Below are 113,114 nucleotides of genomic sequence, written 5' to 3' on the forward strand. Positions count from 1 at the left end.
TCGGGTGGGTCTGCGGTGGCGGACCGTAGTAGTGCTGATACGCCATCGTTCCGGTCGCCCCCTTTTTCCGCTCAAGTCGGTGTTTATACCACAGGCACCGGGATGATCATCTTGCGCCATCATGGGAGGGCACATGATCAGACCTTCTAGGAGCCTGCCCCCGTGCGTGAACGCACCCGCGCCTTCCTCGCCCACCGGCACTTCCAGCGCTTCATCGTCGGTGTCATCCTGGTCAACGCGGGCACTCTCGGCCTGGAGACGTTCCCGGCCGTCGTGGAGCGCCACGGCCCGCTGCTGACGGTGGTCGACCACCTGGCGCTCTACATCTTCACCGCCGAACTGGCCGCCAAGCTCTACGTCGAACGGGCCGCGTTCGTGCGCGACCCGTGGAATCTCTTCGACACCGCGATCGTCGCCGTCGCGTTCGCCTCGACGGCGGGCGGGCTGTCGGTGCTGCGGTCGCTGCGCATCCTGCGGGCGCTGCGGCTGCTGTCGGTGGTGCCGAGCCTGCGCCGCGTGGTCTCGGCGCTGCTGCGGGCCATGCCGGGGATGACCTCGATCGTGGTGCTGCTCTCCCTGGTGCTCTACGTGGCCGCGGTCATGGCCACCAAGCTCTACGGACAGAGCGCGCCCAACCGCTTCGGCAGCCTGCCGACCTCGTTGTTCACCCTCTACCAGACGATGACGGGCGACGACTGGGGCAACATCGCCAGGGAGGTCATGAGCCGGCACCCGTCCGCCTGGATCTTCTTCACGATCTTCATCCTGGTGTGCACGTTCGTCGTGCTCAACCTGTTCATGGCCGTGGTGGTGAGCGCCATGGACGAGGAGAACGCCGAGGAGCGGGCCGCGCTGGAGGACACCACGGCCCACACCCAGCGGATCCTGGACGAGCTCGCCGAACTGCGCAAGGAGGTCGCCGAGCTCCGCCTGCGCGCGGAGTCGGCCGCTGGGCCCGCCGCCGTCCTCAGCGAGAGTAGAACTCGACCACGAGCTGCTCGTCGACGGGGACGATGATCTGCTCGCGCTCGGGGCGGTGCGTCAGCGTGAAACGCAGCTCCGGCAGCTCCACCGACAGGTACGGCGCCGTGCGCTCGTCGGCGTGCACGCCCTCGGCGGCGGCCACGAACGGGTGCATCCGGCGTGACCGCTCACGCACCGAGACGACCTGCCCCGGCTTGACGAGGTAACTGGGGATGTCCACCTTGCGGCCGTCCACGGCGATGTGGCCGTGGTTGACGTACTGGCGGGCCGCGTAGATCGACGGGGCCAGGCCGGCGCGCAGCACGAGGGAGGCCAGGCGGGTCTCCAGCAGCGTGACCAGCTCGGCGCCCGAGGCGCCGGACCTGCGCACGGCCAGGTCCCAGTAGCGGCGCAGCTGGCGCTCGGACACGTCGTAGTACCAGCGCAGCTTCTGCTTCTCCATCAGGCGCAGCCCGTAGTCGCCGGTGTTGCGCCGGCTGGTCTTGCGGCCGTGCTCGCCCGGCGGGTAGGGGCGCTGCTCGAAGTAGCGGACGGCTTTCCTGGTCAGCGGGACGCCCGCGCGACGCGACAGTCGCACCTTGGGGCCGGTGTAGCGCACGTTCACCTCTTGTGCTTAGGTAATCCTTACTTAGGTGAGCCTAACTTACCATCGCCCGCGTTCTCAAAGGAGGCGCCCATGCTGCCGATCCCCGAACGGGTCCGCACCCTCGCCGCGACCGCCGGCGTCGCCAAACTGACCGTCGACGGCGCCCCGTCGCCTGTCCGGGGTGGGGTGGACCAGCGCGGCCGGCCCGTGCTGCTCGTGTTGCCCGGTGAGCCCCTGCACAGGGTGCGCGACGACGCCGTCGCGGCGGTCAACCTGACGGCCATGCGGCGGCTGGGCTCGGCCACGCATCCGCGGGGGCTGGTGGAGGTGCAGGGATGGGCGGAGGCCGTGCCGGAGGAGGAGGCGCGCTCCGCGGCGGTGGCGGTGGCCGCGCGCTGTCCCGACGAGGGGCTGTTCGAGGCCTTGGAGCGGTACGGGCAGGCGGACGCGCCCCGGTTGTTGCGGATGGACGTGGGCCAGGTCGTCTATCTGACCGGCCAGGAGTCGGGGACGCTGGACGCCGACGAATATCTGGGCGCCGCGCCCGACCCGCTGACCGAGGTGGCCGAGCGGGTGCTGGCGCACGTCAACGAGTCGCACCGCGCGCAGCTCGCCGCGGGCGTGGCGCGGCAGCTCGGCGAGCGCGCCGGCGAGGTGTGGCTGTGGGAGCTGGACCGGCTGGGGGCGACCGTACGGGTGGACGAGTCGCTGGTGCGCTTCCCGTGGCCGTCGGCCGCGCGCTCGGCGCTGTGCCTGGAGACGTCGCTGCGCAGCCTGTTGTGCACCTGCTGAACGGTTACCGGCGGGCCTGCTCCATGCCGTCGAGCAGGTAGCCGAGGCCCTCGTCGAACGTGGCGTCCCAGGTGTGGCCGAGGCCGTGCTCGGCGAGGACCGGGTAGCGGGCGGCCCGCTCGCGCAGGAACGCGCCGGCGTCGCCTTCGCCGCCGCGCTCCCACGCCACCTGCATGATGACCGAGCCCATGACGTAGTTGGCCAGACTGTAGGCGGCGGCCTTCGGCGGGGTGAAGCCGGCCCCGGCCAGGGTCTGGTAGAGGAACTCGGTGCGCGAGAGCGCGTTCGGGCCCATGAGCGGGCGGTCGAGCAGGGTGGCCGACCAGGGGTGGCGCAGCAGGGCCGCCCGCCAGCCGCGCATCAGCTCCCGTGCCGGTCGCCGCCAGCCCTGCCGATCCGGCGCGGGATCGGGGAGGCGGACCTCGCCGAAGACGGCGTCGAGCGCCAGGTCGAGCACGTCGTCCTTGGTCGTGACGTGCCAGTAGAGGGTGGTCGAGCCGGTGCCGAGGCGCTCGGCCAGACGGCGCATGGTCAGCCGGTCCACGCCCTCCTCGTCGAGCAGCGCCACCGCCTCCGCCACGATGCGCTCCAGCGTCAGCGTCTGCCTGGGGGCCTTGCGGGGTCGCGACCACACGTTCTCCACCCGCGCATAATACGGTGGACGGGTGACTGGATCGATGGTCTAGTTGGTGGAACATCGGTCGAGCGGGAGATGGGGGCCATGGGGCACGTGGACGTGCGCGAAGTGTCGTACCTGCTGCCCGACGGGCGGCCGCTGCTGCTGGAGGTGTCGTTCCGGGTGGGCGACGGCGCCAAGGCCGCGCTCGTCGGGCCCAACGGCGCCGGCAAGACCACGTTGCTGCGGCTGATCGCGGGCGAGCTGCGGCCGGCCGAGGGGCGGGTCTCCACCAGCGGGAGCGGCGTCGGGGTGATGCGGCAGTTCCTCGGCACGGGCACCGTGCGCGACCTGCTCACGCACGTGGCGCCCGCCCGCGTCCGGGAGGCCGCCGCGGCGGCCTCCCGGGCCGAGGCCGCCCTGGCGGCGCGCGACGACGAGGAGACCCAGCTCGGCTACGCCCAGGCCCTGGCCGACTACGCCGACTCGGGCGGTTACGCGCTGGAGGTGGTGTGGGACGCGTGCGCCACCGAGGCGCTGGGCCTGCCGTACGAGGAGGTGCGCGACCGGAGTCTGGCGACGCTGTCGGGCGGGGAGCAGAAGCGGCTCATGCTGGAGGCGCTGCTGCGCGGCCCCGACGACGTGCTGCTGCTCGACGAGCCCGACAACTTCCTCGACGTCCGCGGCAAGCAGTGGCTGGAGCGGTCGATCAGGGGGTCGGGCAAGACCGTGCTGCTGGTCTCGCACGACCGGCGGCTGCTGGCCGAGGCGGCCGACCGGATCGTCACCGTCGAGGGCCGGGGCGTGTGGGTGCACGGCGGCGCCTTCGCGTCGTACGCGCAGGCCCGCCGGCGGCGCGCGGAGCGGCTGGAGGAGCGGCGGCGGCAGTGGGAGGACGAGCGGGCCCGGCTGCGCCGGCTGGTGCACACGCTGCGGCAGCGGTCGGCGAACAACGACGCGCTGGCGGGGGCGTACCAGTCGGCGGTGACGCGGCTGGAGCGGTTCGAGCGGGCCGGGCGGCCCGAGCGCCCGCCGAAGGAGCAGAACGTCCGGATGCGGCTGCGGGGCGGGCGCACCGGCAAACGGGCGGTGGTCTGCGAGGAGCTGGAGCTGACCGGCCTGTTGCGGCCGTTCTCCACCGAGATCCGGTACGGCGAGCGCGTCGGCGTGCTCGGCCTGAACGGCACCGGCAAGTCCCACTTCCTGCGCCTGCTGGCCCGCGAGCCGATCGCGCACACGGGCGCCGCCCGCCTGGGCGCCCGTGTGCGCCCCGGCTATTTCGCGCAGACCCACCTGCGGCCCGACCTGCGCGGACGGCCGGTGGCCGAGCTGGTGATGCGGGAGTACGCGCTGACCCGCAACGACGCGATGGCCGCGCTGGCCCGCTACGAGTTGGCGCCGGCCGGCGGGCAGCCGTTCGAGACGCTGTCGGGCGGGCAGCAGGCGCGGCTGCAGATCCTGCTGCTCGAACTGTCGGGCGCGACGCTGCTGCTGCTCGACGAGCCGACCGACAACCTCGACCTGGCCAGCGCGGAGGCGCTGCAGCGGGGGCTGGAGGGCTTCGAGGGCACGGTGCTGGCGGTCACCCACGACCGCTGGTTCGCCGACGCCTTCGACCGCCACCTGATCTTCAGCGTCGACGGCCGCGTCCAGGAGAGCCCCGCCCCGCGCTGGGATCTCTGACGCAACCGCCACGCTCTCCTCGCCGTCCCGGCCGTACGGCCGTTCAGGTGGCGGCCGTGGTGATCAGCCGGCGGGGCGGGCGATCAGGGTGTCGGGGCTCAGGGACGTGAGGGTCATGCTCACGTCGACCGCCTCGGGGGAGAGCACGTGGTCGAGGACCATCACCGCGCAGCCCGTGATGCCGGCGCCCGCGCCGAGCCGGCTCGGCTCGATGCGCAGCCGGCGGGTCGCGAGGGCCGTGGAACGGCGGTAGACGACCTCGCGGATGCTCGACACCAGCGGGCCGAACGCCTCCGCCACGTCGCCGCCCAGCACCACGACCGCCGGGTTGATGATGTTGACCGCGCCGGCCAGCACCTCTCCGATGCGGCGACCGGCCTCGCGGACGGTGGCCATCGTCTCGGCGTCGCCGGCCCGCACCAGCGCGGTCACGTCGGCGATCGTCTTGACGTCCTTGCCGAGGGCGCGCAGGTCGCGCAGGAGGGCGGTGCCGCTGGCCACGGAGTCGACGCAGTCGGTGTTGCCGCAGCGGCACAGTACGCCGCCGCCGTCCAGCACCGGGATGTGGCCGATCTCGCCGGCCGCGCCGAGGGCGCCACGCAGGATGTCGCCGCCGGCGATCACGCCCGCGCCGATCCGCGTGGAGACCTTGACGAACATCAGGTCACCCAGGTCGGGGTAGACGCCGCGGTGCTCGCCGATGGCCAGCACGTTCACGTCGTTGTCCACCAGGACGGGCACCGGGAAACGCTCACGGATGACGGGCGGGATGACCACGCCGGTCCACGAGGCCATGACGCGGGCGCTCTCCGTACGGCCCTCGGCGAACTCGACCGTGGCCGGCACGCCCATCCCGACACCCCTGATCATCGAGCGCGGCCGGTCGCCGAGCAGCTCGTCCCAGGTGTCCATGAGCAGCGGGAGCACGACGTCGGGGCCCTCCTCGACGTCCATCGAGAACTCCCGGCCGGCCAGCTCCTTGCCGGCCAGGTCGCAGACGGCCACCCGGGTGCGGCTCGCGCCGAGCGCGGCCACCAGCACCACGCCGCCCGCGGCGTTGAACTCCAGCCGGACGGGCGGCCGCCCGCCCGTCGAGGGGGCGTCGGTGCGCTCGACGACCAGGCCGCGTTCCAGCAGCTCGCCGACGCGCAACTGCACGGCGGGGCGCGACAGGCCGGTCACCCGGCCGAGGTCGGCCCGCGTGACGGCCTCACCGGTGCGGATCAGTCGGAGCACCTCGCCACTCGTGGCGAGGGTCGCGGCAGTACGTCGAGGCATCGGCTAAGTGAACCACACGGGCTTCTGTCATGAAAAGTCGCGACTTTTTCATCTCAGATACCAAAACTCCGCTTGTGCACGACCCAAACTCTCGTTAGTGTCCGATCTGTCCCTGCTAGGCAGATCATCGGAGCCTTCACCGTGTCCCCCGCAGTGCCCACCAACCCGGCGCCCGCCAACCCGTCCGGCCCAGCAGCCGGTACGGCACACACCGCCGACCTCGTCGTCTTCGGCGGAACAGGCGACCTGTCCATGCGCAAGCTGATCCCCGCGCTGTACCACACCGACAGGGACGGCCGCCTCTCCCCCGAGACCCGCGTCATCGCCATGTCCCGCGGCGGGCTGACCGACGCCGACTTCCGCGGCAAGGTGGACGCCGAGGTACGCGACCAGGTCCCGATCGACGACCCCGAGCTGTGGCGGCGCTTCCTCGGCCGCCTGCACCACGTGTCGGTCGACGTCGGCGGCGAGAACCGGTCCGGCTGGAAGGCGCTGGCCGAGCTGCTGGCCGGGCACGAGGACCGCGACCGCGTCTACTACCTCGCCAGCCCGCCCAGGACGTTCGGCCCCTTCTGCCGGGAGCTGCAGGAGGCCGGCCTGGTGACGCCGCGCTCGCGCGTGGTGCTGGAGAAGCCGCTCGGCCACGACCTGGTGAGCGCGCAGGGGATCAACGACGAGGTCGGCGCCATCTTCGACGAGCGCCAGATCTTCCGCATCGACCACTACCTGGGCAAGGAGACGGTGCAGAACCTGCTGGTGCTGCGCTTCGCCAACGCCTTCCTCGAGCCGATCTGGAACTCGCTCTGGATCGACCACGTCCAGATCACCGCCGCCGAGACCGTCGGCACGCCCGGCCGGCGCGGCTACTACGACCACGCGGGCGCGCTGCGCGACATGGTGCAGAACCACCTGCTGCAGCTGCTGACGCTGACCGCGATGGAGCCGCCGGCCCGCAACGACCGCGAGGCCATCCGCGACGAGAAGGTCAAGGTGCTGCAGTCCCTGCGGCCGATCATCGACGGCGAGGTCGACCGCTTCACCGTGCGCGGCCAGTACGTCGGGGCCGACGGCATGCCGGGCTATCTCGACGAGCCGGCCTCCACGCCGCCGACCGAGGCTTCGAGCCGGGTCGAGACGTTCACCGCGATCCGGGCCGAGATCAAGAACTGGCGGTGGGCGGGGGTGCCGTTCTACCTGCGCACCGGCAAGCGGATGCCGTACCGGCGCTCGGAGATCGTGGTGCAGTTCAAGGACGTGCCGCACTCCATCTTCCCCGGCGGCTCGCCGAACCGGCTGGTCCTGCGGCTGCAGCCGGAGGAGGGCATCGAGCTGCACATCATGGCCAAGGAGCCGGGCGCGGGCGAGGTGTCGCTGAAGCCGGTGCCGATGGCGCTGAGCTTCGGCAAGACGTTCACGACGCGGGTGCCGGAGGCGTACGAGCGGCTGCTGACCGACGTGCTGGACGGCAACCCGACGCTGTTCATGCGGCGCGACGAGGTCGAGGCGGCCTGGCGGTGGATCGACCCGATCCTGGACGCCTGGAAGGCCGACCCGGCGCTGCCGGAGCCGTACCCGGCCGGGAGCACGGGCCCCGCGGCCGCCCACGAGCTGCTCGGCCGCAGCGGCCGTACCTGGCACGACGGGGAGCACGACGGGGAGCACGCGTGAACGCAAGGAGCGACCTCGGGTTCGCGGACCCGGTCAAGGAGGGTTCATGAACACCGTCATCCAGGAGATCACCGACCGGATCGCCGAGCGCAGCGCCGCCAGCCGGGCCGCGTACCTGGAGCGGATCCGGCGTGAGGGCGCGGCCGCGCGGGCGAAGGGCCCGGCGCGCGCCCACCTCGGCTGCGCCAACCTCGCGCACGGCTTCGCGGGCGCGTCCGCGGAGGACAAGCCGGCCCTGCGCGGCACGGCCAAGCCGGGCGTGGCCATCGTGACCAGCTACAACGACATGTTGTCGGCGCACCAGCCGTACGAGACGTACCCGCCGGAGCTGAAGGCGGCCGTGCGCGCGGCCGGGGGCGTGGCGCAGGTGGCGGGCGGCGTGCCGGCCATGTGCGACGGCATCACGCAGGGGCGGGCCGGCATGCAGCTGTCCCTCTACAGCCGCGACGTGATCGCCATGGCCACCGCGATCGCGCTGTCGCACGACATGTTCGACGCGACGCTGCTGCTGGGCGTCTGCGACAAGATCGTGCCGGGGCTGTTCATCGGGGCGCTGCACTTCGGGCACCTGCCGGCGATCTTCGTGCCGGCCGGGCCGATGACCTCGGGCCTGCCGAACAAGGTCAAGGCGCGCACCCGCCAGCTCTTCGCCGAGGGCAAGGTCGGCCGTGACGAGCTGCTGGACGCCGAGGCGAAGTCGTACCACTCCCCCGGCACCTGCACCTTCTACGGCACCGCCAACTCCAACCAGGCGCTGATGGAGGTCATGGGCCTGCACCTGCCGGGCTCGACGTTCGTCAACCCGCACACGGAGCTGCGCCACGCGCTCACGGCGGCCACGGGGCGCCGCGCGGTGGAGATCACCGCGCACGGCGCGGAGTACACGCCGATCGGCGAGCTGGTCGACGAGAAGTCCATCGTGAACGCCTGCGTCGCGCTGCTGGCCACCGGCGGGTCCACGAACCACACGATCCACCTGGTGGCCATGGCGGCCGCCGCGGGGATCGAGCTGACCTGGGACGACCTGGCCTGCCTGTCGAAGGTCGTGCCGTCGCTGACCAAGATCTACCCGAACGGCCAGGCGGACGTGAACCACTTCCGCGACGCCGGCGGCATGCAGGTCCTGATCGGCGACCTGCTGGACGAGGGCCTGCTGCACGCCGACGTGATGACCGTCGCCGGGCCGGGCCTCGACCGCTACCGCGAGGCGCCGGAGCTGGTGGACGGCGAGCTGGTCTGGGCGCCGGTCACCGGCGGCAGCGCCGACCTCGACGTGCTGCGCCCGGTCGCGAACCCGTTCGCCGCCGACGGCGGCATCCACATGCTGGAGGGCAACCTCGGCCGCGCGGTCAGCAAGGTCTCGGCGGTCAAGCCCGAGCACCTGGTGATCGAGGCGCCGGCCAAGGTCTTCGACGACCAGGCCGACCTGCTGGCCGCGTTCGAGGCGGGCGGGCTGGACGGGCAGGACTTCGTGGCGGTCATCCGCTACCAGGGGCCCAGCGCGAACGGCATGCCCGAGCTGCACAAGCTGACGCCGCCGCTGGCCGTGCTGCTGGACCGGGGGCAGCGGGTGGCGATCGTGACCGACGGCCGCATGTCGGGCGCGTCCGGCAAGGTGCCGGCGGCCATCCACCTGTCGCCGGAGGCGGCCGACGGCGGGCCGATCGCGCTGGTGCGCGACGGCGACGTGATCAGGCTCGACTCCGCGGCGGGCACGCTGGAGCTGCTGGTGCCCGCCGAGGAGCTGGCCCGCCGCACACCCGAGGGCCGGCCGCTGAGCGACGCGCAGTGGGTCGGGACCGGCCGCGAGCTGTTCGCCACCTTCCGCCGCATGGCCGGGCCGGCCGAGCGCGGCGCGGGCGTGTTCGGGGTGAGCGGCGCCGAGTCGGCGCAGCACGGCCCCGGGCTGGGCTTCCCGGCCGAGGCGGGCTCCTCGCACCTGGAGACCGGCACGCCGGCGGGCGTGCGTCCCGCCGGATTGGCGCGGTGAGCGCCGCCGTCTCCGCGCGTGGCATCATCCTTCGGTGTACGGACGATCTTGTCGCCGTCCCGGACGCCGGAGGTGTGCGTGAGCGCCTTTGACCTGCCCTGGCTCGTCGCCGACATCGGCGGCACCAACGCGCGGTTCGGCCTGGTCACCTCGCCGGAGGCCAGGCCCTCGAACGTGGCCGTACTGGCCGGGGCCGACTACGCGACCCTCCCCGAAGCCGTAGCCGCCTATCTCGTGGAACACGCGGGCGGAGTGCGACCGGGGGCGGCCTGCCTGGCCTTGGCGGGACCCGTCGAAGGCGACCGCTACCGGCTCACGAACTCGTCGTGGGCCGGGTCCGTGCGCGATCTCGGCGTCCCGTACGCCGTGCTGCTCAACGACTTCGAGGCGCTGGCGGTGTCGCTGCCGCACCTGGACGGCGACGACCTCGTCTCGCTGGGCGGGCCACCGCCCGGCGCGGGGGCCAAGGCGGTGCTGGGCCCGGGCACCGGGCTCGGCGTCGGCGGGCTGGTGCCGTCGCGCGACGGCTGGACGCCGGTGCCCGGCGAGGGCGGCCACGTCACGGTGCCGGTGGCGGAGCCGCGCGAGTTCGAGGTCGTCCGGGCGCTGCGCGCGCAGGGGCTGGAGCACGTGGTGGCCGAGCACGTGCTGTCCGGGCCCGGCCTGGTGCGGCTGCACCGGGCGCTGGCCGAGGTGCACGGCGTCGGCGCGCCCGATCTGACGGCCTCGGAGATCGTGGCCCGGGAGGACGACCCGCTGTGCGCGGAGACCGTCGAGGTCTTCTGCGCGATGCTGGGCGGCTTCGCCGGGAACGTGGCGCTGACGCTCGGGGCCAGGGGCGGGGTGTATCTGGGCGGCGGAGTGCTGCCCCGTATGGTGGAACGCGTGCGTACCAGCGCCTTTCGCACACGTTTCACCGACAATCCCGACATGGCCGATTATCTGGCGGCCATCGGGACCGTGCTGATCGTCGCGCCCCAGCCCGCGCTGACCGGCGCCGCCGCGTGGCTGCGCCAGCGCGCCCGCACGGAGGGCGCGGGGTGAATCCCCGGCCGGCGTTTCCGCTGGGAGCGGGGGAAGCGGCGCGTCCGATGGGGATTCGGGGCGTTTCACCCGGGAACGGCCGGGCAGTCTCGCCCGGTGGCGACCTGGGCGCTTGTTCAAAGACCAGACGGCCGTGACCCGGCCGACGAGGAGAGAAATCCATGAGCCTGCTCGATCTCGCCCCAGTGATCCCCGTCGTGGTGATCGACGACGTTGACACCGCGGTCCCGCTGGCGCGGGCGCTGGTGGCCGGGGGCCTGCCGGTCATCGAGGTGACCCTGCGCACGCCGGCCGCCCGGGACGCCATCGCCCGTATCACCGACGAGGTGCCCGACGCCACCGTGGGCGCGGGCACCGTACGGACGACGGAGGACATCGCGGCGTCCGTGGCGGCGGGGGCGAAGTTCCTCGTCTCGCCGGGCACGACGTTGTCGCTGGTCGAGGCGATGGACGCGAGCGGCGTCCCCTACCTGCCGGGCGCGGCCACCGTGTCCGAGGTGATGGCGCTGGTCGAGCGCGGGGTCAAGGAGCTGAAGTTCTTCCCCGCCGAGGCGGCGGGCGGCGTCCCCTACCTGAAGTCGCTGGCCGGTCCGCTGCCGGACGTGCGCTTCTGCCCGACCGGCGGCATCCGGGTGAACACCGCCCCCGACTACCTGGCGCTGCCGAACGTCGGCTGCGTCGGCGGCACCTGGCTCACCCCGGCCGACGCCCTGGCGTCCAGGGACTGGGGCCGCATCGAGAAGCTCGCCGCCGAGGCCGCCGCACTCGGCTGATCCGGCGATGATGGGCCGGTGACCCTGGAGACCGCCGCCCCCGAAGGTGGGCACGGCGGTCGACGAGCGTACGTTACGCACGTGGCTGACCGCCCGTTCGACCGATGAGAGCGCCCGCACGCCGCTCGTCGAGCTGATGCGGATCCGCTCCCCCGACCATTTCGTCCGCCGCAAGGCCGAACGCCAGCTCGACGACATCGCCGACGCGGTGGCGGCGCGGGTGCTGAAGCTGTGCGGGCACGAGTTCCCCGGCCTCGGCGACGACGACCGCCTGGTGGTGCTCGCCGAGGTCCGCGACACCCTGGCCCGCGCGGACCTCTCCGACCGCGCCCTGCTGGCCGCCGACGCCGATCCGGTACGCCTCGCGCGGGCGATCCGCGCGACCCTGCCCGCCCCCAAGGACCTCGGTGAGGCGCGGTCCCGGCTCTACGAGGTCGTGCTGGACGAGTGCTGCGACTGCCTGGTCAGGGTGGTCCGCCATTTGCCCGAGTTCCAGCCGCGCGCCGCCACCGAGATGCTGGGCCGCCTGTCCGGTCTCGGTGAGCAGCTGTCCGCCATGCTGGAACGGCTCCCGGTGCGCACCCTGGAGGCCCCGGACGGCACCGACCGGGACACCGAGTTCCGCCGCCGCTACCTGGCGCACGTCTCCGAGACGCTCGACAATCTCGAAATCCTCGGTGTACGGGTCGAGCGGTTCAGGCCGCGTACCTCAGCCTGTCCGTCACCGCCACCCGCGCGAGGACCGCCCACGACGCCTGGCACGACGTCCCTGACGAGCCGGCGACGATGCGGGTGGAGAGCGCGCTCGGCCAGGGCCGCCGGATGCTGCTCCGCGGCGAGGCGGGGGGTGGCAAGAGCACGCTGCTGCGCTGGCTGGCGATCACGGCGGCGCGCGGCGGGTTCGAGGGCGAGCTGACCGAGTGGAACGGCTGCGTGCCGTTCCTGGTGAAGCTGCGCAGCCACGCCGACGGTGACCTGCCCAGGCCCGAGCAGTTCCGCGACCTGACGGCCGGGGTGCTCGCCGGTCTCATGCCGTCCGGCTGGGCGCACCGGCAGCTGTCCTCCGGGCGTGCGCTGCTGCTGATCGACGGCGTGGACGAGCTGACCGGCAACCAGCGCAAGGCGATCAGGCCGTGGCTGCGCGACCTGCTCAGGGCCTTCCCAGAGATCCGGGTGGTCGTCACCAGCCGCCGTCCGCGGCCGGCGCGTCGCCCCGCTGGCGGGAGATCCCCACCTGACGGTTCACGTCGAGCAAGACCAGAAAGTGCTCAACGGCCACCTCCTCGGCAGGCGGCTCAGGCGCACCAAGTACTAGATCGACACGGGCTGTTTGCGCCCGTTTCACCCCCTCCTGTTCGTGAGGTGATGAGCTCTACTACAGTCGGTTCGTCAAATGTTCAACATTACGGGGGAGTAATAAATGGTCGAGAGTGCGCCTGGCGCGAAAACGCGCGAGATGATCATGGTGCATGGCGCGTTCAGGCGAGAGTTCGGGCCGCTCGCCGAGCTGGCCCGAGGGGTGGCCGACGGGGACCGGGAGCGAGTCGAACTCGTCGCCGGCCACATCGAACTGATCAGCTACATGCTGCACCACCATCACCAGGCCGAGGACACGGCCATCTGGCCGAGGCTGCTGGAACGATGCCCGGAGGAGATCGCCCCGTCGGTCCACCTGATGGAGGAACAGCACGAGCGGCTCGCCGAAACCATCACCGAACTCGAGGCTGCGGTGGCGGCCTGGCGCGGCACCGGCGAGGCCGCGGGGGGCACGGCCGTGGCCGAGACCCTCGACCGGATGGTCCCGGCGGTGCTCGAGCACCTCGACGCCGAGGAGCAGCAGGTCCTTCCGCTGATCGAGAAGCACATCACCGCGGCCGAGTGGTACGAGATGACCGCGAAAATCGTAGAGAGCACTCCGCAGGACAAGACGCTGGTGATCCTGGGCATGATGATCTACGGGGGCTCCCCGCAGACCGTTCAGGAGGCCGTCGGCACGCTGCCGCCGGACCAGCGCGACTTCATCAAGGAGGCGGCGCCGAAGGCGTACGCGGCCTACGTCGAGCAGGTGTACGGCATGCCGAACGCGCCGCACGGCGACATCCTCAACGGCTGACGCCGGCGTTCAGCTCCAGATCGACACGCGCACCGGGGGACGGAAGCGGCTGCGGGGGATGCCGTCGTCCGGGGTGCGCATGACCTGGGTGGCCGCCGGGGTCGTGAGGAAGTCGAGGAACGCGCCCGCCGCGACCGAGCGGTTCTGCGGCTCCAGCGTGGTGGCGTACCAGTAGGCGGGCATCGGTGTGGCGGCCGTGTCGATCGGCACGAGGTCGCCGCGGCGGACCTGGGAGGCGACCAGGTGGGCGGTGGCGGGGGCGACACCGGCGCCCTCGGCCGCCGCCTTCCAGGCCGCCGTCTGGTTGGCGAAGACCCGTACGTGCGACTCCGGCACCCGCAGCAGCCGCAGCAGGCGGCTGGTGTCGCCGGCCGGGTCGGTGGCCGAGGGGCCGACGAGCCAGTGGTCGCGGCGGCCACGGGGTGAGCCGACCACGATGAGGCGGCAGCGCAGCACCGGCCGGCTCACCAGCCCCTCCCCCGCCACCTGCGCTCCGAGCGCCACGTCGGCCAGCCGGCTGGCCAGCAGCACGGGAAGCTCGGCCGTCGCCGCCACGCCGCTGGAGGCGTCCATGGGGCGGCGCTGGGTGAACAGGCAGAGCAGCGGGCCGGCGACGTACTCGGCCAGTCCGGCGTCCATCACCACGTGCAGGCGCGCCGGGCGGCCGGGCTGGACGGCGGTGACGGCCTCCGCCCCGAGCGCGACGATCTGGGCGGCGATGCCGAGCAGCCGCCGGCCGCCCTCGGTCAGCACCATGCGGTCGCCGGAGCGGGTCACCAGCGGGTCGCCGAGGTGCCTGCGGAGCTGGGCCAGCGACTGGGAGACCGCGGGCTCGCTGACGCCGAGCGCCCTTGCCGCGGCCTTGACGGAACCGAGACGCGCGACGAAAACGAATGCGCCGAGCTGGCTGAGCGTCACTCCCTCTTCATAATGCGGCGCATCGCAATAAGGAATCCCTTATTTGCCGATTGTCGCGACAAATCGGTAACAGCAATGTGCTGTCATGCAGGTTCCCGCGAAGTTCGCGTACGAGAGAGCCGACAGCGTGCCGCACGCGCTCGAACTCCTGGAGCGCTACGGCCCCGAGGCCCGGGTCGTCGCGGGCGGGCACAGCCTCATCCCCATGATGAAGCTCCGCCTGGCCCAGCCCGAGGCGTTGATCGACATCAACGGCCTGTCGGAGGAGCTCGGGCAGATCGCCGTCGAGGGCGACGAGCTCGCCATCGGCGCACTGGTACGGCACGCAGAGTTGCTCGCCGACACCATTGCGACCGACCTTTTCCCGATATTTCGGGATGCAGAGCGGGTTATCGCCGACCCGATAGTCCGAAATCGGGGGACCGTCGGCGGCTCGTTGTGCCAAGCCGACCCTTCGGAGGATTTGTCGGCCGTCTTCTCCGCGCTGCGCGCCTCCGCCGTCATCCGCGGCCGGCGAGGAAGCGCCGTTGCCGGAAGGAGAAGCGAAGGGAACGAGGCGACCGTAGCGACGACCGGAGGCGACGGCGTCCCCGGCGACCGAGCCCGCCGCACGCGGGGCGGCCATGAGGACAGCGGGACACGAACCGTGCCGATCCGCGAGTTCCACCTCGGCCCGTACGAGACCGCGGTCGAGCCGGACGAGCTGCTCCTCCAGCTCAGGGTGCCGGTCAGGCCGGGCACCGGCAGCGCGTACGTGAAGGTCGAGCGGCGCGTCGGCGACTGGCCGGTGGCGGCGGCCGGAGCCGTCCTGCGCGTCGAGGACGGCGTGATCGCGCAGGCCGGCATCGGCCTGACGGCGGTCGGGGCCGAGCACTTCTGCGCCCCCGAGGCCGAGACGTACCTGGAGGGCAGGCGTCCGTCCGGGGAGGCGTTCGCGGCGGCGGGCCGGATCGCCGCCGAGCACTGCGAGCCGCACGCCGACCAGCGCGGCCCGGCCGACTACAAGCGCCACCTGGCCGCCGAGCTGACCCGGCGCGCGCTGGCCGCGGCGGCGGAGAGGATCTGACATGCGCATCACGGTCACCGTGAACGGGCAGCCGTACACCAGGGACGTCGAGCCCAGGCTGCTGCTCGTCCACTTGCTGCGTGACGAGCTGGGCCTGACCGGCACTCACTGGGGCTGCGACACCTCCAACTGCGGCGTGTGCACGGTGCGGCTGGACGGCGTGCCGGTCAAGTCGTGCACGGTGCTGGCCGTCATGGCCGACGGCCACGAGGTGACCACGGTGGAGGGCCTGGAACGCGACGGCGAGCTGGACGCCGTGCAGAAGGGCTTCGTGGAGTGCCACGGCCTGCAGTGCGGCTTCTGCACGCCCGGAATGCTGCTGACCGCGCGCTGGCTGCTGGACACCGTCCCCGACCCCGACGAGGGGCAGATCCGCGAGGCGATCTCGGGCCAGCTGTGCCGGTGCACCGGTTACGAGAACATCGTCCGCTCGATCCGCTGGGCGGCCAGGGCCGAGGCGGAGGCCGAGCGATGAGCCACGGACGCATGCACCGCAAGGAGGACGCCCGCTTCATCAGGGGCCGGGGCAACTACACCGACGACGTCCACCTGCCCGGCATGTTGTACGGCGCGATCCTGCGCAGCCCGTACGCCCACGCCAGGATCGTCTCGGTCGACGCCTCGGCCGCCGAGGCCCATCCGAAGGTCAGAGCGGTCATCACCGGCCAGACCCTCGCCGGACTGGGCCTGGCCTGGATGCCGACCCTGTCGCGCGACACCCAGGCGGTGCTGGCCACGGACAAGGTGCGTTTCCAGGGCCAGGAGGTCGCGTTCGTGGTGGCCGAGGACGCCTACTCGGCGCGCGACGCCCTGGAGCTGATCGACGTCGAGTACGAGCCCCTCGACGCCGTCATCGACGCCAGGAGGGCCCTCGACCCGGACGCCCCCGTTATCAGGGACGACCTGGAGGGGCGTACCGACAACCACGTCTTCGACTGGGAGGCCGGCGACGGGGAACGCACGGACGCCCTGTTCGCGCGGGCGGAGGTGACGGTCGCGCAGGACATGCTCTACCCGCGCGTGCACCCCGCGCCGCTGGAGACGTGCGGCGCGGTCGCCGACTTCGACAAGGTCACGGGGAAGCTGACCGTCTGGTGCCCGACGCAGGCGCCGCACGCCCACCGGACGCTGTACGCGATGGTGGCCGGCCTGCCCGAGCACAAGATCCGGGTGATCTCGCCGGACATCGGTGGCGGCTTCGGAGGAAAAGTCGGGATCTATCCCGGGTATGTGTGCGCGATCGTCGGCTCCATCGTCACCGGCAGGCCGGTCAAATGGATGGAGGACCGCTCGGAGAACCTCATGAGCACGTCCTTCGCCCGCGACTTCCACATGCGCGGTGAGATCGCCGCGACCCGCGACGGCAGGATCCAGGCGATCCGGGTGAAGGTGCTGGCCGACCACGGCGCGTTCAACGGCACCGCGCAGCCGACGAAGTTCCCGGCCGGCTTCTTCCACGTCTTCTCCGGCTCGTACGACATCGAGGCCGCGCACTGCGCGGTCACCGGCGTCTACACCAACAAGGCCCCGGGCGGCGTCGCCTACGCGTGCTCGTTCCGGATCACCGAGGCCGTCTACCTGGTCGAGCGCATGGTGGACGTGCTCGCCGCCGAGCTGGGCATGGAGCCGGCCGAGCTGCGGCTGCGCAACCTGATCAGGCCGGAGCAGTTCCCGTACCGCTCCCCCACCGGCTGGGAGTACGACTCCGGCGACTACCCGAGGGCGCTGCGGCTGGCCATGGACATGGCCGGTTACGACAAGCTGCGCGCCGAGCAGGCCGACCGGCGGGCCAGGGGCGAGCTGATGGGCATCGGCCTCAGCTTCTTCACCGAGGCGGTCGGCGCGGGACCGCGCAAGCACATGGACATCCTCGGCCTCGGCATGGCCGACGGCGCCGAGCTGCGGATGCACCCGACGGGCAAGGCGGTGCTGCGGGTCTCCTGCCAGACGCAGGGGCAGGGGCACGAGACCACGTTCGCCCAGATCGTCGGGCAGGAGCTGGGCCTCCCGGCCGACGACGTGGAGGTGGTGCACGGCGACACCGACCAGACGCCGTTCGGCCTCGGCACGTACGGCTCCCGCTCGACCCCCGTCTCCGGCGCGGCGGCGGTGATCGTGGCGCGGAAGGTGCGCGAGCGGGCCAGGATCGTGGCGGCGGCCATGCTGGAGGCGTCGCCCGACGACCTGGAGTGGACCGGCGGGACGTGGTCGGTGGTGGGCGACCCGGCCACCGGGAAGACGATGGCGGAGATCGCTCTCGCCGCCCATTCCGACCTGGAGCTGCCGGAGGGCGTGGAGGGCCACCTGGACGCGGTCACCGTCTACAACCCGCCCAGCCTCACCTATCCCTTCGGCGCCTACATCTGCGTCGTGGACGTCGACCCCGGCACCGGGCAGGTGAAGGTGCGCAGGTTCGTGGCGGTGGACGACTGCGGCGTGCGGATCAACCCGACGATCGTCGAGGGGCAGATCCACGGCGGGCTGGCCGACGGGATCGGGATGGCGCTCATGCAGGTGATGGCGTTCGACGAGGACGGCAACCACCTCGGGGCGTCGTTCATGGACTACCTGCTGCCGACCGCGATGGAGTGCCCGTCGTGGGAGCTGGGCGAGACCGTGACACCATCGCCGACCCACCCGATCGGCGCGAAGGGCGTCGGCGAGTCGGCCACCGTCGGCTCGCCCGCGGCGGTGGTCAACGCCGTGGTGGACGCGCTGGCCCCGTACGGGGTGCGGCACGCGGACATGCCGCTCACCCCGGCGAACGTGTGGCGCGTGATCAACGGCGACCCCTTCCGCACGGACCTGGCGATCCCGTGAGCGAGTTCCTCGGCATGCCGGCGCCCCGTCCCCGCGGCGGGGCGCCCGGCTCGCCCGCCCTGGACGACCGGCTGACGCGGCTGCGGTCGGGGCGGGAGCCGTACGTGCTGGCCACGGTGGTGCGGGTGCGGCGGCCTGCCAGCGCCAGGGCGGGCGACCGCGCACTGGTGCTGCCGGACGGGACGGTCGAGGGGTTCGTGGGCGGCGTGTGCGCGGCCGGCACCGTGCGCGACCAGGGTCTGCGCCTGCTGCGCGCCGGGCGCGCGAGCGCCGCCACGCTGCTGCGCATCACGCCGGAGGCGCGGGAGCCGTACGAGGAGGAGGGACTGGTCGCGGTGGGCCAGCCCTGCCTGTCGGGCGGCACGCTGGAGATCTTCCTGGAGGCGGTGCTGCCGCCGGTGCTCGTGCGCGTGCACGGCGACGGCCCCATCGCGCGCGCCTTCGCCGCGGTCGGCCGGGCGCTCGGCTACGACGTCGAGTCCGGGCCGGGCCCGATCGCGCCCGGCACCTCGGCCGTGCTGGTCGCCTCGCACGGCGTCGGCGAGGAGCCGGTGCTGCGCGACGCGCTGGCCGCGGAGGTGCCGTACGTCGGGCTGATCGCCAGCCGCAGGCGCGGCGCGGCGGTGCTGGCGCGGGTGGAGGCAGGCGAGCGGGTACATGTTCCGGCAGGTCTGGACATAGGGGCCAGAACGCCTGGTGAGGTGGCCGTTTCCGTCTACGCGGAGATCATCCGGCTGCGCTGATCGGGGTATCAGCGGGTGGTGGCTCGGGTACGCCAGGAGATGTCAAAACGCAGCCCCCGGAAGCCCTTTCCGCTCTCCGGAGAGCGAAAGGGACATCCATGACGACGCAAACGGTCAGTCAGGTCGTGCCGGGCGAGCGCCCCGCGTCGCAGCCGGGCAGCCTCGAACGCGGGATCGACATCCTGCTGGCGCTCAGCGCCGCCGACCGGCCGGTGACCCTGTCGCAGCTCTGCCGCTCGACCGGGCTGCCCAAGTCGACCGCCCACCGCCTGCTCGGGGTGCTGTGCGGGCGCGGGCTGGCCCGGCGGATGGGCAACGCGTACATGCCGGGCGAGCTGCTGGAGTCGATGGCGGGCCTGGTCCGCCCGCGCGTCCCGGGCACGCGCGCGGTCGTGCTGCCGTACCTGCTCTACCTGTACGAGACCACCCGGCAGACGGTGAACCTGGCGGTGCCCTCCGGCCTGGAGGCCCGCTACGTCGAGCGCCTCTACGGCCACAACCGGGTCGCCTCCCGCTCCGACGGCCTCGACCGGGCGCCGCTGCACTGCACCGCGACCGGCAAGGCGCTGCTGGCCTTCGACCCGGCGCTGCGCCGGGAGGTGCTGGCGCGCGGCTCGTTCGAGCGGCTCACCCGGCGGACGATCACCGGACTGGCCGCGCTGGAACGGGAGCTGGCCCAGGTCCGCCGGCACGGCGTGGCGTACGCGCGGGAGGAGTTCACCGAGGGCGTGGCGTGCGTGGCGGCTCCGGTGTTCGGGCCGGACGGCCGGATCCGCATGGCGGTGGGCGTGGCCGCGCCCGCCCACACGGCCTCGCTGGCCCGGCTCGGCATCTCCGTGCGCGGCGCCGCCCAGGCGGTCTCGGCCGCGCTCGGCCCGTGAGCGTGGCCGGAACGCCCAGGCGGTCTCGGCCGCGCTCGGCCCGTGAGCGTTCCGGCCACCGGAACACCGGCCGATCTTGGGGCCCGAAGCGTTCCACTGGCCGAAACCGCGGATTGCGCGGGTGGTGCCCGCGGCGATCACATCAAGGCATGAACGCCCCACCCGCCCCGGAGACGACCGGCAGGATCCAGCCCCCCACGGCCCCGCCCTCACCCGCGGGCCGGCGGTCCCGGCTCGGATCGGGGAAGCTGCCGGCCGCGACCGGGGTGGGCGGGCGTGCCTAGGGGGCTGCCCAGGGCCACCGTGGCAGAGAGTCTGCGGCTGGCCGGGCTGCTGCTGCCGCGGGGGCACCTGGCGCGCGGTCGCGACCCGCTGCGCTCCCGTGCGCTGCTGGCCGACCTGGAGACCCGCTACGGCGGCCGTCCCGTGCTGGTGCGCGGCCTGCGCGGCCCGGCCCTGCTGGTGCTGTCCAAGCGCGACGCCGTACGCGTGCTGTGCGGCCGGGAGACCGCCTTCCTCCCGGCCGTGGACGAGCGGCCCTTCTCGCTGCCGACCGACGTGCTGCGCCCGGCGTTCATCCGGGTCGCGGAGCAGGAGGCCGCCGGGCTGACCCGCGGGACGCTGGGCCACGCGCAAGTGGACGCCGCCTGGCAGCGGGTGGCCAGGCGCTGCGTCTACGGCGACGGCGCGGCCGACGACGTGGAGCTCACCCGGCTGCTGGAGGGAGTCATGCGGGCCGGGCGGCGGCGGGTGTCCGGGCGGCGGGCGCAGCGCCGCAGGGAGATCCTGTCGGGCCGCTACGACGCCCGCATCATCGACCACCTGCGCCGGGCCGAGCCGGGCAGCCTCGCCGGGCTCATCGCCGAGACGCCGCAGCCGGAGTCGCGCGGGCTGATGCAGGCGGCGTTCTGGCTGATGGGGCTGAGCTGCACCGCGGCCGGGCTGACGCAGACGCTGGCGCTGCTCGCCGCGCACCCGGCCCACCGCAGGGCGGCCCGCGCCGACTCCGGTCACCTGCGCGCCTGCCTGCGCGAGGGGCTGCGCCTGTGGCCGCCGCTGCCGGTGTTGTCGCGGGTCACCGTCACCGCCACCGACTGGTACGGCACCGCCCTGCCCGTCGGCACCACCGTCGTCGTGCCGCTCGCCGCCCACACGCGCAGCCCGCGCCTGCCGTACGCCGACACGTTCTCCCCCGAGATCTGGCTGGACGGCACTGCGGCGGACGAGTGGTGGGCGCTGCCCGACTGCGACGGCGTGCGGCTGACCCTCGCGGTCGGCACGGCCTTCCTGGGCGCCATGCTGCGGGAGGCCCGGCCCATGCCGGCCGGGCGGCTGCTGTCGGCCCACCGGCCGCTGCCACGCGTGATCGACGTGTCGCGGCTGCGGGTCCGGATGCGCCCGCCGCGGCGGGATTCGGCTCCTCGCTAGTGTCCAACGGACAGTGCCGACCTCCGTTAGAGTCTGGGGTACAAACGGGATGCCGGGCGGCGGAACGGTTCGGTTCTCACGCGACGAACCGGCGGGAGGAACGGTTTCGGGTTGAGACGGCATGACGACGGCGAGAGGACGGCGACGTTGGGGCGCTCCGCAGGCACTCCGCTCCAGCCGGAGGATCCGCCGGCGATCGGCCCGTACGAGCTGGTCAGCCGTCTCGGCTCCGGCGGCATGGGGGTCGTCTACCTCGCCAAGGCGCCCGACGGTTCCCGGGTGGCGCTCAAGGCCATCCGGCGTGACTTCACCGCCGACCCCGTCTACCGCGCCCGTTTCCACGAAGAGGTGTCCAACGCCCGCAAGGTGGCCTCGTTCTGCACGGCGCGGGTGCTCGACCACGGCGAGGACCGCGGCGTCCTCTACCTCGTCACCGAGTACATCGACGGCATCTCGCTCGAAGACCACCTGATCGAGCACGGCGCTCTGTCGCCGTCGGTGCTGCACGCGGCGGCCGTGGGCGTGGCGGCGGCGCTGACCGCGATCCACGCGGCGGGGCTGGTGCACCGCGACCTCAAACCGGCCAACGTGATGCTGACGCTGGCCGGGCCGCGGGTGATCGACTTCGGACTGGCCCGCTCGACCCACGTCGACCAGCGGCACACCAACGCCGGCATGGTGATGGGCACGCCCGGCTGGATCGCTCCGGAGCAGGTCTTCGAGGGGCGCACGAGTCCGGCGGGCGACGTGTTCGCGTGGGGGTCGCTGATCGCGTACGCGGGGCTGGGCGGGCATCCGTTCGGCGAGGGTGACGCGTACGTGATGGCGGCCAGGGCCCGGCAGGCGCCGCCCGACCTGCGCGGGCTGCCGGCGCCGCTCGACCGGCTGGTCGCGGCGGCCATCCACCCGGACCCGGCGCGGCGGCCCGCGGCGCGGCAGCTGCTGCTGGAGCTGGTGGGCGCGGCGGACGAGCCCGCGGCGCAACTGGCCGCCACCAAGCATCTGACCAGCGCGTGGAACCCGTCGGAGTTCGGCCCGCTGAGACCCGGTGGCCCCCACGCCCCCCGCAGCCACCCGGGCGCAGGCCCGGCGGCCTCCTCGAACGCCGCCCCTGGCGCCGCCCCGGGCGCCGCTCACGGGTCCGTCCAGAACGCCGGTCCCAGGGGTGTCCCTGGCGCCGTCCCGAACGCCGCCCCTGGCGCTGGACCGGGCGCCGTTCCGCACCCTGCCCGCCATCCCGACGCGCGCCCGCCACACCAACCGCCCCCGGCCGAGCGCACGGGCCCCACACCCGGCGCCCAGCGCGGCCCCCAGCAACCCCCACCCGCCGAACGCACCGGCCCCACCGGCGGCGCCACCCGTGGCGGGCACCAGCCCTCACCCGCTGAACGCACCGGCTCGGCGCGCGGGTTTCACCAGCCACCGCCCGCCGAACGCACCGGCCCCACCGGCGGCGCCACCCGTGGCGGGCATCAGCCCTCGCCCGGCGAGCGCATCGGGTCCGGGGCCGGAGGGCCGCGCGGGGCGCATATGTCCCCGCCCGCGGAGCGCACCGGGCCCACGCCCGGCACGGCGCGGATGCCGCACCAGCCGCCGGCCGAACGTACCGGCCCCACCGCCGGGGCGGCGCGTGGGATGCACCAGCCGCCGCCCGCCGAGCGGACCGGGCCCGTGCCGGACTTCGGGCACGGCGCGCATCCGGACCGCACCGGGCCCATGCCCGCGGTCGGGCAGGTGCCGTTGCCGCGTAAGACCGCGCAACTGCCGCATCACCACCAGCCTGGCCGGCCGCCCCGCGGCACCACCGGTCGGGGGCCGCTGCCCGGCTTCCCGCCCCGGCGCCGGCAGGGGCTCCGCACGGGGTGCCTGACCGCGCTGCTGGTCCTCGTCGTGGTGCTGGTGGCGCTGGTGGCCATGCTCACGTGGCTGTTCCGCTCGCCGGCCGCCGGCGCGGACGGGCCCGTCCAGGACGGCAAGCTGCGCTTCGCGGTCACCAGCACGAAGTGCCCCAAGCCGGCGCGGGCGGCGGTGAAGCGCACGTGCCGGATAGGCGTGCGCGTGAACAACGTCGGCCACGAGGCCCGCGTCCTCTACCCCGGCCAGCAGAAGCTGATCGACGAGGACGAGAGGGCGCACGGCGGCATCCAGCTGATCGACAAGGGCGGCAAGGAGATCACGCCGATCCGCATCGAGGCGGGCGGGTCGTTCACGGGCGCGCTGGTGTTCGAACTGCCGAAGAATACCGCGCCGATCGGGCTCGAGGTGCACGACTCGGGCCTGAGCGCCGGCGCCCTCGTCAACCTGGACGAGAAGGCCTAGCGCCGGCGACCGGGATCTTCGCGTTGTCCGACGGTTGTCGGCTGAGCAGCCGAAGAGGGCAGATCTCCGGTTCGGTCGGCTCGGTCGCACCCCGCCGCACCGCGGTCTCCGCCGACACCTTGGTAGGGTGCCCGGGTCGCACTGCTTGGAGAGTAGGGCAGCGCTCAAGGGAGAGGGGCCAGGCGACGATGCTGGCGTCAGATGTCCGGCGTGCGATGGCCGCGGCCATGTCGACCGCCTCGTCACTTGGCCTGACAGCCGACGACGCGATCGTTCTTCATGACTCGAACAAGCTCACCCTGCGGCTGCTGCCGTGTGACGTCCTGGCCAGGGTGGCGCCTGTGGCGCATCAGGTCGCACAGTTCGAGATCGAGCTTGCTCAGCGGCTCGCCGAGTCCGGGTGCCCGGTGGCTGCTCTCGAGCCCCGGGTGGAGCCACGCGTCCATGAGCGTGACGGCTTCGTGGTCACGCTGTGGACCTACTACGAACCCGTGACGCCTCGAGAGGTCTCGCCGGCCGACTACGCCAACGCGCTCGAGCGGCTGCATGCCGGCATGCGCGAGCTCGATGTCCCGGTGCCGCACTTCACGGATCGGGTCGAGCAGGCCCAACACCTCGTGGCGAGCCGCGATCACACTCCGGCGCTCGCCGACGCGGACCGGGAGCTGCTCGGCGACACGTTACGGAGCCTGAGACGAGCGATCGGCGAGCGCGGCGGCGCCGAGCAGCTGCTGCACGGCGAGCCGCACCCGGGCAACGTGCTCACCACGAAGAACGGGCTGCTGTTCATAGATTTCGAGACGTGTTGCCGTGGGCCTGTCGCCTTCGACCTGGCCCACGCGCCCGAAGAAGTCAGCGAGCACTATCCCGGTGTCGATCAGGCCTTGCTGCGCGAGTGCCGGATCCTCGTGCTGGCGGTGATCACGACGTGGCGCTGGGATCGAGGCGACCAGCTCCCGAACGGGCGCCGGCTGGGCACGGAGTGGCTCAGCCAGATCCGAGCGGCGCTCGATCGCAACGGGCTGGACACCCTTGGCTGATCGCCGGCCTTCGAGGTCGTAGCCGGCTGCTCCGGCAGGGGATCGCGCACGAGGTCGCCTAGGTCGGCGATCATCTGGGTGAGCAGGCTGGTGTTCTCCCGCCGGACCGCCTGCGGGCGCATGACCTCTCCCGGGAGCGGGCCGGGCCGGCCGGTCAGGCGTTGAAGACGGCCTCGGAGCGGTCGCGGTTTTCGTACAGGTCCCAGTACAGGGGCGCGATCTGCTCGGGCGTGGCCGTCGGGCTGCCTTCCGGGCCGCCCCCGCCGACCCAGACGTTGATCACCACGTGGGCGGCGTGCACGCCGCTGCCGGCCAGTTCCTTGTTCAGGTTGATCACCCAGTTGCGCAGAGCTGCTTGGGCCGGGTTGGCGTTGCCGAACATCGGCACCGGGTCCACGGATCCGCCGCCGGTGGTGAACAGCAGGGTCCCGGCATCCGCCTCGCGCATCGCGGGCAGCACCGTCAGGGCCGCCGTGATGGCGCCGTAGAAGGCGTACTCGATCATCGGCTGCAGATTGTCCACCGTGACCTCCGAGGGAGTGGCCAGGGTGAGTCCGGGCACCGGGGAGTGCGGGGCCGGCGAGTACTCCAGTACGTCGATGCCGCCGAAGCGGGCCTTGGCCGCGTCCAGGGCATCGGTCAGTGAGGCGCGGTCGAGGATGTCGGCGGGGAACGCGGCGGCCGTGATGCCTTCCTGGCTGAGCTGGGCGACCAGCGTTTCCAGCTTCTCCTTGGTACGGGCGATCAGGGCGACGTCGAAGCCGCGGCTGCCGAAGGTGCGGGCGATGGCCAGGCCCATGCCGGGGCCGGCGCCGACGATGGCGAGAGTGGGCACAGTGAGATCTCTTTCGTGTTGTGACCGCCGGGACATGCGGAGCTCGAACACCCGGCCGGCGCGTGGATCAGGTGTCTGGATCAGGCGTGGGCGACGTGGTCGGCGGGAACCGCGCAGCCGTCCGGGCCGCAGATCGCCGCGTCGTTGTCGGCGACGGGAACGGTCGGGTGGGTCTCGTCCCAGACCTGGCGCAGGATGCCGAGCAGGGTGTCGGTGTCCTGTGCTCCAGGAAGGGCGTATCGGCCGTCGACCACGATGTACGGCGTGCCGGTGGCCCCCAGGCGCTGCGCCGTCTCCATGTCGTCCTGGACCTGCTGCCCGAAGCGGCCCTCGGTGAGCACGCGCCGGGTCTTCTCGCGCTCCAGGCCGATCTCGTCGGCCAGGCCGAGGAGATCGTCAAGGTCGAAGACGGGCCGAGCCTGGCCGAAGTAGGCCCGGAAGATCGCGTTCCACGCGACGCGGTTCTTGCCCTCCGCCGAGGCGTGGGCGAGGAACTCGTGGGCGAGCCGGGTGTTGCCGACCTGATTGTCCAGCACCCGGTAGGGGCGCAGGCCCTCCTGCTCGGCCACCGCCTCGATCTGGCGGGTCGACGCCTCCAGGCGGGCGCCGGCCAGGCCGTACCTTCGCAACAGGGCCTCGCGGACGCTGATCGTGCTGCCGACCGTGAGACCGTCGCTCAGCGGGAACGAGCGGTGGATCACTTCCACCTCGTCGCCGTGCTCGAACCGCGCCACGGCGCGGTCCAGGCGGTGGCTGCCCAGGCCGCACCAGGGGCAGGCGATCTCGGACCATATTTCGACTCTCATGGTGCACCCCAATTCCTACTATTTGTGCGTAGCGCCATGATGGACCAGTATGGAAGGCCGTACAAAAGGCACATCGATGTGCGTGCCGGAAGGGAATGTGCGCCATGGACGTCGCAGCCCGGTCAGGTGCCGCAGCAGACCGGGGACCGTGCGCCGGCATCCCCGCCGAGCAGATGGACTTCATCCGCCAGGTGCTGGACCGCGTCGGGGACAAGTGGAGCCTGCTGGTGATCGCCGCACTTGAGGCCGGCCCGCTGCGCTACACCGACCTGCAGCGCGACGCCCCCGGCATCTCACAGCGGATGCTCACCCTTACCGTGCGCCAGCTCCAGCAGGACGGCTTGGTGACCCGGACCGCCTACGCGGAGGTGCCGCCGCGTGTGGAGTACGCCCTCACCCCCCTGGGCCGCAGCCTCCACCACATCGTCACGTCTCTGATCACCTGGGTCGCCGACCACCACGGCGAGATCCGCGAACACCGGGCCCACACCGCCACCAGGCCCTGATGCCCGACCTGTTTCGGGCACGCCACGGCGGCTCGAGCGAGACAGTCGCAAGAAGGTCAACACGCAGACTCGACGGGGAACGACAGGAAGTCCCCCGACCGTCCCCCGTGATCGCGTTCGCGGTGTCCTCGCTGCGATACCGCTCCTTCGCCCCCGGCCCGCCCCCGTGCAGCGAACAGGGCGAGCGGCAGATCGAATAGTTGGCCAAGAGCACCCGCTAACGGGGCTTTTCGCTCGGATGCTCCGTCATGCCCCGCTTCCCATGGTTGAAGGCCGAGTAGCTGGCATTGCCGCAATCTCATGCTCGGCAGTGACTCAACGAACCCGGGAAGGCCGACGAGCACCGCTCGCCCTCTCGCGGCGGCGACCTCGAGCGCATGCGCCTTCAGCGACCTTGGTGGCGCCGAGGACGACGACCACGCCGTTGGGGGTGTCGACGGTCAGCCTCACTTCGGGGTCGAGTACGCGGAGCAATGCCCTCGAAGTCGCCGCGGCGAGCCGCCGCCAGGAAGGCCTGGACCACCTCTCGCCGTTCCCGTCCGGTCGCCGTCGGCCGCTCGGTCGCCTGTACCTTCTGCCGGCGCGGCCCGCGCTCGATCTCTACGAGCAGCGCGACACGGCGGAACACTGCATCAATCGGATCAAGGAGTGGCGCGGGATGGCCTTCCGTTTCGACAAGACGCCCAGAAGCCACCTGGCCGGCCTTCATGTACGCGGAGCCGTCTTGTGGATGGGAAGTCTTCAACCGATCTGAAGATCCGAACTCCGTACAGGCCCTAGAAGCCCTGCTCCGGGGAGACCACGCCGTCGAGGGGCTCGCCGGCGGCGAAGTTCCGTACGTTCGCGGTGACCCGTTCGGCGAGGCGGCGCCAGTAGGCGGCGTGCGGGTTCGCGCTGTGCGGGGTGATGAGGGCGTTCTCCAGCTCCCACAGCGGGTGGCCGTCGGGCAGCGGCTCGGGGTCGGTGACGTCGAGGGCCGCCCCGCCGATGCGGCCGGCGCGCAGCGCGTCCACCAGGTCGGCGGTGACGACGAGGCCGCCTCTGGCGATGTTCACCAGCCAGGCGTCCTCGCGCATGAGGGCGAACTCGCGCGCCCCGAACATGCCCCTGGTGTCCGGCGTGGCCGGCGCGGCGATGACGACGTAGTGGGCGTCGGGCAGCGCGTCGCGGTAGCGGGCGCGCGGCAGGACCCGGGCGGCGCCGGGGACCGCGCCGCTGTCGGTGACCGCGACGATCGTGCAGCCGAACGGCTCCAGCAGCCGGATCAGCCTGCGCCCGATGCCACCGCAGCCGACGATCGCGACCGTCGAGCCGGACAGCTCCACGGAGGTGTTGGCGCCCCACGACGTGGCACGGGCGTGCCGGTGCAGGTCGCGCGCGGCGGCCAGCATCAGGGCCAGCGCGTGCTCGGCGATCTGGGGGGCGTACGCGCCGGTGGCGGCGGTGAAGACAGGATGGCGGGTGATGATGCCGGCGTCCACCCACCGTTCGACGCCCGCGCTCGGCAGCTGCACCCAGCTGATGCCCTCGTGCAGCATGGAGCGGAGCGTCTGCGGGTCGCCGCCGCCGAAGTAGACGATCGCCTCCGCCTCCTCCAGCGGCACGACTTGGCCACCCCCTCGGCGTACGGCCTCGACGAGCGTGGGAACGGGCTCAGGGCCGACGTGGACGGCGACGGTCATGGGGTCTCCTCGGGATCTCGCGGCGGTTCGCTGCTCAGTCTGCCGGATGTCCGGACGCTGTCGACGCGCAGCCGCCGGGCCTCGAAACCCGAGGTGGTCACGGCCGGCCAGGCCACACAGCGCCATGGTGTTCGGGATCTTCTCCATGCTCGGCCACCGGTTCGCGCCCCGCTTCGCCGATCTGGGCGACCAGCGGTTCTGGCGGCCGGACCTGCCCGACGGCACCACCGGTGACTACGGGGGCCGGTGGCGTCATGCGGTGCCGGGGAAATCCTGAGCGTCACGCCGGCGGGCGGAGTTTGGCGGCCACGGCGTCGAGGACCCAGTCGAGGCCGGTCGTGAAGGACTCCTCGGCGCCCACCTCCGTGCCGTCGTACACGAACCTGGCCAGCGCCGGGAAGCGGCCCGTGGCCAGCATCCTCATCACATGCGGGCCGGAGGCGCGCTGCCAGTCGCGCTCGGACAGGCCCGTGGCGCGCTCGGCCCGCACATTCGCGATCTCGCGCCTGATCGCGCCGGTGAAGTAGGCGCTGACGGTCTCCACGGCGCGCGTGACGGTCTCGAGGTCGGCGAGACCGTCGAACGCGGCCAGCGTGGCCTCGGTCACGGCGAGGGCGTTCGGGCCCAGGGTCGGACGGCCGCCCAGCAGGTCGGCCAGCCATTCGTGACGGAGCGTGGTCAGCCTGGTGCGGTGGGCGAGGACGCGCAGCGCCTCCCGCCAGTCCCCGGGCTGCTCCTCGGGGAGGATCTCGGCGTAGACCTCGTCCACCATGAGGTCGAACAGCTCCTCCTTGGTGGAGATGTATCCGTACAGCCGCATCGGACGGGCGTCCAGCCGGGCGGCGACCTTGCGCAACGACACGGCCTCCAGGCCGCCCTCGTCGGCCAGAGCGATGGCGACGGCGACGATCCGCTCCCGGCCGAGCGGCGCGGCGCGAAACTGCGGCTCCGGCCGGTCCCATACAGTCATGGACTCCATCGTACTGTTGCGATATGTCGCAAGTGTCACGTACAGTGCGGCGCTATGATACACCGTATGATACAGCGTATCGCTGTGGTCGGAGGCGGCCCGGCCGGCCTTGCCTTCGCCCGCGTCCTGCACCGCCACGATCACCCCGTCACCGTCCTCGAACGCGATCCCGCCCCCGACGCCCGTCCCCCGGGCGGCACGCTGGACCTGCACGAAGGGATGGGCCAGCTGGCGCTGGGCAAGGCGGGGCTGCTGGCGGAGTTCCAGGCGCTGTCCCGTCCCGAGGGGCAGGCCATGCGCATCCTGGACGTGGACGGCACCGTCCTGCGTGACTGGCAACCCCGTCCGGGTGACCGGGCCAATCCCGAGATCGACCGCGGGCAACTCCGTGACCTGCTGCTCGGACCTCTGGACGTCCAGTGGGGGCGGGGCGTGACGGAGGTGGTGCCGGGGACCCGGGACGGCGTGCTGGTCCGTTTCGCGGACGGGCGACAGGAGACGTTCGACCTCGTGGTCGGCGCGGACGGCGCCTGGTCCCGGGTCCGCCCGGCGGTCTCGTCCGCGACGCCGCACTACACCGGCGTCACCTTGGTCGAGACGTCCCTGGACGACGTCGACACCCGCCATCCGGACCTCGCTCGCCTGATCGGCGACGGTTCCATGGCTGTGTACGGTGCGAACCGGGCCCTCGTCGCCCAGCGCAACAGCGGCGGCCACGTCAAGGTGTACGCCCAGTTCCGCGCGCCGCTGGACTGGCACCCGGACCTGGACCGGCATATGGGCCTGAACCGGCGCGCAGCCCTGGACCTGGCCGACGTCGAGGCTATGCGATCAAGCCTGCTGGCCCTGTTCGACGGCTGGGCCGCTCCCGTCCTCGACCTCCTCCGCCACGGCACCGCTTTCGTCCACCGCCCCCTCTACGTCCTGCCCGTGTCCCACACCTGGGCCCATGTCCCCGGGGTGACCCTACTGGGCGACGCCGCCCACCTGATGCCGCCCTTGGGGGTGGGCGCGAACCTCGCGATGCTGGAAGGCGCCGAACTCGCCGAGTCCGTCGTCGCCGCCCCCGGCCCTGGCGATCTGGACGAGGCCGTCCGCGCCTTCGAGGAACAGATGTGGGCACGGGCCGGCAGGTGGGCGAAGATCACGGCGGCCGGCCTGGAACGCCTCGTGAGCCCGGACCCCACCGAAGCCCTCACCCTCTTCGACGAAGTCCAGCCATCCTGACTGCCGAGCGCGAGAGCACCAGCGGCACGGCACGCTTCCGGCGGATCCACCGCCCGATCCGGCCAACGCCGGCGCCTCGCCCTACCCGGCGCGCCTACCGGGGCGAGCTGATCGCCTTCGCTGCCCCACCACGACGATGAGCTCGGCGAGTGACCGCGACGCCGATCCGCGCGGGCCTAACGGTGGACCGTCTCCCCCGCCTCGGTGAACGAGGCCAGTGCCCGGTCGAGGCCGGCCCGGTCGGGCAGCCCGTCGGTGTCGCTGACGCACTGCACGACGAGCGCCGCCACCGCCGCGGCCTCGCGCAGGCAGGTCTCGTACGGCTCCTCGCGCAGCAGCCCCGACAGGAACCCGGCGGCGAAGGCGTCGCCCGCGCCCACCGGGTCGACCAGCGTCACCGGGAACGCCTCCTGCCGCGCCTCACCCAGGGTGGCGGACTTGTCGCGGTGTTTGACCACGACCAGCGCGTCCAGCCGGGCCGGGTCCACGCCGAGCAGCTCCAGCTCGTCCTGCCCCGCCAGCACGATGTCGGCCCGGCCGAGCAGCGGCGCGACGCGTTCGCGCCACTGCTCGGGTGAGCCGAGCTTGAGGCGGATGTTCGGGTCGAACGAGACGAGCGCGCCCGCCTCGCGGGCGAGGTCGAACAGGCGCAGCGTGGCCTGGTGGGCCGAGTCGGACAGCATCGGCGTGATACCGGTGACGTGGACGATCCGGGCGCCGCTCACCATTTCCGGCGCCAGTTCCTCGGGGGCCAGCCGGGAGGCGGCCGAGCCGGCGCGGTAGTACTGCACGTCGATGGCACGGGAAGGGTGGCTGTCGCGCACCAGCAGACCGGTGGGCGCGCCCGGGTCGACGACGGCGTGACAAGTGTCGATGCCGTCGGCGCGCAGCATGGCGAGCACGGAGCGGCCCGCGGGGTCGGCACCGACCCGGCCGATCCAGCGCACGTCGTGGCCCAACCGGGCCAGGCCCGCGGCCACGTTGCTCTCCGCGCCGGCGATGGAGCGGCGGAACGCGGTCGCCCGCTCCAGCGGGACTCCGGGCTCGGCCAGCATCAGCAGCATCGCCTCGCCGCACACGACGACGGTCACAGCTCTCACTCCTCGCTCGTACGCTCCCGCCGCGCCGTAACCGGGCCGCGGGCAGGCCGCCCCGTCGCGTCCGGATCAGCTCCGGCTGCGGCGGATCGTACTATTAAATGTTTTTTGTTGCGACTTATCCGGATCTACCGGTGAGGGTCGGCGGGTCACCGGTTGACCAGCGGCCCGGACCCGGTGGAGCCGCGGACGACCAGCTCGGGCTGGAAGACCAGCTCGACGTGGCGGGCGGGCGCGCCGTTGACCTCTTCGAGCAGCGTCTGCACGGCGGCCGAGGCCATCGCGCCGATCGGCTTGCGCACGGTCGTCAGCGGCGGGTCGGTGAACGCGATCAGCGGCGAGTCGTCGAACCCCACGACCGACACGTCTCCCGGCACCGACAGCCCCTTCTCCCGGCAGGCGCGGATCGCGCCCAGGGCCATGAGGTCGCTGGCGCACACGATGCCGGTGCAGCCGCGGGTCAGCAGCTGCGCGGCGGCCGCCTGCCCGCCCTCGACCGAGAACAGCGAGTGGGAGATCAGGTCGTCGACATCGGCCGCGCCGAGCAACTGGGCCATGGCCTGCTTGTACCCCTCGATCTTCCTGATCACCGGGACGAACCTGCGCGGCCCCAGCGCGATGCCGATGCGCTCGTGGCCGAGGTCGACGAGGTGCTGCACGGCCAGCCTGGTGGCCAGGCGGTCGTCGGGCGAGATGAACGGGGCGTCGATCTGCTCGTTGTAGCCGTCGACCAGCACGATCGGCAGGCCGCGGTCGGTGAGGCGGGTGTAGCGGTCCATCCGGGCGCTGGTGTCGGCGTGCAGGCCGGAGACGAACACGATGCCGCACACGCCGCGGTCGACCAGCAGCTCGGTGAACTCGTCCTCGGGGGCGCCGCCGGGCAGCTGGGTGCAGAGCACGGGCGTGTAGCCGTGCTGGGTCAGCGCCTTCTCGATGGCCTGCGCGAAGGCGGGGAAGATCGGGTTGTCCAGCTCGGGCGTCACCAGGCCGACCAGCCCGTTGCTGCGCTGGCGCAGCCGGGGCGGGCGTTCGTAGCCCATGAGGTCGAGGGCGGTCATCACGGCCTGGCGGGTGGCGGCCGAGACGCCGGGTTTGCCGTTGAGCACCCTGCTGACGGTGGCCTCACTCACCCCGGCCTGGGCGGCGATGTCGGCGAGGCGAGCGTTACCGTTCATGCCCTCACTTTACTTTCCACCAGGCAGCCGAATCGGCTGCTCCAGGGACGTCCGAGGCGAGCGGCACCGCGCCGTCCAGCCCCGAGCCGAAGGGCGCCGCGGTGAGGCCGACGGCGCGGCGTTCCGCCACAAGCCGGTCATGGCCCTCCCCCACCTCTCTGGCACCTCTGGCCCCTGAAAGGTCTTGCCGCAACTCTACGAAAGCTCTTGCATGGGACATAAATCCCGAAAAATCGGCGAAAGGGCGACCCTAAATTCACGACCGAAATAGCCCCCGGATCACTTTCTTTATGTCAAGGGTGGACATTCACTATTAAGCCGCGATGTACTACCTCTTCAATCAGCCCTGTCCCAGCTGACACGCGCGCAAGGTGTGGGCCCATGAGCTCGGTCGTACTCGACAAAGTGACCAAGGTGTATCCGGGCGGCTTCCTCGCCGTCGACCGGCTCAGCCTGCAGGCGAAAGACGGCGAGTTCCTGGTCCTCCTCGGGCCCTCCGGATGCGGCAAGTCGACGCTGCTGCGGATGATCGCGGGCCTGGAGCAGATCACCACCGGCGATCTGTGGCTGGACGGCGAGGTGGCCAACCACCTGGCGCCGCGCGACCGCGACGTCGCCATGGTGTTCCAGAACGGCGCCCTCTACCCGCACAGGACCGTGCGGGGAAACATCTCCTTCCCGCTGGAGATCGCCAAGGCCGACCCGGCGCTGGTGCGCGAGCGCGTCACCGAGCTGTCCAAGGCGCTGCACATCGAGGAGACGCTCGGCCGCCGGCCCGGCACGCTCTCCGGCGGCCAGCGCCAGCGGGTGGCGATGGGCCGGGCGATCGTCCGCCAGCCCCGGCTGTTCCTCATGGACGAGCCGCTGTCGAACCTCGACGCCGGCATGCGCACCGAGCTTCGGATGGAGATCTCGGCCCTGGTCAGGTCGCTCGGCGTCACCACCGTCTACGTCACCCACGACCAGGTGGAGGCGCTCACCCTGGCGGACCGGATCGCGATACTCAACCGCGGGGTGCTGCAGGACGTGGGCACACCGGCGCAGATCTACAACGACCCGGCGACCGCGTTCGTCGCGGCCTTCCTCAACTCCCAGCAGCTGAACCTGCTGGCCGCCGATGTCAGGACGCCGCAGAACCAGTACGTGATGCTGGACTTCGGGCCGCACCGGCTGACGATGCCGTGGAGCGACCCCCGGGCGTACGCGCTCTCGCAGCACACCGGCGGTCAGGTGCTGGTCGGCATGCGGCCCGACGGGCTGGCGCCGGTGCCGGAGTCGTACGACGGGCCGTCGTTCTACGGGCGGGTGCGGGCGCTGGAGTACCACGGGCACGACTGGCTGGCGTACGTGGAGTGCGGGATGCCGCCAGTGCCGGTGCCGGAGCCGCCGGATCCGCGCATCCGGGCGGGCGGCGAGGACGACGGCCCGGGCACGCTGCAGCGGCTCGCGCGGCGGCTGTTCGGCCGCGGGGAGGAGCACCAGGAGCAGGAGCGGGTGGGACAACACCCGAACGGCGGCATCCACCGCCGCGCGGACCTGGTGGTCCGCCTGGGCGGCCGGCCCGTCTGGCGTACGGGCGACGCCGCCAAGATCGCGGTGGACCTCTCCCGCGTCATGCTCTTCAAGCCCGACGGCACCCGCATCGACCCCCCGCGCCGCTGAGACCGGGCCTCGGCCCGGCACGACGAGCGGCCACCGAGGCCGGGCCCCGCTCCAGCACGACGAGCGACCACCGAGAACAGGCGTCAGCCGAGGACGGCGCGCAGCCACGCCGCCGTCACGGCGAGCGAGCCGGGCCGGTCGAACTCGGCTCCCTCGTGGCCGGCGCCGCCCAGCAGCTCGAACCGGCTGCTCACCCCGGCCCGGCTGAGCGCGTGGTGCAGGGCCTCGCCCTCCGAGGGCGGGATCACCCGGTCGCGGTCGCCGTGCGCGATGAGGAACGGCGGCGCCTGCGGGGTGACGCGCGACAACAGGCTCAACCCCCGCGCCCGGCCGGCGACGTCGCCCGGACCGGCCACACCGAGCAGGTCGGCCTCGAACGCGAACGGCAGCAGGCGGGCCTCCAGCGCGCTGCGCGAGGCGGACACCACCAGATCGGACTGGCCGAACCAGTGGACGGCGGCCTGCACGCCGCTGGAAAGGCCCAGGTTGCCGCCGACGTCGCCCTCCAGCTCGGCGTCGCCGGGGGTGAGGGCCAGCAGGGAGCCGAGGTAGGCCCCGGCCGACGCGCCCCACACGCCGATCCGCTCGGTCGCGAGGCCGAGGCGGGGCCCGTGGGCGCGCAGCCAGCGCACGGCTCCCTTGAGGTCGTGCAGCGGGCCGGGGAAGACGGCGCCGGGCGCCAGCCGGTAGTTCACCGACGCCACCGTCACGCCGTACGCGGCCATCGGCGCGAGCCGTTCGGCGCTTCCGTCGGCCTTGTCGCCGTGCCGCCAGCCGCCGCCGTGGGCGTACAGCACCAGCGGCGCGCCTGGCTGCGGGGCGCGGTAGAGGTCAAGCGCGAGGTCGGCGCCGCCGGCGGTGGCGTAGACGAGGTCGCGCTCGACCGTCACGGAGGTCACGGCCGCCCGGCCGCGATGGCGGGCCAGAGCACGGCGACGACGCGCTCGGGGATCTCCTTCTTCGGCTCGCCGGCGTAGAAGGCGGCGAAGTAGGCGCCGAAGCACATCATCGCGATCACGCGGGTGTCGATGCCGTCGCGGACCGCGCCGCGCTCGCGCAGTCGCTTCAGCACCTCCTCCATCAACGAGACGCGCGGCTCGACGGCGTGCTCGCGCAGGATCTCCATCAGCTCGGGGGTGCGGATCGCCTCGCCGGCGAAGTTGCCCATGAGCACCATGGCGTCGGGGTTGAAGTAGGCCGGGTCGAGCCGGCGGACGGCCTCGACGAGCACCTCGCGCGGCTCCAGCTCGGACATGTCGACGGTGTACATGTCGCGCTGTTTGCGGAAGCCGTAGTCGAGGGCGTCGACGACCAGGTCGAACTTGTTCTTCCAGCGGCGGTAGAGCGTGGGCCTGGTCACCCCGGCGTCGGCGACGATGTCGCCGATGGTCATCTTCGAATAGCCGTCGCGGACCAGCCGCTCGCGGGTGGCCAGGATGATGGCCTCGTCGATGGCCGCGTCGCGGGGCCGGCCTCCTGGATGCGCCCGCTCGCCCTGCGGCTCTCGTTCCATCGGATCCCCTCGCGGCGGTGGTCGATACGTTACAGACTGTGACTGTAACACAAATGGCGGGCGACGCCGGAGCTCTTCGCGACTTACGTTACATTCAATAGCTGTAACGAAAATCCAGTCCGAGAGGGAGTCCCGGATGAATCCCGAGTCAGCCGGCCAGGCGGAGCGGCGGAGCGTGCCCTTGGGCTCGACCGAGCTCGACGTCGCGGCGATCGAGCGGGCCGTCGAGGCCGCCACCGGAAAGAGGACGGTGCACCAGTGAGCGATACGGACCGGCTCGCCGACCTGGCCGCGGCCGGGGTTTCCCTCTGGCTCGACGACCTGTCACGGGAGCGGCTGGAGTCGGGCGACCTCGCCGGTCTCATCCGAGACCTGCACGTCACCGGCGTCACGACCAACCCGACGATCTTCGCAGGCGCCATCGCGAACGGCGCGGCCTACGACGGCCGGCTGCGCGGACCGGCCGCCGCCGGCGCCGGCGCGAGCACCGCCGTCCGCGAGCTGACCACGGCGGACGTGCGCGACGCCGCCGACCTGTTCCGTCCCGTCCACGAGCGGACGGGCGGCGTGGACGGCCGGGTGTCGATCGAGGTGGACCCCCGGCTGGCCAGGGACACCGCGGGGACGGTGGCCGAGGCGCGGCAGCTGTGGCGGACGGTGGCCAGGCCCAACGTCTTCGTCAAGATCCCGGCGACCGAGGAGGGCCTGCCGGCCATCGCCGCGGCGCTGGCCGAGGGCATCAGCGTCAACGTGACGCTGATCTTCTCACCCGAGCGGTACCGGGCCGTCGTCGACGCCTTCTTCACCGGCCTGGAGCGGGCGCGGGCCGGCGGCCACGACCTCGCCGGCATCGCGTCGGTGGCGTCGTTCTTCGTCTCCAGGGTGGACACCGAGGTGGACCGGCGCCTGGACGCGATCGGCACCGAGGAGGCGCTGACGCTGCGCGGTCAGGCGGCGATCGCCAACGCCCGCCTGGCGTACGCGGTGTACCAGGAGCTCTTCGCCGGGGACCGGTGGCGGGCGCTGGCCGGAGCGGGGGCCCGGCCGCAGCGCCCGCTGTGGGCGTCCACGAGTGTGAAGGACCCCGGCTACCGCGACACCCGCTACGTCGACGAGCTCGTCGCCCCCGGCGTGGTCAGCACGATGCCGGAGAAGACGCTCCGCGCCGTCGCCGACCACGGGTGCATCACCGGTGACACGATCACCGGCACGGCCCGGCACGCGCGTGAGGTCTTCGACCGGCTCACGGCGGTGGGCGTCGACCTGGACGAGGTGTTCCGGGTGCTGGAGGACGAGGGCGTCGCGGCGTTCGAGCGGTCGTGGGTGACGCTGCTGGACGCCGTGACCGCGCGGCTGGCGAAGGCGAGGGGCTGACGTGGAGCCGCGTCCATCGGTCCTGCACTGGTTCGACGTCATCTGCCCGTTCTGTTACGTGGCGCAGCAGCGGAACGCCATCCTCGAAGGCCGCGGCCTGGCCGTCGTGCATCTGGCGTTCCAGATCCATCCCGAGATCCCGGCCGGCGGGATCGAGGCGGGACCACGGGTGGGGCCGATGTACGCGGCGCTCGAACGCGAGGCGGCCGCGGCCGGCCTGCCGTTGAACTGGCCGGCCCGGCTGCCCGACACCAGAAGGGCACTGGCCGCCGCGGAGTGGGTACGACTGAACACGGCGCAGGCGTCGGCCGGCTTCGTCCGGCGGCTGTTCGAGGCGCACTTCGTGCTCGGCGAGGACCTCGGCGACCCGGCGGTGATCGAGCGGCACGCCGCCCAGGCCGGCGTCGACGTCGCCGGTCTGCGTGCCGGGCTCGACTCCGGCGCCGCGTTCGCGGCGCTCGCCGAGGCGGAGTCGCTGGGCGCCCGGCACGGCGTACGGGCCACGCCGAGCTGGCTCATCGCGGGCGAGCTGGTCTCGGGGCTGCTCCCTCCGGAGGAGTTCGAACGCCTCGCGGACAGAGCACTCCACGCATGAAGGAGATCGAGATGGAGCTGAAGGTGGTGCCGCCCGGCGGCGGCGACGTGGCGGGCATTCCCGGGTTCGGCGTGGTCTTCAAGCTGCGCAGCCACGACACCCACGGGGTGGTGTCCATCGTGGAGCATCCCTTCTCCGTGGGCTCGATCACCATGCCGCACCGCCACAGCCGCGAGGACGAGCACTCGATCGTGCTCGAAGGCGAGATCGGCTTCCGGTCCGACGAGGCCGAGGTCGTCCTGGGGCCCGGCGGCTACATCACCAAGCCGCGCGGGCAGATGCACGCCATGTGGAACGCCGGGACGACGCCCGGCCGCATCGTCGAGGTCATCACGCCGGGCGGCTTCGAAGGCTACTTCCGCGAGCTCGCCGAGCTCTTCGCCTCCGTCGAGCCGCCGGCCGGCCTGAGCGTGCGCGAGACGCCGGAGTTCGCCGGCCTCGCCGAGCGGTACGGCCTGACCTCCGGCACGCCTGACTGGCTCGACGACGTCGTGGCCCGCTACGGCCTGACCCACCCGGTGACGGGCTGAGTCAGGGGGCGGGAGCCCAGCGGGGCCCGCCGGGGGTGTCCTCGATCGTGATGCCGCCGCGCGACAGGGCGGCGCGCAGCGCGTCGGCCACGTCGTAGCGGCCCTGTGCGCGCAGCTCGCCGCGGAGCGCGAGCAGCGCCTCCACCAGGCACGGCAGGCTCCGGGAACGGCGGGTCTCGGCCGAGGCCAGCTCGCCGAGGCGGGCGATCAGCAGCCGCAGCACCTCGCGGGCCTGCTCGACCCCGCCGGAGTCCTCCTCGGTGTCGGCGGCCCATTTGACGATCTCGGTCTCGAGGTCGAGCACCGCCTGCGCGGCGGCCACCGGCTCGGGCCGGGCCGCCGCCGCCCGGAACAACTCCTCGCACGTGCGGATCGACTCCTCCAGGGTGGCCTCGGCGGGAGCCTCCCGCCTGTCGGGCGAGGGCGGGGGCGGCGCGGGCGCGTCGGCCGCGCCTTCCGCCAGGCGGCGCAACCCGGCGAGGTCGGTGGCGGTGCCGGCCGGCAGGAACGCCTGGGAGCCGGGCCGGCGTACGGTCAGCCCGCCGCGGCCCGCCACCCGCACCGACTCGCTCTCCAGGTCGATGACCAGGGCGGTGTGCTCGTCGAGGCCGAGCACGGCCGTGCCGGGCGGCAGCTCGCGCTCCATCCGGGACAGGCGGCGCTCGCCGAGGTAGCAGAAGCGGGTGTCGTGGGTGCCGCCCTCGGCGTTGTCGAAGTGGGGGATCAGCACGGCCCGCAGCCCGAGCGGCTCCAGCAGGCCGAGCCCTTCGCGCCAGTGCGGTTCCGCGCCCACCTTGTAGATCTCGTAGACGGGCACCGTGGCCAGGCCGGCCGTGCAGGCCGCCGCCGAGGCCAGCACGGTCACGCCCTCCCGCGCCCTGATCCGGGCGCGCAGGTCGCCGGCCACTCCGGAGCCGGTCCACCGCTCCAGCGCGTACGTGGGGCTGCCGGGGCCGGAGAACACCCAGTCGGCGCCCGTGATGCCCGCGGCGACGTCGACGTCGAGGCCGACGCTGCGCGCGAAATAGCGGTGGGCGCGGGCCGAGATGTCGGCGTGGTTCTCCTGGAAGGCGTAGGGCGTGTCGAGCAGCACGGCCCGTGCCCCCGGACGCAGCGTCCGCGCGGCGGCGCGGTGGATCTCGACCATCGTCGGGCTCGTCTCTCCCGACCCCATCAGCACCAGCAAACCGGCCATGGCCGTCGGCCCCCTCTCTCCCACGCCATCGACTACACCCCGGACGGCCCCCGGCGTTCAAGAGCGGGAGACATATGCTTGGTGGACGCACCTGCACATCATTGGCAGTAAGTTGTTGGCGGTGACGGGAGGACACGTGGTCTCGGTCGAGACGCTCATGCTACGGGTCGATGCCGACGGTCGCTGGTCGTACCGGCAGGCCCGCGCCACGCCGCCGCGCGGTGAGAGCCCCGACGCGACGGCCCGCAGGCTGGCCGGCGTCGCGGCGGGCGACGGCGACACGGTCGTCCACTCCACGAGCTGGCGTCACGAGCCGGGCGGCACGATCGTGCTGACCTACGCGGTCTGCCCCGATCCCGCGCCGTGGCTGCCCGCGACGGAGGTGCCGGTGCTGGAGATCGTCCGGGGCGAGGCGCCCGCGACGCCGTCGCCCGGGCAGATCTCAGTCGCCAACGTTGTCGCGCACGCGGTCAGGCATCTGGCCTTCCTCATGGCCGAGGACCCGGTCGTCGCCCGGGTGCTCGGGCACCACCCGGGCCTCGCCCGCGCTCTGGAGCCGGCTCTGGCGTGAGACGCGGCGGCCGAGCGCCTGCATGGGTTTCTCGACGTAGCGGTAGGCCAGCGCGCTGAGCGCCACGACCGCGACCAGCGCCACCGCCGTCACGGCCAGCTGGTACGGCAGCTCCCGCGCCCGGAGGTCACCGGTGACCTCCACGACGTACTTCAGCACCGGGTGGTGCACCAGGTAGAGCGAGTAGCTGATCAGGCCGAGCCACACGGCCACCTTGGGCAGCCGCCGCCCGCGCAGCGCCATCGCGCCCGCGAACGTGGCCCCGGCCAGCGCGATCGTGGTCAGCCACACACCGGCCTGGACCCACCACCAGCCGCTCATGACGGCCCACACCGGCGTGATGCCGACCAGCGCCGCGGTGACCGCCACCGGCCACAGCCCGGCGTCGCCGCGCTCCCACCGGTAGATCGCCGTGCCCGCGAACATCACGGCGAGCACGGCCACCCCGAGCCACGGCACGCGGCTGCTCAGCACCAGCAGCGTCACCGCCATGAGGCCGAGCACGACCGCGGCGGCCGTCCGGAACTTCCCCCCCACCACGCAGGTCAGGCCCACCACGAAGACGGCGCACGAGGCGTACGCCGTCCAGCTGCCGCCGAGCACGGCGCCCGGCGTGAGCAGCCCGACCACCACGGCCCCGCCGGCGAACGCCATCGCCAGCGTGCCGCTGCGCTGATGTCCCCTCGTCAGGAACAGCGCGGTCACCACGAGGTAGAAGACCATCTCGTACGACAGCGTCCACATGGTGTCGGCGACGCCGCCGACGCTGACGACGTCGAGCAGCATGGTCGCGTGCGCGGCCACCGCGCTGCCGTCGCGCGGCACGGCCTCGCGCACCGGCACCCACCAGGCCAGGGCCAGCACCAGCGCGATGACGGCGAGGTAGAGGGGGTAGAGGCGGAAGAACCGGCTGATCCAGAACGCGCGCACGTCACCGTGGCGTTCCAGCGAGGCCGGGATGATGTAGCCGCTGACCAGGAAGAAGACCAGGATGCCGTAGACGCCCGGGTTGAACCAGTAGAACCGCAGGCTGGGCAGGTACCAGGGCAGGATGTGCTCGACCACGACGGCCAGCGCCCCGATGCCGCGCAACGCGTCCAGCCAGGCGAGCCTGGGAGCGGACATGACGGAGGGCGGGGCGGCGATGGACACCCGTCCCAACCTACCCCGTTTTCGTATGGACAGATGCCGCGGGAGGCGCACTTCGGGCACCGGGTCTCAGGAGGCGCGGTGCCGTGGAGAGGGAGGCGTGGTGGCCGGCGCCCGCGCGGCCGTCGGGCCCGGCGGCCGGGCGACGGCCGGCCTGCGGGTGGAGGCCACCACGCCGCGGGCAACACCGTCCAGACCATGCCCGACGCCTACAGCGTGCGCTGACACGCGGCGATCCGGGCACGGCCAGGCCGGCCGTGCCCAGATCGTCACCAGCCGACCTTGCCCTTGCCGGAGATCAGGGCGCGGGCGATGACCATGCGCTGGACGTCGTTGGTGCCCTCGCCGATCGCCATCAGCGGCGCGTCGCGGTAGAGCCGCTCGACCACGAACTCCTGCGAGTAGCCGTAGCCGCCGTGGATGCGCATCGACTCCAGGGACGCCTTCAGCGCCACCTCCGAGGCGAAGTACTTCGCCATGCCGGCCTCCATGTCCACCCGCCTGCCGCCGTCGGCCTGGGAGGCTGCCCAGTACGTGAGCAGCCGCGCGGCCTGGATCTCGGTGGCCATGTCGGCGAGCTTGAGCTGGACGGCCTGGAAGTCGGAGATGGGCTGGCCGAACGCCGTGCGCTCCCGCGAGTACGCCAGCGCGGCGTCGTAGGCGGCCTGGGCGACGCCGACGGCGCGGGCGGCGATGTTGACGCGGCCCATCTCCAGCCCGCCGAGCACCTGCTGCATGCCGCGCCCCTCGACACCGCCGAGCAGCGCCGAGACCGGCACGCGCACCTCGTCGAGCACGACCTCGCACGTCTCGGTGCCCTTGTAGCCGAGCTTGGGCAGGTCGCGGCTGATGCCGAAGCCGGGTGAGGCCGGGTCGACCAGCAGCACCGACATGCCGCGGTGCGCCGGCTGCTCGACGGAGGTCTTGACCAGCACGGGCAGCGGGTCGGCGTGACGGGCGTTGGTGATCCAGGTCTTGGTGCCGGTGACGACGTAGTGGTCGCCGTCGCGCACGGCGCGGGTCTGGATGCCCTGCAGGTCGGTGCCGGCTCCCGGCTCGGTCAGCGCGATGGCCGTACGGCGGGCGCCGGTGGCCAGGTCGGGCAGGTGGCGGCGCTTCTGCTCGTCTGTGCCGTGGCGGGCGATCATCCAGCAGGCCAGCGAGTGGGAGCCGATCGTGCCGGCCACGCCCATCCAGCCCCGCGCGATCTCCTCGAAGACCAGCGCGAACGTCACCATGTCCGCCTCCAGCCCGCCGTACTCCTCGGGCACGGACAGGCCGAACAGCCCCATCTGCTTCATCTTCTCGACGATCTCGGCGGGATAGCGGCCGGAGTGCTCCCACTCGGTCGCCACCGGCACGATCTCCTTGTCCACGAACGTGCGCAGCGTCTCGCGGAACGCCTTCTGCTCGTCGGTCAGCTCGAAGTCCATATGCCTCGAATCCTCACAGCGGGCCCGTCTTGGCCTGCGGGAAATATCCCTTGTCGTGGGGCGCGTCGCGTTTGTAGACCATGACGGTCCGCGTCCACGACATGATCTCGTCGCCGTCCTGGTTGAGCCCGCGCGTGTGGAAACCGACGATGCCGGCGTACGGGCGTGACTTCGACTCCCGCTTGGTGGTCACCTTCGACTCGGCGTAGACGGTGTCGCCGATGAACACGGGGTGGGTGAGTTTGATCTCCTCCCACCCCAGGTTCATGATCGCCGTCTGACTGATGTCGATGACCGACAGGCCGAGCACGACGGCCACGGTAAGCCCGGAGTTCACGATGATCTTGCCGGTGGGCGCCTTGGCGGCGAAGTGGGCGTTGAAGTGGTTCTGGTTCGTGTTCATGGTCAGGAGCGTGAACCAGGTGTTGTCCGCCTCACTGATCGTGCGGCCCAGCGGGTGCTGGTAGACGTCGCCGACCACGAAGTCCTCGTAGTAACGCCCCAGACCTGGTTCGTGGACGGTCACCGGCTGCTCCTGTTCACACGGTCAGATTCCCCACGTTAGTAATCAGCTGTTTTCCGGGTCAATCGGCTGTGTGACGAAAAAAGATCAGGTGCGGGCGGCCAGTTTGGAGACGACGTCCACGATGCGGGCGGCGCGTTCCACCTCGGCGCGGTGGAACACCGGTCCCTCCGCGCGCGCCACCACCACGTGCAGCCCGGCCGTCAGCACGGGCAGCAGCATCAGCCGGTGTTCCTTGCCCTCCATGCTGATGGCCCGCGGCGGCGCGTCGGGCGGCTCGAACTCCGGCGGCGCCGCCAGGGAGGCATGCCGGACGGCGCCGTCGGCCACCGCCACCGACCACTCCGCCCCGCACAGCCCCGGCAGCGCGTCCACCAGGGTGGCGAAACCGCGCGACGGCTCGGCGACCACGTGCATGAGCAGGTCGTAGTCGGGTGCCGAGCCGGGCACGTCCTTCGTCGGCCACACTCCCTCGATCCGCACGCCGGGCATGGCCGACAACCGTTCGCGTGCCTGCGCGGGAGTCATCCGCCCCGGCCAGGAGACGGTGAAGTCGTCCACGGCCCGTCCCGCCTCACGTTCGAGGACGGTGACCTGGAGGATGTCCGCTCCCAGAGCACCCAACGACTTGGCGACCTGGCCAAGTCCTCCAGGCCGGTCCGGCAGCGACACCCTCAGTCGCAGCAGCATTGCACGCCCCCTTTCCAGAGGCTCTCACAGTGCCGTGGAAAGATTTCAAGCACGTTCCACGGATATGTCGCACATGCTGCGCTTATATCCCAGGATGCAGCGTTAAGTCGGGTTTGTCGATAAAGGGAGGTTGGAGTTTCCGCAGGTCATCCGTCACTCATCGGCGGGACGTTCCTGCAGGACCCAGCCGTTGCCGTCGAGGTCGTTGAAGAACACGAACGAGTTCCACCGGCCACCCCTGCCCTCGGCCAGGGTGCCGTCCTCGGCGTAGTGCTTGACGGCGCTGACCTCGACGCCGCGCCCGGCCAGCTCGGCCCGCGCGGCGCCGATGTCGGGCACCACGATCTGCAGCCCCCGCACGGCTCCGGGCTCGGTGCCGGTGGGGGCGCCGATGACGATCGAGCAGGCCGACCCCGGCGGGGTGAGCTGCACGATGCGCACGTCGTCACCGGTCCGGGTGTCGTGATCGACCACGAACCCGAGCTGCTCGCTGTAGAAACGCTTCGCCTGCTCCACATCGGCCACCGGAATCGGAACGACTTCGAGCTTCCAGTCCACCTGTGCTCCTTCCACGCGTGGTGATGGTGCCTGTCACGAACGCGTCGAACGGGGTGTCCCGGATTCGACAGTTCAGCCGGCGGCTTCCCAGACGGCCTCGAACGCCTCCGCGGTGACCTCGCTCAGCTCCCAGATCTCCAGCGGCTGGTCGGTGAGGAAGCCGTGCTCGTCGTACAGGTGGCGCCACCAGTAGCGGTGGGCGACCCGGCCGTCCGGGCCGGGGCCGATCTCGACCTGCCGGACCGCCCAGTGCTCGCCGTCGCCCTCGACGCTCTCGAACAGCCAGGCCCGGCCGTTGCCGCCACCCAGATGCCAGTAGTGGCGGGGCGCGTCGGACTCGGCGAGCTGCCGCACCAGCGGCCTGCGAAGGTCTTCTTCCAGCACGCCGTTCACTCTAGATGCTCAGTGCTGGAACGCCCCCGCGTCCGGGGCGCCGGCCAGCGGCCTGCCGGAGGCGTCCTTGGCGAAGGCCTTGCCGCCGTACCAGGCGTGGGTGAGGGCCACGCCGCGGCCGAGCGCCGGGGAGCCCGGGCGCACGCGCAGATCGTTCGGGGCGAAGAAGCGCGGGTCGGCCATGACGGACTTCGGCCCGAGCGCGAACCTCGCCCTGCGGCCCTTGTACACGCTGCCGGCCTCGTCGGCGCCCTTGCCGTCCTCCCAGCCGGCCTCGCCGCCGACCACGATGACGTTGTTGCGCAGCCTGAGGATCGACGGCGCGCAGCCGTCGTGGCAGGACCAGCCGATGGTGTCGCGGGCCGGCAGGTAGACCGAGTTGTGCACGGCGACCGTGCCGTTGACCGGGCCGACGATGTGGCGCGGGCCGCGGGTGATGAGGAAGGAGCCGCGGCTGCGCGTCGAGGTGACGACGTTGAAGGCGAAGACGTTGCCGGAGGCGGTCTTGCCCTTCTTCGCGCCGAGCTCGGTGAAGGTCTCGTTGTTCCTGGCGACGTTGTGGGTGATGAGGTTGCGGTCGCCGTTGTAGACCTCGACCGCCGCGCCGTCTGCGCCGTAGTCCTTGCTCTTGGCGAAGCTGCCGGTGATGGTGTTGCCGGTCACCACGTTGTCGTCGCCGTTGAGCAGCACGCCGAACGCGCCGGAGTCGTCGTCGCCGCCCTCGTCGTTGACGCTCATCCGGTTGTTGTCGGCCAGGACGCTGTCGCGGACGGTGTTGCGCGAGCCGGAGTAGGTGACGTGGACGCCGGCGATGTTGCGGTCGGCGTGCACACCGGACAGTTCGTTCCGGTCGCCGTCGAGCCGGAACCCGGCCCAGCGGCAGCCCGAGGCGCGCAGCCCGCTGACGCGCCAGTGGTCGCCCTTGACGATCACGCAGTCGTCGTCCTTGCCGCTGATCCTCGCCAGCGGGCCGGTGCCGTACGGCTTGATCACGATGGGCTGGGCGGCGGTGCCGCTCGCCTCCAGGGTGAGCGGGCCGGTGAAGCCGCTGCCCCGCTTGAACGCGACCGTGTCACCCGGCTTCAGGTCGGCGGCGTTGACGGGGGCGAGGGTCTTCCACGCGGTGTCGGCGCTCGTACCGGCCGCCGCGTCGTCTCCGGCCCGGGAGTCGACGTAGTAGGTCGTGCCCGCCCTGGCGTGCGTCTGCGCCTGGGCCACTGACGGGACGGCAGGAAGAAGCGAAGCGACCAGGGCCACGGACAGCAACCTCATGCGAGCACACCACTATCTAGTTGAATCGGAACGGACTTTCGGCAGTCGCCACCGTAGCGTGATCGCCATGTGACGCGCCACACACTCGGCGAAGCTCCGGGATGTGGCATCACGCCCAGGTCAAGCCCGTGGTAAAGCCCGGCAAGGCCGACGCCAAGACGGCCTTCGCCCGAGACCAGGTACCCTCTGCCTGCAACTTTCCGCAACTTGCGCTTGACCGTTCGCCGGACAAGGCGCGATCCTGCACCAGACCATCGCCCGACAACTCGGGTCATCCGGGGGAAGGACAACCATGCTCGGCAACGACGACTGGTGGCGCGACGCCGTCGTGTACCAGGTGTACCCTCGCAGCTTCGCCGACGCCGACGGCGACGGCATGGGGGATCTGGAGGGCGTGCGCGAGCGGCTGGGCTATCTCGCCGACCTGGGCGTCGACGCCGTCTGGCTGAGCCCTTTCTACACCTCCCCGATGGCCGACGGCGGCTACGACGTGGCCGACTACCGCGACGTCGACCCGATCTTCGGCACGCTCGCCGACTTCGACGCGCTCGTCGCCGAGGCCCACGGCAAGGGCATCAGGGTCATCGTCGACCTGGTGCCGAACCACTCCTCCGACCAGCACCCGTGGTTCCGGCAGGCCCTGCGAGGCGAGCGCCGCGACCGGTACGTCTTCCGCGACAAGCCCAACGACTGGGAGTCGATCTTCGGCGGCCCGGCGTGGACGCAGGTCGCCGACGGGCAGTGGTACCTCCACCTGTTCGCCCCCGAGCAGCCCGACCTCAACTGGGAGAACCCGGAGGTGCGCGCCGAGTTCCGCGACGTCCTGCGCTTCTGGCTGGACCGGGGCGTCGACGGGTTCCGGATCGACGTGGCACACGGCATGATCAAGGCCGACGGGCTGCCCGACGTGGGCGTGAAGGAGGGCCCGCAGGCCGAGATGCTGGGCGACGAGATCGTGCCGTACTTCGACCAGGACGGCGTGCACGACATCTACCGCGAGTGGCGGCCGATCCTCGACTCCTACCCGGGCGGGCGCATGGCGGTGGCCGAGGCGTGGGTCTCCTCGCCCGAGCGGCTGGCCCGCTACGTCGGCCCGGACGAGCTGCACCAGGCGTTCAACTTCGAGTTCATGATGGCCGACTTCCACGCCAAGTCGTTCCGTACGGTCATCGAGAACTCGCTGAAGGAGGCCGAGCTGGTCGGCGCGCCCACCACGTGGGTGCTGTCCAACCACGACAAGCCCCGCCACGTCACCCGCCACGGCGGCCTGGCCAGGGCCAGGGCGGCCACCCTGCTGATGCTGGCGCTGCCCGGCTCGGCCTACCTCTACAACGGCGAGGAGCTGGGCCTGCCCGAGGTGCTCGACCTGCCCGACGAGCTGCGCCAGGACCCGGCGTTCAAGCGCCGCGGCGAGAGCCGTGACGGCTGCCGGGTGCCGATCCCGTGGACGTCCTCCGGCGACCTCGGCTGGCGCGACCCATGGCTGCCGATCCCGGCCGCGTGGGCGTCGCTGTCGGCCGAGGCCCAGCAGGACGACCCCGAATCCACGCTGAACCTCTACCGGGCCGCGCTGCGGCTGCGCAAGAGGCACCCGGCGCTCGGCGGCGGCACGCTGAAGTGGCTCGACTCCCCCAGGGACGTGCTGATGATCGAGCGCGATCCGGGGCTGGTCGTCGTGCTCAACACGGGCGAGGAGCCCGTCAGCGTGCCCGGCGAGGTGCTCCTGGCCAGCGGGCCACTGGCCGCCAATGGGGCAATTCCCCCAGACACCGCCGTCTGGGTACAACGCTGACGATTGGCCGAAACTTTTCCTTTACCGGACAAATACCTGCAATTACGCTCGGTAACCTCGGGGGGTGGCACCCCGGTGGGCCCGGTCCCTGCGTGTCCGCGTCACCCTCATCGCGACGGCCGTCGCCGCCCTCGTGCTCATCCCCGTGGGCGTCGGCGGCATCGCCGTGTCCCGGGCCCTGGTCACGGCGAGCGTCTACAGCGAGACCCGTGACACCGCGGAACGCGTCGCCTTCGAGATGCGGGGCGGCGCGCTCCCCCTGGGCTCGTCCATCCCGGTGCCGCACCCGTCCGTCGACCTGATCCAGGTCGTCGCGCCCGACGGCCGGTTCCTCGCGACCAGCGACGCGGCCAGGAACATGCCGCCGCTCAGCGAGGTACGTCCAGGGGCTCGCCACCGCGTGGTCAACACCACCAGCTGCCTGCCCACCGAGTGCGTCCACCTGACCGCGGTCCGGGTCTCCATGAACGCCGACTCCCCCGTCGTCTACGCCGGCCGCAGGACGCCCGAGATGCTCGCCACCCGGGTCGTCGACATCGTCGTGTACGCGGAGATCGCCGTCCTCATCGCGCTGGCCGGCTGGGCCACGTGGCTGATCACCGGCCGCGCGCTCCGGCCGGTGCGGATCATGGGCGGCGAGCTCGACGCCGTGCACGCCGGCGACCTGAGCCGCCGCGTCACCCAGCCGCCGGGCGACGACGAGGTGGCCCAGCTCGCCCGGTCCGTCAACGGCACGCTGGAGCGGCTCGAACGCTCAGCCGAGCAGCAGCGCCGTTTCGCCTCCGACGCCTCCCACGAGCTGCGCACGCCGATCGCCGGGCTGCGCGCCCAGCTGGAGAGCGCCCAGCTCTACCCGGAGGACACCGACCTGCAGAAGCTGGTGGACAGCGCGCTGCGCGACACCGACCGGCTGGAGGCGATCATCACGGACCTGCTGCTGCTGGCCAGGATCGGCTCGCGGGTGGACGCGGCCAGGGAGCGCATCGACCTGGCCGGTCTCGTCCGGGCGGAGCTGAAGGTCAGGAACGACAAGCTGCCGGTGCGGGTGGACCTGGACCAGGGCGTGGTGGTCGACGGCGTACGGCTCCAGCTGGCCCGCGTCCTGACGAACCTGCTGGACAACGCCCAGCGGCACGCCGAGCACACGGTCCGGGTCACGGTCGGCAGACAGGGCGGCCAGGCGGTGCTCGCGGTGGAGAACGACGGCGTGGAGATCGCGGTGGAGGACCGTGAGCGCATCTTCGAGCGGTTCACCCGCCTGGACGCCGCCCGCAGCCGCGACGCCGGCGGCACCGGGCTGGGCCTGGCCATCGCCCGCGACGTCATCCAGGCGCACCGCGGCCACATCTGCGTGGAGGACTGCAAGGGCGGCGCCCGCTTCGTCCTGCGCCTCCCCACCGCCCCACCGGACGATGCCTCCTGAACCGCCTTCTGAACCGCCTCCTGAACCGCCTCCTGAGCACCCCACTCGACGGGACGGCGGGGCCGGGAGACCCCGGCCCCGCCGTGAAGGCGCCGCTCCGCTCAGGCGGGCGTCATCTCCTTGGCCGGCTCGCGCCGCTCCGGCTCGTCGTCGTCGAGCAGCGTGGCCTCGTCGAACGGCGCCTGCCCGGCCAGCACCTGCCCGGCGCGCTCCCGGTCGAACTCGCCGGTCCAGGTGCCCACGAGGACCGCGGCCACGGCGTTGCCGGCGAAGTTCGTCAGCGCGCGGGCCTCGGACATGAACCGGTCGATGCCCACGATGAGCCCGACGCCGTCGACCAGCTCGGGCCGGTGCGCCTGCAGGCCGCCGGCCAGTGTGGCCAGGCCCGCGCCTGTCACGCCCGCCGCGCCCTTGGAGGCGATCATCATGAAGAGCAGCAGCGCGAGCTGCTCCCCGAACTCCAGCGGAGACCCGGTGGCCGTGGCGATGAACAACGTGGCCATGGTCAGGTAGATCGCCGTGCCGTCGAGGTTGAACGAGTACCCGGTCGGCACCGTGATGCCGGCCACCGCCTTGCTCACGCCCAGGTGCTCCATCTTGGCGATGAGCCGCGGCAGCGCCGTCTCCGACGACGAGGTGGACAGGATGAGCAGGAACTCGCGGCCCAGGTAGCGCAGCAGCGACCACAGGTTGATCCGGGCGACCGCCCACAGGATCGTGCCCAGCACCACGCCGACGAACAGCACGCACGTCACGTAGAAGGCGATCATGATGATGGCCAGGCTCTTGAGCGCCTCGATGCCGGTGGCGCCCACGACCGCCGCCATCGCGCCGAACGCGCCCACCGGGGCCGCCCACATGATCATGGCGAGGATGCGGAACACGAGCCGCTGCAGGTGCTCGATGCCGCGCAGGATCGGCTCGCCCTTCGGCCCCATGGCCTGCAGCGCGAACCCGGCCAGCAGCGCCACGAGCAGCGCCTGCAGCACCGAGCCCTCGGTGAGGGAGGACACCAGCGTCTTGGGGATGATGCCGAGCAGGAAGTCGACCGTGCTGGCCTCCCCGCCCTCGGCCGCGGCCGTCTCCGCGGCCTGCCGGGCGCTGTCGGTCAGCTGCAGCCCCGCCCCGGGGTCGATGAGGTTGCCGACGAGCAGGCCGATGATCAGCGCTACCGTGGACATGACGATGAAGTAGCCGAGGGCGAGCCCCCCGACCTTGCCGACCTTGGCGGCCTGGCGCACCGAGCCGACGCCGAGCACGATGGTGCAGAAGATGATCGGGCCGATCACCATCTGGATCAGCGCGACGAAGCCGGTGCCCAGCGGCTTGAGGGCCGTGCCGACGTCCGGCCAGAGGAAGCCGACCATGATGCCGAGCAGGACCGCCACGATGACGGCCAGGTAGAGATATCGGGTGCGATCACGCATGGCACTGTCTTTCAGCAGGTTTTGGAGGGACCTTCTGATGTGCGACTATGCGCCTCACGAGTGATGCAGGTCACCATTGCGTAAGTTTCGTTCACGGAGAGGTCCCCAGATGCGGCGCTGGAGTCTGGCGGGCCAGATGCTGGTGCTGCAGCTGCTCGTGGTCGCCGTCACGGCGACGGGCGGCGCGGTGCTGGCGCTGGTGCAGGCCCACGAGTTGCTGACCGAGGAAGCGGGCGCCACGGCGCGGGCCGTGGCCGTCAGCGTGGCGGCCTCGCCCGACGTGGCCGACGCCCTCGACGACCCCGACCCGAGCGCGCGCCTGCAGCCGTACGCCGAACGGGTGCGCCTGGCCACGGGCGTCGACTTCATCACGATCATGCGGACCGACGGCACCCGCTACACCCACCCGAACCCGGCCGAGATCGGCCGCCGGTTCCTCGGGCACACCGGGCGGGCGCTGGCCGGCGAGACGTTCACCGAGACCTACACCGGCACGCTCGGCCCCTCCAAGCGCTCGGTCACCCCCGTCGTGGCGGACGGCCGGGTGCGGGCACTGGTCAGCGCCGGCATCACGATCGACCGGATCAGCGCCCGGCTGCGCGACCAGCTCGCCTGGGGCGGGCTGATCGTGGCGCTCGCGCTGGCCCTGGGCGCGGCCGGCACGTGGCTGGTCACCGTACGGCTGCGCCGCCAGACGCACGGGCTCGGGCCGGTCGAGCTGGGCCGCATCCACGACCACCACGACGCGGTGCTGCACGCCGTCCGCGAGGGCCTGCTGCTGGTCGGCGGGGACGGCCGGCTGACGCTGTGCAACGACGCGGCCCGGCAGCTGCTCGCCCTGCCCGCCGACGCCGAGGGCCGCCACGTGTCCGAGCTCGGCCTGGCCCCGCTGGGCGAGGTGGTGCTGAGCGGCGAGGAGGAGCAGGTGCATCTGGTCGGCGACCGGGTGCTGGCGGTCAGCACCGCGCCGAGCCGGCTCGGCACGGTGGTCACCGTACGCGACCACACCGAACTGCAGGCGCTGACCGGCCAGCTCGACGCCGAGCGCGGCTTCGCCGAGTCGTTGCGCTCGGCCGCGCACGAGGCGGCCAACCGGCTGCACACCGTCATCACGCTCGTGGAGCTGGGCCGCACCGAGCAGGCGGTCGCGCTGGGCACGGCCGAGCTGCGGGCCGCCCAGGAGTTGACCGACCGCGTGGTGGGCTCGGTACGCGAACCGGTGCTGGCCGCGCTGCTGCTGGGCAAGAGCGCCGAGGCGGCCGAGCGCGGCGGCGAGCTGCTGATCAGCGAGGACAGCGAGCTCGACGACCTCGGCCTCGACCCGCGCGAGCTGGTCACCATCGTGGGCAACCTGATCGACAACGCGATCGACGCGGCCGGCCGGGTGGAGGTGCACCTGAGCGGCGACGAGCACGGCGTGGTGATCCGGGTGGCCGACGACGGGCCGGGTCTGACGGATCCGGCGGCGTTCGAGAAGGGCTGGACGACCAAGGGCGACGGCCACGGGCTGGGCCTGGCGCTCGTCGGGCAGGCGGTGCGGCGGCTCGGCGGCACCATAGAGGTGACCGGCTCCGTGTTCACCGTGCGGTTGCCCGTTCCGGAGCCGGCGCGATGATCCCTGAGAAGATCAGCGTGCTGGTGGTGGAGGACGAGGAGATCACCGCCGAGGCCAACCGCATCTACGTGGAACGTGTGCCCGGCTTCGAGGTCGCCGGGGTGGTCAGGTCCGGCGGGGAGGCGCTGCGCTTCCTGCGCCGCCGGCCGGTCGACCTGATCCTGCTCGACCTCAACCTGCCCGACATGCACGGCCTGGAGGTGTGCCGGGCGGTGCGGGCGGGCGGGCTGATGTGCGACGTCATCGCCGTCACCTCCGCGCGCGACCTGGCCATGGTGCGCTCGGCGGTGTCGCTGGGCGTCTCGCAGTACCTGCTCAAGCCGTTCACGTACGCGACACTGGCCGAGAAGCTGCAGCGTTACGCCCGGTTCAAGGAGGAGGCGGGCCTCGCGGTCGGGCAGGGCGACGTGGACCGGGTGCTCGGCACCCTGCGCGGCAGCTCCGAGCTGCCCAAAGGCATGGCGCGCGACACCCTCGACGCGGTCGCCGCGCGGCTGCGCGAGCACCCGCACGGGATGGCGGCGCAGGGCGTGGCCGACATGGTCGGGGTGTCCAGGGTGACGGCCCGCCGCTACCTGGAATACCTGGTGGAGCTGGGGATGGCGGTACGCGTCCCGAGGTACGGCGGCGTGGGCCGGCCAGAGTTGCTCTACCGGATCCCCATGGAAAGTTAATGACGGTGACGCTGGCCGTTCAATCCAGCCATCTAGCTTCTGGGTGCTGTCCGATGCACTGAGGAGAAGAACACCGTGCGAGTCCTGGCCGTAGTTCCCGCCCGCGGAGGTTCGGCGGGCGTACCCCTGAAGAACCTCGCCCTGGTCGGGGGCGTCCCGCTGGTCACCAGGGCGGTGCGCGCCTGCCTGCGGGCCGAGCTGGTCGACGAGGTCGTGGTGAGCACCGACCACGCCGGGATCGCCAAGACCGCCGAGCAGGCCGGCGCCACCGTCGTCGAGCGTCCCGAGGAGCTCAGCGGCCCCACCGCCTCCAGCGAGTCGGCCGTGCTGCACGCGCTCGACGCGCTCGGCGCCGACCCCGAGGTGGTCGTGCTGGTGCAGGCCACGAGCGCGTTCATCGACCCCGAGACCCTGTCGGCCGCGGTGCGCAAGGTGCTGGACGGCGAGGCCGACTCGGTCGTGTCCGGGCTGCCCACGCACGAGTTCCTGTGGACGGCCGCCGGCGCCGGCGTCAACCACGACCCGGCCGTCAGGAAGCGCCGCCAGGAGCTCGACCCGCAGTTCCGCGAGAACGGCGCCTTCTACGTCATGCGCACCTCCGGCCTGCGCGAGCACGGCCGCCGCTTCTTCGGCACGATCGCCGTGCAGCCGGTGCCGCCGCAGCACGCCATCGAGATCGACCGGCCGGAGGACCTCGAACTGGTGCGCGCGCTGGCCCCGTTCGTCGACCAGCCCGAGCCGATCGACGTGGACGCCGTCGTCACCGACTTCGACGGTGTGCACACCGACGACCGCGCCTACGTCGACTCCGACGGCCGCGAGATGGTGCTGGTCAGCCGCTCCGACGGGATGGGCGTCTCGCTGCTGAAGCGCTCCGGGGTGAAGGTGCTGGTCATGTCGACCGAGCAGAACCCGGTGGTGGCCGCCCGCGCGCTCAAGCTCGGTGTGCCGGTGCTGCAGGGCCTGTCCGACAAGCGCACCGCGCTGCGCGAGTGGCTGCGGATCGAGGGCCTCGACCCGGCCCGCGTCGCCTACGTCGGCAACGACGTCAACGACCTGGGCGCGATGGCCGAGGTCGGCTGGCCGGTCGCCACGCCCGACGCCCACCCGAAGGCGCGCGCCGCGGCCCGCGTGGTGCTGACCAGGCCCGGCGGGTCCGGCGCGGTGCGCGAGCTGGGCGACCGCGTGCTGGCCGCCCGGCCGGAGACGGCCGCGACGCCGGTCGCCCCGGTGGCGCCGGTCCGCGCCCGGCCCCGCTTCGCGCCGGTGCCGATCGGCGACGTGCTGGTCGGCGACGGCGAGCCGGTGTACGTCATCGGCGAGATCGGCATCAACCACAACGGCGACCTCGACATCGCCCGGCGCCTCATCGACGTGGCCGCCGACGCCGGCTGCCAGGCGGTCAAGTTCCAGAAGCGCACCCCCGCCATCTGCGTGCCCGAGGAGCAGAAGGGCCAGATCCGTCAGACGCCGTGGGGCGAGATGACGTACCTGGAGTACAAGGAGCGCACCGAGTTCGGCCGCGACGAGTACCGGCAGATCGCGAAATACTGCGACGAGCGCGGGCTGCACTGGTTCGCCTCGCCGTGGGACGTCCCCTCCGTGGAGTTCCTGGAGGAGATGGACGTGCTGGTGCACAAGGTGGCCTCGGCCAGCATCGCCGACCACGAGCTGCTGCGCGCCCTGGCCGCCACCGGCAAGCCGATCATCCTGTCGACCGGCATGTCCACGCTGTCGGAGATCGACCGGGCGGTCGAGATCCTCGGCACCGACAGGCTGATCATGATGCACGCGACGTCGACGTACCCGCTGCCTCCCGAGGAGGCCAACCTGCGCACGATCACCACGCTCAAGGAGCGCTACGGCGTCCCGGTGGGCTACTCCGGGCACGAGCGCGGCCTGCAGATCTCGCTGGCCGCGGTCACGCTCGGCGCGGTCACCGTGGAGCGGCACATCACGCTCGACCGCACGATGTGGGGCTCCGACCACGCCGCCTCACTGGAGCCGTCGGGGCTGGAGCACCTGGTCCGCGACATCCGGATCATCGAGCAGGCCATGGGCGACGGCGTCAAGCGCGTCTTCCCCGGCGAGGAGGCTCCGAAGGCCCGCCTTCGCCGGGTGACCGTCTAGACAAGTCCGTAACCCCTGGAGACATTCACTTTGACCACCCTCTCGGTCGTCGTGCCGGTGCGGGACGGCGAGCGGTACATCGCCGACGCGCTCACCTCGCTGTGCCGCAACGCCCGGCACGACTTCGAGTTCATCGTCGTGGACGACGGGTCCGTGGACGGCACCGGTGAGGTCGTCGCCGACTTCGCCGGTGAGCTGCCCGGGCTGACCGTGGTGCGCAACCCCTCCCCCGTGGGGCTGGCGGACGCGCGCAACACGGGCCTGTCGGCCGCGACCGGCCGGTACGTCACGTTCATGGACGGCGACGACTGGCTCGCCCCCGGTTACCTGACACGGCTCGTCGAGGCCATCGACGGGCTCGGCTGCGACTTCGTCCGCGCCGACCACGTGCAGGTCGAGGGCCGTAAGCGGGTCGTGCACCGCGCGCCGGCGGCGCGGCGGGGCGCGGTGCTCGACCCCTGCGACGCCATCCTGCCCGCCGACGTGCGGACCATGGTGGACTACCCGTACGCCTGGGCGGGGATCTACCGGCGTTCGCTCGGCGACCTGCTGCGTTTCCCCGGCTCGCTGCACACGGCGGAGGATCGGCCGTGGATCTGGCGGCTGCACCAGGAGGCGGCCTCGTTCGCGGTGGTGTCGCTGGCCGGGGTGTTCTACCGGCGGATGGTGGCGGGGTCGCTCACCCAGGTGGGGGACGAACGCCAGCTGCACTTCTTCGACGCCTTCGAGCTGGTCTTCAAGGACGTGGAACCGCGCTTCCTGCCCAAGGCGGTGCGGAACTTCTGCGCGCTGCTCGGCCACCACCTGGAGCTCGGCGACCGGTTCACGCCGGAGCTGCGCGCCCGCTTCGAGGAGCGCGGCGCGCAGATGCTGCGCGCGCTGCCGGTGGAGCTGGTGGCCGGCTCGGTCGCGCGGATGTCCGCGGAACGTGAAGCCGCGCTGCGGCCTGTGCTGCCCGACCTGCCCCCCAGCCCGCACGTCCGGGTCCGCCGGGACCGGGAGGAGACGTAAATGAAGGTCTTCTACGCCTCGACGCTGTTCGGGGTGATGTCGCTGGCGGCCGCCATCGACGACGGCCGGTTCGGCGACGGCCGCCGCGTGCTGATCGTGTCGAACAACGCGGCCGTCCCCGAGGTGGCGACGCCGCTGGAGCAGACCCCCGGCTTCGCCGTGCTGCGCTCGCGCTTCGACGAGGTGCGTTCCTGGAACGAGCTCATCGCGCCGCTGCACCCGTCCGACTGGCGGGCCCGCGTCATCGAGGTGCCGATGATGGAGCGGCTGCTGCGCGCGGTGTGGGGGCTGGAGGACGTCGAGGAGCTGGTGCTGGAGTCGATCGCGGTGGCGCCGGCCCGCACGATCGCGGGGCTGGTGCGCGACTGCCCGATCTCGGTCTACTCCGACGGGCTGATGAGCTACGGCCCCACCCGCGACCCGCTGCCGGCTGAGATCTTCCGCCGCATAGAACGGCTCATCCACCTCGACCTCGTGCCGGACCTGACGCCGCTGCTGCTCAGCGAGTACGGCGTCGCCCCCGAGGTGCTGCCCGCCGAACGGTTCCTGGCGGTCGTGGACGAGGTCACCGCGACCGCCCCCGACATGCTGGCCGGGCAGGCGCTCATCCTCGGTCAATACCTGTCGGCGCTCGACATCGTGACGCCGGAGGAGGAGGCCGGGCTGCACGACACGATGCTCGCGGCGCTGGCCGCCCGCGGCTACACCAGCGTCGTCTTCAAACCGCACCCGGCCGCCGGGCGCCGGCACGCCCAGCTCATGCGGGCCGCGGCCGACCGGATCGGGGTGCGGCTGGCGGTGGCCGGGGAGAGCGTGCCGGCCGAGGTGTGCTTCGCCGCGCTGCGGCCCGAGCTGGTCACCGGCTGCTTCTCGACCGCGCTGGTGACGGCCCAGCGCTATTTCGGGCTGCCGGTCGCCTCGTACGGCACCGAGCTGGTGCTGGAGCGGCTGACGCCGTACGAGAACAGCAACCGGATCCCGGTCACGATCGTCGACGCCCTGCTGCCCCGGCTGTCGGACGAGGGGCACATCGACCGGCCGCCGGCCGTCGACCTGCCCGCGCTGGTGCGCGCGGTCGGCTACTGCATGCAGGCCGACGCCTATCCGGACCTGCGGCCGGCGGAGATCGCGTTCGATCCGCGCTACTTCAAGCGCAAGCGCCTTGAGGCGCTCGGCTTCGCCGTCCCGGCGGCCAGGGCCGAGCCGAAGCCCAAGCCCGGCGCGCTCAGCCGGATCGGCAGGAAGCTCAGGTCAGCGCTTTGAGGTAGCGGCGCACGCGGCGCTTGGCCCGGTATCCCACCCGCAGCATCTTCGGCGGGACCTCCACCCGGAGCCGGGCCCTGCGCCGCGCGGCCGCGTGCTCGGGCCCGTCGAGCAGCGACCTGGCCGGCGTGCGCGAGTGGGAGATCACCAGGCCGGTCAGCAGCCCCGTCCAGTCACTGCGCTCGGCGGGGTGGAAGTAGTTGGCGGCGCACCACGCCGGCGAGGCGGTGTGGAACCTCCCGGCGGCCAGGTCGTCGAGCGTGCCGAGCAGGCCGCTGTCCTCGAACACCAGGTTGATCATCTCGGCGTTGACGCCGAAGTCGCTGAGCACCAGCGTCGGCACGCCGAGCGCGATCGCCTCCAGCGCGGCCGTGGAGCTGACCGTGACGAACCCGGCCGCCCGCGTGAGCTGGTCGTGCATCGACCCGGTGGCGAACTCCACCCGGCCCGGCTCGCCCATCTCCCGCCACAACCGCTGGTAGTGGAAACGTTCCTTGTGCGTCTGGCGCTCGTCCTCCAGGGCGCGGAGCTTGACCACGACGTCGAGGTCGGGGCGGGCGGCGGCCAGCTCGGCGAGCACGCGCAGGATGCTCTCGCGCTGCTCGCGCGGGCGCGGCACCTTGGCCTGGGTGGCGAACACCACCCGGTTCCCGCCGCGCGCCGGCGCCTCGAAGGCGGGCCCCGCGGGGCGCAGGAACGGCAGCCGGGCCAGGCCCACCGCCCCTCCCCCGCCGAGCCGGGCGGCGATCTCGGAGAACTCCGCCACCTCGCGCTCGCTGTGCACCACGAACAGGTCGCAGCCGCTGCGGAACAACCACGCCTTCTCCGTCGCCGGCACCGAGATGCCCGGCAGCCCGCTGACGAACACCGGCCGCGGCCGCAGGCCGGCCAGCACGTCGGCCACCAGGATGTCCACGACGGGGCCCGTGCAGGCCACGAGGATCACGTCGGGCCTGGTCCGTTCGGCCAGCCGCCGCACGGAACGGGCCGACAACACCGGCGGCGCCGGGCGCCCCTGCACGGCGGCGGCGATCTGCTCCCCCGAGGGGGCGATCGGCGTGCGCACCACGGCCAGCTCCGTCACGCAGCCCGGGGGCAGGTCACCGAGCAGGCAGGCCGCCCACTTCAAGTACGAGTCGGAGTCGGCGACCGCCAGCACTCTCACCCAGACACTCCAGTCAAATGTGATCGCAGGGCGGGGGCCGCCCTGCTGGTCCACCAGTCATCGGGAACGTCCACGGGCTCGACGGCGACACCGCGCGGGCTGAGCAGCACCCGCAGCGAGGTGATCGCGGTCGAGGGCAGGCTGAGCACCCGCTGCCCGGCGTCGAGGCCGCGCAGCGTCAGCTCGGCGGGCGCGCCGGCGTCGTGGACGGTGATGCCGGGACTCTCCCGGATCAGCGCGACGTCCACGGGGTCCTCACGGCGGTGCGGGTAGTACGCCAGCGGCTCGCGCGCGGCCAGGTCGGTCAGCCAGCGCAGGTAATGGTCGCGGTGCACCAGACCGTTGCGAACGAGCGAGGTGCCGAGTACGACCGTGCGCTCGGCGGGCCCCTCGGCGCTCAGCGGCTGGGCGCGCAGCCAGGCGAAGTCGTGCCGGACGAGCTCGACGCCGGCCCGGCGGACGGCCGCCTCCAGCTCGGCCTCCACCGGCAGGGCGGTGAAGACCGACACCCTGCTCGCACGCAGCCGCAGCGCGGCGGCCAGACCCAGCGCGGCGCGCAGGCGGCCCGCCTCCGCGCGGGCGCGCAGCAGCGGCCGGTACGGGCCGTCCGCGATCAGTTCCAGCAGCCGCAGCGTGGCCAGCCCGTCGTCCACGATGACGACGCGGCCGGGCTTGGACAGCAGCCAGCGCAGCTGGACACGGCCGGAGAAGGCGTCGCCCACCGCCTGCACACGCCGGGGCATACGCTCGCGCGGCTCGCTCAGCACCAGCCCCTCGGGCAGCCCGAGGCGGCGCAGCTCACGCCGCGTGGCCTTCAGGGCCCGCAGCCCCGCGCGCGGCACGATGGCCGTCGCAGGGCCGAGCAGCCCGGCATGGTGGGCCTCGACGGCGCACAGCATCTGGAGCGGGGACTCCACCCAGGCCGACGCCTGTTCGACCACTCCTGCCCTCCAGTCGATGGCCCGTTCACGACCGCTTCAAGCTAGCCCCACCGCCTTAAGCGGCCAGAAACGCGACATGAACAATGGAGGGTATGAATTCGCTGCTGCTGAACACCGACGGCGTCCAGATCCCGCAGCTCGGCTACGGCGTCTGGCAGGTCCCCGCCGACGAGGCCGAGCAGGCCGTCGGCCTCGCCCTGCGGGCCGGCTACCGGCATGTCGACACCGCCGCCGCCTACGGCAACGAGGAGGGCGTCGGGCGCGCGGTACGCGAGAGCGAACGGCCGCGCGAGAAGGTGTTCGTCACCACGAAGCTGTGGAACTCCGACCACGACCGCGCCGAGGCCGCCTTCGACGAGAGCCTGGAACGGCTGGGCCTCGACTACGTCGATCTCTTCCTCATCCACTGGCCGGTGCCGGCCCAGGACAAGTACGTGCAGGCCTGGCGCGCCCTGGAGAAGATCTACCGTGACGGGCGCGCCAAGGCCATCGGGACCTCCAACTTCACGATCGAGGCCCTCACCCGGCTCATGAACGAGACCGACATCACCCCGTCCATCAACCAGATCGAGCTCCACCCGTACTTCCAGCAGCGCGAGATGCGGGCCTTCCACGAGGCCAACGGCATCCTGACGGAGGCGTGGAGCCCCCTCGGCTCGGGCCGCGGCCTGCTGGAGGACCCGGCGCTGGAACTGCTGTCGCGCAAGTGCGGCAGGACCCCCGCGCAGATCGTGATCCGCTGGCACCTGCAGATGGGCCACGTCGTCATCCCCAAGTCCGTGACCCCCGCCCGGATCAAGGAGAACATCGGCGTCTTCGACTTCGTCCTCGATCAGGAGGACATGGCCGCCATCAGCGCGATGAACCGCGGTCAGCGCCTCGGACCCGACCCCAACGCCTTCAACATGACCTGATTTTTACCTCGGTGTACGATTTTCCGCGTGCGAGACTTCACGTGGGGAATTGCGGCGACCGGCGGCATCGCCCGCACCGTGGGCGCGGCCATCGTGGCGGAGCCGGGGATGCGGGTGGCCGCCGTCGGCTCCCGCGACCTCGGCCGGGCCCAGGTCCTGGCCGCCGAGCTGGGGGCGGAGTCGGCGTACGGCTCCTACGAGCAGCTGTGCGCCGACCCGAACGTGGACGCGGTCTACGTGGCGACTCCCCACGCCCAGCACCTGCAGGTGGCCGAGGCCGCGATCGCGGCGGGCAAGGCCGTGCTCTGCGAGAAGCCCCTGGCCGCCGACCTCGACGACGCCGAGAAGATGGTGCGCCTGGCACGCGAGGCGGGCGTGTTCCTGATGGAGGCCATGTGGATGAGGTTCAACCCCCTCGTCCAGCGCCTGGCCGCCGACCCGCGCTTCGGCGACATCCGCTCGGTGCAGGCCAGCTTCGGGTTCTCGCTGCCGTACGACCCCGCGCACCGGCTGTGGGCGCCGGAGCTGGGCGGCGGCGCCCTGCTCGACCTCGGGATCTACCCCTTCGGGCTGGCCCAGCTGCTCATGGGCATGCCCACGGGGCTGCACGTCACCGGATCCCTCGCGCCCAGCGGGGTTGACGCGGAGGCGGCCGGCGTATTGCTCTACCCCGGCGGCAGACACGCCCTCGTGGCCACCTCGTTGCTCGGGAATTACCCCAACCAGGCCTGTGTTGTGGGTACGCAGATGCGGGCGGACATCCCGGCGCCCTTCTGGGCGCCACAGCGGATCGTCCTCTCCGGCCCCGGCATGGAGCCGGAGGAGCACGTGCTCGATCCGGCGGACAACGGTTACGCCGGGGAGCTGCGCGAGGTCCGCGCCGCAGTGGCCGAGGGCAGGACCGAATCCTCGATCATGCCCCTTGACGAATCCCTGGCCATGCTGGGGCTTCTGGCCGACGCCCGCGGGCAGCTCGCCTGACGGGCACTTCATGAGGCTGAGCCGACCGGGGTGTTGCACTGCCCCCGTGGCGCACACGGTCTCGTGGAAATCTCGTTGCCGGGGAATTACCCCGGCGCGAGCCTGGTTGTACAGAACCGGACGCGGGACATCCCGGCGCTCTCGTCAGTGCCTCATCCGCGTCGCCGCAGGCCCAAGGCCCGATCGATTTGCCGATCTTGCGCCTTGACGCATCCCTTGCCATACCGGGGGTTCGGGCCGACGCCCGAAGGCTTTTCGCCTGACTGGGCCTTTATGGAGTTGTAATCCCCTTGCCCCATGTATTACCTTGTGGGGCATCTTGCGGCGAACGTCCGGTTTGTCCGGCGTTGTCCGACCATCGCACGACACATCTCACAGGATCGTCCTGTGACCGCTGAATCCGCCTTCGGGCGGAACCGGGGACCCAAGTCCTTTCGGGGCGAATCGGCACTTCGGTGCCGTAGGGCAGCTTCCACGCCCGAGCCCGTCAGCTAACCCGGTAAGCGGCATGGAAGCAAGGAGTAAACCCGCTCGATGGCCAAGCACCGTATTCTCGCTGCCTCGAAGAAGAACATCGCCCGTGCCGCTCTGGGCACGTCCGTCCTCGCCACGGTCCTCGGCGGCACCGCCGTAGCGAACGCCGAAGCCACGACGGCGCCGGTCAAGACCGCCACCGCGGCCGTCACCGCCAACCACCCGGACAACGCCCAGAAGCCGGCCGGGAAGAAGTCCGAAGAGACCAAGGTCAGCGTCACCGCCCAGCAGGTCCTCGACCTGGCCAGGTCCCAGGTCGGCACCTCCGAGAACTCCGCCGGCGGCGGCACGCCGTACCAGAAGTGGTACGCCGCCTCGCAGCGCGCGGCCGAGACCATCGACCGTGACGGCGGCAACCGCGCCGCTTACCTGAACGCCCCGTGGTGCGCGATGTTCGTGTCCTGGGTCGGTGAGCACTCCGGCGCCCGTCCGGCCATCGGCTGGGACGCCTACACCGTCACCTACGCCAAGTGGTTCGAGAAGAACGACCGCTGGGGCACCAAGGTGCAGCCCGGCGCCGTGGTCTTCTTCTCCTGGAGCGGCAGCAAGGACCTCGACGACATCAACCACGTCGGCTTCGTCGTGAAGGACAACGGCGACGGCACGATCTCCACGGTCGAGGGCAACACCGGCAACGGCAAGGTCGAGGAGCGCGTCCGGCCGAAGTCGCAGGTCGTCGGCTACGGCTACCCGCAGTACGCCGCCTGACCGGTTCCCCCGCGAGGCGCGTGTCCCCCGTACGAGGGGACGCCGCCCACTCCCACCGAAGCGCACGTCCCCCCATCACGGGGATGTGCGCCTCTCCCCCGACATGAAGCCCGCGTCCCACACCAACGGGACGCGGCGCTCTCTCCCCCCGCAGAAGCGCGCATTCTCCGCACGCACGGAGCGCGCTCTGCTCCCCCATACAAGCGCCCGCCCCCGGGCGGGCGTCCCCCGCACAAGCGCGCGTTCCCGTACCACGGGGACGCGCGCTTGCGCGTTCTCGCGGTGTCGCCCGGCTCAGGCGAGGAGAAAAACGCGCGGGTGACCGCTGCGGGGTCGTTCTCCATCGGGACGTGGCGGCCCCCTGGATGCGCACGAGCCTAGCGGCGGTCCGCCTTGTCGAGTTCGCCGAGGGCCCAGACGGCCCAGTCGCGGGAGGCTTCGTACTGGCGCAGGCCGTAGCCGGCGGCGAGCCAGCCGAGGGCCAGGCGGCCCTCGCCGGAGATCGGCGTCTCGCCGGACACGGCGTCCCTGATCCGTTCGAGCTCCCGCTCGCTGCGGGCGGCGATCGCGTGGAGGATCTTCCGGGCGTCGGCGGAGTCGAGCGCGGACAGCAGGAAGAGCCTCAGCACCCCCTCGTTGCGCACCGCGCCGCCCTCCCACGGCTCCAGCAGCCACGCCCGCAGCTCGGCGAGCCCGGCGGCGGTGATGGTGTGGACGCGGCGGCCCCGCGCGCCTTCCTCGGCGCTCTCGATCAGGCCCTCGTCGGCGAGGCGGGCCAGCTCCGGATAGATCCGGTTGTGCCCGGCCTGCCAGGCATAGTGGCCGAGGTCGCCCTCGAACTCCTTCGCCAGCTCGTATCCGCTCGCGGGCCGCTCCGCCAGCAGACCGAGCAGTGCGTATCGCAGCGCCATGCCGCCGATCTTATCACCTCCAATTGGATATATCCGTATTGACATGTCCAATTGGAGAGGTAAGACTCCAGGTCATCGCCGAGAGGAGTTCGACATGACTCAGACGCCCGTCTACATGACTGGCCACCTGGCCCCGGTGGCAGACGAGATCGACGCCGCCGACCTGCCCGTGACCGGCACGCTGCCGCCCGAGCTGACCGGCCGTTATGTCCGCAACGGCCCCAACCCGCTGCCGGGCGAGGTGCCCGACCACTGGTTCTTCGGCCACGGCATGCTGCACGGCGTACGGCTGCGCGACGGCCGCGCCGAGTGGTACCGCAACCGGTGGGTCCGCACGGGGTATCTCGCCGGCCGGCCGGAGGTCACGCCGGACGGCACCCGCGACCTGTCCATCGTGTCCGCGAACACGCACGTCATCCAGCACGCGGGCCGCATGCTCGCGCTCGAGGAGGGCGGCCTGCCGTACGAGGTCACGCCGGAGCTCGACACGGTCGGCGCGCATGATTTCGGCGGGCGGCTCAGCACCGCCATGACCGCGCACCCGAAGCAGGACCCGGTGACCGGCGAACTGCATTTCTTCGGGTACGGCGCGTTCGCGCCCCACCTGACCTACCACCGGCTCGACGCGTCGGGCGAGCTGGCGTACAGCCGTGAGATCACCGTCCCCGGGGGCACGATGATGCACGACTTCGCCATCACCGAGCACCACGTGGTCTGGCTCGACCTGCCGCTGACGTTCCGGCCGGAACTGGCCGGCAAGACCATGCCGTACCAGTGGGACGACGGGTACGGCGCGCGCCTCGGCGTGATGCGGCACGACCGGCCGGACGCCCCGGTGCGCTGGTTCGACGTCGATCCGTGCTACGTCTTCCATGTCGGCAACGCCCACGAGGACGCCTCGGGACGCATCGTGCTCGACGCCGCCCGCTACGCCCGCGCCGACTTCACCGCCGTGTGGAACACGGCCGGCAGCACGGACGACCCGGCGGGACCGGCCGCCGCCGCGGCCGCCTCCCCCTCCGGCGCGGCCCGGCTGCACCGCTGGACGCTCGACCCGGCGACCGGCGCGGCCGGTGAGCAGGCGCTGGACGACCGCGCGGTGGAGTTCCCGACGTTCGACGACGAACTGGTCGGCCGCGGCTCGCGCTACCTGTACGCCGTCACCGGCACCGAGATCGTCAAGTACGACCTGTCCGGCGGGGCGGTGACCGGCCACACACTGCCCCCGTGGACGGTCACCGGCGAGGCGGTCTTCGTGCCCGCGACCTCAGGGCCGCGCAGGGAGGACGACGGCTGGCTGCTCTCCATCACCACCACGGCCGACGGGAGCGCGTCCCGGCTGCTCGTGCTCGACGCCTCCGACCTCGCCGCCGGGCCGGTGGCGGCCGTGGACCTGCCGCGCGGCGTCCCGGCGGGGTTCCACGGCAACTGGTTCGCCGACGAGCCCGCGTCCTAGCCGGGTCGAAGGGTGGCGGGCCGGAACCGGGTCGAGTACCTTCTCCGGAATCGGCCAGATTTTTCCGCGGGACGTGTCGATCCGCCCGCCGGTCGTTCGACGCGTTGACGAGCCCGCCCGAAGGCGGCGGACGAAGGAGACGACACCGATGAAGTTCATGATCGTGGGCAAGGCCAGCGCGGAGACCGAGGCCGGGGCGCTGCCCAGCCAGGAGCTCGTGGACAACATGCACGCCTACAACGAGGAGCTGGCCAAGGCGGGGGTCCTGCTGGCGGCCGAGGGGCTCTACCCCAGCTCGGAGGGAGCGCAGATCGCCTACAGCGGTGGCCGGTCGAAGGTCATCGACGGGCCGTTCGCCGAGGCCAAGGAGCTGATCGCCGGGTTCTGGCTGATCCAGGTCAAGTCGCGCGAGGAGGCCGTCGAGTGGGCCCTGCGCGTGCCGGTCCCGCCGGGGCACGAGGGGATCGGGCTCGACGTGTGGCGCGTGTTCGACGCCTCCGACGTGCCGGACGAGTCGCTGCCGCCGGAGGAGCTCGACCGCGAGAAGGCCCTGCGCGAGCGCCTCGGCGCCGACGGGACCTCCTAAGGCAGGCGGACGTGGCACGGCGCATCGGCGGTGGCGTCGAAGGCGGGCGGCGATGACGTAGTGATGACGTGGTTCTGTCAGGGCCGTCGCCCGCCCAGGCTCGGCCGGAGCGGACCCTCCGTACGGGAAGGGACGACTCCCGTGGACCCGGGCGGCCGGCGGCTATCGGGAAAGGCCGGACATCGTCAGGGCGTCGGCCGCTGTCGTGAGGTGGTCGTCACTCCTCGATGTCGTGCAGCGGCCGCAAGGCCGGTCGAATCGACGATGCTCATGCGGCTCTCGCTCCGGCCCGCGTGACCACACTCCCGTTTCGTGCCGTGGTGCGGTTTCTTCCCCGGCCGGCAGTGATGCGGCTTCTGCACCACGCGAATCGTGGCCGTGGCTGTGGCGGAGGCCAGGTCTCCGGCTCTGGCCACCGCGGTGTTGGTGATGGAGAAGCGGCAGCCGTGCCGCTCGCACTCGCTCGCCGTGCCTGCCGGCACGATGAAGGTGCCCCTGCAGGTCGTGGCGGCTCCGGGGGCCAGCGTCGTGGTCCGGCACCTGACCCGCGTCACGTGGCTGTCCTCGATCCGCACGTCGTTCACCGTGCTGGTGGAGTTGTTCGTGACGACGTATCGGTAGACGACCCTGTCCCCTGGGCGGTACGGACGGGAGTCGCCGACGCTCTTCACCAGGTCGAGCGCTCCCTCTTCCTGCTCCGCGACCTCGATCGTGACCTGTGACGGCGGCGAGGTCACCTCGGTCGTGTCCGCCATGCCGGTGGCGGTGGCGATGTTGGTGACCGAGCCGCGCGCGGCGTCCTCCTCGGTGACGACGTAATCGCCGAAGCAGACGATGCTCGCGCCCACGTCCAGGGTGGTGGGCTGCGGCCCGCAGTCCGCCACGCCGGCCACGTCATCGTTCACGGCGAGATCGGTGATGTTCATGTTGCCGGGGTTGGTCACCTCGTACGCGTAGGACACGGTGGTGCCCACCGGCACGGGGTCGGGCGGCGAGCCCCCGGCGACACGCTTGGTGAGGGTCAAGGCCGGTTGTTCCAGGGCCGGGCGGACGACGACGTTGCGAATGAGGTGGACGTCGGTGAAGAGACCGGTCGAGGCGGCGAACCCGAACTTGTACGTCGAGGGGACCGGTGTGGGCGCGGGCGTCGACAGCACCTGTTGCATGCCGTCGCCGTCGTTGAAGTCGATCGAGACGGTCAGCACGGGGTCGGGCACCGGGGTGATCCGCACGTTCACCGTGCGGCGTGACACCTCCAGCGCGGCCTGCGCCTCCTGCGGGTCGTCAGGCAGAGCCGTCGTGGGTCCGTGCAGTTGTCCCGGCAGCGTCGAGGGCCACGGGCCGGTGGTGGTGAAGTTGCTCGTGGTGGCGGTCAGGAAGCAGTAACCTTCGATCCCGTCCCCGGGCCCTCGTACCGTCACCATGTTGGACCCCGGAGCCGGGTCGCGGAATTGCGTGCCGGCGGGTGAGCGCTCGGCGCAGCCGCGGCCACGCTGCTCCCAGTCTCCGAAGTAGTTGCCGAGGACGTCGAGGCCGACGCCGACGTAGCCCTGGTTGACGCCGGGTTCGAACGGGTTCGCGGGATCGTCGTCCGGTAGTTTCTGCGCGTATCCGAGGCTGCCGCCGAAGGCGCCGGGCCGGTCCAGCGTGGCGGCGCCGTCGATGAGGAAGAAGGAGATGCCGTCGGCGGGCACCGGCGAGGTGTTGCCGTACTGCCACTGCTCGAAGGTCACGTCCAGGCCTTGTTCGGCCGAGATCGCCTCGTTGTAGAGGACGGCTGCTGTCTGGTCGTTGTCGGCGCTGGTCAGCTGGAGGTAGCCGTGCGGTGCTGCGCCGGTGGGCGGCACGGGACCCGCGGCGTTCTCCGGGCATCCGGCGAGCGGGTGGCTGCCCGGCCCGGGAGGTGGGGCGGCCGGTGCCCCGGTCAGGCAGGCGGATCCCACGGCCACGAACCCGGGGATCGCCGTGGCTCCCGTGAAGTCTTCCTCGACCAGCGGCACCGGCTGCGCCGCAGCCGGCTGGGCCGGTAGGAGCGTGGCCGGCGCCATGCCCAGGAGAAGCATGCCTGCCATGGCGGCGCGCTTGGGGGCGGATTCGCCGATTCTCGATCGAGCAGTATCAGATCGTGTCTTCACAGACACTGAACGTAGTCAGATGTGCCGGAGAACTGCTTCATCGACATAGCAAACTATCGGCCACAAGGACGGCCGTCCGTCCCATGGTGCGGGCAGTCCTGGCTTCGGACCACGACGACCTCGCACACCTTCTTGCGAAGGACCGACCCGATCGAGCCCTGGAGCCCGACGCGCGGGGGTGAAGGGCCATCGGTGTGGTGCCGGCGGCCGTCCGGTCGGCACAGCAAGGTGCACGACCCAGCCGGCGACCGCGTTCGCCGGTACGCGCACCCCAGCAGGGCGTTCAGGCACCGTCCGACCAGGCGCAGGCCGCATGACCCACAGGACATGCCCGGGACGGGTTGCGGGGGGCGGGCCGGGCTGGTCTCATGGGCCGGTGACGGCTTCCGACACCCATCGTGCCATCGAGGCGGTTTGGCGGATCGAGGCGGCCCGGCTGATCGCCGGGCTCGCCGGGCTGGTGCGCGACGTCGGCCTGGCCGAGGAGCTGGCGCAGGACGCGCTGGTGGCGGCGCTGGAGCAGTGGCCGGAGTCCGGCGTGCCGCGCAACCCCGGCGCGTGGCTGATGACGGTGTCCAAGCGCCGCGCCATCGACCTCATCCGCAGGAACGAACGCCTCCAGCGCAACCTCGCCGAGCTGGGCCACCGTCTTGAGCACCGTCTTGAGACCGGGGAGGGGCAGCCCGAGCCCGACGAGATCGAGGACGACCTGCTGCGGCTGGTGTTCACCGCCTGCCATCCCGCGCTGAAGACGGACTCGCGGGTGGCGCTGACGCTGCGGGTGCTGGGCGGGCTGACGACCGACGAGATCGCCCGGGCGTTCCTCGTCCCGGAGCCCACCGTGGCGCAGCGGATCGTGCGCGCCAAGCGGACCCTCGCCGACGAGCGGATCCCGTTCGAGGTGCCGCAGGGGGCGGAGCTGGCCGGGCGGCTGTCCGCCGTGCTGGAGGTCATCTATCTGATCTTCAACGAGGGCTACTCGGCGACGGCCGGCGACGACTGGATGCGTCCCGCCCTGTGCGAGGACGCGCTGCGGCTCGGGCGGGTGCTGGCCGGCCTGATGCCGAAGGAACCCGAGGTGCACGGCCTGGTCGCGCTCATGGAGATCCAGGCGTCCCGGTCGGCGGCGCGCGTGGGGCCGTCCGGCGAGCCGGTCCTGCTGCTGGAGCAGAACCGCGCCCGCTGGGACCGGCTGCTCATCCGGCGTGGACTTACCGCCCTCGACCGGGCCGAGGAGCTGTCGGGCACACGCGGCCCGTACACCCTGCAGGCCGCCATCGCCGCCTGCCACGCCCGCGCGGTCAACCCGGAGGACACCGACTGGATGCGGATCGCCGGCCTGTACGAGGAGCTGGCCAGGATGTCGCGCTCCCCCGTGGTCGAGCTCAACCGCGCCGTCGCCCTGTCGATGGCGTACGGCCCCGCGGCCGGCCTGCACCTCGTCGACCAGATCGTGGACGAGCCGTCGCTCAAGGGCTACCACCTGCTGCCGAGCGTACGCGGCGACCTGCTGTTCAAGCTGGGACGCCGGGAGGAGGCGCGGGCGGAGTTCGAGCGCGCCGCCGCGATGACCCGCAACGCCCGCGAACGCGACCTCCTGGAGCAGCGCGCCGCCGCCTGCTGACCGTCCGGCGTCTGGGCGCCGGTGGACGTCGGTCCGGCCGTGCCCGGACAGCACGCGGAACGGCCCCGCCGGACCGGTCAGAAATCGAGAAGCGCGCCTCACCGATTGTCACTTAGCGTGACAGCCATGCCTTCCATCGACTTCGTCACCCTTGAGGTGCCCGATCCCGCGGCGGCCGACCGCTTCTACACCGCTGCCTTCGGTTCGCTCGCCTGGTTGCGCCTGCGGGCCTCGGCGGCACCGACGACCGGCTTCCGCGGGTTCACGCTGTCGCTCGTCGTGTCCCAGCCGGCCACCGTCAACGGCCTCATCGGCGCCGCCCTCGACGCCGGCGCCACGCCGTTGAAGCCGGCCGCGAAGTCGCTGTGGGGCTACGGCGGCGTCGTCCAGGCCCCGGACGGGGCCATCTGGACGGTCGCGTCCTCGGCGAAGAAGGACACCGGCCCGGCCACCCGGCGGATCGACGAGATCGTGCTCCAGCTCGGAGTCGCGGACGTGGCCGAGAGCAAGCGGTTCTACGTCGAGCGCGGCCTCGCCGTCACCAAGAGCTACGGCCGCAGGTACGTCGAGTTCGCCAGTTCGCCGAGTCCCGTGAAGCTGTCGCTCTACAAGCGTCGTGCCCTCGCCAGGGTCGCCGGCGTCGCTCCCGACGGCACCGGGTCGCACCGGCTCGCCATCGGCGGCGATGCCGGGCCCTGCACCGACCCGGACGGCTTCGTGTGGGAGTCCAGGCCTTAGCGCGCCGCGTCCAGGACCGGTTTCACTTCGACGATCGGGGTGCCGTCGATGGCCTCGAGATCGGCCACCCGCACGAAGCCCGTCGATCGCGAGCACCCGGACCCGATGGAGACCGAGGGGATGGGGCCGGCCGGAAGAACGGGTGCTGAAGACGCCGGTCAGCGGGTTCCGCGGGTCGTCGCGCGGATGCACGGCCGGCACGGATCGGTCGGCGAGGTGCGGCCAAGTGAGGACGAACACCTCATCGCCGACCGCGAGATCGCGAATGCCGTCGGCCATCGAGGGATCGAACGTCAGCCAGGCGTCCGGAGCGCCCTCGACGCCCTGCTTCGGAGCGCTATCCGCCAAGGACGACCGCACGACTCCGATCGGACGAATTTCGTACGCCATGACTCCTCCGTACCGTGACTCGACCCGACGCGCCAGAGCGTTCGATCACGTCTTCCTCGCGCTCGGCCCCGCGCCGCCGCGATGACCCGCGACGCCCGTGCCCTCAGGGAGCAGCACGCCGCCGCCTGCTGACATGCCCGGCGACGGGTGGCACTGTGAAACCGTGGACGGGCTGAAGGTGGCGGTGACGGGATCGGACGACGCGGCGGCACGTGAGGTGGCGGACCGGCTGGCCGAGCTGGCGGCCGGCGCGCCGGTCGCCGTCGCCTTGGTGCCCGCCCCAGAACCGGGCGCGCACCACCTGGTGGTCGGCGTGGCCGTGCCCGAGGAGGACGGCACGGTCGACGTACGGGTGTCGCGGTCCGGCGAGGCGGTGCGGGAGCTGTGGGAGGGCCGCATCGCGCCGTTCGCCGGCAATCTGGCGCGGCGCAGGCGCGCGCCCCGCAGGCAGCAGGTCGTGCTCACCCAGCCGGACCCGACGTGGCCCGCCCAGGCGGCCCGGCTCAAGGCGCGCCTGGCCCGGGTGCTGGGCGAGCGCGCCAGGCGCATCGACCACATCGGCTCGACGTCCGTGCCCGGGATGGCGGCCAAGGACATCATCGACCTTCAGGTGGTGGTCGACGATCTGGCGACGGCCGTCGAGGCGGCGGCGCTCAGTCACGAGGCGGGATTCGTCCACGTGGCGGGCCCCTTCTACGGCATCGACCGGCACGGGACTCATCACGACGAGCAGGTCGCCGTGGACGCCGATCCCGGGCGGCCGGTCAACGTGCATGTCCATCCGGTGTCCTCGCCGATCTGGGCGGAGATGCTGCTGCTGCGCGACTGGCTGCGGGCCGATCCGGCGCACCGGCGCGAGTACGAGGCGGTGAAGCGGGAACTTGCCGCCCGCCCCGGCCATGACGTCAACGACTACAGCCTGGACAAGATGCCGTGGATCAGCCGGGCCCTCGGCCGCGCGCAGGCGTGGGCCCGGCGGGCCTGACCGCGGATCCGACCACGGGCAAGGCCGCGGGGTGCGGGCGACATGCCCTCGAAGCACCACAAAAGACACCTCTTGCGATGGGAGCGCTCCCAGCAAGCTCTTTGCGCCATATATCCTCCAAAATCCGGAATCACAGCACTAAATCGCGCCATTGGTAACGGTTGCGTTTCGCGGGATTGACGGCTGGACACCACGAGTGCACCCTTTGTGGGAGCGCTCCCAAAGTCCCACCGCGGCGGAGCGCAGCCGCGGTGCGCTTCTCCCCACGTTCACCCGAGAAGGGGTCCAACCCAATGATGAGCAGCAAGCGTCGCGGCCTGACCGCGGCCTCGGCCCTGGCCGCGGTCGTGCTGGCCGTTACGTCCTGTGGTTCCGGCGGCGGTGCTGATTCCGGCGCTCCCGCCTCCTCCGGGCCGGTCACGATCCGCGTGCAGACGTTCGGCGGCGGCGCCAACTTCGGCTACAAGAACGCCATCGCCAAGTGGAACGCCGAGCACAAGGACATCCAGATCAAGGAAGAGCACCTCACCGACCAGTTCGAGCAGCAGTACTGGCCACAGATGATCCAGTGGCTGACCTCGGGCACGGGGGCCGGTGACGTGGTGGGCATCGACGAGGGCGGCATGGGCCTGGCCAAGGCGCACCCGGAGTGGTGGGCCGACCTGAAGGAGTACGGCCTGGAGTCCCGCAAGGCGGACTTCCCCGCCTGGAAGTGGGAGAACGGCGTCGCCCCCGACGGCAAGCTGTTCGGCCTGGGCACCGACATCGGCGGCATGAGCCTGTGCTACCGCAAGGACCTGTTCGAGCAGGCCGGTCTGCCCGGCGACCGCGACGAGGTCAGCGCCCTGTGGCCCACCTGGGACGACTTCATGAAGGTCGGCCAGCAGTTCCAGTCGAAGGTCAAGGACACCAAGTGGACCGACGGCACCAACACGCTGTACCAGGTGGTGCTGTACCAGGAGGCGGCGAAGAACGGCAACGTCACGTACTTCGACCAGCAGAACACCCTCATCCTGGACAAGAACCCGGCGGTGCGCACGGCCTTCGACTTCGCGCAGAAGATGAGTCAGCAGGGCCTGACCGCCAAGCTGCGCAACTTCTCCGACGAGTGGGCGGCGGGCACCCAGCGGGGCGCGTTCGCCACGGTCGGCTGCCCGTCCTGGATGCTCGGCACCGTCAGCGGCAACGCGGGTGACGCCGGCAGCGGCAAGTGGGACGTCGCCTCTGTTCCCGGCGGGGGCGGGAACTGGGGCGGCTCCTGGCTCGCCGTGCCGGCGCAGTCGAAGCACCCGAAGGAGGCGGCCATGGTCGCCGACTACCTGACGCAGGCCCAGACCCAGGCGAGCGTCTTCGCCGACTTCGGCAACATGCCGAGCAACACCAAGGCCCAGCAGGACCCGGCGGTGCAGGGCGCGAAGAACGAGTACTTCAACGACGCCCCCATCGGTGAGATCTTCGCCAAGTCCGCCGCCGACCTCCAGCCGGTCTTCCTCGGCGTGAACCACACCCAGGTCAAGAACGCCGTCGAGGCGGTCATCCAGGGCATGGACGACGGCTCGGTCCCCTACGACCAGGCGTGGCAGCAGCTGGTCGACGACGCGGCCAAGGCCGCCGACTGATCCCCGGCCCGGCCCGTTCCCAGGGGGCGGGCCGGGCTCACTGCCGCCGAAAGGTCTGTGATGAGTCTCGACACCCTTCCGCGGGCGTCGCGGAGCCCTCAGCGCCGCGCTCAACCGCCCGGCCGCCGCTGGCGTTCCCGCCTGGACGTCAAGGCGATGCCGTACGCCCTGGTGTCCCCCTATTTCCTGTTGTTCGCCGCCTTCGGGCTCTTCCCGCTGGCGTTCACCCTCTACTACTCGCTGCACGACTACGACCTGGCGGGGGGCAGCGAGTGGACCGGGCTCGGCAACTACGCCTCGCTGCTGGCCGACGACGACTTCTGGAACGCCGTGGTCAACACCATCGGCATGTTCGTCATCGCGACCGTCCCGCAGATGCTGCTGGCGCTGTTCCTGGCCAACGCGCTGAACAAGCGCTTCCGCTTCCGCCTGGCGATCCGGATGAGCGTGCTGCTGCCGCTGGTCACGTCGGTGGTCGCGGTCGCGGTGGTCTTCACGCAGCTGTACGCGCGTGACTGGGGCCTGGTCAACTACCTCCTCAGCTGGTTCGGCGTGGAAACCACGAACTGGCGGGCCGAGCGCATCCCGTCGTGGATCGCCATCGCCACCATGGTCGACTGGCGCTGGACCGGCTACAACGCGATCATCTTCCTGGCCGGCATGCAGACGATCCCGCGCGACCTGTACGAGGCCGCCGCGATCGACGGCGCCTCCCGGCGCCGGCAGTTCTGGCAGATCACGCTGCCGATGCTGCGCCCGACCATGATCTTCGTGGTGCTCAACTCCACGATCGGCGGCCTGACGCTGTTCTCCGAGCCGACCACGTTCTACAACGGCAACGTCGACGGCGGGTCGCAGGGCCAGTTCCAGACGGTGGCCATGTTCATCGTCAAGCAGGGCTTCCGCGAGTTCGACTACGGCTACGCCGCCGCGGCCGCCTGGCTGCTGTTCCTGCTCATTCTCATCGGCGCGCTGGTCAACTTCCTGGTCGTGCGCCGGATCGGGGGAACGAAGTGACCAACTGGTCGCCGACCATCCTCACCAGGGTCATGCTGGCGATCGCCGTCTTCGTGTCGGCGTTCCCGCTCTACTGGATGCTGGTGATCGCCTCGCGCACGAACGCGGACGCGGTGGCGGTGCCGCCGCCGTTCCTGCCGGGCGGCAACCTCGGCGAGAACATCATCGCGGTGCTCAACAACGAGGACGCCAAGTTCCTGCTGGGCCTGACGAACTCGTTCATCGTGGCGAGCGTCGTCACCGTCTCGGTCGTCGTCATCTCGACGCTGGCCGGCTTCTCGTTCGCCAACCTGCAGTTCAAGGGCAAGAACGTGCTGCTGGTGCTCGTGCTGCTGACGATGGCGGTGCCGCTGCAGCAGATGGGCGTGGTGCCGCTCTACCGGCTCATGGTCGACCTCGGCTGGACGGGCACGCTGCAGGCGGTCATCCTGCCGTACCTGCTCAACGGGTTCGGGGTCTTCCTGATGACGCAGTACACCCGCCAGGCGGTGCCGATGGAGCTGGTCGAGGCGGCCCGGGTGGACGGCGCCGCGACGCTGCGCATCTGGTGGAACGTGGTGCTGCCGGCAGTACGCCCCGGCATGGCGGTGCTCGGCATCAACACGTTCATGCTCATGTGGAACGACTTCATGTGGCCGCTGATCGTGCTCACCCCGGACAACCCCACCGTGCAGATCGCGATCACCTCGCTGAACGCGCGGTTCTCCACCAACTACACGTTGATCTTCGCTGGGACGGCGTTGTCCATCATTCCGCTCATCGCAGTGTTCATCCTCTTCGGCCGGCAGATCGTCGGCGGTCTCATGGAAGGTGCGGTCAAGGCGTGACGACACAAGAGGAACAGACGCGGGCGGGGCTGCGCTTCCCCGCGGGGTTCGCGTGGGGCGCGGCGACCTCGGCGTACCAGATCGAGGGGGCGGTCGCGGAGGACGGGCGCGGCGCCTCCATCTGGGACACCTTCACCAGGACGCCCGGCCGCATCCTGGGCGGGCACCACGCGGACGTGGCCATCGACCACTACCACCGCTATCGGGAGGACGTCGCCCTCATGGCGCGGCTGGGCCTGTCGGCCTACCGCTTCTCGGTCTCGTGGCCGCGGATCCAGCCGGGCGGTTCCGGCCCGGTCAACTCCAAGGGACTCGACTTCTACAAGCGGCTCACCGACGAGCTGCGCCGGCACGACATCGACCCGTGGCTGACCCTCTACCACTGGGACCTGCCGCAGGAGCTGGAGGACGCCGGCGGCTGGCCCAACCGCGACACGGCCTACCGTTTCGCCGAGTACGCCGCCGCCGTGCACGAGGCGCTGAAGGACCACGTGCACACGTTCAGCACCGTCAACGAGCCGTGGTGCGCCGCGTTCCTCGGTTACGCCTCGGGCGAGCACGCCCCGGGGCGGCGCGAGCCGGAGAACGCGATCAGGGGCGCGCACCACCTCAACCTCGCCCACGGCCTGGCCGTCCAGGCGATGAACGCCCGGCGGGTCGGCGGCTGCGTGAACCTGTACGCCATCACGCCCGCCACCGGCAGCGAGCGCGACCTGGACGCGGCCCGCCGCATCGACGGACTGCAGAACCGGTTCTTCCTGGACGCCCTGCTGATGGGCCGCTACCCGGAGGACGTGCTCGCCGACCTGAGCATGGAGCTCGACTTCATCGAGCCGGGCGACATGAGGACCATCGGCGCGCCGATCGACGTGCTGCTGGTCAACTACTACAGCCGCTTCACCGTGTCGGGCGAGCCGGGCGGCCGGGCCTCGGCGGCGGCGGCGCCCACCGACTCGGCCTCGCCGTGGGTGGGCAGCGAGCACGTGTCGTTCGTCAGCGGCGGCCGCCCGGTCACCGCGATGGGCTGGGAGATCGACGAGGGCGGCCTGGTGGAGATCCTCACGCGGGTGGCGCGGGAGTACCCGCCGATCCCGATGGTGATCTCCGAGAACGGCGCCGCCTTCGACGACGTCCTGGTGGACGGGCGGGTGCACGACCCGGAGCGGGAGGCGTACGTGCGGGCGCACCTGGCCGCCTGCCGCCAGGCCATCGACCTGGGCGTGCCGCTGGAGGGCTATTTCGCCTGGTCGCTGATGGACAACTTCGAGTGGGCGTGGGGCTACGGCAAGCGGTTCGGCCTGGTCCGCGTGGACTTCGAGACCCAGGAACGGCTGCTGAAGGACAGCGCGCTCTGGTACGCGGAGATCATCCGGCAGAATAGGCGCCATGAACCGACCGACTCTTGAGGCAGTCGCGGCTCGGGCCGGGGTGGGCCGGGGCACGGTGTCGAGAGTCATCAACGGCTCGCCGAACGTCAGCGCCAAGGCCCGTGAGGCCGTGGAGCTGGCCATCCGCGAGCTGGGCTACGTGCCCAACCGCGCGGCGCGGGCGCTCGTCACGCGCCGCACCGACACGGTGGCGCTGGTGGTGTCCGAGTCGCAGTATCGGGTCTTCGACGAGCCGTATTTCGCCGGCACGATCCGCGGCATCGGCTCGGCGCTGGCCGAGACCGGGCTGCAGCTCATCCTCGCGATGGCGCGCACCCCGGAGGAGCACGAGCGACTCGAGAACTATCTGACGGGCCAGCACGTCGACGGCGTGCTGCTGCTGTCGCTGCACGGCGCCGACCCGCTGCCGGGCAGGCTGGAGGAGATGGGCGTGCCGACCGTGCTCGGCGGCCGGCCCGTCGGCCTCGACCCCTACAGCTACGTCGACATGGACAACAGGGCAGGGGCCCGGCAGGCGGTCAAACACCTGCTGGGCCTCGGCCGTTCCCGCATCGCCACGATCGCCGGTCCGCAGGACATGGGGGTGGGCGTCGACCGCCTGGCGGGCTACCGCGACGCGGTGCTGCCCTCGGGCCTGCCCGAGCTGGTGGCCTACGGCGACTTCTCCGAGCACAGCGGGGCCGTGGCGATGGCCGCGCTGCTGCGCGAGCATCCCGGTCTCGACGCGGTCTTCGCCGCGTCCGACCCGATGGCGCTGGGCGCGATGCGGGTGCTCAAGAACGGTGGCCGGGCGATCCCGGGTGACGTGGCGGTGATCGGGTTCGACGACTCCAAGGCGGCGGTGCACGCCGACCCGCCGCTGACCACCGTCCACCAGCCGACCGAGGCGATGGGCCGGCAGATGGCCCGGCTGCTGGTGGCCCGCATCCACGGCGAGGAGCTGCGCCAGCCCGTGGTGATCCTCGACACCCACCTGGTGCGCCGCGAGTCCGCCTGACCGAGAGCCCGACCGAGGGAAGGTGTCTGTGGAGAGCAGGACGAAGCGCCGCTTGTCCGGCGCCGAGCTGGACGCGCTGATCCGGCGGGCGCTGGGCACGGGGGTGGAGGCCGCCACCGAGCTGACCGACGGCTACGCCAACGCCGTCTGGCGGCTGCGGCTCGGCGACGGGCGCGAGGTGGTGCTCAAGCTGTCGCCGCCGCCCGACCTCGACCAGCTCAGCTACGAGCGGCATCTGCTGCGCATGGAGGCCGCCGCGATCGGCCTGGCGCTGGAGGCGGGCGTGCCGGTGGCGCCGCTGCTGCGGGCGGGCTTCGACGATCCGGTGCTGGGCGGCGACTACCTGCTGCTGGCCGCGCTCGACGGGGTCTCGTGGAACGACGTGCGCCCCGAGAAGGCCGAGGAGCTGCGCCGTGAGCTGCGCCGTGAGCTGGGCCGCCACCTGGCCCGGCTCAACGGGGTGACGGGCGAGGTGTTCGGCTACCCGCACGCCGGGATCGTGGGCGCCACGTGGCGGGAGGCGTTCCTCGCGATGGCGGCGGCGCTGCTCGGCGACACCGAGCGCTATCCGGCGCCGCTGCCGCTCCCGGCCGCGGAGCTCATGGCGGTGTTCGAGGCGGCGGCGCCCGCGCTGGACGAGGTGACGACGCCGCGGCTGGTGCACTTCGACGTCTGGCCGGGCAACGTCTTCCTCGACCTGAGCGGCCCGCCGCGCATCCAGGCGATCATCGACCACGAGCGGGCCTTCTGGGGCGACCCGCTCGCCGAGTTCGTCACTCCGACGATCTTCGGCGAGCTGGCGGAGGACGACCCGTTGCTGGCCGGCTACCGCGAGGTGACGCCGCTGGAGCTGACCCCGTCGGCGCTGACCCGGATCGACCTCTACCGCGCCTACCTCTACCTGATCCTGCTGATCGAGAACGGACCCCGGCAGTACCCCGAGCAGGAGTACGCCAGGGTCCGCGACCTCGCGATCAGCTCACTGGGCCGGACGCTGGACCGCCTCGTACGCGCGTCCGCGGGGGCCCTGGGGTAGGTCGCCCGCGCACTGCCCGGCGCCCTTGACCGTGTTCGGCACGCCGAGGTCCGCCGGGGCGGGCGTGTTGCCGCCGCAGAAGAGCGCGCCCCTGACCGTGCTGCCCGCCAGGATGGGCGCCGTGTTGCCGGTCAGCGTGACGGCGCCCTTCACCTCCGCGCCCACGACGGCGAGGGTGCGGGCGCCGTCGACGCTGACCGCGCCCGTGACCGAGGTCTTGAGCAGGTGGACGGCCTCGGGGGCGGTCGCGGTGAGCGTGCCGGTGATCCGGCCGCCGTCCACCACCAGCGAGGCGCCGCGCTTGACCGTGATCGGGCCGGTGACCTGGGCGTCGTCGAGGCAGGTGACGCCGTCCGCGACGGTGAGCGGGCCGCGGTGGGCTGTGGTGACCGTGCGGGTGCAGGCCGGGGGCGGGGCGATGGTCGTGACGGTGAAGCTCTTCGCCTCGCCGGGGTTGCCGGCGGCGTCGATCGAGCGGTACTCGATGGTGTGCCGGCCGCGCGGGAGCTTGCCGTACACCAGGGAGTCGATCTCCGTGCCCTCCTCGGTGAACGTCCACGGCAGCTCCGAGGAGGTGGGCCAGCCGAAGTAGTTGAACCAGCCGTCGCCGTCCACCCGCGACTCCGAGACCACGTAGCCGTCCTGGTCGTCGTCGCCGGTGAGCCGCATCGTGAACGGGCCGTTGTAGACGTAGGTGTCGCCCGAGCCGGCGAGGGGCTGCGACAGCTCGTAGCCGGTGGCGGGCGGGGTGGCGTCCACCGTCCAGGTCAGGCTGCGCCCGCCGAGGGCCGCGGTGAGCGTGTGCGTGCCGGGCGGCAGGTCGATCGCGCCGAGGTCGAGGTCGGCGCCCTGGTACCGCTTGCCGTCCAGCGTCCAGGTGACCTCGGGGACGGTCGTGGCCGGGTGGGTGGTCTCCACGTACACGACGTCGGCGCGGCCGACCGGGTGGCCGGTGGGGGTGGAGGAGACGAACGCGGGCGGGGCGCCGTCCGGCGGGGTGGTGAGCGCGGTGTCGACCGTCCAGGTGCGGGTCCTGGTGATCGCGTCGCGGATCGCCGGGTCCCGGACGAACTCGGTCGGGTCGGTGACCGTGGCGGTGACCGTGTGCGTGCCGGGCGCGAGGTCCAGCGTGCGCAGGTCGAGGGTGTCGCGGTCGCCGGGGAGTTCCTCGCCGTCCACGCTCCAGGTGGTGGTCAGCGAGTGGCTGACGGGACGCATCGGCTCGACCCACAGCACGCGGTCGGCGCCGACGGGGGCGTCCGTGGGCGTGGAGTCCTGGATCACCATGGTCTTCGCGGTGATGCGCCGCACCATGACCTCGCGGCCGATCTGGTCGAAGTAGTAGCCGAGGGTCTTCATGATCGAGTGCTCGCTCGGCCGCCACACGCCCTTGGTGGCGTACAGGCCGCCCTCGTAGCGGCCGATCGGGCCGCCCGACTCGCTCGGCTCGCCCAGCCAGCGCCACCATTTGCGGCGCTCGTCGAGCATCTGCTGCTCGGTGAGCAGGGTGTGGTGGGCGCTGGACGGCTCGGCGCCGGTGTAGGTGCCGCCGGGGACGCCGCGCTGGTAGTAGTCGTACTCGTCGTCGAGGCCGCCCAGGGAGTGGCCCAGCTCGTGCGGGCTGATCAGCGCCGACATGCTGTTGCTGCCCGAGGCGGTGGCGTACGAGCCGCCGGCGCCGCCGTAGGTGGCGCTGTTCGCCAGGGCGAGGATCTGCCGGTTGCCGGACGTGGTGCCGGCGACCAGGCTCGCGTAGCGGTTGGCGGCGGAGTTGTCCATGGTGATCAGGCGCTGGACGCTGCCGGGGTTGCAGCCGCCCCAGAAGCCCATGCTGAGCGGGGTGTTCTTGCGCGGCGCGTCCAGGCCGGGGTCGCAGCTGACGCCCGACTCCCTCGAGACGATGTCGACGCGGTAGACGTTGATGTAGTTCCGGTACGACTTGAACGGCTCGATCGACCACATGACGTTGAGGTGGCGCTCGGTGTCGGACCGGAACTTCTCCTGCTCGGCCTCGGTGTAGCCGTCACCCAGCACGATGAGGTTGAACCGTTTCGCCGGGCTTCCGGTCACCTGCACGGGGACGACCGTGGCCGCCCCCGGCTCGGCTTCGACTTCGGCGGATGCGACCGCCGGGGATAATGTGGCAGCGGCCAGCACAAGAGCCGCAAAAATACGCATGTGATGCACTATCCGGCAAGCTGGCCAAGCGTCAGTCTCGATTCGATCACGCCTGGGGCATCGCGGCCGTCACTCCCGCAGGCGGCCCGAGAGGCGTTCGACGCCGCGCAGCAGCGCCGAGTGGTCGAGGGCGCCGTCGCCGGCCGCGTTCGCCGCCGCCACCAGCTGGGCGACCAGGGCGGCCGACGGCAGGGCGACCCCGGCCTCGCGGGCGGCCGACGTCACGATGCCCAGGTCCTTGTCATGCAGGGCGAGACGGAAACCGGGCTCGAAGGAACGCGTGACCATGTTGGCGCGCTTCTGGGCGAGCACGGCGGAGCCCGCCAGGCCGCCGGCGAGCACGTCGAGGGCGGCGTCGAGGTCGACGCCGTGCGCCTCCAGAAAGACGACCGCCTCGGCGAGCGCCTGCAGGTTGGCGGCCACGATGAGCTGGTTGGCCGCCTTGACCGTCTGGCCGGAGCCGCTCGGGCCGACGTGGACGACGGTCTTGCCCACCGCGTCGAAGACGGGCCTGGCCGCCTGGAAGTCGGCCTCCTCCCCGCCGACCATGATGGACAGCGTCGCGTTCCTGGCGCCCGCCTCGCCGCCGGAGACGGGGGCGTCGAGCGGGCGCAGGCCGCGTGCCCGCGCCGCGCCGGCCAGCTCGGCGGTGACGTCGGGCCGGATCGTGGAGAAGTCGATGATCAGCGCGCCCGGCTTGGCGTGGTTGAAGACACCGTCGATGCCGGTCAGCACGTCGCGGACGTCGGGCGAGTCGGGCACCATGACGGCGACGACCTCGGCGTCGACGACCGCTTCGGCGATCGTCGACGCGGCGCGCCCGCCCGCCTCGACGAGCGGGGCGGTCTTGTCCGGTGTGCGGTTGTAGCCGGTGACGGTGTGGCCCGCCCGGACCAGGTTCACCGACATGGGGCTGCCCATGATGCCGAGGCCGATGAAGGCGATGGTGGTCACGAGGTGAATCCGTCCTGTCGTGGAGTCCGGTCGTGGAGTCCGGTCGTGGAGTCCGGTCCTGGGGTCCGGTCGTGGGGTCCGGTCGTGGGGTCCGGTCGTGGGGTGGGTCAGCCGGCGCGGTGCTCGCGGGCCAGCCAGTCGAACGTGTCAGGGCCGCCGTGCTGGTACTCCAGGCCGACCCGGCCCCGGTAACCGGTCGCGTGGAGCCGGTCGATCCAGTGGCCGAGCGGCAGTGAGCCGGTGCCGGGGGCGCCCCGGCCGGGCGCGTCGGCGATCTGCACGTGGGCGATGCGGTCGGCGTACTTGTCGATCACCGCGATCACGTCGTCGCCGTTGACGGCGAGGTGGTAGAAGTCGGCGAGCAGCCCGATGCCCGACGTGACGGGGACGCCGTCGGGGACCCCGTCGGTGACGCGGTCGATGACGCGGTCGATGACGGCCACCGCGTCGGCGGCGCGCAGCAGCGGGTAGCGCGGGGCGCCGCTCACCGGTTCGAGCAGGACGGTGCCGCCGATCGCGGCGACGCCCCGCACGCACGCGGCGAGGTTGTCCGCGCCCAGCTCGTCCTGCTCGCCGGCGCTGATGCCATCGATCCGGTTGCCGTAGAGGGCGTTGAACGACCGGCAGCCGAGGCGTTCGCCGATCGCGGCGACCACCGGGATGTTGTCGAGCAGCTCGCGCGTCCTGCCCGGCCAGGACACCAGGCCGCGGTCACCGCCCGGCATGTCGCCGGCGAAGAAGTTGAGGCCGGTCAGCCGAAGGCCCGCGTCCTCGATCGCGCGCACGAACGCGTCCACCTCGCGGTCGCCGGGCACCGCTTCGGCGAACGGCCACCAGAACTCGACGGCCGTGAACCCGTCGGCCGCCGCGGCGGCGGGCCGTTCGAGGAGCGGGCGGTCGGTGTAGAGGATGGAGCAGTTCACGGTCCAGGAGACCGCTTGTGGAGACATGAGCCGTTCCTTCGTCGAGGGGTGAGGTGGGGCGCGTCGCGAACGCTCAGGCGGGAGCCTCCTCCGAAGGCTCCTCCACGGCTCCGCCCTCCCTGCGCAGCTGGCCGATCAGGCGGTCCTGAGCCTGGTCGAGATGGTGGGTCAGCCGCTGCTGGGCGGCCTCGGCGTCGGCGGCCCCGATCGCCTTGAGTATGTCGTCGTGCTCGCGGGCGACGTTCATGGGATGGGTGGTGCGGTGGGCCTGGAACTGGCCCATGGTGAGGTGCACCTCGCCGAGGATGACCTCGTGCATGCGCGACAGGCGGCGGCTCCCGACACCGGCGACCAGCGCGGAGTGGAAGGCGATGTCGGCCTCCACCTGGCTCTCGAAGGCCATGTCGGTGGCGGCGGCCTTCATCGCCGCCTGCGCGCGCACGGCGGCGGGCGGGACGACGCCGCGGCGTGCGAGCGCGGCGACGGCGGCTCGTTCCACGGTCTCCCGGCTGAAGTAGAGGTCGCGGATCTCGTCCTCGCCGAGCTTGGGGACGACCGCGGTCTTGTGGACCGAACGGCGCAGCAGGCCGAGAGCCGTGAGCCGCTCCAGGCACGCCTTGGCGGTCGGGCGCGCGACGTTGTACTCGCCGGCGATGCGGACCTCGGTGAGCTTCTCCCCCGGGGCGATCTCGCCGTTGACGATCCGCTTGCGCACCGATTCGTACAACGCCTCAGTCAGGGACGACGGTCCCAGCGGAAAGCTGCCCTCGCTGTCCACGTGCTTCCTTCCATCGTCGCAATCGTCAGACAAGTATACTGGCTTTCAGTAACCTGCGGCCTTGTCCACGATGTTGCGCAGCGGCTCCCCCTTGCTGAAGCGGCCGAGGTTGTCCGCCAGGATGTCGAGCCCCCGACGCGCGGTCGCCTGGGTCGTCGCGCCATTGTGCGGGGTGATGATGACGTTGGGAAGGCCCCAGAAAGGGCTTTCCGGCGGCAGCGGCTCCACTCCGTGCGCGTCGAGCCCCGCGCCGGCGATCCGGCGCCGGCGCAGGGCGTCGAGAAGCGCCTCGTCGTCGGCGATGCCGCCGCGCGACACGCACACGAAGAAGGCGGTGGGCCGCATCGCCTCGAACGCGGCGCGGTCGAACACGCCCTTGGTGGCCGCGGTCAGCGGCGCGGTGACGACGACGAAGTCGCACGCGGCGAGGAAGCGGTGGAGCTCCTCCGGCGCGAACATCTCGTCCACCGCCGGATCGGGCGGGCACGTACGGCGCCGCATGCCGAGCACCCGCATGTGGCACGCCTTGGCCTTGCGCGCCAGATCCAGGCCCGACCCGCCGAGCCCGAACAGGCCGACGCTCCGCCCGGCCAGTTCGTCGTGCGTGAACCGGTCCCAGCGCCCGTCGGCCTGCGCGCGCAGCCAGCGCGGCACGTCGCGGTTCAGCATCATCATCAGCAGCATGGCGTGCTCGGCGAGGGGGATCGCGCCGTTGCCGGTCGCCGAGGTGAGCACCACGTCGCTCGCCAGCATGCCGGGCGACAACGCGGTGTCCACGCCCGCGGCCGGGCTGTGCACCCACCGCAGCCGCCGTGCCGCGGCGAGCAGGTCGTCCGGCACGTGCCCGGCGATCGCGTCGGCGGTCTCGACCAGGCCGGGGACGGTGGTCAGGTCGGGCACGAACTCGACCCGAGCGCCGGGGGCCGACCGGCGCAGCAGCTCCCGTTCGGCCTCGTCGTGCCGCCCGGTCACCAGGATCGTGAGGGTCTCGCTCATTTGAGCCCCGTGGTGGCGATGCCCCGGATCAGGTGCTTCTGGGCGAACGCGAAGAAGGCCAGCACCGGGAGGAGCGACACCAGCGACATCGCGAAGAGCATGCCGACGCCGTCCTGGCTCTGCGAGTCGACCATGGAGCTGAGCGCGACCGACACCGTGAACATCTTCGGCGAGGTGAGGTAGATGAGCGGGACGAAGAAGTCGTTCCAGGTCCAGATGAACGTGAAGATCGTCGTGGTGACCAGCGCCGGGCGCATGAGCGGCAGGATCACGTACCAGAAGGTGCGGAACGGACCGGAGCCGTCGATCCAGGCCGCGCGGTCGAGGTCGCGCGGGATCGTCCGGATGAACTGCACCATGAGGTAGACGAAGAACGCGTCGGTGGCCAGGAACTTCGGGATGAGCAGCGGGAAGTACGTGTTCACCATGCCGAGCTGCGAGAAGAAGATGTACTGCGGGATCACCAGCACGTGCAGCGGCAGCATCACCGAGGCCAGCGTGACGGCGAGGTAGACCTTGCGCATCCGGAACTCCAGCCGCGCCAGGGCGTAGGCGGTCAGCGCGCAGGAGAACAGGTTGCCGACGATCGACCCCACGCTGACCAGCAGCGAGTTCACCAGGAACACGCTGAACGGCCGGTTCAGCGCGTTCCAGCCCTGGACGAAGTTGTCGAAGGTCAGGTCCTGCGGGATCAGGCCCGGCTGGGTGAGGATCAGATGGCTCGGCTTGAACGCGCTGACCGCCATCCACACCAGCGGGTAGACCATGAGCAGCACGAAGACGCCGAGCCCGAGGTGCTTGAGCAGGTCGCGCGACCTGCGTCGCCGGGTGTGCGCCCGGGCGGACGAACGGGTGGAGTCGATGGGCGCGGTCGCGGTCGTCATCAGTCGTCTCCGTAGAAGACCCAGTACTTCGACAGGATGAAGTGGATCGCCGTCACGATCGCGATGGCGATCATCAGCACCCAGGCCAGCGCCGAGGCGTAGCCCATGTCGAAGTTCGCGAATCCCTGTTGGTAGATGTACAGCGTGTAGAAGAGCGTGGAGTTGGCCGGCCCGCCCGTGCCTCCGCTGACCACGTGGGCCTGGGTGAACGCCTGGAACGCGCCGATCGTCTGCAGGATCAGGTTGAAGAAGATGATCGGCGTGAGCAGCGGGACGGTGATGTGGGTGAACTGCCGCACGACCGTGGCACCGTCGACCTTGGCCGCCTCGTACAGCTCCTCGGGGATCTGCCGGAGACCCGCCAGGAAGATCACCATCGGCGAGCCGAAGGTCCACACGTTGAGCACGACGAGGGTGGACAGCGCCGTGGCGGGGTTCTGCAGCCAGCTCTCGCCGTGGATGCCGAACAACCCGAGGGCCTGGTTGATCAGCCCTTCGTCGCCGAAGATCTGCCGCCACAGGATCGCGATGGCGACGCTGGTGCCGAGCAGCGACGGCAGGTAGAAGGCGCTGCGGTAGAAGGCGAGCCCGCGCAGCCCCCGGTCCAGGATCAGCGCGAGCAGCAGGGCGAAGGCCAGTTGCAGGGGGATGGAGACGAAGACGTAGACCAGGGTGACCCTGACGGAGGCCCAGAAGTACTCGTCGGAGAACATCCGCCGGAAGTTCTCCAGGCCGTTGAACTCGGGCGAGCTGAGGATGTTGTAGTCGGTGAACGCCAGGTACAGCGAGGCGAACAGCGGAATGGCGGTGACCAGCAGCAGACCGAGCCACCACGGGATGAGGAAGATGTGCGCGGCCAGGCCCTGGCTGTGCAGTCGGGACGCTCTCGGGCGCCTTGACCTTGTCGTCGCCACGGCGACCTCCAGTCGGGGTTGAGCTGATCGGGCGCGGCGCGCGTCACTTGGCCCGATCGATGCCGGCCTGGACCTCTTCGATGAACCTGGCCGACCCGGCCGGGACGGTGGTCCTGCCGAGGGCGATCTCCTCGGCCACCCGGGCCATGGCGGTGCGCCAGGTGTTCGTGCCGGGCGGCGCCTCGTAGCGCGGCCGCCGTTCGGCCTCCTGGTCGGCCTGCACCACCTTGAGCATCTCCGTCTCGTCCGCACTGGCGAAGTCGTACGCCTGCTTGAGCACCTCCGGGTTGACCGGCGCGCCCATCGTCAGGCCGACGACCTTGAGCATCTCGACGGTGTTGGTGTTGTAGTCGATCAGCTTGCCGGCGGCCTCGACCTTGTCCGCGTCGATGCCCTGGTAGATCGCCATCCGCGGGTAGTAGAGGAACTTGTGGCCCGCCTGCGCCCCGGGCGCGATCGGCACGGCCCGCTCCGCGAAGGTGTGGTCGGGGAACATCTTGGCGTCGTCGATGATGTGGTTGGAGTTGGCGACCTTGCCCAGCACCTTCTCGCCGACCAGGGTCCAGTCGGGGCTCATCCCCTCCTGCTCGCTGAGGGTCAGGACGGCGCCGGCCTTGAGCAGCTTCTCCCACCAGTCGAACCAGCTGCTGACGCCGTCCACGGTGAAGCCGATGCGGCCGTCCTGGGTCCACAACTGCTCGCCGCGCTGCCGCAGCCACGCCTCGAACGGCAGGTCGGCGTCGGCCTCGTACGGCGATCCCTTGCGCCCCTTGGGATTGTCCTTGGTGTAGTCGACGAGCAGCTCCGCCCACGCGTCCCAGGTCCACTCGCCCTCGCCGGAGGGCAGCTCGACGCCGTCCTCCTCGGCGAACGACTGGTTCCAGCGGATGACCGGGACGAAGATGCCGAACGGCATGGTGTTCAGCTTGCCGTCGAGCTTGAAGGACTCCAGGGCGGCGCTGTCGTAGGCCGACAGGTCGAGCGTGGGGATGCCCTGGAGGTCGCGGTAGAGGTTGTTCCTGGCGTACGTCATCACCTGCGCCGAGGCGATCCAGAAGATGTCGGCGACGTCCCTGGCGGCCATCTGGGTCGTCATCCGCTCCTGGAACGCCTCGTACTCGGCGAACTCCGGCTCCACCTGGATGTCGGGGTTCTTGGCGCTGAACTCCTTGAGGGCCTTCGTGTAGTTCTGCTGACGGACGTTGTTGCCCCACCAGGCGTAGCGCAGCGAGGTGGCCCCGCCCGCCGCACCGTCGCCGCCGCCGCATCCGGCCAGGCCGACGGCGGCCGCCCCCGCCAGCGCCAGCTTGAGGAACCCCCGGCGATCGACTTCGTTCATCACTGCCTCTCCCGTCGTCGCTCACAGTGGGCGGGCCGCCGCAGTGCGGCATCCCGGTGAAGCTTTAGTGTTCATTTGCCTGACCTGACAGTCAATAGGTCGTGAATACTTGCCTGACAATCTCGCGGCGGATCTACCGCGTGACGACGAGCACCTCGAACAGCCCGAGCTCGGGCAGCCGAACCCGGGTGCCGCCCGGCCCGCTCTCCGTGGTGAGCGGGCGGTCCGCGCGCAGCGCCCGGACGGACCAGCCCTCCCCCGCCCACGGCAGGGTCAGCCACGACTGCGGGATCGGCAGCGGGCGGGTGAACCTCTGGGAGGCGTCCCCCGAACGGTTCAGCAGGTGGATCACACGCCCGGCGGCCGAGCGGCCGAGGACGATCTCGACCTGCTCGGGCAGGTCCGTCTCCACCTCGATGCCGGGGCCGGCCGCCCGTAGCGCGCGGTCCGCGAAGTGGTCGCGGTGGGCGCTGAGGCCGGCCTCCCGGTAGCCCCTGCCGACCGTCCACGGCAGCACCGCGCCCACGCCCTCGCCATGGGCGGCGCACACCCAGCCGGGATGGTCCAGCTCGTCGTGTCCGTGACACTTCTCCGGCGGTCCGTACGGCGCCCGCGACAGCGCGAACAGCCCGGTCTCGGCACCCGGACGCGGCTCCACCACGTGGAACGCGCCGACCACCGGCACCGGGAAACCCCAGGGCCGGCCGGGAGCGGGCGCGTCGCGAAGGTGCAGGGAACGGGTCGCCTCCTCCGAGTCGCGGCTGGACAGGCGCCTGGCGACCGGCAGGCACCGCAGTTGTACGGCGTCCGCGTCGAACCCGGACGAGCCGGTCGCCAGCACGACTCCGCCGGCCGCGGCATGATCGTCGAGCGCCGCCACCGCCCCGGCGGAGAGCGGGCCGAGGTCGGGCAGGACCACGAGCCGGTATCGCGCCGTCCGAGTGACGCCGAGCTTGTCCTCCGGCAGCACGTCGAAGGGGATGTGCCGCTCCAGCAGCGCCAGGTAGAGCCCCTGGAACTCCGCCGTCGCCGCCGCCAGGCGCTCGCCCCGGAGCTTGAGCGGGTCGGGCCGCACCAGCAGCGTCGGCGCCTCGGACACGAGGTCCCGGTAGACCTCGGCGTGGTCGCGGTGGAAGCGCGTGATCCGCCCGGCGACCTCCAGGCACTCGTACGCGCTGTCGTCGGGCGTGCCCATGATGTAGGTGGACGGGATCGCGCCACGGGAGATGGCCTGCACCAGGTACTGCGCGAAGTGGTGCGGCTCCTCCCCCGCCAGCCGGTACGGCATGTCCACGAACCCGACCGCGTTGACCAGCACCGGGACATCCGGCCGGTAGGACTTGGCGGCGCTGACGTGCTCGCTGGTGCGGTGGTGCCACAGCGGCCGGCCGACGGCGTTGTTGGCCTCGTGGAAGACGATGTCGGCGTGCTCGCCGAGGATCAGGGCCGCCGACGGCCGCCGGGCGGCGATCGCCGCCCGGACGCGCGCGTTGAGGTCCTCCAGTCTCTCCCGCGCGAAGCGCTGCCACCGCGGGTAGGCGGGCGAGTCGGGGCCGGTGGGCAGGGCGTCCCCGAAGGCGCGGGCGCACGCCAGGCACTGGCACACGCCCCAGTACCTGCGGCTGTAGTCGATCTCGTTGTACGACATCCAGTTCAGGAAGAAGCCGTCCACCTCGTAGCGGTCGAGGACCTCGGCGAGCACCTCGAACAGCTTGACCTGGTAGTAGTCGCCGCTGGGGCAGACGCTGGTCAGGCCGTTGTAGACCTGCGCCCGGCCGGCGGCGTCCACGAAACACCACTCCGGGTGCCGCTCCGCGCGACGGCGGTCGATCTTGGAGAAGTCCATGCGGGCCAGCACCCGCACACCGCGCCGGCGCGCCGCCGCCACGGCGTCGCCGACCAGGTCGCCCGACGGGCGCGCGGCGAGGGCGGGGTTACGCGTCTGGAAGTCCAGGCCCGTCGGATAGTTCGACAGGATGCCGCCGACACTGAGCAGCCAGGTGTCCGCGCCGAAGCCCTGAATGTGGTCGAGCACCCGCTCGACGTCCAGACCGGCGTCCACCTCGCGGAGGTTCGTCTGGAACATCCGGAACGGCTCCCGCCACCAGACGCGCGTCACGAGTGGCCCCACGAGACGTGCACGACCTCGACGAGCCCCAGGTCGGGCACCGAAACCTCGGCTTGCCCGGCGTCGGCCGTCACCTTGACCTCGGTGCCGGCGACCAGCAGCCGCGCCGCGACGTCACGCCCGCCCTCGGGCAGCCGCACCGTGACGGTCTGCGCGGGCAGCGGGAGCGTCTCCCTGATGGCGCCGCGCATGGTCATCGGGTTGCTCAGGTTGACGAGGGTGACGGCGATCCCGCCGTCGTCACGGCGGACGGCGACGTCCACCAGGCCGGGCCCGCGGACGGTCACCTCGGGCTCGTCGCCGAGCGCCCACAGGACGGCGTTGCCGATCAGGCGTCCGTGGTCGGCCTGGAGCGCCTCCCAGAAGATCGAGCCGATGTCGAAGGGAAGGTGGACGACGCGGCCCCCGCCCGGCGCCTGCCGTACGACGACGGCCGGCAGGTCGGGCGCCTGCCTGACGTACACCTCCTCCATCGGCAGGTCGGGGAAGTCGGGGACGAAGCGGAACGGCACGCGGGCGCCCTCGCGCGCCCGCGTGCCGAGCAGGCGGGTGCCGCCGATGATCCGGGTGGCCCCGCCGAAGCCCGCGTTGACCGGGTGCTCGTCCATGAGGCTGATGTAGTTGTTCTTCACCGGGCCGCGGGCGGGCGTGAGCAGGTCGGTGCCGAAGACGTCGGCGAGACCGAAGTTCGGCCGCCGCTCGCCGTTCTCGTCGTAGAGGGACGACTCGTGCGCGGCCACCAGCCCGCCGCCGGAGGCGACGTACGCGCGGATCACCTCGCACTGCTCGTCGCTCAGCCGGTCGGCGTTCGCGAGGACCAGCACCTTGTGGCGGCGCAGCCGCTCCGGCGTCAGAGCCTGGTCGGCGATCAGCTCGAACGGGATGCGCGCCTCGACCAGCGCCTGGTAGAAGCCGTCCTCGTCGGCGAACGCGGCGCCGCCCGAGCCGGTCGGCGGCCGGTCGGTCCTGTTGGGGTCGAGCAGCGCGACCTCGGCGGTGATCTCCATCCCCGACAGGACCGGTTCGAGGTCGGCGTGCAGGTTGAACGCCTCCACGACGGCCGGCACCCAGCGCGGGTCGGAGACCGTGGCGTTGAACTTGGTGAACCAGGGGCGGGCGCCCTGGGCGAAGCCGTTCACGATCCAGGTCTTGGTCTCCTCGGGCGGCGCCACCGAGTCCTTCCAGCGGTACTTGTGCTCAGGACCGACCGAGGTGATGAGCACCACCGGCCGATCGGGGAACAGGGCCCGGCTGCGCTTGGCGACCCGGCCGGCGAACCACGGCGGCTGGATGCCCGAGCGGCCCTGCTTGTCGACGACGAACAGCGGATAGTGCCTGCGGATCAGGTCGCGGTCGAGGTCGCGGGCCGCGAGGCTGCCCAGGTTGGGGATGAACCGGGAGTGCGGCCGCAGGTCCCTGACCGCGCCGTCCCACAGGGCGACCAGCTCGCTCAGCTTGCGCCGCCGCCACGCGAGGTAGGCCGGCCAGGCGGGGTCGGTGAAGTCGTTCTCCTTCAGCGGCAGGTCGAGCCCCGTCTCGTCGCGGAAGGACCGGCGCGCGTCCTCGCTGTAGGAGATCCCCGCGTAGCCCTCCCAGCGGTTGGCGAAGATCGCGTCCACGTCGTACTCCCGCACGATCTCGCGAGCCACCTCGGTGACGAACTCCCGGTGGTAGCCGGTGAACGCGCAGCTCAGCCAGATCCCGGGATACGCCCAGTGCTCGATCGGGCCCCCTTCGGCGTCGCGCGCCAGCCATTCCGGGTGGGCCTGCGCCGCGTCGGCGTGCATGGCGTGCGGATCCACCCGTGCCATGACGTGCATGCCGAGCCCGCGGGCCGCCGCCACGAGCGCCCCGAAGGGGTCGCCGTCGCCGAGGTGCCTGCTGCGGTAGTGGTACGGAACGCGCGTCGGGTAGTAGGCGATGTAACCGCCGGCGCTGACGCACACGGCGTTGGACCTGCTGTCGCGCATCAGTCCGGTCCAGAAGTCCACGTCGAAGTGGAGCGGGTCGTCCTCGGCCAGGGTGAGCTGCGTCCAGCGCGTCGCGGCTACCGGCCAGTCGTGGCGCGCCGTCCGTGACTCATCGGCCGCTTCCGTCGCACGCGTTCCCATCGTGACACCTTTCCGTCGGTCGACGACCCCCGAGAGAGGTCTCCGGTGATTGTTATACAAGAATGCAGGACCGACAAGAGCGCATGCTTTTCGGAACGTGGCCGGCGCGGTCAGGCGCCCGGGAGCGCCGCCAGGAGGACAGGCAAGGTCGTGGGGCTGTCCGAGCCGCCGGCGGGCTCGACCGTGAGGGCCACGTGGCCGTCACCGGGCCCGGCGGGGAGCACCACGGGGGTGGTCGTCCCGTCCCCGTCCCCGTCCCCGTCCCCGGCCCCGCCCTCGCCGAGGAGGCCGGCCGGGCGCGGGCCGTCCGGGCCCATCAGCCACAGCTCGTACGTGCGGCCGACCGGCAGTTCGGGCAGGCCCGACGAGGCGAACACCATCCGTCCCATCGCCCGGGAGATCACGACCGTGCCGGTGCCGCCGGAGGTGGCCGGGCGGCGTACCGTCTCGGCGTCGGGCGCGGCCAGGACGGCGGCCAGCTCCGCGTTCCGGGCGGTGAGCTCGCCGAGGTCGCGACGGGCGTCGAGCGCGAGGACCCCCAGCGCGACGGCCGCCGCCACGGCGATCGCCGCCACCCCGGCCGGCACCCTGCCCCGTCCCTGCCGCCTCCGCCGGCGCGGGCCGCGCTCCTCCTCGCCCAGGAGCGCGGCCTCGCCTTCCGCGAGGGAGCGGCGGGTGCGGGCGGTGGCCAGGAGGCGGGGGCGCAGGGACGGCGGGGGCGGCTCGGCCGCCGTCTCGGCCAGGCGGGCGGCTGTTTCGCGCAGGTGGCGTATCTCGGCCGCGCAGGCGGGGCACCCGGGCAGGTGCGCCTCGAACCGCGCCCGCTCCGCGTACGGCAGTGCGTGCACGGCGTAGGCGCCGGAGAGGGCGTGGAGCTCGTCGTTCATCGTCCACCCCGCTGCGAGAGACGGCTGACGCATGTACTTCGGCCGCTCGGGCATGTCGGATGGCCCGGACGCCTTGCGCTTTTCCCCCAGCGTGAGACAATTTCATTGGGTGATGAATTATGGGATGCGTGATAGCGGGCGGCGGTCCGGCGGGCGCGGTGCTCGCGCTGATCCTCGCCAGAGCGGGCGTCGAGGTGACGCTGCTGGAGAAACACGGTGACTTCCTGCGCGACTTCAGGGGCGACACGATCCACCCCTCGACGCTGCAGGTGCTCGACGAGCTGGGGCTGGCGAAGGACTTCCTGAAGCTCCCGCACCACAAGGCGTACGGGCTGAGCTTCGTCACCGACGCCGGCGAGATCACGATGGCGAACCTGCGCGGGATGCCGGGCAAATACGACTACATCGCTTTCGTCCCGCAGTGGGACTTCCTGGAGCTCATCACGTCGGCCGCCCGGCGCTACCCCGGGTTCCGGCTGCTGATGAACGCCGAGGCGTACGACCTGATCCGTGAGGACGGCGCCGTGCGCGGGCTGCGCTACCGCGACCCGTCCGGCGACCACGAGATCAGGGCCGACCTCACGGTCGCCGCCGACGGGCGGACCTCCACGCTGCGCGCGCGGGCGGGGCTCGTCCCGGAGGACCTCGACGCGCCGATGGACGTGGTCTGGTTCCGGCTGCCCCGGTACGAGACCGACCGGGAGGATCCGTTCCTGCGGATCTCGGGCGGCCACATGATGGTGGCGATCAACCGGGGCACCTACTGGCAGCTGGCGTACCTCATCCCCAAGGGCGGCTACGACGACCTCGTCCGCGGCGGCATCGACGCGCTGCGCGGCCCGGTCGCGGAGCTGATGCCCTGGCTGGGCGACCGGGTCGGCGAGATCGGCGGCTACGACGACGTCAGCGTGCTCACGGTCGCGCTCAACCGGCTGCGCCGCTGGCACCGCCCGGGGCTGCTGTGCATCGGGGACGCCGCGCACGCCATGTCGCCGGTGTTCGGGGTGGGCATCAACCTCGCCGTGCAGGACGCCGTCGCCGCCGCCAACCTGCTGGCCGGCTCGCTGCGGTCGGGGGCGCCGATCCCGGAGTCCACGCTTCACCTGGTGCAGCGGCGGCGGATGTTCCCGACCCGGTTCACCCAGGCCGCCCAGCGGGTGGTGCAGAACCGGGTGATCAGGCCGGCGCTCAGCAGAAGTTTCAACCCGCCGCGGCTGCCGCGCGACCTGGCGCGGCTGCCGCTGGTCAACCGGCTGGCCCGGCGGTTCATCGGCCACGGCGTCCGCCCCGAGCACGTGACGGTTGACGAAATTTGACCCGCGCTGGGTTCGTACGCGTATCACCGCATTCTCACAACGTGGACACGAGGGTCGGTGGGGGCGGGCCAGTGGAATACCCTCGTATCTCGTGAGCAGCAATCTCGTGGATCTTGATTCCTGGCGGGCCCTCCCCGCGGCGCAGCAGCCCGAGTGGCCCGACCGCGGCGAGCTCGAGAAGGTCGTCGCCGAGCTCGGCGGCCTGCCCCCGCTCGTCTTCGCCGGCGAGTGCGACCAGCTGAAGGACCAGCTGGCCGCCGTCGTCCGCGGCGAGGCGTTCGTCCTGCAGGGCGGCGACTGCGCCGAGACCTTCTCCGGCGCCACCGCCGACAACGTGCGCAACAAGCTCAAGACGCTGCTGCAGATGGCGATCGTGCTGACGTACGCGGGCAAGGTTCCGGTGGTGAAGATCGGCCGCGTCGCTGGGCAGTTCGCCAAGCCGCGTTCGAAGCCCACCGAGGTGCGCGACGGCGTAGAGCTGCCCGCCTACCGCGGCGACATGGTCAACGGGTTCGACTTCACCCCCGAGGCGCGCAGGCCCGATCCATGGCGGCTGCTCAAGGCGTACCACTCCTCGGCCGTGACGCTCAACCTCGCCCGCGCCTTCACCAAGGGCGGTTACGCCGACCTGCGCCAGGTGCACGCCTGGAACCAGGACTTCGTCGCCGAGTCGCCGGCCGGGCGCCGCTACGAGCAGCTGGCCAGGGAGATCGACCAGGCGCTGGCGTTCATGCGGGCCTGCGGGGCCGAGCCCGAGGAGTTCCACACCGTCGAGTTCTACTCCTCGCACGAGGCGCTCATCCTCGACTACGACCGGGCGCTGACCCGCATCGACTCGCGCACGGGCCTGCCGTACGACGTGTCGGCCCACATGGTCTGGATCGGCGAGCGCACCCGCCAGCTCGACGGCGCGCACATCGACTTCTTCTCGAAGATCCGCAACCCGATCGGCGTCAAGCTGGGCCCGACCACCACGCCCGACGACGCGCTCGCGCTCATCGAGAAGCTCAACCCGACCAACGAGGCGGGGCGCCTGACGTTCATCACCCGCTTCGGCGCGTCCAAGATCCGCGATCTGCTGCCCGCCCTGGTCAAGGAGGTCACCGCGAGCGGGGCCCGGGTGGCGTGGATCTGCGACCCGATGCACGGCAACACGTTCGAGGCGCCGAGCGGCCACAAGACGCGGCGGGTCGACGACGTGCTCGACGAGGTGGCCGGCTTCTTCGAGGTGCACCGCTCGCTCGGCACGCATCCGGGCGGCATCCACATCGAGTTCACCGGCGACGACGTGACCGAGTGCGTCGGCGGCGGCCACGAGATCGGCGAGATGGACCTCGCCACCCGCTACGAGACGGCCTGCGACCCCCGGCTCAACCGCGGCCAGTCTCTCGACCTCGCCTTCCGCGTCGCGGAGCTCTACCGCGGCTGACCCCCGGCGGCCAGACGCCCTCCGGCCGGGGGGCGTCTGCCGAGTGATCCAGGTCTCACCACCGGCCCCAGGGAAACCTGATGAATCACGGATCCCCCGGCTATGATCGCCCCCAAAGCGGTCAATGTTGGGAGAAAACGTGGATAGTGCTCCTGAGGGGGTCGACCCGAACGTCCCCAACGTCGCACGGATGTACGACTACTTCCTCGACGGCAAGGACAACTTCGCAGCCGACCGGGCCGCGGCGGAGCAGATCCTCAAGACGTTCCCCCACACCAGGGAAGGCGCGCGGGCGAACCGGGCGTTCCTGCGCCGGGCCGTGCGTCATGTGGTCGACTCCGGCGTGCGGCAGATCGTCGATCTGGGGGCGGGGCTGCCCACCCAGGGCAACACCCACGAGATCGCGCCGGACGCGCGCGTGGTCTACGTCGACTACGACTCCGTGGTGTGCGTGCACGGCAGGGCGCTGCTGGCCAGGACGGAGAACGTCGACTTCCTGCAGGCGGACGTGCGCGAGCCGGACGTACTGCTCGACAAGCTGAGCGGCATGGTCGACTTCGACCGGCCGGTGGCGTTCATGATGCTGGCCCTGCTGCACTTCGTCCCCGACGACATCGCCTACGACCTCGTGGGCAAGGTGCGGGCGGTGAGCGCGCCGGGCAGCCACCTGGTGATCAGCCACGCCGTGGACAGCACCCCGGACACCACCCCGGAGGCCGAGGAGATCTACCGCAGGAGCACGGCGGCGCTGCACCTGCGCACCCGCGAGGGCGTCCTGCGCTTCTTCGACGGCTACGAGCTGGCCGAGCCGGGGCTGACGCACCCGAACGGCTGGCGTCCCGACGAGCCGCACACCGGCGGCGACAGCATCACCTTCGGGTACGTCGGCGTCGGCCGCAAGCCCTGACCCCGCGCACGCGAAAGCCCCGCCGGGTTGGCGGGGCTTTCCGGCCTGTCGTCAGCTCTGCTGGGCGTTCTTCAGCTCCTCGCTGAGCTCGGCCCTGATCGCGTCCATGTCGAGCGCCCTGACCTGGCGGATGAGGTCTTCGAGCGCGGGCGACGGGAGGGCGCCGGCCTGGGAGAAGACCACGATCCCGTCGCGGATGGCCATCAGCGTCGGGATCGAGGTGATCTCGAAGCCCTGCGCGAGACCCTGCTCCGCGTCAGTGTCGATCTTGCCGAACGTGATGTCGTCGTGCTTGTCGGACGCCTGCTCGAAGATCGGCCCGAACTTCTTGCACGGCGGGCACCACTCGGCCCAGAAGTCGAGAAGGACGATCCCCTTGTCGGCGATGTCGTTGAAGTTCTTCTCGGTCACCTCGATGGTCGCCACAGGTGGCTCCTCGCTCGTCGTCGCTGTGTTGCGTCCGTGTCAACCACATACCCGCCCCCAGCATTCCATGCTCCGGCCGTGGGCACGCCGGCCGCGCCGCGGACCGATCAGGAATCGAGAAGCGCCGGTCTCCGGGCCGCGCCTAGCCTGACCCCATGGACATCACCATTCAGACGTGTTTCCTGCCGCACGACGACCCGGACGCCTCCCTGGCCTTCTACCGCGACACGCTGGGCTTCGAGGTCCGCAACGACGTCGGCCACGACGGGATGCGCTGGATCACGGTCGGACCTCCCGAGCAGCCCGGCACGTCCATCGTCCTGCACCCGCCGGCCGCCGACCCCGGCATCACCGACGAGGAGCGCCGCGTCATCGCCGAGATGATGGCCAAGGGCTGCTACGCCGGCCTCAACCTGGCCACCACCGACCTCGACGGCGCATTCGAGCGGCTGCAGACCGGCGACGCCGACGTCGTCCAGGAGCCGACCGAGCAGCCGTACGGCGTGCGCGACTGCGCCTTCCGCGACCCCGCGGGCAACCTCATCCGCGTCGTGGAGCTGCGGTGACCACCACGATCTCCCCCCGACACGAAGACCGGCCGGGCTCGCCGGGAACCTCAGCTCACCGCTTTCTTCACCAGGTCCCTGATCCTCGCCTCGCCGGCTTCGCTCAGCTCCGTCAGGGCGTAGGACGTCGGCCACATGCCGTCGTCCTCGTCGAGGTTCGCCCGCACGCTGAAGCCGAACGTGGAGTAGCGTTCCTTGTCCGCGTGCCCGCTGCGGAAGAAACACACCAGCTTTCCTTTCTTGTAGTAGGCGGGCTGGCCGTACCAGAGTTTCGGTGCCAGGTCCGGAGCGGCGGTCGTGACGATGGCGTGGACGCGTTCGGCCAGCTCCCGGTCCGGCGGCGACATCTCGGCGATCTTGGCGAGCACGTCTCGCTCATCCGCTGCCGCCTTGTCCGCGCTCCGGCTCCGGCGAGCATCCGCCCTCAGCTCCGCGGCACGTTCTTTGATGGCGGCACGCTCCGCGTCGGAGAAGCCCTCGCCGGAGGACGTGTTCCGCTGGTTCTTCTCCGTGGCCTTCGATTCAGCGCTCATCGTACGTACTGCTCCTTCATCGGTCGTCGTGGTCATCTTCCGCACAGTCCGGTGTATGACTCGCGGGCCTCAGTGCGTCACTCGCCGCAGGAAGCCGTCGCCTTCCTTGGTGGTGCCCGCGTCCCTCGCGAGGACCCCGCGTTCCATCAGGCAGAGCCTGGCGGCCGCCTTGGCGGGGTGGAAGTCGATGTACTTGCTGCCGTAGTCCCGGTCGGCCGTCATCCCCAGGGCTGCGTAGAAGACCTTGGACGCCTTCGGCGCGGAGACGCCGAGGATGACGGTGGTCTCGGTCGGCAACGGAGCTTCCGCTGCGCGTCCGGTGTCCCTGCTGGTGGCCGCCGCCAGTTTCCAGATGGCGCCGTCCGGTGCCCGCAACACCCCGGAGAACGCACCGAACAGGGCCTTCTTCGCGGGCTTGAGAACCTCCGCGCCGCTGCGGACGGCGGCGTCCATCAGGGTCCTGACCTCGGTGGGCTGGTCGACGACGCAGGTCAGCAGGCAGCCGCGGAACCCGGAGGTCGCCGGTGCGACGGCGGGTGAGAGCGCGGTGGCGTAGAACCCGCGCGCGGCCCGCACCTCGGGGGCCCCGAGGGTGATGACGTCGACCTTGAGGACCATATGTGACTCCTTGGGCCTGGCCGCTGGGAAGGCCGGTGATGACCCGAGGCTCGGCGCATCATGTCGCCTTCATGTCAGGTCCGCGGGACCGGCCGTTCGTCCCTCGTATCCGGTGTCGTCGCGGACCTCGAAACCGGGGGTGTCGCGGGCTAAGGCCGAGGCCGCATCCGGGTCGTCATGCGGGAGAACGGCGGGGGTGAAGAGTGACGTGCATGCAGGTAACGCTATGCGCGGTGTCGCGGGCGGCACTTCTCGATTCCTGACCGGTTCGCCATGCCCTCGGAGACATCGGTGACCGCCCGTTCGCCGTCGAGCCGCATGACCGAGCAGGACGGCTTCCTGCGGAGAGTGGCCGCGCCAGGTGGCGAGACGCCGCCGGACACACCGCCCAGAACTGGTTGAATCAACCCAGGCGACGCCGACGGAGAACGCCGAGGCGGCTCCGCCCGACCAACCCGACGACATGGAGACGGAATGAGCATCACCACGAGGACGGACACGCAGTCGCCTGCGCCGCACGTCGCCGACAGCCACGACCTGATCCGCGTGCAGGGCGCGCGCGTGAACAACCTCAAGGACGTCAGCGTCGAGATCCAGAAGCGCCGGCTGACGGTGTTCACCGGCGTGTCCGGCTCGGGCAAGAGCTCGCTGGTGTTCGGCACGATCGCCGCCGAGTCGCAGCGGCTGATCAACGAGACCTACAGCGCGTTCGTCCAGGGCTTCATGCCGACGCTGGCGCGGCCGGAGGTCGACGTACTCGAAGGGCTGACGACGGCGATCATCGTCGACCAGGAGCGGCTGGGCGCCGACCCCCGTTCCACCGTCGGCACCGCCACCGACGCCAACGCGATGCTGCGCATCCTCTTCAGCCGGCTGGGGCAGCCGCACATCGGCTCGCCGCAGGCGTTCTCGTTCAACGTCGCCTCGGTCCGGGCGTCCGGCGCGATCACCGTCGAGCGCGGCGACCGCAAGACCGAAAGGGTGAGCTTCACCCGCACCGGCGGCATGTGCACGCGATGCGAGGGCCGCGGCTCGGTCACCGACTTCGACCTGTCCCACCTGTACGACGACACCAAGTCGCTCGCCGAGGGCGCGCTCACCATCCCCGGCTACAGCATGGACGGCTGGTACGGCCGCATCTTCATGGGCTCCGGCTTCCTCGACCCGGCCAAGCCGATCCGCGACTACACCAAGAAGGAGCTCGACGACCTCCTCTACAAGGAGCCGACCAGGATCAAGGTCGACAACGTCAACGTGACGTACGAGGGCCTGATCCCGCGGATCCAGAAGTCGTTCCTCGCCAAGGACAAGGAGGCGATGCAGCCGCACATCCGGGCCTTCGTCGACCGGGCGGTCATCTTCACCACCTGCCCCGAGTGTGACGGCACCCGGCTCAGCGAGGCGGCCCGGTCGTCGAAGATCAGGGGCATCAGCATCGCCGACGCCTGCGCGATGCAGATCAGCGACCTGGCCGCATGGGTACGCGGCCTCGACGAGCCGTCGGTGGCGCCGCTGCTCGCCAAGCTGCAGCACATCCTCGACTCGTTCGTGGAGATCGGGCTCGGCTACCTCTCGCTCGAGCGGCCGTCGGGCACGCTGTCGGGCGGCGAGGCGCAGCGCGTCAAGATGATCCGCCACCTCGGCTCCTCGCTCACCGACGTCACCTACGTCTTCGACGAGCCCACCATCGGCCTGCACCCCCACGACATCCAGCGGATGAACGACCTGCTGCGGCGGCTGCGCGACAAGGGCAACACGGTGCTCGTCGTGGAGCACAAGCCGGAGACGATCGCGATCGCCGACCACGTCATCGACCTCGGCCCCGGCGCCGGCACGGCGGGCGGCATCGTCTGCTTCGAGGGCACCGTCGAAGAGCTGCGGAGCAGCGGCACCCTCACCGGCCGCCACCTCGACGACCGCGCCACGCTCAAGGAGACGGTGCGCGAGCCCACCGGAGCGCTGGAGATCCGCGGCGCGAACACCCACAACCTGCAGAACGTCGACGTCGACATCCCGCTCGGCGTGCTCGTCGTCGTCACCGGCGTCGCCGGCTCCGGCAAGAGCTCGCTCGTGCACGGGTCGATCCCGCCCGGCGCGGGCGTGGTGTCGGTCGGCCAGGGCGCGATCCGCGGGTCCAGGCGGAGCAACCCGGCGACGTACACCGGGCTGCTCGACCCGATCCGCAAGGCGTTCGCCAAGGCCAACGGCGTGAAGCCGGCGCTGTTCAGCGCCAACTCCGAGGGCGCCTGCCCCACGTGCAACGGCGCCGGCGTCATCTACACCGACCTGGCGATGATGGCGGGCGTCGCCACCCCCTGCGAGGAGTGCGAGGGCAAGCGGTTCCAGGCGGCCGTGCTGGAACACCACCTCGGCGGCCGTGACATCAGCGAGGTCCTGGCGATGTCGGTGACCGAGGCCGAGGAGTTCTTCGGCTCCGGCGAGGCCCGCACGCCGGCCGCGCACAAGATCCTGACCCGGCTCTCCGACGTCGGGCTCGGCTACCTCACCCTCGGCCAGCCGCTCACCACGCTGTCCGGCGGCGAGCGGCAGCGGCTCAAGCTGGCCACCCACATGGCCGAGACGGGCGGCGTGTACGTGCTCGACGAGCCGACCACGGGCCTGCACCTGGCCGACGTGGAGCAGCTGCTCGGCCTGCTCGACCGGCTCGTCGACGCCGGCAAGTCGGTCATCGTGATCGAGCACCACCAGGCGGTCATGGCGCACGCCGACTGGATCATCGACCTCGGCCCCGGCGCCGGCCACGACGGCGGCCGGATCGTCTTCGAGGGCACGCCCGCCGACCTCGTGGCCGCCCGCTCGACCCTCACCGGCGAGCACCTCGCGGCCTACGTCGGGGCCTGAACCCGTGGTGCTCCGGCGCCTCGTCCCGTCCGCCTACCGGCCGTTGCTCGCCGACCGGGTGTTCCGGCGGCTGATCCTCGGCTTCGCGGTCTCGTACCTCGGGGACGGGATGAGCTTCGTCGCGGTGGCGTGGCTGGCCATCGAGCTCGCGCCGCAGGCGAGCGCGGGGCTGTGGGTCGGCGGCGCGGTGGCCGCGTACACGTTGCCGGGCGTGGCCGGCGCGCTGGTGTTCGGCCGCCGGCTGCGCCGGATGCCGGCCCGGCGGCTGCTGCTCGCCGACAACGTGCTGCGCGGCGTGGTGCTCGGCGCCGTACCGCTGACCTGGCTCGCCGGGCTGCTCACGCCGCCGCTGTACGTCGTGCTGCTCGCGCTGTCGTCCCTGCTGCACGCGTGGGGCAGCGCGGGCAAGTACACCCTGCTGGCCGAGTTGCTGCCCGGCGAGCATCGGCTGGCCGCCAACACCCTTGTCAGTTCGCTGAACTTCGCCGCCACGATCGCCGGGCCCGCGATCGCCGGCGTGCTGGTGACGTACGTGAGCTCCGCGCTCGTGCTCGGCCTGGACGCGCTCACCTACGTGTTCCTCGCGGTGCTCGTCGCGCGCACCCGGCTGCCGGAGTCGGGGCGGGTCTCCCCCGTCGACGGGACGGCCGCGCGCGGCGGGCTCGCGCTGCTGCGGTCCCATCCCGAGCTGCTCGGGCTGCTGACGCTCACCTGGTTCTTCAACCTGCTGTACGGTCCCGTCGAGGTCGCGCTGCCGCTCCACGTGACCGGCGACCTGCGCGCGCCGGGCACGCTGCTCGGCCTCTACTGGATGTTGTTCGGCATCGGCGCGCTGCTCGGCGGGCTCGCGGTCGGCGCGCTGCGGCGGCTGCCGCTCTGGCCGGTGACGGTCGCCATCGTGGTCGGCTGGGGGTTGTCGCTGCTGCCGTTCGGGTTCGACGTGCCGGTGGGCGTCACCGTCGCGTGCTTCGCGCTCGGCGGCCTGATCTACGGACCGTTCGTGGCGCTCTCGGTGACGCTGATGCAGGCGACGTCGCCACCGCAGCACCTGGCCGCGATGCTCGCGGCCCGCAGCGCGGCGCTGCTGACCGCCTCGCCGCTCGGCACGGCGATCGGCGGGCCGCTCACGGCGGCGCTGGGCGCGCGGGTGACGCTCGGCGCGTCCGGGCTCGCCACCGTGGCGCTGGGCGCCGTCGCCTGCGTCCTGCTGCTGGCCCGACGCCGCGCCCGAATTAGTGCGCATATTTCCGCCTAAAAGCGGCCAGAACATAAAATCACCGATCCTTGACCCGGAGCCCCGGCGGGTATCACCCAGGCATGGACTGGGTCACCTGCGCGTACTCGGCTGCCTGCATCGGAGTCGCTAGCCGGCCGTCCGGCTTCTGCCTCGCCCACCTCACCCCCGAGCACCTCGGCGCCGCGCTCGGCGCGATCGCCCCCGGCCGCCTGCTCGACCTGCGCGGCACCACCGTCAGCAGCGATCTGCTGTCCCGCGTCCTGCGGGCCGCCGGCGACCGGCCCGGCCGGGCCCGGTTCGACCGGGTCACCTTCACCGGCGACGTCCGGCTGTCCGGCGTCACGTTCACCGGCGACGTGTCGCTCGACGGGGCCCGGTTCGAGCGGCTGGCCTCGTTCTTCGGCGCCCGCTTCGAGGGCAACGTGTCGCTGGCCGACGCCCGCTTCGCCCGCGAGCTGTCCTTCCACGGCGTCACCGTGCGCGGGCACATCTCGCTCGACCGGGCCGTGATGGCCCGCGACGCGCTGTTCAGCCAGGCGGTGTTCGGGCACGGGTTGTCGGGCGAGCGGGCCAGGTTCGACGGCTTCGCCGCCTTCGACGGCGCCCGTCTCGGCGGCGGCGCCTTCTTCAGGAGCGCCCGCTTCGGCCGTACGCTCTCGTTCCGCAAGGTCACCGGCCACGCCGGGTTCGACGCCGCGCACTTCGCCGCGGACGCGTACCTGTCGGCCACCGGGCGGCTGTCGGCGGCCAGGGCGCGCGCCGACGGGCTGCTCGACGTGGCCGTCACGCGGTGCGGGGTGGATCTGCGCGGCCTGCACGTGGCGGGCGCGGCGACGGTGCGGCTGACCGACTCGCAGGCCGACCTGGAGGGCGCGGTGCTGCGTGGCCCGGCCACCGTGACCGGGCGCGGCGCGTCCGCGATCACGTCGCTGCGCCAGGTGAAGGCGCCCGACCTGGGCCTGCGCGGGCTCGATCTGTCGGCGTGCCGGTTCGCCGGGCTCGCCGACCCGACGGGGGTGCGGGTGAAGGAGTGCACGTTCGCGCTCACGCCGCGCGGGATGCGGGTGAGCCTGCGCTGGCCGATGCTGCGCTGGCTGGTGCGCAGGCGCACGCCGGCCGGCGAGCAGCCCATGCGCGCCCTGGCAGGACCGGGCGCCTCCGGCCACCCAGGCTCGCGCGCCGGCACCGCGACCGGCACCCCGGCAGGTACCCCGGCAGGCACCGCGACCGTCTTCGCGTACGCCACCGCCGCGCTGCGGGCCGACACCGCGGCCCTCACCCCGACCGGCACCCCGACCGGCACCCCGACCGGCACCCCGACGGGCGCCATCGCCGGCGCCGCGGCCGTCTTCGCGTACGCGGCCGCCGGGCCGCGCCGTCGCGCGGGCCGGAGGCCGTGGGCGCTCGCCTGGCACGTCCTGCGCGCCGGCGGGGCGACAGTCCGGGGGCCTCTGCCGGCGGCGATCGCCGCCGTGCTGTCGGCCGCGCGGCCCGGCGGCCGCTCCCCCCGCTGAGGCCCTCCTCGGCGGACGCTCCTCCCGCTGAGGCCCGCTCATCGCGGCGGCCACCGTTGAAAGCTGGGCGCCAGGGAACGTAAGGACCCCAGGGACAGGAGGGACGCGATCGAGCGAAGCGGCCGCTCCCTGGCTGAAGGCCGGTCAGAGGGCGGCGGCGAGGGAGTCGATCGTGCGGAAGTGGCGTGGCCAGCCGCCGCCCATGATGCGGCGGGACAGCTGCTGGACGTCGTCGTCCGGGTCGAAGCCCTCGTGGTCGAGGAACAGCCGAGTGCCCGTGCCCTCAGGCTCCAGCCGCCAGGTGACCGTCCAGTCGGCCTGTTTTCCGTCGCTCCAGCTGATCCGCAGGAGCTTCTCCCGCTCGATCTCCAGCACCTCGCAGTGCACGATCCCGTCGAACGCCACCGCCTTCTTCGGCTGCGTGGTGAACGTGAACCGGTGCCCCACCTCGGGCTTGAAGTCGTTGGGCATGAGCCACTCGGCCATCAGCTCCGGCTCGGTGAGCGCCCGCCACACCTTCGCCGGCGGATGCGCGAGGAACTGGTCGAGCCTGATGGCGGTGCGATCCTCAGCGGGCATCTTCGTCCTCCATGTCGTCCTCCATGTCGTCGAGCAGCGCGTCGAGCGCCGTGAGCCGCTCCCGCCAGAACCGTTCGTACGGGGTGAGCCAGTCGCGCAGCTCCAGGAGCGGGGCCGCCTCCAGCCGGTAGTGGCGCTCGCGGCCCTTGCGGGTCTCGGCGACCAGGCCGGCGTCCTTGAGCACCTTGAGGTGCTCCGACACGCTCGGCCGGCTCATGTCGAACCGCTCGGCCAGCCGGCCGGCGGGCTGGGCGCCCTCGTCGCGCAGCATCCGCAGCAGCTCCCGCCGCGCCGGGCTGGCCAGGGCGGCGAACAGGTGGTCGGCGCTCACGCCTGGCTGACCACGAAGCCGTTGCCGAACGGGTCGTGGAAGAGCAGCTGACGGCCCCACGCCTGCTGCTCCGGCCCCTCGAACGCGACCTCGGCGGCCCGCAGGCGGTCGGCGAGCGCGTCGAGGTCGGGGGCGGCGACGACCAGGCCGCCGATGGGCGCCGTGCCGGGGAACCAGGAGGCGAGCAACAGCGTGGTGCCGGCGCCCTTGGGCGCGACGGTGAGCCAGCGGCCCATCGGGAACGGGTTGTCGGTGCGCACCTCGAAGCCGAGGACGCCCGTGTAGAAGTCGAGCGCGCGGTCCTGGTCGGTGACGGGCACGGTGACGGTGAGGATCGAGGAGATGAGCATGCGGGACACTATACGTAGGAATTATCCTACGTATCAACCCGGTGCCGATATCAGGGCTTTCCCCGATGGGACCCCGGGGCCCGCGTCCCTAGACTTGAGGCCATGCGTATCGACGACTACGTGGCGGAGCTCAGCGGCGCGCTGTCCGGGCCACACGGCCCCAAGCGCGACCTGGTCGTCGAGGCGCGCGACAGCCTGGTCGACGCCGCAGCCGCGCTGGAGGGCGAGGGGGTCGACCGGGCCGAGGCCGAGCGGCTGGCGGTGGCGGAGTTCGGCGAGGTCCGCGAGGTCGCGCCCGGCTACCAGGCCGAGCTGACCGCGGCGTCGGGCCGGCGACTGGGCGTGCTGCTGTTCCTCAGCGTCCCCATCACGGTGGCCATGTGGTCGATGTTGTGGCGGCTCTACCCGGCCACCGACGACGCCTGGCTGAACCAGCCGGCGTGGTTCATGCCGGTCTCGCGGCTGCTCGACGTCGTCCAGCTCGGCGTCGGGCTCTACGGCGGGCTCGTGCTCTTCGCGCTGAGCCGGGGCGGCCGCTGGATCCGCCGGCCGCGCCTGGCCATCAGGTCGATGGCGGTGCTCGTCTGGGCCGCGCTGCCGGTCACCGGCGGGCTGGCGCTGCTGCTGTCGTACGGCGTGAGCGCGCCCAACACCCTCGACGCCCTTCCGGCCGCGCTGGCCAACCTGGTGACCTCGGCCATGTGGGGCCTGCAGATCTACTGCGCGACGCGTTGCCTGCGCCTGACCCGCTCCCCCGCGCGCTGACCGGCCGTCAGGCCGGGCCGCTCGCCTCCGCCCGCAGCACGCGGCCGATCACGCCGGTGAACTCCCGCCAGGCCGACCGCTCGCCTTCGAGCTGCTTCCTGCCCGACTCGGTCAGCCGGTAGGTGCGCCGCCTGCGCCCGCCCACCGTGGCCCACTCGCTCGACAGGTAGCCGATGCGCTCGAGCCGGCGCAGCGCCGGGTAGACGGTGCCCGTGGGCACGCTCAGCGCGCCGCCGCTGCGTTCCTGCAGGGCCTCGATGATGGCGTAGCCGTGCAGCGGCTCCCGCTCCAGCACTGAGAGCAGCAGCGCGTCCATGTGCCCGCGCAGCGCGTCCGGATTCATGTGTCCGATCCTAGACATCCGTTCGTCATGTAGGCAGTCTACATGTAGGCTGTCTATATGTAGATAGGCACAACAACGGAGTCGTGATGGACGTACTCGATCTGGCCCGCACGCAGTTCGCGGTGACGGGCAGCCTGCACTTCCTGTTCGTGGTGCTCACGCTGGGGCTGGCGCCGCTGGTGGCGATCATGCACACCCGGTGGGCGCGGTCGGGAAACCCGCTGCACGAGCGCATGACGCGGTTCTGGGGGCAGATCTACGTCGTCAACTACGCGCTGGGCATCGTCACCGGGCTGGTGATGGAGTTCCAGTTCGGGCTGGCGTGGAGCGGGCTGTCCCACTACGCGGGCGACGTCTTCGGCGCGCCGCTGGCCATGGAGACGCTGGTCGCGTTCTTCCTGGAGTCGACGTTCCTGGGGCTGTGGATCTTCGGCTGGGGGCGGCTGCCCCGCTGGGCGCACGTCGCCTGTATCTGGCTCGTGACGCTGACGGCGTACGCGAGCGCGTTCTTCATCATGGTGGCCAACTCGTTCCTGCAGAACCCGGCGGGCGCGGTGGTCTCCGGTGACCGGCTGGCGCTGACCGACTTCGGCGCCCTGCTGACGAACGAGGCGCTGGTCTTCTCGTTCCCGCACGTCATCGGGGCGGGGCTGTTCACCGGCGGCATGGTGCTGGTCGGCGCGAGCGCGTACAAGCTGCGGCGGCGCGCTCCCGAGGCGGAGTTCTTCACCAGGTCGCTGCGGACCGGCGTGGTCACGGCCGCCATCGGCATCTTCCTCACGATGGGCTTCGGGTACGCGCAGTTCGCCGGCGTCCAGGAGGGCAAGTGGGACAACACCGGGGCGGCGATCGCGCTCGGGCTCATGATCGAGTTCGGGCAGCTGCTGGGGCTGATCGTGTTGTTCGTGATGCTGCCGATGATCCGCAACCTGCACCGGAGGCGGTGGGCACATCCGATCCTCATCGTGATGACGCCGCTGCCGTTCGCGCTGGCGATCCTCGGCTGGGTGGCCCGCGAGGTCGGCCGGCAGCCGTGGATGATCTGGGGCAAGCTCACCGTGGCCGATGCCATGTCGCCCGGCCTGACCGCGGGCATGGTGACCGCGTCCCTCATCGGGTTCACGGTCGTGCTGGGGCTGCTGGCGGTCGTCGACTACGTGCTCATCGCCCGGGTCATCCGGCGCGGGCCGCAGGCGCCCGACCTCGGGGCCGCCGCCGCTGAGACGCGCTCCCCCGCGCTGAGCTACTGAGGAGTCCTGACATGGAAATGCTGTGGTTCGTCATCTTCGCGCTGCTGCTCGCCGGATATTTCGCCCTTGAGGGGTTCGACCTGGGCGTCGGGCTGCTGCTGCCGGTGCTGGGCCGGACGCGGGAGACCCGCGACCGGATGGTGGCCGCCATGGCGCCGTACGTGCTGGCCAACGAGGTGTGGCTGGTGGCGGTGGCCGGGACGCTGTTCGGGGTCTATCCGCTGCTGGAGGGGCGGGTGCTGTTCGGGCTGTATCCGCTGGTCGTGGCCATGCTGCTGAGCTGGATCCTGCGCGACGCCGGGCTGTGGTTCCGGCGCAGGATCGACGGCCCCCGCTGGCGCGGCTTCTGGGACGCGATGATCGCGTTCGGCTCGCTGGGCCTGTCGTTCGGCTGGGGCATGACCCTGTACGCCGCCGCCACCGGCTTCACGGCCTCGCCCGTGCACCCGCTCGGGCTCCTGCTGGGCGTGGTCGTGTCGCTGCTGTTCGCCCTGCACGGGCAGGCGTTCCTGGGCTGGCGGGCGCCGGGCGAGTTCGGGGCCGCCCGGTCGGGGCGGGCGCTCCTGGTGTCGGGGCTGGTGGCCGCGCTGCCGGCGCTGGGGGTGCTGGCGGGGGCGGCGCCGTACCTGCTGGAGCACACCGCGCCGGCGGCTACGTTGAATGTGCTCAGTGTCATGGTGCTGCCGTTCGCGCCGGTGATCCTGGGCGCGCAAGTATGGGTGTGGCGGACTTTCCGGCCAGGGAAGGACGCCTTCCGCGTCCCTTCCTTCTTCTGAGGTCTCGTGCACAAGGATCTCCTCGCGCTGATGCGGGCCGAGCGCTCGGTCCGCGTCCACCTCGGCGTCACCATGGCCGCGGCCGTGCTCGCGGGCCTGCTCGTGCTGGTGCAGGCGGAGCTGCTGGCCGGGGTGTTGTCGGGCAGGTTCACCGCGGCGGCCCTGGCGGTGCTGGCCGCCGTGGTCGGCGTACGCGCGCTGCTGGCCTGGACGCAGGGCGTCTTCGCCGGGCGCACCGCGACGGCGGTGAAGTCGGCGCTGCGTCACCGGCTGCTGCTGCGCCTGCGGGAGCTGGGGCCCGCCCGGCTGACCGCCCACCGCTCCGGCGAGCTCGTCACGCTGGCGGGGCGCGGGCTCGACGGCCTCGACAACTACCTGACCGGCTACCTGCCGTCGATCGCGGTGGCCGCGGTGGTGCCGGTGGCCGTGCTGATCCGGCTGTTCGCCGCCGACCTGGCCAGCGCGGTCATCGTGCTCGTCACGCTGCCGCTCATCCCGGTCTTCGGCGCACTCGTCGGCATGACCACCAAGGCCGTCACCGAGCGGCAGTTCACGGCGCTGTCGCGGCTCGGCGGGCACTTCCTCGACGTGGTGCGCGGGCTGCCGACGCTGCGGGCGTTCAGCCGGGCGCGCTACCAGGCGACGGTCGTCCAGCGGGTGGCCGACGAGCACCGCAGCGCCACCATGCGGACGCTGCGGGTGGCCTTCCTGTCGTCGCTGGTGCTGGAGCTGTGCGCGTCGCTGTCGCTGGCGCTGGTGGCGGTGCCGATCGGGCTGCGGCTGCTCGGGGGGTCGCTCGACCTGACGACGGCGCTGCTGGTGCTGCTGCTGGCGCCGGAGGCGTACCTGCCGCTGCGGGCGATGGGGACGCGCTTCCACGCCTCGATGGAGGGCGTGGCCGCCGCGGACGCCGCCTTCGCCGTCCTCGACCCCGCCGCCGACGATGAGAGGACCACCCCCGCTCCAGCCCAGGCGACCGGCACCCGGCCCGAGCCACCTCCCGGCGTGCCTGAGGACGGCCCTCGGCCGGCGCCCCCGTCTGCGGACGGCGGACGGCCCGAGCCGCGTCCCGATGCCGTGCCCGTGCCCGCGCCCGTGCCCGGGGGGCCGCCGGAGATCCGGCTGGAGCATGTGACCGTGCGCTACCCGGGCCGTGACACGGCCGCGCTGGAGGACGTCTGCCTCACCATCGCCCCGGGCGAGCGGGTCGCCCTGGTCGGTGAGAGCGGCGGCGGCAAGAGCACGCTGCTCCACCTGCTTCTCGGTTTCGTCCTGCCGTCCGAGGGGCGGGTCCTGATCGACGGCACGGACCTGCGCGACCTGGACCTCGCGGGCTGGCGGGCGCGGCTGGCGTTCGTCGCCCAGCGCCCGCACCTGTTCTCCGTGTCCGTGGCCGACAACATCCGGCTCGGCGCCCCCTCGGCCTCTCCCGGCGACGTACGGCGGGCAGCCGCGTCCGCGCACGCCGGCTTCGTGGCCGACCTGCCTCAGGGGTTCGACACGGTCGTCGGCGAGCGCGGCGCCAACCTGTCGGCCGGTCAGCGGCAGCGCGTCGCGCTGGCCCGCGCCTTCTGCCGCCCTGGCACGTCGGTTCTCCTGCTGGACGAGCCCACCGCACGTCTGGACGGGCGCAGCGAGGCCGCCGTGGTGGCGGCGACGGCGCAGCTGGCCCAGGACCGCACCGCCGTGGTGGTCGCCCACCGCCCCGCCATGATCGACCTCGCCGACCGCGTCATCCGCCTCCACGGCGGCCGCGTCGTCTCGGACACGACGCCAGGCTCCCGCCTGGTGAAGCAGGCGGCCCCCGCGGGGCCGGAGAGGAGCGGGGAATGACGCCGGGAGGCGCTGCCGCACAGGAGCCGGACACGACGCGGCCGACACCCGGCGGCACCGGTGGACAGGAGCCGGGCGTGGCGCGGCCGACACCGGGCGGCACCGGTGGGCAGGAGCCCGGCGTGGCGCGGTCGATGGGGATGCGGCTGGTTTGGGCCGTGCTGGCGGGGTCGGCGGCCGACCTGGCGGGGCTGGGGCTCATCGCCGCCGCCGCGTGGCTGATCACGCGGGCGGCCGAGCAGCCGCCGCTGGCCGCGCTGAGTGTGGCGATCGTGGCGACCCGGGCGTTCGCCACCGGCAAGGGCGTCTTCCGTTACGCCGAGCGGCTCACCGGCCACGACGTCGCCCTGCGCGCGCAGGCCGGCACCCGCGAACGCCTCTACGAAGCTCTGATCCCACCGCAGCAACCGCGCCAGGGTGGCGCCGACCTGCTCAGCCGCATGGTGGACGACACCGAGGCCGTCCAGGACCTGCTCGTCCGCTGCCTCCTTCCGGCCGCCGCGGCGGCGACGGCGGGCCTCGCCGCCGTCGTCATCGGGCTGACGATCCTGCCGGTGGCGGCGCTGGTGCTGGTGGCGGGGCTGGTGGTGGCCGGGGTGCTGCTGCCCGCCGGTACGGCCGCCGCCGCCCGGCGCTGGTCGGCGCGGATCGCTCCGGCACGGGCGGCGCTGGCGGGCCGGGTGGCCGACCTGGTGCACGGCTCGGCCGACCTGGCCGCGTACGGCGCCGACGGTGACGCGCTAGCCCGCGCCCAGGACGCCGACGCGGCGCTGGCCGCGCTCGAACGCCGCCAGGCCCGCGTACACGCCGCCGCCCTCGCCGGGGGCACGCTGGTGCAGGGGCTGACAGTGGCGGCCGTCGTCCTGCTCGCCCAGGCGGGCGGTGCGGACTCGGTGGGCACGGCCGTGCTGGCGCTGACGTCCCTGGTGGCCTTCGAGCCGGTGCTGCCGCTGGCGGCGGCGGGCGAGCGCCTCGCGGGCGTCACCGCGGCGCTGCGGCGCCTGCGGGAGGTGCGCGCCTCCACCCCGGCGGTCACCGAACCCGCCGCACCGGCCCCCCGCCCGGAGCCCCCGCTGACCGTCGAGGTCGACGACCTCGTCGTCCGCCATCCCGTCCAGGAACGTACGGACCAAGACGGCTCGGACGGAACCGGTGAGATCGCCCGCGCGCCCGGCGGCAGGGCGGGGCGGCCGGCGGTGGACGGGGTGTCGTTGCGGCTCACGCCGGGGAAGCGGGTGGCGGTCGTGGGGCCCAGCGGGGCGGGCAAGAGCACGTTGCTGGCCGCGCTGATGCGGCTGGTGGAGCCCGAGTCGGGCGCGGTCAGGGTCAACGGCGTCGACGTCCGTGACCTGGCGGGCGACGACGTGCGCGCCCTGATGACGGGGCTCACCCAGGACCCGTACATCTTCCGCGCCAGCCTGCGCGACAACCTGCGCCTGGCCGGCCCCGGCGCCGACGAGGAGACGCTGCGCCGCGCCGTACGCGATGCCCGTCTGGAGGAGTGGGTCGAGCGCACCGGATGGGACGCCGAGCTCGGCGAGGACGGCAGGACGGTCTCCGGCGGCCAGCTGCAGCGCCTGGCCCTGGCCAGGGCGCTGCTGTACGACCCTCCGGTGCTGCTGCTCGACGAGCCGGCCGAGGCACTGGACGAGGAGACGGCCGACCGGCTGATGAGCGACCTGCTCGACGTGACCCGCGACCGCACGACGCTGCTCGTGACGCACCGCCTCAAGGGCCTGGAGCTGGTCGACGAGGTCATCGTGCTGGAGGAGGGCCGGGTCGTGCAGCGCGGGCACCACGACGAGCTCGTGTCCGTGCCGGGCTACTACCGCGACCTGTGGGAGTCCGAGGTTCTGACCAGGCGGTAAGCCTGGCCTCTCGACAAGGCCGTTGTGTTTGCGACGCCATCAGGTTTATTCTGCAAACTACTTTGAGAATCCGAGGTGTTTGCATGGTGGACGACGACCGCGAGAAGAGTCCCGAGGAGATGCTCCGCGTCATGGAGGAGCAGAGCACCGCCACCGTCAGGTTGTTGCGGGGCGATCCACTCCTGCTCTACGTCCCGTGGGGCGTCGCCTGGCTGCTCGGCTTCACCGCGCTGTTCCTGCACTACGGGCTCGACGGGCGGCCCTACGCGCCGATCTCCCAGATGCAGGGCGTGGCCGTGCTGATGGTCGCCCAGGTGGTCGCGGGTGCGGTGGCGGCGTACGGGGTGGTGCGCATGGTCCGGCTCAGCCGCGGCGACAGCTCGTCCCGCGGCCTGATGTACGGCCTGGCATGGTTCGCCGGGATGGGGCTCATGACCATGATCGCGAGCAGGATGACCCTCCAACTGCCCCCCGACGAGAGCGGCCTGCTCTGGGCCGGCTTCTCGCTGACCGTGGTGGCCGTGCTGTACATGACAGGCGGCGCGATCTGGCTCCAATGGCCGATGTTCTTCATCGGCGCCTGGGTGGCCGCCGTCAACGGGCTCGGCGTGCTGCTCGGCGCCGGCTGGCACGCGCTGCTGACAGCCGCGCTGCTGGGCGCCGGGTTCATCCTCGTGGGCGGGTGGCTGAGGTTGCGCTGGTGAGCGCCGAGCAGCCGCTGCCCGAGCTCGACC

105 protein-coding genes, 2 pseudogenes and 1 riboswitch (2 of these 108 running past the window's edge) are annotated in these 113,114 nt (G+C 71.9%); of the genes and pseudogenes, 62 read left to right on the plus strand and 45 right to left on the minus strand.

Annotation, left to right across the window (positions count from 1 at the left end):
- Positions 1-46, minus strand: partial view of a DUF4190 domain-containing protein gene (locus tag ACIBP6_RS15320; protein WP_397052510.1) — the 5' end (the start) only. It extends 248 nt beyond the left edge of the window; only the first 46 of its 294 coding nucleotides appear in the window; it begins with the start codon at positions 44-46; its stop codon lies beyond the left edge, outside the window.
- A 116-nt stretch (positions 47-162) separates the two neighbouring features.
- Here ACIBP6_RS15320 and ACIBP6_RS15325 point away from each other — a divergent pair, with 116 nt between their 5' ends.
- Positions 163-1,017: an ion transporter gene (locus tag ACIBP6_RS15325; RefSeq protein WP_397052512.1), complete on the plus strand. Its 855-nt coding sequence runs from the start codon at positions 163-165 to the stop codon at positions 1,015-1,017.
- On the opposite strand, the gene rpsD is transcribed toward ACIBP6_RS15325, so the two are convergent.
- Positions 968-1,582 (minus strand): 30S ribosomal protein S4, encoded by a 615-nt coding sequence (rpsD, locus tag ACIBP6_RS15330; RefSeq protein ID WP_397053398.1) that lies wholly within the window; start codon positions 1,580-1,582, stop codon positions 968-970. The two genes, ACIBP6_RS15325 and rpsD, sit on opposite strands and share 50 nt — an antisense overlap.
- A 78-nt stretch (positions 1,583-1,660) precedes the next feature.
- Between rpsD and ACIBP6_RS15335 the strand changes: the two genes are divergently transcribed.
- A complete protein-coding gene (locus tag ACIBP6_RS15335; protein ID WP_397052514.1) occupies positions 1,661-2,362 on the plus strand; it encodes a DUF2470 domain-containing protein in 702 nt (233 codons plus the stop codon).
- A gap of 4 nt (positions 2,363-2,366) precedes the next feature.
- Here the strand turns inward: ACIBP6_RS15335 and ACIBP6_RS15340 are convergent, their stop codons facing one another.
- Positions 2,367-3,005, minus strand: coding sequence for a TetR/AcrR family transcriptional regulator (locus ACIBP6_RS15340; RefSeq protein ID WP_397052516.1), 639 nt, complete (start codon positions 3,003-3,005; stop codon positions 2,367-2,369).
- 78 nt (positions 3,006-3,083) lie between these two features.
- Between ACIBP6_RS15340 and ACIBP6_RS15345 the strand changes: the two genes are divergently transcribed.
- Entirely contained in the window at positions 3,084-4,661 is a 1,578-nt protein-coding gene (locus ACIBP6_RS15345) for an ABC-F family ATP-binding cassette domain-containing protein (RefSeq protein ID WP_397052518.1), read from the plus strand.
- 63 nt (positions 4,662-4,724) lie between these two features.
- Here ACIBP6_RS15345 and ACIBP6_RS15350 read toward each other — a convergent pair whose 3' ends face one another.
- On the minus strand, positions 4,725-5,939 hold the full coding sequence (locus ACIBP6_RS15350) for an ROK family transcriptional regulator (protein WP_397052520.1): 1,215 nt from the start codon (positions 5,937-5,939) through the stop codon (positions 4,725-4,727).
- Between the two features lie 153 nt (positions 5,940-6,092).
- On the opposite strand from ACIBP6_RS15350, the gene zwf reads away from it, so the two are divergent.
- The 7 genes and pseudogenes from zwf (at position 6,093) to ACIBP6_RS15385 (ending at position 13,527) form a co-directional block, all read left to right on the plus strand.
- Positions 6,093-7,607: a glucose-6-phosphate dehydrogenase gene (zwf, locus tag ACIBP6_RS15355; RefSeq protein ID WP_397053400.1), complete on the plus strand. Its 1,515-nt coding sequence runs from the start codon at positions 6,093-6,095 to the stop codon at positions 7,605-7,607.
- 46 nt (positions 7,608-7,653) lie between these two features.
- Positions 7,654-9,597 carry a phosphogluconate dehydratase gene (gene edd, locus ACIBP6_RS15360; RefSeq protein ID WP_397052522.1) on the plus strand — a complete coding sequence of 648 codons (1,944 nt, stop codon included), beginning with the start codon at positions 7,654-7,656 and terminating at the stop codon, positions 9,595-9,597.
- A gap of 78 nt (positions 9,598-9,675) precedes the next feature.
- The gene (gene glk, locus ACIBP6_RS15365) at positions 9,676-10,641 is read left to right on the plus strand and encodes a glucokinase (protein ID WP_397052524.1); all 966 of its coding nucleotides are present in this window, start codon (positions 9,676-9,678) and stop codon (positions 10,639-10,641) included.
- 161 nt (positions 10,642-10,802) lie between these two features.
- Positions 10,803-11,414 (plus strand): bifunctional 4-hydroxy-2-oxoglutarate aldolase/2-dehydro-3-deoxy-phosphogluconate aldolase, encoded by a 612-nt coding sequence (gene eda / locus ACIBP6_RS15370; RefSeq protein WP_397052525.1) that lies wholly within the window; start codon positions 10,803-10,805, stop codon positions 11,412-11,414.
- A 46-nt stretch (positions 11,415-11,460) separates the two neighbouring features.
- Entirely contained in the window at positions 11,461-12,330 is an 870-nt protein-coding gene (locus ACIBP6_RS15375) for an NACHT N-terminal Helical domain 1-containing protein (RefSeq protein ID WP_397052527.1), read from the plus strand.
- A pseudogene (locus tag ACIBP6_RS15380) lies at positions 12,237-12,551 on the plus strand (NACHT domain-containing protein); the annotation flags it as partial. The gene ACIBP6_RS15375 and the pseudogene ACIBP6_RS15380, both read left to right, overlap by 94 nt.
- A 319-nt stretch (positions 12,552-12,870) precedes the next feature.
- The gene (locus ACIBP6_RS15385) at positions 12,871-13,527 is read left to right on the plus strand and encodes a hemerythrin domain-containing protein (RefSeq protein ID WP_397052529.1); all 657 of its coding nucleotides are present in this window, start codon (positions 12,871-12,873) and stop codon (positions 13,525-13,527) included.
- Between the two features lie 9 nt (positions 13,528-13,536).
- On the opposite strand, the gene ACIBP6_RS15390 is transcribed toward ACIBP6_RS15385, so the two are convergent.
- Positions 13,537-14,445 (minus strand): LysR family transcriptional regulator, encoded by a 909-nt coding sequence (locus tag ACIBP6_RS15390; RefSeq protein WP_397052531.1) that lies wholly within the window; start codon positions 14,443-14,445, stop codon positions 13,537-13,539.
- Positions 14,446-14,530: 85 nt separating this feature from the next.
- Here ACIBP6_RS15390 and ACIBP6_RS15395 point away from each other — a divergent pair, with 85 nt between their 5' ends.
- From ACIBP6_RS15395 to ACIBP6_RS15430, 8 genes are all read left to right on the plus strand, one after another.
- A complete protein-coding gene (locus ACIBP6_RS15395) occupies positions 14,531-15,511 on the plus strand; it encodes an FAD binding domain-containing protein (RefSeq protein WP_397052533.1) in 981 nt (326 codons plus the stop codon).
- Between the two features lies 1 nt (position 15,512).
- Positions 15,513-15,986, plus strand: a complete 474-nt coding sequence (locus tag ACIBP6_RS15400) for a (2Fe-2S)-binding protein (protein ID WP_397052535.1) — start codon at positions 15,513-15,515, stop codon at positions 15,984-15,986.
- Positions 15,983-18,331, plus strand: coding sequence for an aerobic carbon-monoxide dehydrogenase large subunit (locus ACIBP6_RS15405; RefSeq protein ID WP_397052537.1), 2,349 nt, complete (start codon positions 15,983-15,985; stop codon positions 18,329-18,331). Before ACIBP6_RS15400 ends, ACIBP6_RS15405 begins: the two co-directional genes overlap by 4 nt.
- Positions 18,328-19,074, plus strand: a complete 747-nt coding sequence (locus ACIBP6_RS15410; protein WP_397052539.1) for an XdhC family protein — start codon at positions 18,328-18,330, stop codon at positions 19,072-19,074. The genes ACIBP6_RS15405 and ACIBP6_RS15410 overlap by 4 nt, the downstream gene beginning before the upstream one ends.
- A gap of 98 nt (positions 19,075-19,172) precedes the next feature.
- Positions 19,173-19,955: an IclR family transcriptional regulator gene (locus ACIBP6_RS15415; RefSeq protein ID WP_397052540.1), complete on the plus strand. Its 783-nt coding sequence runs from the start codon at positions 19,173-19,175 to the stop codon at positions 19,953-19,955.
- A 276-nt stretch (positions 19,956-20,231) separates the two neighbouring features.
- Positions 20,232-21,383: a cytochrome P450 gene (locus tag ACIBP6_RS15420; protein ID WP_397052542.1), complete on the plus strand. Its 1,152-nt coding sequence runs from the start codon at positions 20,232-20,234 to the stop codon at positions 21,381-21,383.
- 147 nt (positions 21,384-21,530) lie between these two features.
- A complete protein-coding gene (locus tag ACIBP6_RS15425; RefSeq protein WP_397052544.1) occupies positions 21,531-23,702 on the plus strand; it encodes a protein kinase domain-containing protein in 2,172 nt (723 codons plus the stop codon).
- 188 nt (positions 23,703-23,890) lie between these two features.
- Entirely contained in the window at positions 23,891-24,742 is an 852-nt protein-coding gene (locus ACIBP6_RS15430) for a phosphotransferase enzyme family protein (protein WP_397052545.1), read from the plus strand.
- Positions 24,743-24,896: 154 nt separating this feature from the next.
- On the opposite strand, the gene ACIBP6_RS15435 is transcribed toward ACIBP6_RS15430, so the two are convergent.
- Positions 24,897-25,577 (minus strand): SDR family NAD(P)-dependent oxidoreductase, encoded by a 681-nt coding sequence (locus tag ACIBP6_RS15435; RefSeq protein WP_397052547.1) that lies wholly within the window; start codon positions 25,575-25,577, stop codon positions 24,897-24,899.
- Positions 25,578-25,657: 80 nt separating this feature from the next.
- Complete coding sequence (locus ACIBP6_RS15440; RefSeq protein ID WP_397052549.1) at positions 25,658-26,383, minus strand: DsbA family protein; 726 nt, start codon at positions 26,381-26,383, stop codon at positions 25,658-25,660.
- A gap of 104 nt (positions 26,384-26,487) precedes the next feature.
- Here ACIBP6_RS15440 and ACIBP6_RS15445 point away from each other — a divergent pair, with 104 nt between their 5' ends.
- Together ACIBP6_RS15445 and ACIBP6_RS15450 are read left to right on the plus strand one after the other, a co-directional pair.
- Complete coding sequence (locus ACIBP6_RS15445; protein WP_397052551.1) at positions 26,488-26,889, plus strand: winged helix-turn-helix transcriptional regulator; 402 nt, start codon at positions 26,488-26,490, stop codon at positions 26,887-26,889.
- Between the two features lie 430 nt (positions 26,890-27,319).
- Complete coding sequence (locus tag ACIBP6_RS15450) at positions 27,320-27,643, plus strand: hypothetical protein (RefSeq protein ID WP_397052553.1); 324 nt, start codon at positions 27,320-27,322, stop codon at positions 27,641-27,643.
- A gap of 22 nt (positions 27,644-27,665) precedes the next feature.
- Here ACIBP6_RS15450 and ACIBP6_RS15455 read toward each other — a convergent pair whose 3' ends face one another.
- Positions 27,666-28,571 carry a D-isomer specific 2-hydroxyacid dehydrogenase family protein gene (locus tag ACIBP6_RS15455; protein ID WP_397052555.1) on the minus strand — a complete coding sequence of 302 codons (906 nt, stop codon included), beginning with the start codon at positions 28,569-28,571 and terminating at the stop codon, positions 27,666-27,668.
- Between the two features lie 124 nt (positions 28,572-28,695).
- Here ACIBP6_RS15455 and ACIBP6_RS15460 point away from each other — a divergent pair, with 124 nt between their 5' ends.
- Positions 28,696-28,848: a Tn3 family transposase gene (locus ACIBP6_RS15460; protein WP_397052557.1), complete on the plus strand. Its 153-nt coding sequence runs from the start codon at positions 28,696-28,698 to the stop codon at positions 28,846-28,848.
- A gap of 3 nt (positions 28,849-28,851) precedes the next feature.
- Here ACIBP6_RS15460 and ACIBP6_RS15465 read toward each other — a convergent pair whose 3' ends face one another.
- The gene (locus ACIBP6_RS15465) at positions 28,852-29,541 is read right to left on the minus strand and encodes a TetR/AcrR family transcriptional regulator (protein WP_397052559.1); all 690 of its coding nucleotides are present in this window, start codon (positions 29,539-29,541) and stop codon (positions 28,852-28,854) included.
- A gap of 66 nt (positions 29,542-29,607) precedes the next feature.
- Here ACIBP6_RS15465 and ACIBP6_RS15470 point away from each other — a divergent pair, with 66 nt between their 5' ends.
- A complete protein-coding gene (locus tag ACIBP6_RS15470; protein WP_397052561.1) occupies positions 29,608-30,768 on the plus strand; it encodes an FAD-dependent oxidoreductase in 1,161 nt (386 codons plus the stop codon).
- Between the two features lie 176 nt (positions 30,769-30,944).
- Here the strand turns inward: ACIBP6_RS15470 and ACIBP6_RS15475 are convergent, their stop codons facing one another.
- Complete coding sequence (locus ACIBP6_RS15475; RefSeq protein WP_397052563.1) at positions 30,945-31,859, minus strand: sugar kinase; 915 nt, start codon at positions 31,857-31,859, stop codon at positions 30,945-30,947.
- A gap of 155 nt (positions 31,860-32,014) precedes the next feature.
- The gene (locus ACIBP6_RS15480) at positions 32,015-33,040 is read right to left on the minus strand and encodes a LacI family DNA-binding transcriptional regulator (RefSeq protein WP_132620958.1); all 1,026 of its coding nucleotides are present in this window, start codon (positions 33,038-33,040) and stop codon (positions 32,015-32,017) included.
- Between the two features lie 381 nt (positions 33,041-33,421).
- Here ACIBP6_RS15480 and ACIBP6_RS15485 point away from each other — a divergent pair, with 381 nt between their 5' ends.
- Positions 33,422-34,702: an ABC transporter ATP-binding protein gene (locus ACIBP6_RS15485; protein ID WP_397052565.1), complete on the plus strand. Its 1,281-nt coding sequence runs from the start codon at positions 33,422-33,424 to the stop codon at positions 34,700-34,702.
- An 83-nt stretch (positions 34,703-34,785) separates the two neighbouring features.
- On the opposite strand, the gene ACIBP6_RS15490 is transcribed toward ACIBP6_RS15485, so the two are convergent.
- Together ACIBP6_RS15490 and ACIBP6_RS15495 are read right to left on the minus strand one after the other, a co-directional pair.
- Positions 34,786-35,592 carry an alpha/beta hydrolase fold domain-containing protein gene (locus tag ACIBP6_RS15490; protein ID WP_397052567.1) on the minus strand — a complete coding sequence of 269 codons (807 nt, stop codon included), beginning with the start codon at positions 35,590-35,592 and terminating at the stop codon, positions 34,786-34,788.
- A 5-nt stretch (positions 35,593-35,597) separates the two neighbouring features.
- Complete coding sequence (locus ACIBP6_RS15495) at positions 35,598-36,215, minus strand: TetR/AcrR family transcriptional regulator (protein WP_397052568.1); 618 nt, start codon at positions 36,213-36,215, stop codon at positions 35,598-35,600.
- Positions 36,216-36,351: 136 nt separating this feature from the next.
- Here ACIBP6_RS15495 and ACIBP6_RS15500 point away from each other — a divergent pair, with 136 nt between their 5' ends.
- The 4 genes from ACIBP6_RS15500 to ACIBP6_RS15515 are packed head-to-tail and all read left to right on the plus strand — an operon-like array spanning position 36,352 to position 38,714.
- Positions 36,352-36,477: a hypothetical protein gene (locus tag ACIBP6_RS15500; RefSeq protein ID WP_397052570.1), complete on the plus strand. Its 126-nt coding sequence runs from the start codon at positions 36,352-36,354 to the stop codon at positions 36,475-36,477.
- The gene (gene tal, locus ACIBP6_RS15505) at positions 36,474-37,589 is read left to right on the plus strand and encodes a transaldolase (RefSeq protein WP_397052572.1); all 1,116 of its coding nucleotides are present in this window, start codon (positions 36,474-36,476) and stop codon (positions 37,587-37,589) included. Before ACIBP6_RS15500 ends, tal begins: the two co-directional genes overlap by 4 nt.
- A gap of 1 nt (position 37,590) precedes the next feature.
- Positions 37,591-38,184 carry a DsbA family protein gene (locus ACIBP6_RS15510; RefSeq protein ID WP_397052574.1) on the plus strand — a complete coding sequence of 198 codons (594 nt, stop codon included), beginning with the start codon at positions 37,591-37,593 and terminating at the stop codon, positions 38,182-38,184.
- A complete protein-coding gene (locus ACIBP6_RS15515) occupies positions 38,181-38,714 on the plus strand; it encodes a cupin domain-containing protein (RefSeq protein ID WP_397052576.1) in 534 nt (177 codons plus the stop codon). The genes ACIBP6_RS15510 and ACIBP6_RS15515 overlap by 4 nt, the downstream gene beginning before the upstream one ends.
- Position 38,715: 1 nt before the next feature.
- Here ACIBP6_RS15515 and ACIBP6_RS15520 read toward each other — a convergent pair whose 3' ends face one another.
- The 8 genes from ACIBP6_RS15520 to ACIBP6_RS15555 all read right to left on the minus strand — a co-directional run bounded on the left by ACIBP6_RS15520 (position 38,716) and on the right by ACIBP6_RS15555 (position 46,498).
- Positions 38,716-39,909: a hypothetical protein gene (locus ACIBP6_RS15520; protein WP_397052578.1), complete on the minus strand. Its 1,194-nt coding sequence runs from the start codon at positions 39,907-39,909 to the stop codon at positions 38,716-38,718.
- Between the two features lie 442 nt (positions 39,910-40,351).
- Positions 40,352-41,632, minus strand: coding sequence for an acyltransferase family protein (locus ACIBP6_RS15525; protein WP_397052580.1), 1,281 nt, complete (start codon positions 41,630-41,632; stop codon positions 40,352-40,354).
- Positions 41,633-41,898: 266 nt separating this feature from the next.
- Positions 41,899-43,062, minus strand: a complete 1,164-nt coding sequence (locus ACIBP6_RS15530) for an acyl-CoA dehydrogenase family protein (protein ID WP_132618424.1) — start codon at positions 43,060-43,062, stop codon at positions 41,899-41,901.
- Positions 43,063-43,075: 13 nt separating this feature from the next.
- Positions 43,076-43,588 (minus strand): MaoC family dehydratase, encoded by a 513-nt coding sequence (locus ACIBP6_RS15535; protein ID WP_397052581.1) that lies wholly within the window; start codon positions 43,586-43,588, stop codon positions 43,076-43,078.
- A gap of 84 nt (positions 43,589-43,672) precedes the next feature.
- Entirely contained in the window at positions 43,673-44,275 is a 603-nt protein-coding gene (locus ACIBP6_RS15540) for an ACT domain-containing protein (RefSeq protein ID WP_132618428.1), read from the minus strand.
- Positions 44,276-44,428: 153 nt separating this feature from the next.
- Positions 44,429-44,833, minus strand: coding sequence for a VOC family protein (locus ACIBP6_RS15545; protein ID WP_397052583.1), 405 nt, complete (start codon positions 44,831-44,833; stop codon positions 44,429-44,431).
- A gap of 72 nt (positions 44,834-44,905) precedes the next feature.
- Positions 44,906-45,217, minus strand: a complete 312-nt coding sequence (locus ACIBP6_RS15550; RefSeq protein ID WP_397052585.1) for a hypothetical protein — start codon at positions 45,215-45,217, stop codon at positions 44,906-44,908.
- Between the two features lie 18 nt (positions 45,218-45,235).
- Positions 45,236-46,498: a NosD domain-containing protein gene (locus ACIBP6_RS15555; protein WP_397052587.1), complete on the minus strand. Its 1,263-nt coding sequence runs from the start codon at positions 46,496-46,498 to the stop codon at positions 45,236-45,238.
- A gap of 292 nt (positions 46,499-46,790) precedes the next feature.
- Between ACIBP6_RS15555 and ACIBP6_RS15560 the strand changes: the two genes are divergently transcribed.
- Positions 46,791-48,290, plus strand: a complete 1,500-nt coding sequence (locus tag ACIBP6_RS15560; RefSeq protein WP_397052589.1) for a glycoside hydrolase family 13 protein — start codon at positions 46,791-46,793, stop codon at positions 48,288-48,290.
- 64 nt (positions 48,291-48,354) lie between these two features.
- The gene (locus ACIBP6_RS15565) at positions 48,355-49,713 is read left to right on the plus strand and encodes a sensor histidine kinase (protein WP_397052591.1); all 1,359 of its coding nucleotides are present in this window, start codon (positions 48,355-48,357) and stop codon (positions 49,711-49,713) included.
- Between the two features lie 101 nt (positions 49,714-49,814).
- Here the strand turns inward: ACIBP6_RS15565 and ACIBP6_RS15570 are convergent, their stop codons facing one another.
- Entirely contained in the window at positions 49,815-51,140 is a 1,326-nt protein-coding gene (locus ACIBP6_RS15570) for a cation:dicarboxylate symporter family transporter (RefSeq protein WP_397052593.1), read from the minus strand.
- A 109-nt stretch (positions 51,141-51,249) separates the two neighbouring features.
- On the opposite strand from ACIBP6_RS15570, the gene ACIBP6_RS15575 reads away from it, so the two are divergent.
- The 5 genes from ACIBP6_RS15575 (at position 51,250) to ACIBP6_RS15595 (ending at position 57,833) form a co-directional block, all read left to right on the plus strand.
- The gene (locus tag ACIBP6_RS15575) at positions 51,250-52,755 is read left to right on the plus strand and encodes a sensor histidine kinase (RefSeq protein ID WP_397052595.1); all 1,506 of its coding nucleotides are present in this window, start codon (positions 51,250-51,252) and stop codon (positions 52,753-52,755) included.
- Positions 52,752-53,429 carry a response regulator gene (locus ACIBP6_RS15580; protein WP_397052596.1) on the plus strand — a complete coding sequence of 226 codons (678 nt, stop codon included), beginning with the start codon at positions 52,752-52,754 and terminating at the stop codon, positions 53,427-53,429. The genes ACIBP6_RS15575 and ACIBP6_RS15580 overlap by 4 nt, the downstream gene beginning before the upstream one ends.
- Before the next feature lie 75 nt (positions 53,430-53,504).
- Complete coding sequence (locus tag ACIBP6_RS15585) at positions 53,505-55,559, plus strand: N-acetylneuraminate synthase family protein (RefSeq protein ID WP_397052598.1); 2,055 nt, start codon at positions 53,505-53,507, stop codon at positions 55,557-55,559.
- Positions 55,560-55,589: 30 nt separating this feature from the next.
- Positions 55,590-56,570, plus strand: coding sequence for a glycosyltransferase family 2 protein (locus ACIBP6_RS15590; protein WP_397052600.1), 981 nt, complete (start codon positions 55,590-55,592; stop codon positions 56,568-56,570).
- A complete protein-coding gene (locus ACIBP6_RS15595) occupies positions 56,571-57,833 on the plus strand; it encodes a polysialyltransferase family glycosyltransferase (protein ID WP_397052602.1) in 1,263 nt (420 codons plus the stop codon).
- Here ACIBP6_RS15595 and ACIBP6_RS15600 read toward each other — a convergent pair.
- Positions 57,817-58,998, minus strand: a complete 1,182-nt coding sequence (locus ACIBP6_RS15600; protein WP_397052604.1) for a DUF6716 putative glycosyltransferase — start codon at positions 58,996-58,998, stop codon at positions 57,817-57,819. The genes ACIBP6_RS15595 and ACIBP6_RS15600 overlap by 17 nt on opposite strands.
- Complete coding sequence (locus tag ACIBP6_RS15605; protein ID WP_397052606.1) at positions 58,995-59,939, minus strand: hypothetical protein; 945 nt, start codon at positions 59,937-59,939, stop codon at positions 58,995-58,997. Before ACIBP6_RS15605 ends, ACIBP6_RS15600 begins: the two co-directional genes overlap by 4 nt.
- A gap of 92 nt (positions 59,940-60,031) precedes the next feature.
- Here ACIBP6_RS15605 and ACIBP6_RS15610 point away from each other — a divergent pair, with 92 nt between their 5' ends.
- From ACIBP6_RS15610 to ACIBP6_RS15620, 3 genes are all read left to right on the plus strand, one after another.
- Positions 60,032-60,853 (plus strand): aldo/keto reductase, encoded by an 822-nt coding sequence (locus tag ACIBP6_RS15610; protein ID WP_397052608.1) that lies wholly within the window; start codon positions 60,032-60,034, stop codon positions 60,851-60,853.
- A 27-nt stretch (positions 60,854-60,880) separates the two neighbouring features.
- A complete protein-coding gene (locus ACIBP6_RS15615) occupies positions 60,881-61,834 on the plus strand; it encodes a Gfo/Idh/MocA family protein (RefSeq protein ID WP_397052610.1) in 954 nt (317 codons plus the stop codon).
- Between the two features lie 382 nt (positions 61,835-62,216).
- Positions 62,217-62,355, plus strand: a riboswitch (cyclic di-AMP (ydaO/yuaA leader).
- Between the two features lie 13 nt (positions 62,356-62,368).
- Positions 62,369-63,076 (plus strand): CHAP domain-containing protein, encoded by a 708-nt coding sequence (locus tag ACIBP6_RS15620; protein WP_397052612.1) that lies wholly within the window; start codon positions 62,369-62,371, stop codon positions 63,074-63,076.
- Positions 63,077-63,453: 377 nt separating this feature from the next.
- Here ACIBP6_RS15620 and ACIBP6_RS15625 read toward each other — a convergent pair whose 3' ends face one another.
- The gene (locus ACIBP6_RS15625) at positions 63,454-63,987 is read right to left on the minus strand and encodes a PadR family transcriptional regulator (protein ID WP_397052614.1); all 534 of its coding nucleotides are present in this window, start codon (positions 63,985-63,987) and stop codon (positions 63,454-63,456) included.
- A 94-nt stretch (positions 63,988-64,081) separates the two neighbouring features.
- Between ACIBP6_RS15625 and ACIBP6_RS15630 the strand changes: the two genes are divergently transcribed.
- A complete protein-coding gene (locus tag ACIBP6_RS15630; protein WP_397052616.1) occupies positions 64,082-65,443 on the plus strand; it encodes a carotenoid oxygenase family protein in 1,362 nt (453 codons plus the stop codon).
- Positions 65,444-65,591: 148 nt separating this feature from the next.
- Positions 65,592-66,029, plus strand: a complete 438-nt coding sequence (locus ACIBP6_RS15635; RefSeq protein WP_397052618.1) for a YciI family protein — start codon at positions 65,592-65,594, stop codon at positions 66,027-66,029.
- A 185-nt stretch (positions 66,030-66,214) separates the two neighbouring features.
- Here the strand turns inward: ACIBP6_RS15635 and ACIBP6_RS15640 are convergent, their stop codons facing one another.
- Positions 66,215-68,092: a DUF7507 domain-containing protein gene (locus tag ACIBP6_RS15640; RefSeq protein ID WP_397052620.1), complete on the minus strand. Its 1,878-nt coding sequence runs from the start codon at positions 68,090-68,092 to the stop codon at positions 66,215-66,217.
- A 448-nt stretch (positions 68,093-68,540) separates the two neighbouring features.
- On the opposite strand from ACIBP6_RS15640, the gene ACIBP6_RS15645 reads away from it, so the two are divergent.
- Together ACIBP6_RS15645 and ACIBP6_RS15650 are read left to right on the plus strand one after the other, a co-directional pair.
- Positions 68,541-69,788 (plus strand): RNA polymerase sigma factor, encoded by a 1,248-nt coding sequence (locus ACIBP6_RS15645; protein WP_397052622.1) that lies wholly within the window; start codon positions 68,541-68,543, stop codon positions 69,786-69,788.
- Positions 69,789-69,914: 126 nt separating this feature from the next.
- Positions 69,915-70,526, plus strand: a complete 612-nt coding sequence (locus ACIBP6_RS15650) for a glyoxalase (protein WP_397052624.1) — start codon at positions 69,915-69,917, stop codon at positions 70,524-70,526.
- A gap of 138 nt (positions 70,527-70,664) precedes the next feature.
- On the opposite strand, the pseudogene ACIBP6_RS15655 reads toward ACIBP6_RS15650, so the two are convergent.
- A pseudogene (locus tag ACIBP6_RS15655) lies at positions 70,665-70,916 on the minus strand (tRNA (N6-threonylcarbamoyladenosine(37)-N6)-methyltransferase TrmO); the annotation flags it as partial.
- Between the two features lie 163 nt (positions 70,917-71,079).
- Here ACIBP6_RS15655 and ACIBP6_RS15660 point away from each other — a divergent pair.
- From ACIBP6_RS15660 to ACIBP6_RS15690, 7 genes are all read left to right on the plus strand, one after another.
- Positions 71,080-71,901, plus strand: coding sequence for a GrpB family protein (locus ACIBP6_RS15660; protein ID WP_397052626.1), 822 nt, complete (start codon positions 71,080-71,082; stop codon positions 71,899-71,901).
- Positions 71,902-72,197: 296 nt separating this feature from the next.
- Positions 72,198-73,520: an ABC transporter substrate-binding protein gene (locus ACIBP6_RS15665; protein WP_397052628.1), complete on the plus strand. Its 1,323-nt coding sequence runs from the start codon at positions 72,198-72,200 to the stop codon at positions 73,518-73,520.
- Positions 73,521-73,580: 60 nt separating this feature from the next.
- The gene (locus ACIBP6_RS15670) at positions 73,581-74,537 is read left to right on the plus strand and encodes a carbohydrate ABC transporter permease (RefSeq protein ID WP_132617394.1); all 957 of its coding nucleotides are present in this window, start codon (positions 73,581-73,583) and stop codon (positions 74,535-74,537) included.
- A complete protein-coding gene (locus ACIBP6_RS15675; RefSeq protein WP_397052630.1) occupies positions 74,534-75,364 on the plus strand; it encodes a carbohydrate ABC transporter permease in 831 nt (276 codons plus the stop codon). Before ACIBP6_RS15670 ends, ACIBP6_RS15675 begins: the two co-directional genes overlap by 4 nt.
- Complete coding sequence (locus ACIBP6_RS15680; RefSeq protein ID WP_397052632.1) at positions 75,361-76,770, plus strand: GH1 family beta-glucosidase; 1,410 nt, start codon at positions 75,361-75,363, stop codon at positions 76,768-76,770. The genes ACIBP6_RS15675 and ACIBP6_RS15680 overlap by 4 nt, the downstream gene beginning before the upstream one ends.
- Positions 76,751-77,749 (plus strand): LacI family DNA-binding transcriptional regulator, encoded by a 999-nt coding sequence (locus ACIBP6_RS15685; protein WP_132617400.1) that lies wholly within the window; start codon positions 76,751-76,753, stop codon positions 77,747-77,749. The genes ACIBP6_RS15680 and ACIBP6_RS15685 overlap by 20 nt, the downstream gene beginning before the upstream one ends.
- Before the next feature lie 28 nt (positions 77,750-77,777).
- Complete coding sequence (locus tag ACIBP6_RS15690) at positions 77,778-78,785, plus strand: phosphotransferase family protein (RefSeq protein WP_397052634.1); 1,008 nt, start codon at positions 77,778-77,780, stop codon at positions 78,783-78,785.
- Here the strand turns inward: ACIBP6_RS15690 and ACIBP6_RS15695 are convergent.
- The 11 genes from ACIBP6_RS15695 to ACIBP6_RS15745 all read right to left on the minus strand — a co-directional run bounded on the left by ACIBP6_RS15695 (position 78,729) and on the right by ACIBP6_RS15745 (position 92,877).
- On the minus strand, positions 78,729-80,963 hold the full coding sequence (locus ACIBP6_RS15695) for a M64 family metallopeptidase (RefSeq protein WP_397052636.1): 2,235 nt from the start codon (positions 80,961-80,963) through the stop codon (positions 78,729-78,731). The two genes, ACIBP6_RS15690 and ACIBP6_RS15695, sit on opposite strands and share 57 nt — an antisense overlap.
- A 69-nt stretch (positions 80,964-81,032) precedes the next feature.
- Positions 81,033-81,917 carry a 2-hydroxy-3-oxopropionate reductase gene (locus ACIBP6_RS15700; RefSeq protein ID WP_397052638.1) on the minus strand — a complete coding sequence of 295 codons (885 nt, stop codon included), beginning with the start codon at positions 81,915-81,917 and terminating at the stop codon, positions 81,033-81,035.
- A 107-nt stretch (positions 81,918-82,024) separates the two neighbouring features.
- Positions 82,025-82,867 carry a hydroxypyruvate isomerase family protein gene (locus tag ACIBP6_RS15705; protein WP_397052640.1) on the minus strand — a complete coding sequence of 281 codons (843 nt, stop codon included), beginning with the start codon at positions 82,865-82,867 and terminating at the stop codon, positions 82,025-82,027.
- A 46-nt stretch (positions 82,868-82,913) separates the two neighbouring features.
- Positions 82,914-83,618: a GntR family transcriptional regulator gene (locus ACIBP6_RS15710; protein ID WP_397052642.1), complete on the minus strand. Its 705-nt coding sequence runs from the start codon at positions 83,616-83,618 to the stop codon at positions 82,914-82,916.
- Positions 83,619-83,663: 45 nt separating this feature from the next.
- A complete protein-coding gene (locus ACIBP6_RS15715) occupies positions 83,664-84,614 on the minus strand; it encodes a D-2-hydroxyacid dehydrogenase (RefSeq protein ID WP_397052644.1) in 951 nt (316 codons plus the stop codon).
- Positions 84,611-85,498: a carbohydrate ABC transporter permease gene (locus tag ACIBP6_RS15720; RefSeq protein ID WP_397052646.1), complete on the minus strand. Its 888-nt coding sequence runs from the start codon at positions 85,496-85,498 to the stop codon at positions 84,611-84,613. The genes ACIBP6_RS15715 and ACIBP6_RS15720 overlap by 4 nt, the downstream gene beginning before the upstream one ends.
- On the minus strand, positions 85,498-86,412 hold the full coding sequence (locus ACIBP6_RS15725) for a carbohydrate ABC transporter permease (protein WP_397052647.1): 915 nt from the start codon (positions 86,410-86,412) through the stop codon (positions 85,498-85,500). The genes ACIBP6_RS15720 and ACIBP6_RS15725 overlap by 1 nt, the downstream gene beginning before the upstream one ends.
- 43 nt (positions 86,413-86,455) lie before the next feature.
- Positions 86,456-87,751: an ABC transporter substrate-binding protein gene (locus ACIBP6_RS15730; RefSeq protein ID WP_397052649.1), complete on the minus strand. Its 1,296-nt coding sequence runs from the start codon at positions 87,749-87,751 to the stop codon at positions 86,456-86,458.
- Between the two features lie 133 nt (positions 87,752-87,884).
- On the minus strand, positions 87,885-89,870 hold the full coding sequence (locus ACIBP6_RS15735) for a beta-galactosidase trimerization domain-containing protein (protein WP_397052651.1): 1,986 nt from the start codon (positions 89,868-89,870) through the stop codon (positions 87,885-87,887).
- Positions 89,867-91,990, minus strand: a complete 2,124-nt coding sequence (locus ACIBP6_RS15740) for an alpha-amylase family protein (RefSeq protein ID WP_397052653.1) — start codon at positions 91,988-91,990, stop codon at positions 89,867-89,869. The genes ACIBP6_RS15735 and ACIBP6_RS15740 overlap by 4 nt, the downstream gene beginning before the upstream one ends.
- A gap of 110 nt (positions 91,991-92,100) precedes the next feature.
- Positions 92,101-92,877, minus strand: a complete 777-nt coding sequence (locus tag ACIBP6_RS15745) for an anti-sigma factor (RefSeq protein WP_397052655.1) — start codon at positions 92,875-92,877, stop codon at positions 92,101-92,103.
- Between the two features lie 119 nt (positions 92,878-92,996).
- On the opposite strand from ACIBP6_RS15745, the gene ACIBP6_RS15750 reads away from it, so the two are divergent.
- The 3 genes from ACIBP6_RS15750 to ACIBP6_RS15760 all read left to right on the plus strand — a co-directional run bounded on the left by ACIBP6_RS15750 (position 92,997) and on the right by ACIBP6_RS15760 (position 96,529).
- Positions 92,997-94,193, plus strand: a complete 1,197-nt coding sequence (locus ACIBP6_RS15750) for an FAD-dependent oxidoreductase (protein WP_397052657.1) — start codon at positions 92,997-92,999, stop codon at positions 94,191-94,193.
- Positions 94,194-94,284: 91 nt separating this feature from the next.
- The gene (locus ACIBP6_RS15755; RefSeq protein ID WP_397052659.1) at positions 94,285-95,622 is read left to right on the plus strand and encodes a class II 3-deoxy-7-phosphoheptulonate synthase; all 1,338 of its coding nucleotides are present in this window, start codon (positions 94,285-94,287) and stop codon (positions 95,620-95,622) included.
- A 139-nt stretch (positions 95,623-95,761) separates the two neighbouring features.
- Positions 95,762-96,529: an SAM-dependent methyltransferase gene (locus ACIBP6_RS15760; protein WP_397052661.1), complete on the plus strand. Its 768-nt coding sequence runs from the start codon at positions 95,762-95,764 to the stop codon at positions 96,527-96,529.
- Between the two features lie 51 nt (positions 96,530-96,580).
- Here the strand turns inward: ACIBP6_RS15760 and trxA are convergent, their stop codons facing one another.
- The gene (trxA, locus tag ACIBP6_RS15765) at positions 96,581-96,955 is read right to left on the minus strand and encodes a thioredoxin (RefSeq protein WP_132620768.1); all 375 of its coding nucleotides are present in this window, start codon (positions 96,953-96,955) and stop codon (positions 96,581-96,583) included.
- A gap of 155 nt (positions 96,956-97,110) precedes the next feature.
- Here trxA and ACIBP6_RS15770 point away from each other — a divergent pair, with 155 nt between their 5' ends.
- On the plus strand, positions 97,111-97,521 hold the full coding sequence (locus ACIBP6_RS15770) for a VOC family protein (RefSeq protein WP_397052662.1): 411 nt from the start codon (positions 97,111-97,113) through the stop codon (positions 97,519-97,521).
- A 50-nt stretch (positions 97,522-97,571) separates the two neighbouring features.
- Here ACIBP6_RS15770 and ACIBP6_RS15775 read toward each other — a convergent pair whose 3' ends face one another.
- On the minus strand, positions 97,572-98,054 hold the full coding sequence (locus tag ACIBP6_RS15775) for an iron chaperone (protein ID WP_397052664.1): 483 nt from the start codon (positions 98,052-98,054) through the stop codon (positions 97,572-97,574).
- A gap of 69 nt (positions 98,055-98,123) precedes the next feature.
- Positions 98,124-98,672 carry a glyoxalase gene (locus ACIBP6_RS15780; RefSeq protein ID WP_397052665.1) on the minus strand — a complete coding sequence of 183 codons (549 nt, stop codon included), beginning with the start codon at positions 98,670-98,672 and terminating at the stop codon, positions 98,124-98,126.
- Positions 98,673-99,146: 474 nt separating this feature from the next.
- Between ACIBP6_RS15780 and ACIBP6_RS15785 the strand changes: the two genes are divergently transcribed.
- The 3 genes from ACIBP6_RS15785 (at position 99,147) to ACIBP6_RS15795 (ending at position 104,285) form a co-directional block, all read left to right on the plus strand.
- Positions 99,147-101,534 carry an ATP-binding cassette domain-containing protein gene (locus tag ACIBP6_RS15785; RefSeq protein WP_397052667.1) on the plus strand — a complete coding sequence of 796 codons (2,388 nt, stop codon included), beginning with the start codon at positions 99,147-99,149 and terminating at the stop codon, positions 101,532-101,534.
- A 4-nt stretch (positions 101,535-101,538) separates the two neighbouring features.
- Entirely contained in the window at positions 101,539-102,789 is a 1,251-nt protein-coding gene (locus tag ACIBP6_RS15790; RefSeq protein WP_397052668.1) for an MFS transporter, read from the plus strand.
- A 62-nt stretch (positions 102,790-102,851) separates the two neighbouring features.
- A complete protein-coding gene (locus ACIBP6_RS15795; protein WP_397052670.1) occupies positions 102,852-104,285 on the plus strand; it encodes a pentapeptide repeat-containing protein in 1,434 nt (477 codons plus the stop codon).
- A 144-nt stretch (positions 104,286-104,429) separates the two neighbouring features.
- On the opposite strand, the gene ACIBP6_RS15800 is transcribed toward ACIBP6_RS15795, so the two are convergent.
- Genes ACIBP6_RS15800 through ACIBP6_RS15810 form a run of 3 tightly spaced genes read right to left on the minus strand, consistent with a single transcriptional unit; the run spans position 104,430 to position 105,545 of the window.
- On the minus strand, positions 104,430-104,864 hold the full coding sequence (locus ACIBP6_RS15800; RefSeq protein WP_397052672.1) for an SRPBCC domain-containing protein: 435 nt from the start codon (positions 104,862-104,864) through the stop codon (positions 104,430-104,432).
- Positions 104,854-105,195, minus strand: a complete 342-nt coding sequence (locus tag ACIBP6_RS15805; RefSeq protein ID WP_132620756.1) for a metalloregulator ArsR/SmtB family transcription factor — start codon at positions 105,193-105,195, stop codon at positions 104,854-104,856. Before ACIBP6_RS15805 ends, ACIBP6_RS15800 begins: the two co-directional genes overlap by 11 nt.
- Complete coding sequence (locus ACIBP6_RS15810; RefSeq protein ID WP_397052674.1) at positions 105,192-105,545, minus strand: VOC family protein; 354 nt, start codon at positions 105,543-105,545, stop codon at positions 105,192-105,194. Before ACIBP6_RS15810 ends, ACIBP6_RS15805 begins: the two co-directional genes overlap by 4 nt.
- Positions 105,546-105,647: 102 nt before the next feature.
- On the opposite strand from ACIBP6_RS15810, the gene ACIBP6_RS15815 reads away from it, so the two are divergent.
- Complete coding sequence (locus tag ACIBP6_RS15815; protein ID WP_397052676.1) at positions 105,648-106,310, plus strand: permease prefix domain 1-containing protein; 663 nt, start codon at positions 105,648-105,650, stop codon at positions 106,308-106,310.
- 7 nt (positions 106,311-106,317) lie between these two features.
- Here the strand turns inward: ACIBP6_RS15815 and ACIBP6_RS15820 are convergent, their stop codons facing one another.
- Complete coding sequence (locus tag ACIBP6_RS15820; RefSeq protein ID WP_397052677.1) at positions 106,318-106,653, minus strand: PadR family transcriptional regulator; 336 nt, start codon at positions 106,651-106,653, stop codon at positions 106,318-106,320.
- Positions 106,654-106,739: 86 nt separating this feature from the next.
- Here ACIBP6_RS15820 and ACIBP6_RS15825 point away from each other — a divergent pair, with 86 nt between their 5' ends.
- The 6 genes from ACIBP6_RS15825 to ACIBP6_RS15850 all read left to right on the plus strand — a co-directional run.
- Positions 106,740-107,903 (plus strand): cytochrome ubiquinol oxidase subunit I, encoded by a 1,164-nt coding sequence (locus ACIBP6_RS15825; RefSeq protein ID WP_397052679.1) that lies wholly within the window; start codon positions 106,740-106,742, stop codon positions 107,901-107,903.
- Between the two features lie 11 nt (positions 107,904-107,914).
- Positions 107,915-108,679 carry a cytochrome d ubiquinol oxidase subunit II gene (locus ACIBP6_RS15830; protein ID WP_132620746.1) on the plus strand — a complete coding sequence of 255 codons (765 nt, stop codon included), beginning with the start codon at positions 107,915-107,917 and terminating at the stop codon, positions 108,677-108,679.
- A 6-nt stretch (positions 108,680-108,685) separates the two neighbouring features.
- On the plus strand, positions 108,686-110,512 hold the full coding sequence (gene cydD / locus ACIBP6_RS15835) for a thiol reductant ABC exporter subunit CydD (RefSeq protein WP_397052681.1): 1,827 nt from the start codon (positions 108,686-108,688) through the stop codon (positions 110,510-110,512).
- 77 nt (positions 110,513-110,589) lie between these two features.
- On the plus strand, positions 110,590-112,380 hold the full coding sequence (locus ACIBP6_RS15840; RefSeq protein WP_397052683.1) for an amino acid ABC transporter ATP-binding/permease protein: 1,791 nt from the start codon (positions 110,590-110,592) through the stop codon (positions 112,378-112,380).
- An 83-nt stretch (positions 112,381-112,463) separates the two neighbouring features.
- Positions 112,464-113,084: a hypothetical protein gene (locus ACIBP6_RS15845; protein ID WP_397052684.1), complete on the plus strand. Its 621-nt coding sequence runs from the start codon at positions 112,464-112,466 to the stop codon at positions 113,082-113,084.
- Positions 113,081-113,114 carry the beginning of a winged helix-turn-helix domain-containing protein gene (locus ACIBP6_RS15850; RefSeq protein WP_397052686.1) on the plus strand. The gene runs 287 nt beyond the window's last position, so the window shows 34 of its 321 coding nt (coding positions 1-34); it begins with the start codon at positions 113,081-113,083; the stop codon falls past the right edge of the window. The genes ACIBP6_RS15845 and ACIBP6_RS15850 overlap by 4 nt, the downstream gene beginning before the upstream one ends.

This window comes from Nonomuraea terrae, assembly GCF_044465245.1.
In the GTDB taxonomy this organism is placed as follows: domain Bacteria; phylum Actinomycetota; class Actinomycetes; order Streptosporangiales; family Streptosporangiaceae; genus Nonomuraea; species Nonomuraea terrae.

What these genes read in the sequence shown, in the direction of transcription:
- ACIBP6_RS15830 (WP_132620746.1), top strand. Translation starts at nt 107,915, where the DNA reads ATGGAAATGCTGTGGTTCGTCATCTTCGCGCTGCTGCTCGCCGGATAT.
- ACIBP6_RS15820 (WP_397052677.1), bottom strand. Translation starts at nt 106,653, where the DNA reads ATGAATCCGGACGCGCTGCGCGGGCACATGGACGCGCTGCTGCTCTCA.
- ACIBP6_RS15705 (WP_397052640.1), bottom strand. Translation starts at nt 82,867, where the DNA reads ATGTCTCCACAAGCGGTCTCCTGGACCGTGAACTGCTCCATCCTCTAC.
- ACIBP6_RS15415 (WP_397052540.1), top strand. Translation starts at nt 19,173, where the DNA reads ATGACGACGCAAACGGTCAGTCAGGTCGTGCCGGGCGAGCGCCCCGCG.
- ACIBP6_RS15635 (WP_397052618.1), top strand. Translation starts at nt 65,592, where the DNA reads ATGAAGTTCATGATCGTGGGCAAGGCCAGCGCGGAGACCGAGGCCGGG.
- ACIBP6_RS15500 (WP_397052570.1), top strand. Translation starts at nt 36,352, where the DNA reads ATGAATCCCGAGTCAGCCGGCCAGGCGGAGCGGCGGAGCGTGCCCTTG.
- ACIBP6_RS15745 (WP_397052655.1), bottom strand. Translation starts at nt 92,877, where the DNA reads ATGAACGACGAGCTCCACGCCCTCTCCGGCGCCTACGCCGTGCACGCA.
- ACIBP6_RS15670 (WP_132617394.1), top strand. Translation starts at nt 73,581, where the DNA reads ATGAGTCTCGACACCCTTCCGCGGGCGTCGCGGAGCCCTCAGCGCCGC.
- ACIBP6_RS15650 (WP_397052624.1), top strand. Translation starts at nt 69,915, where the DNA reads ATGCCTTCCATCGACTTCGTCACCCTTGAGGTGCCCGATCCCGCGGCG.
- ACIBP6_RS15405 (WP_397052537.1), top strand. Translation starts at nt 15,983, where the DNA reads ATGAGCCACGGACGCATGCACCGCAAGGAGGACGCCCGCTTCATCAGG.
- ACIBP6_RS15455 (WP_397052555.1), bottom strand. Translation starts at nt 28,571, where the DNA reads ATGACCGTCGCCGTCCACGTCGGCCCTGAGCCCGTTCCCACGCTCGTC.
- ACIBP6_RS15540 (WP_132618428.1), bottom strand. Translation starts at nt 44,275, where the DNA reads ATGCTGCTGCGACTGAGGGTGTCGCTGCCGGACCGGCCTGGAGGACTT.
- ACIBP6_RS15580 (WP_397052596.1), top strand. Translation starts at nt 52,752, where the DNA reads ATGATCCCTGAGAAGATCAGCGTGCTGGTGGTGGAGGACGAGGAGATC.
- ACIBP6_RS15750 (WP_397052657.1), top strand. Translation starts at nt 92,997, where the DNA reads ATGGGATGCGTGATAGCGGGCGGCGGTCCGGCGGGCGCGGTGCTCGCG.
- ACIBP6_RS15560 (WP_397052589.1), top strand. Translation starts at nt 46,791, where the DNA reads ATGCTCGGCAACGACGACTGGTGGCGCGACGCCGTCGTGTACCAGGTG.
- ACIBP6_RS15630 (WP_397052616.1), top strand. Translation starts at nt 64,082, where the DNA reads ATGACTCAGACGCCCGTCTACATGACTGGCCACCTGGCCCCGGTGGCA.
- ACIBP6_RS15465 (WP_397052559.1), bottom strand. Translation starts at nt 29,541, where the DNA reads ATGACTGTATGGGACCGGCCGGAGCCGCAGTTTCGCGCCGCGCCGCTC.
- ACIBP6_RS15730 (WP_397052649.1), bottom strand. Translation starts at nt 87,751, where the DNA reads ATGAACGAAGTCGATCGCCGGGGGTTCCTCAAGCTGGCGCTGGCGGGG.
- ACIBP6_RS15625 (WP_397052614.1), bottom strand. Translation starts at nt 63,987, where the DNA reads ATGGCGCTGCGATACGCACTGCTCGGTCTGCTGGCGGAGCGGCCCGCG.
- ACIBP6_RS15570 (WP_397052593.1), bottom strand. Translation starts at nt 51,140, where the DNA reads ATGCGTGATCGCACCCGATATCTCTACCTGGCCGTCATCGTGGCGGTC.
- ACIBP6_RS15445 (WP_397052551.1), top strand. Translation starts at nt 26,488, where the DNA reads ATGGACGTCGCAGCCCGGTCAGGTGCCGCAGCAGACCGGGGACCGTGC.
- edd (WP_397052522.1), top strand. Translation starts at nt 7,654, where the DNA reads ATGAACACCGTCATCCAGGAGATCACCGACCGGATCGCCGAGCGCAGC.
- ACIBP6_RS15385 (WP_397052529.1), top strand. Translation starts at nt 12,871, where the DNA reads ATGATCATGGTGCATGGCGCGTTCAGGCGAGAGTTCGGGCCGCTCGCC.
- ACIBP6_RS15825 (WP_397052679.1), top strand. Translation starts at nt 106,740, where the DNA reads ATGGACGTACTCGATCTGGCCCGCACGCAGTTCGCGGTGACGGGCAGC.
- ACIBP6_RS15530 (WP_132618424.1), bottom strand. Translation starts at nt 43,062, where the DNA reads ATGGACTTCGAGCTGACCGACGAGCAGAAGGCGTTCCGCGAGACGCTG.
- eda (WP_397052525.1), top strand. Translation starts at nt 10,803, where the DNA reads ATGAGCCTGCTCGATCTCGCCCCAGTGATCCCCGTCGTGGTGATCGAC.
- ACIBP6_RS15335 (WP_397052514.1), top strand. Translation starts at nt 1,661, where the DNA reads ATGCTGCCGATCCCCGAACGGGTCCGCACCCTCGCCGCGACCGCCGGC.
- ACIBP6_RS15495 (WP_397052568.1), bottom strand. Translation starts at nt 36,215, where the DNA reads ATGGAACGAGAGCCGCAGGGCGAGCGGGCGCATCCAGGAGGCCGGCCC.
- ACIBP6_RS15800 (WP_397052672.1), bottom strand. Translation starts at nt 104,864, where the DNA reads ATGCCCGCTGAGGATCGCACCGCCATCAGGCTCGACCAGTTCCTCGCG.
- ACIBP6_RS15345 (WP_397052518.1), top strand. Translation starts at nt 3,084, where the DNA reads ATGGGGCACGTGGACGTGCGCGAAGTGTCGTACCTGCTGCCCGACGGG.
- ACIBP6_RS15430 (WP_397052545.1), top strand. Translation starts at nt 23,891, where the DNA reads ATGCTGGCGTCAGATGTCCGGCGTGCGATGGCCGCGGCCATGTCGACC.
- ACIBP6_RS15780 (WP_397052665.1), bottom strand. Translation starts at nt 98,672, where the DNA reads ATGGTCCTCAAGGTCGACGTCATCACCCTCGGGGCCCCCGAGGTGCGG.
- ACIBP6_RS15520 (WP_397052578.1), bottom strand. Translation starts at nt 39,909, where the DNA reads ATGGCCGGTTTGCTGGTGCTGATGGGGTCGGGAGAGACGAGCCCGACG.
- ACIBP6_RS15620 (WP_397052612.1), top strand. Translation starts at nt 62,369, where the DNA reads ATGGCCAAGCACCGTATTCTCGCTGCCTCGAAGAAGAACATCGCCCGT.
- ACIBP6_RS15610 (WP_397052608.1), top strand. Translation starts at nt 60,032, where the DNA reads ATGAATTCGCTGCTGCTGAACACCGACGGCGTCCAGATCCCGCAGCTC.
- ACIBP6_RS15815 (WP_397052676.1), top strand. Translation starts at nt 105,648, where the DNA reads ATGCGTATCGACGACTACGTGGCGGAGCTCAGCGGCGCGCTGTCCGGG.
- ACIBP6_RS15485 (WP_397052565.1), top strand. Translation starts at nt 33,422, where the DNA reads ATGAGCTCGGTCGTACTCGACAAAGTGACCAAGGTGTATCCGGGCGGC.
- ACIBP6_RS15640 (WP_397052620.1), bottom strand. Translation starts at nt 68,092, where the DNA reads ATGCTTCTCCTGGGCATGGCGCCGGCCACGCTCCTACCGGCCCAGCCG.
- ACIBP6_RS15395 (WP_397052533.1), top strand. Translation starts at nt 14,531, where the DNA reads ATGCAGGTTCCCGCGAAGTTCGCGTACGAGAGAGCCGACAGCGTGCCG.
- ACIBP6_RS15685 (WP_132617400.1), top strand. Translation starts at nt 76,751, where the DNA reads ATGAACCGACCGACTCTTGAGGCAGTCGCGGCTCGGGCCGGGGTGGGC.
- ACIBP6_RS15440 (WP_397052549.1), bottom strand. Translation starts at nt 26,383, where the DNA reads ATGAGAGTCGAAATATGGTCCGAGATCGCCTGCCCCTGGTGCGGCCTG.
- ACIBP6_RS15715 (WP_397052644.1), bottom strand. Translation starts at nt 84,614, where the DNA reads ATGAGCGAGACCCTCACGATCCTGGTGACCGGGCGGCACGACGAGGCC.
- ACIBP6_RS15350 (WP_397052520.1), bottom strand. Translation starts at nt 5,939, where the DNA reads ATGCCTCGACGTACTGCCGCGACCCTCGCCACGAGTGGCGAGGTGCTC.
- ACIBP6_RS15515 (WP_397052576.1), top strand. Translation starts at nt 38,181, where the DNA reads ATGAAGGAGATCGAGATGGAGCTGAAGGTGGTGCCGCCCGGCGGCGGC.
- ACIBP6_RS15775 (WP_397052664.1), bottom strand. Translation starts at nt 98,054, where the DNA reads ATGAGCGCTGAATCGAAGGCCACGGAGAAGAACCAGCGGAACACGTCC.
- ACIBP6_RS15400 (WP_397052535.1), top strand. Translation starts at nt 15,513, where the DNA reads ATGCGCATCACGGTCACCGTGAACGGGCAGCCGTACACCAGGGACGTC.
- ACIBP6_RS15740 (WP_397052653.1), bottom strand. Translation starts at nt 91,990, where the DNA reads ATGGGAACGCGTGCGACGGAAGCGGCCGATGAGTCACGGACGGCGCGC.
- ACIBP6_RS15460 (WP_397052557.1), top strand. Translation starts at nt 28,696, where the DNA reads ATGGTGTTCGGGATCTTCTCCATGCTCGGCCACCGGTTCGCGCCCCGC.
- ACIBP6_RS15665 (WP_397052628.1), top strand. Translation starts at nt 72,198, where the DNA reads ATGAGCAGCAAGCGTCGCGGCCTGACCGCGGCCTCGGCCCTGGCCGCG.
- ACIBP6_RS15695 (WP_397052636.1), bottom strand. Translation starts at nt 80,963, where the DNA reads ATGCGTATTTTTGCGGCTCTTGTGCTGGCCGCTGCCACATTATCCCCG.
- ACIBP6_RS15770 (WP_397052662.1), top strand. Translation starts at nt 97,111, where the DNA reads ATGGACATCACCATTCAGACGTGTTTCCTGCCGCACGACGACCCGGAC.
- ACIBP6_RS15480 (WP_132620958.1), bottom strand. Translation starts at nt 33,040, where the DNA reads ATGAACGGTAACGCTCGCCTCGCCGACATCGCCGCCCAGGCCGGGGTG.
- ACIBP6_RS15595 (WP_397052602.1), top strand. Translation starts at nt 56,571, where the DNA reads ATGAAGGTCTTCTACGCCTCGACGCTGTTCGGGGTGATGTCGCTGGCG.
- ACIBP6_RS15720 (WP_397052646.1), bottom strand. Translation starts at nt 85,498, where the DNA reads ATGACGACCGCGACCGCGCCCATCGACTCCACCCGTTCGTCCGCCCGG.
- ACIBP6_RS15795 (WP_397052670.1), top strand. Translation starts at nt 102,852, where the DNA reads ATGGACTGGGTCACCTGCGCGTACTCGGCTGCCTGCATCGGAGTCGCT.
- ACIBP6_RS15785 (WP_397052667.1), top strand. Translation starts at nt 99,147, where the DNA reads ATGAGCATCACCACGAGGACGGACACGCAGTCGCCTGCGCCGCACGTC.
- ACIBP6_RS15470 (WP_397052561.1), top strand. Translation starts at nt 29,608, where the DNA reads ATGATACAGCGTATCGCTGTGGTCGGAGGCGGCCCGGCCGGCCTTGCC.
- ACIBP6_RS15810 (WP_397052674.1), bottom strand. Translation starts at nt 105,545, where the DNA reads ATGCTCATCTCCTCGATCCTCACCGTCACCGTGCCCGTCACCGACCAG.
- ACIBP6_RS15555 (WP_397052587.1), bottom strand. Translation starts at nt 46,498, where the DNA reads ATGAGGTTGCTGTCCGTGGCCCTGGTCGCTTCGCTTCTTCCTGCCGTC.
- ACIBP6_RS15845 (WP_397052684.1), top strand. Translation starts at nt 112,464, where the DNA reads ATGGTGGACGACGACCGCGAGAAGAGTCCCGAGGAGATGCTCCGCGTC.
- ACIBP6_RS15575 (WP_397052595.1), top strand. Translation starts at nt 51,250, where the DNA reads ATGCGGCGCTGGAGTCTGGCGGGCCAGATGCTGGTGCTGCAGCTGCTC.